This is a genomic window from Delftia sp. Lp-1, assembly GCF_020523835.1.
GTDB lineage: Bacteria > Pseudomonadota > Gammaproteobacteria > Burkholderiales > Burkholderiaceae_C > Comamonas > Comamonas acidovorans.
The window spans coordinates 853,647-966,699 of record NZ_JAJALJ010000001.1 but is presented as its reverse complement, the minus strand read 5'-3'; the positions used below and the strand labels follow the sequence as shown (position 1 = coordinate 966,699).

The following is a 113,053-nucleotide window of genomic DNA, read 5'->3' as shown; positions in this document are numbered from 1 at the left end:
GTAGAGCAGGCTGAAGTTGGAGGAGCTGGGAAGTGACGGAGCGCCAGAGGCGTTGAACATCATTTTCCTGACCGGTGTGTCATCCGTGGAGTCCAGCAGAATCTCACCGCCGCTGGCCACTTTGGCAAAGATCAGGTCATTGCTAGCGGCAGGCGCGTCCCGGCTCGCGTCACAGGTGGTATTGAGGAAGGCAATCCAGCCGACCTGCCAGTTCTTGCCACCGACCGTGCAGGCAGGTGCTGCATCGGCTGCGGTGCCGCTCATGCAAAGCGTGACGCAGGTGTTCCTGCTCACGGCCTCATTCCTGGAGCGCAGGATGCCGCCGGAAAATTCGCTGGCCACGCCATTCATCCGGTTCTTCACGATGAACTCGCTGATCGACGGCGCGGCCAGTCCGGCCAGGATGGCTGCAATAGCCAGCGTTACCATAAGCTCCATCAAGGTGAAACCGCTGTGCCTGTGCCGCGCCGAAAACCAATGCTTGCATTTAGCCATACCGTATTGTTACGGTTCTCATCTGCTTACAAGTGACCGCTCGGCGGCGCCGACGTGCCGCCCATCGGGGCGACGGACGGGTCCGGCAGGCAGACCCTCCATTTGGGCTACGCAGGCCACGCACGGCACATGACAGAATCCTTGACGGATCCCACAGCAAACCCGGACAGCCCACCAACCGAAGCGCGCCATGCCCTTGCGATCTCCCTCCCTGAGTTGGCTTCGGCCCTGGCTTCTTTGCATTGCACTGGCAGGATGCGGTGGCCTGCCCCAAGGCGTGGACCGGCATGTCACCAAAGCATTGGATTCCCCGCAGAACACCCCCCTGGGCCAGTTGATCCAACAGCAGCGCTCCGAGGCGGGAAGCAAGCAGACCTCCGCCTTCACCCTCCTGTCCGGTGCCCAGGCGGCCTATGGCGCCCGGCTGGCACTGGTCGAGGGAGCGCAGCAGACGCTGGACCTGCAGTACTACGCCATCCATGCCGACGAGAGCACGCAGCGCCTGCTGCGCGGCGTGGTCGAGGCAGCCCGGCGTGGCGTGCGCGTGCGCGTGCTGCTGGACGATTTCCACAGCACGGGAGCGAATGCGCAGGTCATGCGCCTGGCCTTTGTGCCGGGTATCGAGATGCGCATGTTCAACCCCCTGGCGGGCGCGCGCAGCTCGGCGCTGGGCCGCGCTTATACCTTGCTGACCGACTTCCAGCGCGCCCAGCAGCGCATGCACAACAAGCTGTTCATCGCCGACAACGCCATGGGCGTGATCGGCGGGCGCAATCTGGGCGATGCGTATTTCGATGCGGACAGCGCCAGCAATTTCGTGGACCTCGACGTGCTGGCTGCGGGGCCCGTGGTCAACGACCTGTCGCGCAGCTTCGACAGCTACTGGAACAACCAGCGCGCCTATCCCGTCCAGTCGCTGATCAGCCTCAAGGAACTCAAGCAGTTGCGCGAGCGCTTTGCGGGCGATGATGACCAGACGCAGGAGGACGACCCCACACCTGCCGTTCCCGCAAAGGAGACAAAGGCAGATGACCAGACGGCTGAACAGCGCCGGATCATCTGGGACCAGCAGCCCATGGATTTGCGAAAGGCTCGCTGGACCTGGGCATCGGCCGCCGTGCTGGTGGATGAACCCGCCAAAATTCCGCTGGACAGGGATGACGGCCCAGGCCCCATCACAAGCGCTGGCACGGATGCGTCTGCACAGGCCAGCCCCGCGTCGAACAGCCCGCAGGCCAGGCCTGCCGGCACGCTGCCCATGGGCCAGCCGGCTGGCGCCCTGCGCCAGGCGGCGCGTCCGGTGCTGGAGGCCGATTCGGTGGTCGATGGCCTGCTGGCCCTGGTGCGCAAGACCCGGCGCGATCTACTGGTGGTCTCGCCCTACTTCGTGCCGGGCCCGGACATGATGGAGGCATTTCGTGGCGCACGGCAACGCGGAGTGCGCGTGCGCATCCTGACCAATTCGCTGGCCTCCAACGATGCACCTTTGGCCCATGCCGGCTATGCGCGCCACCGCAAGGCGCTGCTGGAGATGGGCGTTGAACTCTACGAAATGCGCAGCACAGCGGCCAGCGTCCGCTCTGCATTCGGCTCGGGCAGCACGGGTGGCGGCGGTCCTTCGGGTTCCACAGGCGCATCGCGTGCAATGCTGCACTCCAAGCTGCTGGTGGTGGACGGGCATCTGGTGGCAGTCGGCTCGATGAACCTGGATCTGCGCTCCCAGTTGCAGAACACCGAGATTGCCCTGCTCATCGCCAGCCGCGAGTTCGGCCGCCTGGCCACGCAAAGCATCGACGAGGGCCTGCAGGATGGCAGCTGGCGCGTCGAGCTCGACAAGGATGGCGAGCTGGTGTGGAGGGCTTCGGAAGACAGTGAGCGCGGTGACGAGCACAGCGAGCCCGATGCCAGCTGGGGCCTGCGCCTGATGCTCAAGCTCATTGGCCCGCTGGCGCCCGACCATCTGCTGTGACCGGCCGATCGCGCTAAAGCCCGGCCCATTCCTGGCGCAGCGCCAGCGCTTGCACCCACAGCGTGATATCGCGCTGGTCAGTCTGCGTGCGCACTTCCTGATAAGCCTGCTCGGCTTCGGGAAAGCGGCGGCGTAGCAGGTTCAGCCATTGCTTGAGGCGGCCTGCGCGCTGGCGCGGCTCCAGGTCCTCGCAGACCATGTCCCAGAAACGCTGGACCTGGGGCACAAGATCGCTCCAGAACACCTTTGCTGCAACATGTTCTGCTGGCATCTGCCCGCCTTCCACGGCAGCGCGAATGGCCAGCGCCAGGCCTGGGTCGGCAACGATTCCCCGGCCCAGCATCAGATCGCCGCAGCCCGATTGCTCGCGGCAGCGCAGCGCATCCTCCACCGTCCAGATCTCGCCATTGGCCACCACGGGCACGGTCACGGACTCGCGGATGCGCGGGATCATGTCCCAGTAGGCAGGCGGACGGTAGCCGTCGAGCTTGGTGCGGGCGTGGACGACGATTTCGCAGGCGCCACCGGCCTGCATGGCCTGGGCGCATTCGGTCATCAGTGTCGTGTCGTTGAAACCCAGGCGCATCTTGGCCGACACAGGCATGGCCGCCGGCACGGCAGCACGTACGGCACCCACCACGCGCGCGATCTGCTCCGGGTCCTGCAGCAGCGCAGCACCGCCGCCATGGCGGTTGACCACTTTGGCGGGGCAGCCGAAGTTCAGATCGATGCCTTCCGGACCCAGGCGCGCCAGATTGGCCGCATTGGCCGCCATGCTGTCCGGGTCCGAGCCCAGCAGCTGCGCACGCACAGGGACACCTGCCAGCGTCCGGCTGCCGTTGTTGAGCTCCGGCATGGTGCGCAGGAACACCTTGTCGGGCAGCACGGTCCCCGTGACGCGGATGAACTCCGAGACACAGCGGTCTGCGCCACCCACTCGCGTGAGCACATCGCGCAGCACGAAATCAAGCAAGCCCTCCATGGGCGCCAGCAACAGTCTCATCACCTATGTCGCGAGGCCTGCGCCCCGTCTTCCTGTTACAGATCAAACAATATTTCCGTGTCCGGCATCGGCCGCCAGCACCTGGGAATCAGCGCCCGCCCATGCGATGGCAGGCGATTGTGCGCTTGCCGCAGAACACCGGTCGGACCAGTTGTCATGGCTTCTTCACGCCACGGTCATTCATGTAACGTGCAATCGGGGCTTGTCGGACTCCCTGCCCCCACCATGCTGCTGCAAAAAACCGCCAAGGCCCTTGAAGAGCTGCAGCCCGGCCGCCGCAGCCTGCCGCTGCGCGAGCGCTCGGTGCTGCTGATGGCCGATGGCCGCACCGAGGAGCAGTTGCAGCAGGTCCTGGGTGCACAGGCCGGCGAACTGATCGAGCAACTGATCGCCAGCGGCCACCTGCAGCGCCTGGCTGGCCAAGCCGCCGAATCATCACCCCCCGCTCATGCTCCGACCCCCTCCATGGCACCGGCCGCTGCGAAGGAATCCAGCCCGCCCGGCCCCGCCGCCACGCTGAATCTTGCCGGCACACGCATGTACCTGTTCGATATGTGCGAGCGCATGTTTGCCAACCGCCATGAAGACAAGGCCCAGGTGCTGCGCCATCTGCTGCGCGAGGCGCGCGATCTTGAGGCACTGCAGGCCGCCGCCCTGCAGCTGCTGCAGACCGTGCAGGAACATGCGGGCGACGAGCGCGCCGATGCCCTGCGCGAGCGCCTGCGGCATCTGCTGCCCCAGGAGGCAGCGACGGCACAGGGCGCCTAGACGAATTGAAGGGTGGACGCGCGCGATCAGCGCGGCGCCAGGCGCCACAGCGAGGTGAGCTCGGCGGCGCGTGCCGCGTGCAGCGGATCGGTGGAGTCCGCAGCCTTTCCATGGCGCGGGCGGATGTCCTCGCGGCCCAGGACCTGCAGGCCTGCGGCATCGATCCAGCCCAGCAGTTCCTCGCGCGAGCGCAACTGCAGGTGCTCGGCCAGATCCGACAGGATCAGCCAGCCTTCGCCGCCCGGCAGCAGATGTGCAGCAAGGCCCTCGACAAAACCGCGCAGCATGCGGCTGCCTTCGTCATAGACGGCCTGCTCCAGCAAGGAGCTGGCCTTGCCCGGCAGCCACGGCGGATTGCAGACCACCAAGGCGGCCCGGCCTTCAGGGAACAGGTCCGCCTTGCGCAGGCTCACGCGCTGCGCCAGACCCAGCCGCTGCAGGTTGTCCTGCGCACAGGCCAGTGCCCGGTCGCTCAGGTCGGTGGCCACCACCTGCCGCACGCCACGGTGCAGCAAGAGAGCGGAAAGCACACCCGTGCCCGTGCCAATATCCCAGACGGCGGCATCGGCCTGCTGGGCTGCGGCGGGCAGGGGAGCCTGGGCCACCAGATCCAGGTACTCGCCGCGCACCGGGGAGAACACGCCGTAGTGCGGGTGAATGCTGAACTCGGGCATGCCCGGCACGGCCAGGGCCACGCCCTTCTTGCGCCACTCATGTGCGCCCAGGGCACCCAGCAGTTCACGCAGGGGAACGATCACGCTGTGCGCACCCTGGTCGGCGGGAATCTCGCCCCAGGCTTCGCGACAGGCTTCGCTCCAGTCCGGTGCGCGGCGCAGGGCACAGTGCCAGCGGGTATCGAGCTCGATCATCACGCTGGACAGGATGCGCGCACGCTGCGCCAGTGCCTGGCGGTGCAGGTGGAAGGCGTGGGGAAAGACCGGCTTGGCGTCTTCCTTGCCGGCGCGGCGATGGCGCGCCTTGGCGGAAGTCTCACGGGCGGGCTTGTCGAGGCGGCGGCCCAGGGCCGACAGCAACTGCCGGGCATTCTGGAAATCGCCGCGCCACAGCATGGCCTGGCCTTCGCAGGCCAGGCGGTAGGCGCTGTCGGCGGCCAGGCTGTCGTCAGCGATGACGATGCGGCGCGGTGCGGTCATGGTGCTGTCCGCGCGCCACAGGGCAACCTGTGTGGCCTCGTGCTCCTGCCACTGCAGCAGGGACCAGTTCTGGGAAGAGGACAAGGCCTGCTGCTCCGTGAGTGATGGGTGGATGGTTTGGCGAATCGATCAGTTCAGTGCGCGCTTGAGCCGCACTTCCTCGATCTTGAGAGCGCCGACCTGGGCCGTCTTGGCGGTGGACATTTCGCGCTTGAAGCCGGCGAGCTCATGGAAGCGCAGCGCGCGTTCATTGCGCAGCGGCACCCACGAGGTGACATTGGTGCAGCCTTCTTCGAGCAGGCCGTCGCGTGCGGCGTCCCACAGGGCCACGCCCACACCCTGATTCCAGTGCGTGGGAGCGGCATAGATGGCCCAAATTTCACCGGTGGTCTGACGCGACTTTTCATCGCGCGAGCGGTCGAAACCGACGAAGCCGACGATCTTGTCGCCGTCGATGGCAACCTGAACCTGGGGTTCGCAAAATTCGATGGCTTCGCGCCAATAGGCCTGGCGTTTTTCTACCGACGACATGCTCTTGAGCTGGTCATCGGGAACCAGACCGCGATAAGCCTCCATGGCGGAAGCAGTATGGATCTGGGCAATCGCTTTTGCATCGCGGAGAGTGGCTGGACGAACCTGGATACTAGACATGGAAAAACCGAAACGAAAACAGGTGAAAATAGAAGGGCGTGATTTTCACAGGAATCGCGCTTTTTGCGTGCGTTGCGGCTCTTAGCCATGCACGCAAGTACGGCTGTGCTCGTTTTCTTGCCCTCGGCATTGGGATGTGCTATGTGCTCTCCAAAAAAGAGCAGCTGGCGCACGCGACACAAGGCTTGGCAAGGAATCAGTTGACAATTTCTCACGATGCAGGCAAGCCCGGCAACGGCGAGAAATCACCCCCTCGCTCACAGCCAGCGGCGCATCAACTCCATGATGCGGTCGAACCTTGCGCCATAGGGCGGATACAGCATCGAAGCCCCCGACCAGCGCGACTGCACGAACACCGCCTTCTGATGGCTCAGCCGTGCAAAGCCCTGCTCCGAATGGTAGGCACCCCAGCCGCTGTCGCCCACGCCGCCGAAGGGCAGGTTCTCATGGGCGAAGTGCAGCAGGGTGTCGTTGACCGTCACCCCGCCGCTGATGGTGCGTGACAGCACGGCATCACGCACTTTCTCATCGCGGCCGAACCAGTACAGCGCCAGCGGCCTGGGCCCTGCATTGATGGCCGAGACCACGTCATCCAGCCTGTCGTAGCTGATCACGGGCAGGATGGGGCCGAAGATCTCCTCCTGCATGAGCTGCATCTGGCTGGTGGCATTGAAGACCAGGGCCGGCGCCATCTGGCGCTCCACGGCATCGCCCCAGGCCATGTCGGCGCTCTCCTGGCCGGCTCCGCCATCCTCCATCCACTCGACATGCGCCCCCATGCCCTGGGCCTGGCGCAGCATCTGCCGCAGGCGCGCCAGGTGGCGCTTGGTGAGGATGGCCGCATAGTCCGGATTGCCGGCAAAGCGCGGGAACAGCCGCCGCGCCGCGGTGCGAAAGGCCTCGGCAAACTCCGCCTCCTGCCCGCGCGGCAGCAGCACGTAGTCGGGGGCGATGCAGGTCTGGCCCGCATTGACGAGCTTGCCATGCGCGATCTTGAGCGCGGCCTCCTTCAGGTCGCAGTCGGTGGAGATGATGCAGGGCGACTTGCCACCGAGCTCCAGCGTCGTCGGCGTCAGGTGCGCCGCCGCCGCCTGCGCCACGCGCCGGCCCACGGCAGTCGAGCCGGTGAACAGCAGATGGTCGAAGTGCAGGCCCGAGAACTGCGTGGCAATGCTCACATCGCCTTCGATGACGGCGAATTCCTCGGGCGCGAAAAACTGCCCCACCAGCGCCGCCAGCTGGGCCGATGTGTGCGGCGTGAGTTCGCTGGGCTTGAGCATGACGCGGTTGCCCGCCGCCAGGGCCGTGATGGCCGGCCCCAGCGCCAGCTGCACCGGATAGTTCCACGGGGAAATCACCCCCACCACGCCCAGCGGCTGGCGCTCTATCCAGCCCCGGCCGGGCATGAGCATCAGCGGCGTTCGCACCCGCTGGCGCCCCGACCAGCGCGCCAGATGGCGCAGCATGTGCTTGAGCAGGTTGCGCAGCACGAACAGCTCCACCATCTCGGTCAGCCGTGGCGAGCGCATGCCGAAGTCGGCCTGTACGGCGGCGGCCAGCACGGGGCCGTGCTCGTCCAGCAGCTTTTGCATGCGCAGCAGGCGTTCGCGGCGTACCAGCAGGGGCACGTCCACCTGCGCCCGGCTGGCCTGGTACTGAAGGTCGAAGACGCGGTGGAGATCCAGCTGGGTCATAGGCTCAATGGTAAGAAGACACTTGCATGCGCCGCATTCCAAGGGTGCGTCGCGGCACATGTTGGCATGCAGCGGCAGGAAAAAAAAGGGAGCCTTGCACGGGCTCCCGAGGGTTTCAGACTATACGGGCCGCCACGCGCGGCCTGGGCACGAAGATGCGCAGGCCGCGTAAAGGCTGCAGCAAGACGCTTCAGGGCTCGCGCACTTCACGGGGCTGAACGTCGGTCACCTCGCCCGCACCCGGCAGTACGCCGGCACCGGCGCGGCGGCCACCGCCCTCAGCAGCGCCATAGGCGCGCTGCGGACGCTGTGCCATCCACTCGGAGCCAGAGCGGTACACGGTCTGCCAGCCCGCCCGCGGGCTCATGCGCATGGCCCAGGGCATCACCGGCTGGCCGGTGAGCCTGGCCCACAGCGCTCTCACGGCCCAGACCAGGGCCAGCAGCGCCGCGGCGGTCAGCAGGCTGACAAAGAAGACCAGGCCCACAAGCATCAGCAGGATGCGAACGGCCCAGCGGGTCAGGGTGGCGACAAAATCGTTCAAAGCAAAGCCTTTCTTGGCTGGCCCGGTGCGTCAGGCGGGGTCTGCCGCATCGAACCGGAATACGCCCGGCTCCTGTACCGGGTCCACATGTACCGCAATCGTGCTCTTGGGCGGGAAGCGCCCTTCGAGCAGCAGTTTCGACAGCGGATTCTCGATCCGCTGCTGTATCGCGCGCTTGAGCGGCCGGGCCCCGAAAACGGGATCGAAGCCCACCTTGGCCAGTTCGGCCAGTGCCTGGTCGGACACCTGCAGCGCAAGGTCCATTTTCTCCAAACGACGCTCCAGCAGCTTGAGCTGAATCCTTGCGATCGACTCGATATTCTTCGCGTCGAGCGCGTGGAAGACCACGGTTTCGTCGATGCGGTTGAGGAATTCGGGTCGGAAATGGTTCTTGAGTTCCCCCCAGACCGCATCTTTCACATCATCGTAATCCTCGCCGACCATGGCCTGGATCAGCAAAGAGCCTATGTTGCTCGTCATCACGATGACCGTGTTCTTGAAGTCCACGGTGCGGCCCTGGCCATCGGTCAGGCGACCATCGTCCAGCACCTGCAGCAGCACGTTGAAGACGTCGGGATGGGCCTTTTCCACCTCATCGAGCAGCAGCACGCTGTAGGGCTTGCGGCGCACGGCCTCGGTCAGGTAACCGCCTTCCTCGTAGCCCACGTAGCCAGGCGGCGCACCAATCAGGCGGGCCACGGAATGCTTTTCCATGAACTCGCTCATGTCGATGCGCACCAGATGGTCTTCGCTGTCGAACAGGAAGCCGGCCAGCGCCTTGCACAGCTCGGTCTTGCCCACGCCCGTGGGGCCCAGGAACAGGAAGGAGCCCGTGGGCCGGTTGGGATCGGACAGGCCCGAGCGCGAGCGGCGAATGGCATTGGCCACGGCCGAGATGGCCTCGTCCTGGCCGACGACGCGGTCATGCAGCCGGTCTTCCATACGCAGCAGCTTGTCCTTCTCGCCCTGCATCATCTTGGCCACGGGAATGCCCGTGGCACGGCTGACCACTTCGGCAATTTCCTCGGCGCCGACATGGGTGCGCAGCAGCCTGTGAGCGGGCGCGCCGCCCTGCCCCTGCTCGTTGGCCTGGGCTTCGTTGAGCTGCTTTTCCAGCGAGGGCAGCTTGCCGTATTGCAGCTCAGCCACCTTGTTGAAGTCGCCCTTGCGCTTGAGCTCCTCGATCTGGATGCGGATCTGGTCGATCTCCTTGCGGATCTGCTCGGAGCCCTGGGCGCTGGCCTTCTCGCTCTTCCAGACCTCTTCCAGGTCGGCGTACTCGCGCTCCAGGCTGCCGAGCTCCTCCTCGATCAGTTGCAGGCGCTTTTGCGAGGCCTCGTCCTTTTCCTTCTTCATGGCCTCGCGCTCGATCTTGAGCTGGATCATGCGGCGCTCGAGCTTGTCCATGACCTCGGGCTTGGAGTCGATCTCGATCTTGATCTTGGCCGCGGCCTCGTCGATCAGGTCGATGGCCTTGTCGGGCAGGAAGCGGTCGGTGATGTAGCGGTGGCTCAGCTCGGCCGCAGCCACGATGGCCGGGTCGGTGATGTCCACGCCATGGTGGGCCTCGTAGCGCACCTGCAGTCCGCGCAGGATGGCGATGGTGTCCTCCACGGAAGGCTCTTCGACCAGCACCTTCTGGAAGCGCCGCTCCAGCGCCGCATCCTTTTCGATGTACTTGCGGTATTCATCGAGCGTGGTCGCGCCGATGCAGTGCAGCTCGCCGCGCGCCAGGGCCGGCTTGAGCATGTTGCCCGCGTCCATGGCGCCGTCGGCCTTGCCGGCACCGACCATGGTGTGGATCTCGTCGATGAACAAGATGATGCGGCCCTCTTCCTGGGCCACTTCCTTGAGCACGGACTTCAGGCGTTCCTCGAAGTCGCCACGGTATTTGGCGCCGGCCAGCAGGCCCGCCATGTCCAGCGACAGCACGCGCTTGTTCTTGAGGCTTTCGGGCACCTCGCCGGCCACGATGCGCTGGGCCAAGCCCTCGACGATGGCGGTCTTGCCCACGCCGGGCTCGCCGATCAGCACGGGGTTGTTCTTGCTGCGGCGCTGCAGCACCTGGATGGAGCGGCGGATTTCGTCGTCGCGGCCGATCACCGGATCGAGCTTGCCGATGCGCGCGCGCTCGGTCAGGTCCATGGTGTATTTCTTGAGGGCCTCGCGCTGGCCTTCGCCTTCGGCGCTGTCCATGGTCTGGCCGCCGCGCACGGCGTTGATGGCCGACTCCAGGCTGGAGCGCGTCACGCCGCTTTCCTTGAGCAGTTGGCCTGCGCGCGTGGAAGAGCCGCTGCTGTCGGTCAGCGCCAGCAGGAACAGCTCGCTGGCAATGAACTGGTCGCCGCGCTTGAGGGCTTCCTTCTCGGTCGCCTGCAGCAGCCGGCCCAGCTCGGAGCCGACCTGCACCTGGTCCTGGTGCTGCACGCGCGGCAGATCGGCCAGGGCCTTCTCGGCCGCGGCCTGCAGCTGGCCCACGTTGGCGCCGGCGCGCTGCAAGAGCGAGCGCGGACCATCGTCCTGGCGCAGCAGCGCCACGAGCAGGTGCAGGGGTTCGATATTGGATTGGTCACCGCCCAGGGCCAGCGTTTGCGCGTCGGCCAGGGCTTCCTGGAACTTGGTTGTCAGTTTGTCGATTCGCATGGTGTTTCTTTTCGCTCCTGAAACAGGGTCATTGCGATTTATCTGATACCGGCAGGGCAAATTTCAAGCCATGCCCGGCCCGCAAGGACAGACGCTTGCGCCAGATCAAGGCCGGCGAGGCCGGCCATCCTTCTCAAGCATTGCGCTGAAAGATCGAGAACTGCGTAGGCGTAACACCCAAATGCGCCCGGAAGCTGCGCACCAGGTGGCTGGCGCTGGAAAAGCCGCAATCCAGCGCCAGCTCGGCCAGCGGCGGCACGTTGCGCGCAGACAGGGCACGCCGTGCCCGGGCCAGGCGCTGCTGCAGCACCCATTCGTGCACCGTGCAGCCCATGCTCTGGCGGAACATGCGTGCGAAATGGAATTCCGAGAGGCAGGCCTGTCTCGCCAGTGCCGGCAGCGACACGGCCTTGGAGTCATGCAGATGCGCCTCGACATGGGCCAGCACCCTCCGCCGCATGGCCGCAGAAAGCCCGCCCAGCGGCCGCTGCAGCGCCTGCAGCTGGCGCGGCGTGGCGGACTGCAGCACCAGCCGGTCCACCAGCTGCTGGCCAATGGCATCGGCCGCCAGTTGCTGCTGCGGGTCCTGCCAGTCCAGCTGCATCAGCGCACGGGCACCGGCGTGGAAGGCCTGATCATCCCCGTAGATCTGCGCACGCAAGGTGCGCGAGCGGGGCTCGGCATCCAGCATGCGGACCACGCGCCCCGCCCAGGCCAGGTCGGACACATACAGGTGCAGGAACTGCACGGGCGAGCGCACCAGCCAGTGCGATTCGTCCTCTGGCGTGAAGATGCAGATGCGCCCCGGCGCCCCCATGGCCTCGGGCCGCGCCTTGAGCTGCGAGCCCTCGCCCCCGGCCAGGTAGACCGACAGCGTGTGGTGACCAGGCTGGCAGTAGCGCACCTCGTCGTCCACATTGGCCCAGACGGCCAGCTCCACCCCCTCGCTCAGGCGCGCGCGCCGCTGCAGCCGGGCCTTGGAGCGTGACAGCACCTGGCACAGGTGGCTGGAGGGCAGCTCGGGCAGCGGCGTGGGCGTCATGGCAGCGATTGTGGTCCCGCAGCCATACCGACGCATGGCGCCAGGCCATCAAACCGCAGGAATCTGCCATGCCCGCCCAGCCTGCGGCGCCATCATCCCCGGCCATGACTGCCACCCTCTATGCCCTGGTCGTGCTGATCTGGGGTTCGACCTGGATCGCCCTGAAACTGCAGTTGGGCGCCGTGCCCGTGGAGCTGTCCATTGCCTACCGCTTTGCGCTGGCCGCCGTGCTGATGTTCGCCTGGCTGGCCTGGTCGCGGCAGCTGCGCGTGCCCCGCGGCCCGGCGCTGCCGCGCGTGCTGGCGCAGGGCCTGTGCCTGTTCAGCTTCAACTTCGTGTGCTTCATGCATGCCAGCGAGACGCTGGCCAGCGGCCTGGCCGCCGTGGTGTTCTCCAGCGCCAATCTCTGGAACGCGCTGCTGGCGCGCATCATCCACGGCCGCCGGCTGGCGCCCCATGTGCTGGCCGGCAGCCTCTTCGGCCTTGCGGGTCTGGTGGCGCTGTTCTGGCCCGAGCTGCGCGCAGGCCGGCATGCCAGCCTGCCTGGCCTGGGCTGGGCGGTGCTGGGCACGCTTTGCTTTTCCTGCGGGAACATGCTGTCTGCCTCGCTGCAGTCCATGGGCTGGCGGCCCGCACAGACCAATGCCTGGGGCATGCTCGCCGGCACGCTGCTGCTGACCGGCTATGCGCTGGTGGCGGGCCTGCCCTGGCGCTTCGATACCAGCTGGACCTATGTGGGCTCCTGGCTGTACCTGGCCATTCCAGGCTCGGTGATTGCGTTCACGGCCTACCTGACCCTGGTGGGTCGGCTGGGCCCGGAGAAGGCGGCCTATGCGACGGTGCTGTTCCCCATTGTTGCGCTCAGCATCTCGGCCCTGTTCGAGGGCTATGTCTGGACGCCGCTGGCCGTGGGCGGGCTGCTGCTGGTGATGTTCGGAAACCTGCTGGTGTTCCGCCCGCCGCAATGGTTGCGGGGCGCCACGCTCAAGGCCTGAAGGCCCGCCGCCTCACTGGCGCCAGCGCGCCAGCGCCTCTTCGTCGCTGACGCGCGCATCCACCCAGCGCGCACCCTCGGGCGTTTGCTCCTTCTTCCAGAAAGGCGCCAGCGACTTGAGGTAGTCCATGATGTATTCGCAGGCCTGGAAGGCCATGCCCCGGTGCGATGCGGTGACGGCCACGAGCACGATCTGGTCCATGGGCTGCAGCGGACCGATGCGGTGGATGACGCGCGCGCCATGGATGCCGAAGCGCTGGACCGCCTCGTCGATGATGGCCTCGATGGATTTCTCGGTCATGCCCGGGTAGTGCTCCAGCTCCATGCTGGCCACGGCGGCGCCCTCGTTGCGGTCACGCACCGTGCCGATGAAGCTGCAGACCGCGCCCACGCGCGCGTCGCCGCCGCGCAGGGCGGCGAGTTCGGCCGATACGTCGAAATCCTCGGTCTGGATGGATACACGGGCTGCTTGCATGCCCGCATTGTCGCAGGGCGGCGGCGCACCAGGGCGCACCAGGGACTGGCGAACGCGGTAGCATTGCCCTCCCCCGCCGCCGGCCTTTTGCTGCAGCGGGCCATGCATGGCCACACTCACGATCACCACCCCCGAATACACGCTCTACCCGTCGCCGCGCAACGAGCAGCGCGTGGTCTACGAGCATCAGCTGTTCGTGTCGCATCCCTACACCATCATCCATCTGCCCGACTACAACTTTCGCGGCAAGGCCACGCTGTTCGCAGCCCACCGCCTGGCCGACGGCAAGATGGGCCAGCTCGTGAGCTGCGAGCTGGCCGAGGACCTTGCACGCTTCGAGCGCCTGTTCGAACCCGATTGAGGCGCGCCATGGACGAGACCAGCCAGATACAGCCGCCGCCGAGCTTTGCCGCCCTGTATGCCGACCGGCACGGCCGGCTCAAGGCATCGATTGCAGACGTGGTCGGGCGCTATGAACTGTGCGAGGACCTGGCCAGCCACCTGGTCGAGCAGGCGCAGACGCTCTATCACTCCGGTAACTCCTCGGAGCAAGGCGTGCTGCTGGGCATGCACGCGGGCCTGGCGGCCGAGGGCTCCATCGTCAGCCCTGGCGAGGCGCGCTGGATCGTGCAGCGCCTGGCCGAGCTGCTGGAGTGGCAGGCACCGCTGCTGCCCGATGCATCACCCCCTCCCGGCGCCGACGGCGCAACCTGAAGGCCACCACCCTGGCGCTCAGGCGCGCTACACTGCGCGCCATGCCTGCAATCTTTGCCTTCCCCACATGCCACGGTGATGCCGTGCGCCTGTGCCTGGGCAAAGCCTGCAAACCCCAGCTCGTCTGACCGGAGCTGAGGTTCCGTCCAGATGAGCGACGGAACCGGCCCGGCAGCCTCCATCTCCCCTTCCCGCATCCCTTCAGGCGCCTGCCTTTCCGCCCTCGGTCTGGCCGGTGGCTGCGTCCGGTCGTTCATTGTTTGAATCAACCGAAGGGATCTTCCATGTCTTTGCCTTCCACCACCTCGCCGCAAGCCCGATTCCAGGGGCTGTGGCTTCCGCTGGTCACGCCCTTTCTTCCTGGAGATGAGGCGGCGGTGGACCACGGGGCTCTGCGCGCCCTGGTGCAGCACTACAACGCCACCGGCATCGCCGGCTACGTGGCCTGCGGCTCGACCGCCGAGGCCGCCGCGCTGAGCGAAGCGGAGCACGATGCCGCCCTGTCCACCATCCTCTCAGCGGCCCAGGGCATGCCCGTGGTCATGGGCGTTTCGGACTGCCACCTGGGGCATGCGCTGGCCCGTGTTCAAACACTGAACGCCCTGCCGCTGGCCGGCATTCTGGTGCCCGCGCCGCATTACATACGCCCGTCGCAGGCAGGGCTGCTGCAGTGGTTCACGGCGATTGCCGAGCGCAGCGCCCACCCAGTCATCGTCTACGACATTCCCTACCGCACCGGCGTGGTGCTGGAGCTGGCCACGCTGCGTGCGCTGGCCGCACATGAGCGCATCGTGGCCATCAAGGATTGCGGGGGCGATGCCGCCAAGACCCAGGCGCTGATCGCCGATGGGCAACTGCAGGTGCTGGCTGGCGAAGACGCGCAGATCTTTTCCACGCTGGCCCTGGGCGGTGCGGGAGCGATTGCTGCCAGCGCGCACGCGCATACACGGCACTTCGTCGCGTTGATGCAATGCCTGGAGCGTGGCGACCTGCCCGCTGCCCGTGCGCTGTGGCAGCCGCTGCAGCCGCACATCGCCGCCTGCTTTGCCGAGCCCAATCCCGCACCCATCAAGGCCTTGCTGGCGCAGCAGGGCCGAATGCGGGCAACGCTGCGGGCGCCCATGCAGCCGGCATCGGCCGCGCTGGCGCAGCGGCTGGCCGGGATTCAGCTGCCGCTGCTGCCGTCTGCAGATGGTGTTGCGGAGCGCAGGTCGGCATAGCGGTTCAGGATGCGTTGCACCTGACCGTGCGTCCACTCGCCGCCCCGGGCCGCGGCAATGCCGCGGGCATTGAGTTCGGCGGCCATGGCGCGGTGCGTCAGGCCGCGCGCCTGCAGTTCGGCGAACAGCGCCTCATGCTGCTGGGCGAAGGCATCGGCCGTGGATTTGCGCTTTTCCACGGTGGCGCGCAGGTTGTCTGAGCCTGCGCGGCCCAGTTGCACGCCGCGCGCCTTGGCTTCGGACAGGGCCTTGCGCGTGCGCGCGCTGATGGCTTGGTCCACGGGCTTGTCGGTGGTCATTTGGATCAACCTCCGGTCACGGGAGGAAAGAAAGCCACCTCGTCCCCCTGGCGAATGGCGGCCCCGGCATCGCACAGGACCTGGTTCAGCGCCATGCGCACGGCCTTGCCAGGGGCCAGCGCTTCGGCGGCTGCACCGCCACGCGCAATCAGTTCCTCACGCAGCGCGCCCACGGTGGCAACCTCGGTGGACAGGGTTTCGCTGCCCGTGCCCAGGGCTTCGCGGATGGAGGCGAAATAGCGCACGGTGATGGTGATGGCGATGGGGACGGTCTGGCTCATGACAGCAGCTCCGAAAAGGCGATGAAGCGCACCCGGTCGCCCGGCGCAATGGCCTGCCCCGGCGGGTTGTCCACCACGCCATCGCCCCAGGCCGCCGAGGTCAGCACGCCCGAACTCTGGTTGCGGAACAGCTCCAGCCCGCCGCTGTCGTTGTAGCGCACGCGCAGGAATTCGCGGCGCTTGTCCCCGCGCGGCCAATGGAAGTCGGCGCGCACCTCGACCGAGCGCGGCAGCGCCTGCTGCACGCCCTGCAGGCGCAGCACGAAGGGGCGTACCAGCAAAAGGAAGGTGACGAAGCTGGAGACCGGATTGCCGGGCAGGCCGATGAAGTGGGCAAAGCCTTCGCCATCGCGGTTCACGCGGCCATAGGCGAAGGGCTTGCCGGGCTTGACGGCGATCTGCCAGAGGTCGAGCTGGCCCAGCGCCTGCACGGCGGGCTTGACATGGTCTTCCTCGCCGACAGACACCCCGCCGCTGGTCAGGATCAGGTCATGCGCGCGGGCCGCCTCGCGCAAAGCATCCACAGTGGCTTCGCGCCGGTCGGGGACGATGCCGAAGTCGGTGACCTCGCAGCCCATGCGCTGCAGCAGGGCGCGAAGGAAGAATCGGTTGCTGTTGTAGATGCTGCCGGGCGGCATCTGCTCGGGCGCCACGGTGCCCGGCATGACCAGCTCGTCGCCTGTGGAGAACAGGGCCACGCGCGGCTTGCGTGCCACGCGCAAAGAGGCCAGGCCGATGCTGGCGGCCAGGCCCAGCTCGGCCGGCGACAGGCGCGTGCCGGCCGCGATGACGGTGGCGCCGCGCCGGATGTCTTCGCCAGAGCGGCGTATCCATTGCCCGGCCTCGGGCCGCGCCTTGATGCGCACGCGACCGTCTTCCAGGACTTCGCAGTCTTCCTGCATGACGATGGCATCGGCACCTTCGGGCACCGGAGCGCCCGTGAAGATGCGCGCCACCGTGCCCACGGCCAGCGGCTGGCCCATGGCGCCTGCGGGGATGCGCTGCGAGACGGGCAGCTCGGCATTGCCCTGGGTGCATTCGGCGCTGCGCACGGCGTAGCCGTCCATGGCGCTGTTGTCCTGGGGCGGCACTTGCAGCGGAGAGACGGCATCGGCCAGCAGCACACGGCCATCGGCATCGAAGCTGTCCACGGTGTCATCGCCGGCCAGCGGCAGTGCCTGGGCCAGCAATTCGGCCAGCGCTTCGTCAAGGGGCTTGAGCGGGGCTCGCATGGTGTTTTCCTAATTTCGAGGGAGGCCTGGGGCACGGTAGCGCAGTTGCTGCGCATGCTCCAGCAGCCATTGCAGTATCTGCCCTGGCGCATTGAGATCGAGCACGGGCTGGCGCGGCGGCTCTGGCAGGCGCTGCGGTGCGTCGGTGGCAATGGCCAGCACATGGGGGTCGTGCGGATACAGGGGCGCCTGGGTCTTGCCGGCGCTGGCGCGCTCGGGCTGGTCGCGCCAGATCTCTATCTTGGGCAGGTCGGCGTGCTTGAAGCCTTCGACCAGCACCCAATCCACGCGCGAATCGAGTTCGGCCAGCATGTCGTGCACCGACAGCTCCGTGGGACGGGGGAATTCGCGCATCAGCGCCAGACGGCGATCCGAGGCCAGCACCACTTCATAGGCGCCCGCCTTGCGGTGGCGCCAGCTGTCCTTGCCCTCGTGATCGACATCGAAATGGTGGTGGGCATGCTTGACCACCGAAACGCTGAGCCCCTGCGCACGCATCAGCGTGATCAGGGGCTCCACCAGGCTGGTCTTGCCCGAGCCAGAGTAGCCGGCGAAGCCTATGACCTTCATCGCCATGCACTCCTGCTGCGGACCTTTGGGCAGCCCGGCTGCGGCATCAGTCGCAATGCCGGGCGATATAGGCCTTGACCTGCTCGGCGTCGGCCGGTAAGTCGGTCACGCGCTTGGGCAGGTCCTCGATGCCTTCGAACTTGGCCGGGCGATCGGGCAGGCGGCCCAGCGCCTCCTCGATGGTGGCGGCGAACTTGATGGGCAGTGCCGTCTCCAGCACGATCATGGGCACGCCGGCCTGCAGCTGCTCGCGCGCCACCTTGACGCCGTCGGCCGTGTGCGTGTCGATCATGGTGCCGAAGCGCTCGAAGGTATCGCGGATGGCGGCCAGGCGGTCGGCATGCGTGCTCTTGCCGCTGACAAAGCCGTAGCGGGCAGCAGCTTCCTGGAACAGCGGGTTGCCGCCCAGGTCGAAGCGGCCCTGGCGTGCCACGCCCTCGGCGAACAATTCGCGCGTGGCCTGGCCATCGCGGCCCAGCAGGTCGAACACGAAGCGTTCGAAGTTGCTGGCCTTGGAGATATCCATCGAGGGGCTTGAAGTCTCGTAGGTATGTTCGCTGCCGCGCACCACGTAGGCGCCCGTGCGGAAGAACTCGTCGAGCACATCGTTCTCGTTGGTTGCCACCACCAGGCGCGCTATCGGCAGGCCCATCTGGCGCGCCACGTGGCCGGCGCAGATGTTGCCGAAGTTGCCGCTGGGCACCGTGAAGCTGACCTTCTGGTCATTGCTCTGCGTGGCCTGCAGGTAGCCGGCGAAGTAGTAGACGACCTGGGCCAGCAGGCGGGCCCAGTTGATCGAGTTGACCGTGCCGATCTTGTACTTCGCCTTGAAGGCGTGGTCGTTGGAGACGGCCTTGACGATGTCCTGGCAGTCGTCGAACACGCCTTCGATGGCGATGTTGTGGATGTTGGCATCCTGCAGGCTGAACATCTGGGCCTGCTGGAAGGGGCTCATGCGGCCGCGCGGGCTGGTCATGAACACGCGCACGCCCTTTTTGCCGCGCATGGCGTACTCGGCCGCGCTGCCGGTGTCACCACTGGTGGCACCCAGGATGTTCAGTTCCTCGCCACGGCGGCCCAGCTCGTACTCGAACAGGTTGCCCAGCAGCTGCATGGCCATGTCCTTGAAGGCCAGCGTGGGGCCGTTGGACAGGGCTTCAAGCCACAGGCCGTCTTCCAGCTGGCGCAGCGGCGTGATCTCGGCCGTGCCGAACACCTGCTGCGTATAGGTCTTGGCGCACAGGGCGCGCAGGTCCTCGGCCGGGATGTCGTCGATGTACAGGCTCAGGATCTCGAAGGCCAGGGCAGCGTAGCCCTGCTCCTTGTAGATGCTGCGCAGTTCGCCCAGGCGGGCGGCATCGATCTGCGGATAGTGCTCGGGCAGGTACAGCCCACCATCGGGCGCCAGGCCCTCGAGCAGGATGTCGCAAAAGCGCTTGCGGTCCGCGTGGCCGCGCGTGGAAAGATAAAGCATGTCGCTTCCTCGTCAGTATTCTGTGAGACGGGGCGCGGCCGATGCCAGGGATGCCGAGCAAGGGCCGCCCCGCAGCGAGGGCGTCGTCCCCCTCCCGCGTGCGAGAGAGGGGGAAGCGGCGCAGCCGCTCAGGGGGTGTCTTAGTTCAACTCTTCCTTGCGGATGCGGTTGATAGGGGCCAGCACCGTGGGCAGTTGCTGGATCTGGGCCAGGGCCGTGTCCATGTCGCCTTCGCGCGTGGCATGGGTCAGGATGATCAGGTCGGTCTGCGGCACGCCCTGGCTGCCTTCGCTGTCGCCGCTCACTTCGCCGGCCTCCCGCTGCAGCAGGGCGTCGATGCTGATGCCCATGCCCGCGAGGATGCTGGTGATCTTGGCCAGCACACCGGCTTCGTCAGCCACGCGGATGCGCAGGTAGTAGCTGGTGACCACCTCGCTCATGGGCAGCACGGGCAGCTCGCCACCTGCGGCGACCAGCGTGTTCGACTGGAAGGCCAGCGGGGGCACGCGGTGCTCGGGATCGGCCGTGTGCAGGCGGGCGATGTCCACCAGGTCGGCGATCACGGCGCTGGCCGTGGGCTCGGAGCCCGCGCCCTTGCCGTAGTACAGCGTGGTGCCCACGGCATCGCCATGGACGACGACGGCGTTCATCGCGCCTTCCACGTTCGCGATCAGGCGCTTGGTCGGCACCAGGCTGGGGTGCACGCGCAGCTCGATGCCCTTGTCCGTGCGCTTGGTGATGCCCAGCAGCTTGATGCGGTAGCCCAGTTGCTCGGCGTACTTGATGTCGGCCGCAGACAGCTTGGTGATGCCTTCCACATGCGCCTTGTCGAACTGCACGGGAATGCCGAAGGCGATGGCGCTCATCAGCGTGACCTTGTGGGCGGCGTCCACGCCTTCGATGTCGAAGGTCGGATCGGCTTCGGCATAGCCCAGGCGCTGGGCTTCCTTGAGCACCACGTCGAAGTCCAGGCCCTTGTCGCGCATTTCGGACAGGATGAAGTTGGTCGTGCCGTTGATGATGCCGGCCACCCACTGGATCTGGTTGGCCGTCAGGCCTTCGCGCAGCGCCTTGATGATGGGAATGCCACCGGCCACGGCCGCTTCGTAGGCCACCATCACGCCCTTCTCGGCGGCGGCCTTGAAGATTTCGCTGCCATGCACGGCCAGCAGGGCCTTGTTGGCCGTGACCACATGCTTGCCGGCGGCAATGGCTTCCAGCACCAGGGCCTTGGCAATGCCGTAGCCGCCGATCAGCTCGATCACCACGTCGATCTCGGGGTTGGCGATGATCTCGCGCGCATCGCCGACCACCTTGGCCGTGTCGCCCACGACGGAGCGGGCGCGTTCCGTATCCAGGTCGGCCACCATGGCAATCTCAATACCGCGGCCCGCACGGCGGCGGATCTCTTCCTGATTGCGCTGCAGCACGTTGAAGGTGCCGCTGCCCACGGTGCCAATGCCCAGAAGGCCTACTTGGATCGGTTTCATAAACTACTTGCCAGTCAAAAAACGCTGCGGCGCCCAGAGGGTGCGCGCCGGCAGCCGGTAAAAAGCAATGGCCGGCGGAAGGCCCTCTCCTCCACCGGCCCGCACAGCTCAGCCGCGGTCCGTGCCGTGGCGCTTGCGGTATTTCTCGAGGAACACTGCGAGACGGCGGATGGCCTCGCGCAGGTCGGTGTCGTGCGGCAGGAAGACGATGCGGAAATGGTCGGGGTGCGGCCAGTTGAAGCCTGTTCCCTGCACCAGCATGACCTTGGTCTCTTGCAGCACTTCCAGGAAGAACGCCTGGTCATCCTTGATCGGGTAGATCTCGGGGTCCAGGCGCGGGAACATATACAGCGCGGCTTGCGGCTTGACGCAGCTCACGCCGGGGATTTCGGTGATCAGCTTGTGGGCCAGATCGCGCTGCACGCGCAGCCGGCCGCCCTCCTGCACCAGCTCGTCGATGCTCTGGTGGCCGCCCAGCGCCGTCTGCACGGCCCATTGGCCGGGCACATTGGCGCACAGGCGCATGTTGGAGAGCATGTTCAGGCCCTCGATATAGTCCCGGGCCGCCTTCTTGTCGCCCGAGACCACCATCCAGCCGGCGCGGTAGCCGCAGCTGCGATAGGCCTTGGACAGCGAGTTGAAGGTCAGCGTCAGCACATCGGTGGACAGGCTGGCGAGCGGCGTGTGCACGACATCGTCGTACAGCACCTTGTCATAGACCTCGTCGGCAAAGATCACCAGCCCATGCTCGCGGGCCAGCGTCACGATGCTTTGCAGCAGCTGCTTGCTGTACAGGGCGCCCGTCGGGTTGTTGGGATTGATGACGACGATGCCCTTGGTGCGCGGCGTGATCTTGGCGCGGATATCTTCCAGGTCGGGCATCCAGCCGTTGGACTCGTCACACATGTAGTGCACGGGCGTGCCGCCCGACAGACTGGTGACGGCGGTCCACAGCGGATAGTCGGGCGCCGGCAGCAGCATCTCGTCGCCGTCGTCCAGCAGCGCGTTCGTGGCCAGGCTGATCAGCTCGGATGCGCCATTGCCCAGGTAGATATCGTCCAGTGTCACGCCCAGGATGCCCTGGCGCTGGGTCTCGTGCATCACGGCCTTGCGCGCTGCGAAGATGCCCTTGCTGTCCGAGTAGCCTGCCGAATTGGGCAGGTTGCGGATCATGTCCTGCTGCACTTCCTCGGGGGCATCGAAGCCGAACACGGCCAGGTTGCCGATATTGAGCTTGATGATCTTCTGCCCGTCCTCTTCCATCTTCTTCGCCGCGTCCATGATGGGCCCGCGGATGTCATAACAGACGTTGGCTAGTTTTGCGGATTTGAGAACGGTTTTCATGCTGAGAATATGAAAGTGGCCGGCGCGGGCTTGCGGCCTTCATGCACGCCAAAGTGCCCCATGCACCCTGGTGAAACCTATAATTTGACCACAGTTCCGCAATGCAGCATCGCCCTGGCCCCGGCCATGTGGCGGCCACCCCCTTCGCGCAGACCGCGCCACCCTCATCCATGAAATTCCACGCCGACAAATCCGAAGCACAGAGCATCACGGGCTATGGCCCCGGCTGGGTCGCCGTGGACAGGGAAAAATTCGAGCACAGCCTGCTGGTAGGCGCCAAGGGCCTGCGCCAGGCCTGGGACTGCGTCCGCTTCGAGGACCTGACGCCCGAGCATTTCGAGGCGCTGTCCCAACTGGATGCCGAGGTCATCATCCTGGGCAGCGGCCAGCGCAACCGCTTCCCGCCGGCGGCCTGGCTGCGCCCCCTCATGGCCCGGCGCATAGGCCTGGAAAGCATGGACACGCAGGCCGCGTGTCGCACCTACAACATCCTTGCCAGCGAAGGCCGTAACGTCGTCGCGGCCCTACTCTTGGAGTAGACTCCTGCCCCCCTGATTGGGTGAAATCCCGTTTTCAGGGTAAAATTGCAGGTTGCGGTTGGGGGCATTTCCGATAAAAGCAAAAACACAAACACGGCCCTCGGCATTTCAACGACTACACCCGAGAGATATAAGCGCATGGCGATCGTTGTCAACAAACCCCTTCCCGAATTTGAAGCCAACGCTACCGGCGGGATCAAGGTGACCAACACCTCCCACACGGGCCAGATTCTGATCCTGTATTTCTACCCAAAGGACAATACGCCTGGCTGCACCACTGAAGCCATGCAGTTCCGCGACAAGTACAAGGACTTCGTGAAAGCTGGTGCCACCGTGTTTGGCGTCTCGCGCGACAACATGAAGTCGCACGACGACTTCAAGGAAAAGCTGGAACTGCCGTTCGAGCTCATCGCCGATACGGAAGAGAAGATGTGCCACATGTTCGGCGTGGTCAAGAACAAGATCATGTACGGCAAGAAGGTGAAGGGCATCGAGCGTTCCACCTTCCTGGTGGGCACCGATGGCCTGCTGGTGCAGGAATGGCGCGGCCTGAAGGTCCCCGGCCACGTTGACGAGGTGCTCAAGGCTGTCAAGACCCTGAAGGCACTGAAGCAGGCCGCCTGATAGCGACAATCTGACAGGCGACAAAGCGTCGGCCGACATATTCAGGCCATCAGCCTATGCATAATGGGACGATGCCTCTTAGCAAAGACGCTTTTCCCTGTCACTCCACCAAAGCCGCCTCGGTTTCCAGGCGGCTTTGTGCTTTTTGATCCCTGTTGAGGAACGGTTCGTCCACTATGCCCCTGCCCCCCGCACCCGGCCGCCGTGCCGCCAAGCTCTCCCCCGAAGCCTTTCTTCCCGTGCGCGGTGCCCAGCACGCAGACCCCCTGCCCGCTGACGATCTTCCCGATGCAGCCGAGGCCGTAGCTGCCGCCGCGACGCGCAAGCGCAAGCCGGCCCCGGCCGCCGCCTCCAACAACACCGCCACAGCCGCAAAGCCCGCACCGGCGCGCGGCCGCAATACCAAGCCCGCAGCACCGGCACCGGCACCGGCTCCTGCGCCCGCGACTGCAGCCCCGGCCAATCGGCAGCGCCGCGCAACCGACAATTCCAACGCAACGGCAGCGCCGTCCAGCGCCCGCTCGGCCAACAGATCCTCCACAGAAGCCAAGCCGGCAGCACTGCTGGCAGCGCCGGTTCGCCCGCGCCGCACGCGCACAGGACCGAAGACGCTGTTCGTGCTCGACACCAACGTGCTGCTGCACGACCCGACCAGCCTGTTCCGCTTCGAGGAACACGACATCTTCCTGCCCATGGTGGTGCTGGAAGAACTCGACGGCCACAAGAAGGGCATGACCGAAGTGGCGCGCAACGGCCGCCAGGTCAGCCGCACGCTGGATTCGCTGGTCGCCTCCCAGCCCTCCGAAACGCTGGACAAGGGCCTGCCGCTGAATGCCACGGGCCAGCGCAGCGCCACGGGAATGCTGTATTTCCAGACGGAACCGCTGGAGACCTCGCTGCCCGACAGCCTGCCCCAGGGCAAGGCGGACAACCAGATCCTGGGCGTGGTCGCCGCGCTGCGCAAGAAGTTCAGCGAGCGCGAAGTCGTGCTGGTGTCCAAGGACATCAACATGCGCGTCAAGGCACGCGCGCTGGGCCTGGCGGCCGAGGACTACCAGAACGACAAGGTTCTGGACGACGGCGATCTGCTGTATGCAGGCGCCCTGGCCCTGCCCCAGGACTTCTGGGCCAAGGCGGGCAAGAACGTCGAGAGCTGGCAGGAAGGCGCCATCACCTACTACCGCATCAGCGGCGCCATCGTCGACCAGCTGATGATCAATCAGTTCGTCTACCACGAGGCACCGGGCGAGCCCAGCCTGTTCATGCGCGTGACCGAGATCCGCGACAAGACGGCCGTGCTCAAGACGCTCAAGGACTTCGGCAATCCCAAGTACGCCGTTTGGGGCGTCACGGCGCGCAACCGCGAACAGAACTTCGCGATGAACCTGCTGATGAACCCGGACATCGATCTGGTCACGCTGACCGGCACGGCCGGCACCGGCAAGACCCTGCTGGCCCTGGCTGCCGGCCTGTCCCAGGTGCTGGACGACCGCCGCTACACCGAGATCATCATGACGCGCGCCACGGTGAGCGTGGGTGAGGACATCGGCTTCCTGCCCGGCACCGAGGAAGAGAAGATGGGCCCCTGGATGGGCGCCCTCGACGACAACCTCGAATTCCTGGCCAAGGGCGATGGCGGCAATGCCGGCGAATGGGGCCGCGCAGCCACCAATGAGCTGATCCGCAGCCGCATCAAGATCAAGAGCATGAACTTCATGCGCGGCCGCACCTTCCTGAACAAGTACGTCATCATCGACGAGGCCCAGAACCTGACGCCCAAGCAGATGAAGACCCTGATCACGCGCGCCGGCCCCGGTACCAAGATCATCTGCATGGGCAATCTGGCGCAGATCGATACGCCCTACCTGACCGAAGGCTCCTCGGGCCTGACCTACGCGGTGGACCGCTTCAAGGGCTGGCCACACAGCGGCCACATCACGCTGGCGCGCGGCGAGCGTTCGCGCCTGGCAGACTTCGCCAGCGAGGTGCTCTAAGCCATGGCGATCAGCTGGATCACCGCGTTGAAGCTGGTGCCCTGGGGCGATGTCATCGAGGCCACGCCCCAGGTCGTCAAGGCCGCCAAGAACCTGCTGCGCAAGAAGGACGCTGCGCAGGAGCTCGATGCACAGCATCCTGCGGCCGTCGAGCCGCTGGCACCGCCGCGCTCGGCTGGCGAACAGGCGCTGCAGCTGATCCAGGCCCAGGACGCACGCATCGTGCAACTGGAACAATCCCAGCGCCAGTCGCTGGAGTTGATCGAAAAGCTGGCGGAGCAGAACGCCCAGATCGTGGCCACCGTGGGCGCGCTGCGCACGGGTGCCCAGCGGCTGGCCTGGGCATGCGCCATCCTTGGCGCCTGCGTGGCGGGCCTGCTGATCCAGGTCTGGCGCATGTAGATCGCCAACCACCCAAAGCAAACGGCCCCTCGGGGCCGTTTTTCATTGCGGGCACAAAGCCGGGGTATCCCGGTCAGTACTCGTCGCCGCCACCGTAGCCCACGGCCAGGTTCTCGAAGCGCGTCTGGTTTTTCTGGAAGAACACCTTCACCGTTCCCGTGGGACCGTTACGCTGCTTGCCGATGATGACTTCGGCAATGTTCGGCTCCTTGCTGTCCTTGTTGTAGTAGTCATCACGGTAGATGAACATGATGATGTCGGCATCCTGCTCGATGGCACCCGATTCGCGCAGGTCGGACATCATGGGACGCTTGTCGGTGCGCTGCTCCACCGAGCGGTTGAGCTGTGACAGGGCAATCACCGGGCACTGCAGTTCCTTGGCCAGCATTTTCAAGCCCCGCGAAATCTCGCCCAGCTCGGTCGCACGGTTGTCGGAACTGGCGGCCGAGCCCGAGCCGCTCATCAGTTGCAAATAGTCCACCACGATCAGGCCCAGCTTGCCGCAGGTGCGCGCCAGGCGCCGCGCATTGGCGCGCAGTTCCGTGGGGGACAGGCCCGGTGTCTCGTCGATGTGCAGGGACACCGTGCGCAGCCGCTCGATGGCTTCCGTCAGGCGCGGCCACTCGTCGTCGTTGAGCTTGCCCGTGCGCAGATTGCCCTGGTTGACGCGGCCGATGGAGCCGACGATACGAACCGCCAGCTGGGCCGCGCCCATTTCCATGGAGAAAATGGCGACCGGCAGGCCCTCGTTGAGCGCCACATGCTCGGCGATATTCACCGCAAACGAAGTCTTGCCCATCGAGGGACGGGCAGCCAGCACCACCAGGTCACCGGCCTGCAGGCCGCTGGTCATGCGGTCCAGATCGACGAAACCCGTGGGCACGCCGGTCACGTCCATGGGGTTGTCGGCCATCTCCTGAACACGGTCCAGCAGGTCCACCACCAGCGTGTCGAGCGACTGGAAGCCCTGCTTGTTGCGCGCACCCTCCTCGCCGATGGCCAGGATCTTCTGCTCGGCCTCGTCCAGAATGCGATCGACCGTCTTGCCCTGCGGATTGAATGCATTGGTGGCGATGTCGTCGCTGGCAGTCACCAGTTTGCGCAGGATGGAGCGCTCCCGCACGATCTCCGCATAGCGCCGGATGTTGGTGGCGCTGGGCACGTACTGCGCCAGCTGGTTCAGGTACAGCAGGCCGCCGATTTCCTCGGCCTTGCCCATGCTCTGCAAATGCTCGTAGACCGTGATCACGTCGGCCGGCTTGCTGCCGTTGATCAGCTTGCCGATGGCCTCGTAGATCAGCTTGTGCTCATGGCGGTAGAAATCACCATCCACCAGCAGATCACCAACACGCTCCCAGGCGTTGTTGTCCAGCAGCAGCCCCCCTAGAACGCTGGACTCGGACTCCATCGAATGCGGCGGCACGCGCAACTGGGCCACCTGCTGGTCGCCAGCAGGCAGCGGTGCGAACGCATCATCGAGATCGAGCGGGGGCATTACGGACGACATGGAATTCCTGGAGATGAGCCCGCCATCGTAGCGGCTGGCAAAAGGCCGCGCCACCCGGCGTCATCACCCTGGCACGGCAAAGCAAAAAGCCGCCCTAAGGCGGCTTTTTGGTGATACGGGACAAGCCCCGGATCAGGAGTGGTCGCCGTAGACCGACACCGTCACTTCGACGCTGACGTCGGTGTGCAGTGCCACGACCACGGTGGCGTCGCCCACGGTCTTGATGGGACCGTTGACCAGGCGAACTTGCGACTTGGCGACGGCAAAGCCGGCCTTGGTCAGTTCTTCGGCGATGTCGGCGTTGGTCACCGAGCCGAACAGGCGGCCGTCAACGCCAGCCTTCTGGGTCAGCTTGACGTTTGCGCCGTTGAGCTTTTCGCCCAGTTGCTGAGCAGCAGCCAGCTTTTCAGCCGCTTGCTTTTCCAGTTCGACGCGCTTGGCTTCGAACTCGGCCTTGGCGGAAGCCGTGGCACGACGGGCAGCGCCCGTGGGGATCAGGAAGTTGCGGGCGTAGCCGTCTTTGACCTTGACGATGTCGCCGAGGCCACCGAGGTTCACAACCTTGTCGAGCAGAATGACTTGCATGGTTGTATTCCTTAGATCTTGTGCTGGTCAGAGTAAGGAACCAGAGCCAGGAAGCGGGCGCGCTTGATGGCCGTGTTCAGCTGACGCTGGTAGATGGCGCGCGTGCCGGTCAGGCGAGCGGGCACGATCTTGCCGTTTTCACCGATGAAGTCACGCAGGGTGTCCACATCCTTGTAGTCGATTTCTTCGACGCCGGCGACGGTGAAGCGGCAGAAGCGCTTGCGCTTGAACAGCAGCGACTGCGTGTTGCGCTTGGGGCGCTTGTCCTTGTTGAATTTCTTGAACGTGGCCATTTCTGGACCTCTTGAAAATTAGTTTTGTTGAATGTCCTGGATGTGGAAAACCAGCAATTTGCCGTTGCGGGGCGTTGCCAGGAAGCCTTGGAACTTCCACTGGCTGCCGAGCGCCTGGCGGGCCAGCTTTTCAGCCAGCGCGCCAAAGGCCACCGCCTTGACAGATGCCGTCACGCTGCGTTCGCTTCCTGCTTCCTTTTGCCGCGACGCGTGTTCGAGTCGCAGTTCAAGGGCGGGCAGCCCTGCCGGCGTGTAGCGCAGTGCTTGAAGCTCTGCGATGGCGGCCGTCAGTGCAACGTGGTTCTCCACTCCTTCAGGTTCTGAAAGGGCTGGGCTCAGGCCTGTTCGGTCTGGCTGGCCTTGCGGGCTTCTTCACGCTCGACGGTCTTCATCATCGAGGAAGGCGCAGTGTCGGCCTTCTTCTTCTGAACCGTCAGGTGACGCAGCACGGCATCGTTGAACTTGAAGGCATGCTCCAGCTCAGCCATCACAGCCTGGTCGGCTTCGATGTTCAGGCACAGGTAGTGGGCCTTGGCGAGCTTGTTGATCATGTAAGCCAGTTGGCGACGGCCCCAGTCTTCTTCGCGATGGACCTTGCCACCGCCAGCGGTGATCATGCCCTTGTAGCGTTCCAGCATGGCGGGAACCTGCTCGCTCTGATCCGGGTGGATCAACAAAACGATTTCGTAATGACGCATATCGACTCCTTTTGGGAAAACGCCGCCCACTGCGTCTTGTAGCGGTGCGGCAAGGCAAAGCATTGGATTCTAGCGCAGCCCTCTTCCATCTGTACACTCCGCACTGCCCGAGACCCCGGATTCGTGTGGGGCTTTTGCCCCTTCGCCCGGCTTTTGCCCCCACCGTGTGCACCTGCAGTGCGCATGCACAGGCACAAAGCCCTTGAAAATACACCGGTCCGCTCGCATCTCGATTCAAGATCGTGCAATCGCCAAGCCTGGCCTCCAGCGCGGCGATCTTTTTGTTTTGTAGCTGAAGTCTCCATCCATGTCCGAACAAAACTCCAACCCCTTTCAAGACGCAGCCCCGGAAGAAATCGAAGCCGCCATGGCGGCCAACGCCGCAGACGAGCTGCAGCGCCTGCAGGCCGAGCTGGCCGAACTCAAGGCCAAGAGCGCCGAGCTGGCCGACCAGTTCCTGCGCGCCAAGGCCGAGGCAGAGAATGTGCGCCGCCGCGCGGAAGACGAAGTCTCCAAGGCCCGCAAGTTCAGCATCGAGAGCTTTGCCGAAAGCCTGCTGCCCGTCTGCGACAGCCTGGATGCCGCACTGGCCATCCAGCAGGCCACGCCGGAGCAGCTGCGCGAAGGCGCCGACGCGACGCTGCGCCAGCTGACGTCGGCCCTGGAGCGCAACAAGGTCGTGACCATCAACCCGGCAGCCGGCGAGAAATTCGACCCCAACCTGCACCAGGCCATCAGCATGGTGCCTGCCCAGCAGGAAGCCAACACCGTGGTGTCGGTGCTGCAAAAGGGCTACCTGATTGCCGACCGCATCCTGCGCCCGGCCCTCGTGACCGTGGCCCAGCCCCAGTAAGCGTGCGCTCACGGCATCGCTGACAAAAAAGAGGCAAAGCCCCTTGAAGCAGCGCCTGCCGGCCACAAGTTAGCAGTCATTCAAACATTTCACAGAACGCGGAGAGAACTCAAAATGGGAAAAATCATCGGTATTGACCTGGGCACCACCAACAGCTGCGTGGCCATCATGGACGGCAACACCACGCGCGTGATCGAGAACAGCGAAGGTGCACGCACCACGCCTTCGATCATTGCCTACCAGGAAGACGGCGAGATCCTCGTCGGCGCCTCGGCCAAGCGCCAGGCCGTCACCAACCCCCGCAACACCATCTACGCCGCCAAGCGCCTGATCGGCCGCAAGTTCGACGAGAAGGAAGTGCAAAAGGACATCGACCTGATGCCCTACACCATCTCGCGTGCCGACAACGGCGACGCCTGGGTGGAAGTGCGCGGCCAGAAGCTGGCCCCGCCGCAGATTTCCGCCGAAGTGCTGCGCAAGATGAAGAAGACCGCCGAGGACTACCTGGGCGAGCCCGTGACCGAGGCGGTGATCACCGTGCCCGCGTACTTCAACGACGCCCAGCGCCAGGCCACCAAGGATGCCGGCCGCATCGCCGGCCTGGAAGTCAAGCGCATCATCAACGAGCCCACGGCAGCTGCGCTGGCCTTCGGCCTGGACAAGATCGACAAGGGCGACCGCAAGATCGCGGTGTATGACCTGGGCGGTGGCACGTTTGACGTGTCCATCATCGAAATCGCCGATGTGGACGGCGAAAAGCAGTTCGAAGTGCTGTCCACCAACGGCGACACGTTCCTGGGCGGCGAAGACTTCGACCAGCGCATCATCGACTACATCATCACCGAGTTCAAGAAGGACCAGGGCGTTGATCTGGCCAAGGACGTGCTGGCCCTGCAGCGCCTGAAGGAAGCTGCCGAGAAGGCCAAGATCGAGCTGTCGAACTCGGCCCAGACCGACATCAACCTGCCCTACATCACGGCCGATGCCTCGGGTCCCAAGCACCTGAACATCAAGCTGACCCGCTCCAAGCTGGAAAGCCTGGTCGAAGACCTGATCGAGCGCACCATTGCGCCCTGCCGCACGGCCATCAAGGACGCAGGCGTTTCCGTGTCCGACATCGATGACGTGATCCTGGTCGGCGGCATGTCCCGCATGCCCAAGGTGCAGGAGAAGGTCAAGGAATTCTTCGGCAAGGAACCCCGCAAGGACGTGAACCCCGACGAAGCCGTGGCCGTGGGCGCCGCCGTGCAGGGCCAGGTTCTGTCGGGCGACCGCAAGGACGTGCTGCTGCTGGACGTGACGCCGCTGTCGCTGGGCATCGAGACGCTGGGTGGCGTGATGACCAAGATGATCACCAAGAACACCACCATCCCGACGAAGTTCGCACAGACCTTCTCGACGGCCGACGACAACCAGCCGGCCGTGACCATCAAGGTGTTCCAGGGTGAGCGCGAGATGGCTTCGGGCAACAAGATGCTGGGCGAGTTCAACCTCGAAGGCATTCCGCCCGCAGCGCGTGGCGTGCCCCAGATCGAAGTGGCCTTTGACATCGACGCCAACGGCATCCTGAACGTGTCCGCCAAGGACAAGGCCTCGGGCAAGGAAAACAAGATCACCATCAAGGCGAACTCGGGCCTGTCCGAGGACGAGATCCAGAAGATGGTGAAGGACGCCGAGCTGAACGCAGCCGACGACAAGAAGAAGCTGGAACTGGTCCAGGCCCGCAACCAGGGCGAAGCTGCCGTGCACAGCGTCAAGAAGAGCCTGGGCGAGCATGGCGACAAGCTCGACGCTGGCGAGAAGACCGCCATCGAGAGCGCCGTCAAGGACCTGGAAGAGGCACTGAAGGGCGAGGACAAGGACGCCATCGACGCCAAGACCACGGCGCTGATGACGGCCAGCCAGAAGCTCGGCGAGAAGATGTACGCCGATGCGCAGGCAGCCGGCGGCCCCGAGGCAGCAGCAGCCGCCGCAGCGGCCGGTGCAGCAGGCGCCTCGGCCGGTGCAGCAGCCGCTGACGACAACGTCGTTGACGCCGAAGTCAAGGAAGTCAAGAAGGACTGAACCCAGCGCGTGGTCCCTTGACGACCGCTTGCCGCCGCGCTCGGCCCTGCCAAGGGGCTGACGCGGCGTTCCTGTTCCCACTGACTGGCTAGCAAACACCATGTCCAAACGCGATTTTTACGAGGTCCTCGGCGTTGCCAAGAACGCCTCGGACGACGACATCAAGAAGGCTTATCGCAAGCTGGCGATGAAGTACCACCCTGACCGCAACCAGGGGGATGCCGCAAGCGGGGCGGAAGAGAAATTCAAGGAGGCCAAGGAGGCCTACGAGATGCTCTCCGACAGCAACAAGCGCGCGGCCTACGACCAGTACGGCCATGCGGGCGTGGACCCCAACCGCGGCATGGGCGGCGGCGCCGAAGGCTTTGGTGGCTTTGCCGAAGCCTTTGGCGACATCTTTGGCGACATGTTCAACCAGGGTGGCGGCAGACGCGGCGGCGCCGGTGGCGGCCGCCAGGTCTACCGCGGCAACGATCTCAGCTATGCCATGGAGATCACGCTGGAGGAAGCCGCCCACGGCAAGGATGCGCAGATCCGCATCCCCAGCTGGGATGGCTGCGACACCTGCCACGGCAGCGGCGCCAAGCCCGGCACCAGTGCCAAGACCTGCACCACCTGCAACGGCATGGGCAGCGTGCAGATGCGCCAGGGCTTCTTCAGCGTGCAGCAGACCTGCCCGCACTGCCGGGGCACGGGCAAGATCATTCCCGAACCCTGCACCAGCTGCGGTGGCCAGGGCAAGGTCAAGCGCCAGAAGACACTGGAAGTGAAGATTCCAGCCGGCATCGACGACGGCATGCGCATCCGCTCCTCCGGCAATGGCGAACCCGGCACGAATGGCGGGCCTGCGGGCGATCTCTACATCGAGATCCGCATCAAGGACCACGACATCTTCGAGCGCGACGGCGACGACCTGCACTGCAACGTGCCCGTGAGCTTCATCACGGCAGCGCTCGGCGGCGAGATCGAGGTGCCCACCCTGTCGGGCAAGGCGGCCATCGACATCCCCGAAGGTACCCAGGCCGGCAAGCAGTTCCGCCTGCGCGGCAAGGGCATCAAGGGCGTGCGCTCCAGCTATCCCGGCGACCTTTACTGCCACATCGTGGTCGAGACGCCCGTCAAGCTGACCGAGTACCAGCGCAAGCTGCTGCGCGAGCTGGAGGAATCGCTCAAGAAGGGCGGCGCCAAGCATTCGCCCAGCGGCGAGAGCTGGACCGACAGGCTCAAGAGCTTCTTCAGCTGATGCAGCACTGAGCCCCCAACAAAAACGCCTCTTCCGAGGCGTTTTTCATTGGTGCCTGCTCAACAGGACTCAGGGAGCGGGTTTGGCCTTCCAGGCCGCCGCCTGGCGCTCGGTGCGTGCACGCTCGGCCGCGCTCAGCGGCTGGGCCATGCTGTCACGCTTGGCGGCCAGCGAGCTGTCCCTGCCCGCCGCCAGCAGCATCCAGAAATAGGCCTGGGACGGGCTGCGCTCCACGCCCTTGCCCGACGCATAAAGACTGGCGAGATTGGACTGCGCCAGCGCATCGCCCTGCTGGGCGGCACGCTCCAGCCAGCGCGCGGCCTTCTCGTCGCTGGCGGGCACGCCCTGGCCATTGGCATACAGCACGCCCAGGTTGGACTGGGCTGCGGCATTGCCCTGCTCGGCCGCCTTCTCCAGCCAGTGGGCGGCCTGCGCCATGTCGCGATCGACCACGCCACCCTCGGCATAGAGCATGCCGGCATTGAATTGCGCATCGACATGGCCCTGGCCTGCCGCCGCCACAAACCAGCGCAGCGCCTGCGCCACGTCCTCGGCCACGCCCCGGCCCGTGGCATACATCACGCCCAGGCTGTACTGACCGGCCGCTTCACCTTGCTCGGCCGAGCGCTGGAACCACTGCACGGCCTGCGCGGGGTCCTTGGCGGCTCCGCGCCCCTCGGCCAGCATCAGGCCCAGGTTGTTCTGGGCCACAGCATCGCCCTGCTCGGCAGCCTTGCGATACCACTGCACGGCCTGGGCATCGTCACGCGCCACGCCACGGCCATTCGCATACATCAACCCCAGGTCGGACTGGGCTGGCGCATAGCCCTGCTGCGCAGACTTCTCATACCACTGGGCCGCCGTCTCGGCACTCAGGGCAACGCCCTGGCCGCGCTTGTACAGCGAGCCCAGCGCGTACTGGGCGCTGGCCTCGCCCTGCTCGGCATGCTGGTGCAGCGCTGCAACCTCGGCCGCGCTCAGGCCGGGCTCGCCCTTGGACGCGCCGCCACCTGCGGCTGCAGTTGCAGCAGCAGCCCCCGCTGCGGCAGCGCCGCTCACCACGCCTGCAGCGGCGGCCGCCTTGGCAGGTGCGCTGCGGGTGGTAGCAGGTGCCGGCTTGCCCTTGGATTTGACGGCGGTCTTGCCTGTCGGCCTCGCAGCCGCCTTGGCCGCAGGCTTGGCGGGGGCCTTTGCGCCGCTCTTGGCCGTGTTCTTCGCTGGTGGCTGCGGCTTGGCAGACGCCGGGACGGCCATGCAGGACAGGGCTGCGACCAGCAGCAATGACAGGCCTGCAGGCAGGGCTCGCAGGCCCGTCGGGTATCGATCGTTCATATGCTCTTATTTTTGCAGCAATCCATGCAGGCGACTGGCGCAAAGATTGACAAATTCTTTCAGTATGCAACCGGCGTTCCGGCGGGCATGGCTGTCCGCAGCCATCGCCACGAGGCATGACCCCCATCTCCATGAAATCGCACGACATCACCAAAGACATCGCGTTTGAAGATGACAGATCGATGACTTGTGCGAGAAAATCCATTCAACTTCTCCTAATGAGAAGCCTGAACCCCACCACATGAAGAATTCAGAGCGCAGTTTTGCACGGCGCATAGACCTTACCTCCCTGCAGCTGTTCGTGGCTGTCTGCGAACTTGGCAGCATCGGACGAGCGGCAGAGCGCGAGTTCATCGCCGCTTCGGCGGTGAGCAAGCGCCTGTCCGACCTCGAGGCCACCGTGGACACGGCCCTGCTGTATCGCCACAGCCGTGGCGTGACACTCACACCTGCCGGCGAAAGCCTGCTGCACCACGCGCGCAACGTGCTGTACGGCCTGGAGCGCATGCAGGGCGAGCTGTCCGAGTACGCCGATGGCGTGCGCGGCCATGTGCGCATCCACGCCAACATGTCTGCCATCGTGCAGTTCCTGCCGGAAGACCTGGGCGTGTTCGCGCGCAAGCACGGCCAGGTCAAGATCGACCTGCAGGAACAGCTCAGCCCCGCCGTACTGGCTGCCGTACAGGAAGGCACGGCCGACATCGGCATCTGCTCCATGGCGTACATGCCGCTGGGCAATGGCCAGGCCACTCCCGTACTGCAGCACCGCCCCTACCGCGAGGATCGCCTGGTCGTCGTGGTGCCCGAGCAGCACGCGCTGGCGCACAGCGACAGCGTGGCCTTTGCCGATGTGCTCGAATGGGACATCGTCAGCCTGCAGGCCGGCTCCTCCATCAGCCTGGCCATGCGTGCGGCCGCCGCACAGGCGGGGCATGCGCTGCACCAGCGCATCCAGGTCACCAGCCTGGATGCCATGTGCCGCATGATCGACAACGGCCTGGGCGTGGGACTGATCCCCGACCGCGCCTTCGAGCTCATGCACGGCGTGGGCCATCTGCGCGCACTGGAGCTCAGCGACGACTGGGCTCGGCGCGAGCTGAGCATCGTGGCGCGTGACTTCGACGCGCTACCCGTCACGGCCCGCCTGCTGGTCGAGCACCTGAGCCCGCCGGCCAGCGCATCCTGAAGCCACTTGGCCGCTGGATGCCCCCAAAAATTTCCCCACGACACCAACCATTCGAGAACGCCATGGGACGCACCCTCTACGACAAGATCTTCGACGAGCACGTCATCCACACCGAGGATGACGGCACCGCCGTCCTCTACATCGACCGCCACCTGGTGCACGAAGTCACCAGCCCCCAGGCCTTCGAAGGCCTGCGCATGGCCGGCCGCAAGCTGTGGCGCATCAGCTCCGTGGTCGCCACGGCCGACCACAACACCCCCACCGACGGCTGGGAGCGCGGCTATGACGGCATCGCCGACCCGATCAGCAAGGAACAGATCACCACGCTGAACACCAACATCGGCGAGTTCGGCTCTGCGGCCTTCTTCCCCTTCATGGACAAGGGTCAGGGCATCGTCCACGTCATGGGCCCCGAGCAGGGCGCCACCCTGCCCGGCATGACCGTGGTCTGCGGCGACAGCCACACGTCCACGCACGGCGCCTTCGGCGCACTGGCCCACGGCATCGGCACGTCCGAGGTCGAGCACGTGATGGCCACCCAGACCCTGCTGGCCAAGAAGGCCAAGAACATGCTGATCAACGTCAGCGGCAAGGCGGCCCCCGGCATCACGGCCAAGGACATCGTGCTGGCCATCATCGGCAAGATCGGCACGGCCGGCGGCACGGGCTACACCATCGAGTTCGCCGGCGAAGCCATCCGTGACCTGAGCATGGAAGGCCGCATGACGGTCTGCAACATGGCCATCGAAGGCGGCGCGCGCGCAGGCCTGGTGGCCGTGGACGACAAGACCATCCAGTACGTCAAGGGCCGCCCGCTGGCCCCCACCGGCGCCGAATGGGATGCCGCCGTCTCCTACTGGAAGACGCTGCACTCCGATGCCGATGCGAAGTTCGACCGCGTGGTCGAGCTGCAGGCCAGCGAGATCGTGCCCCAGGTCACCTGGGGCACCTCGCCCGAGATGGTGCTGGGCGTGGATGCCCGCGTGCCGGACCCCGACAAGGAAAAGGATGCCAGCAAGCGCGGCGCCATCGAACGCGCGCTGACCTACATGGCCCTGGAGCCCGGCAAGGCCATTGACGACATCTTCGTGGACAAGGTCTTCATCGGCTCGTGCACCAACAGCCGCATCGAAGACATGCGCGAGGCCGCCGCCGTGGTCAAGAAGCTGGGCCAGAAGGTGGCGCGCAACATCAAGCTGGCCATGGTCGTGCCCGGCTCCGGACTGGTCAAGGAACAGGCCGAGCGCGAAGGCCTGGACCAGATCTTCAAGGCGGCAGGCTTTGAATGGCGCGAGCCCGGCTGCTCCATGTGCCTGGCCATGAATGCCGACCGCCTGGAGCCCGGCGAGCGCTGCGCCTCCACCAGCAACCGCAACTTCGAAGGCCGCCAGGGCGCGGGCGGACGCACCCACCTGGTGAGCCCCGCCATGGCTGCAGCCGCCGCCATCCACGGCCACTTCGTGGACATCCGCAGGTTCTCCTGATCCGGATCCCGCAACTGCCCCGCCTGCACACCATGAAGCCCTCCTTCTCGATCCTCCTGATCGGCCTGGCCTTCACCCTGGCCGCCTGCAATACCGTCAAGGGCATTGGCCAGGACGTGCAAAGCGCGGGCAGCGCCATCGAACGCGCCGCCCGCTGAACCCTGAATCCGATACAGCCATGCAACAATTCACCGTGCACAAGGGCCTTGTCGCCCCCATGGACCGCGAAAACGTCGATACCGACGCCATCATTCCCAAGCAGTTCCTCAAGTCGATCAAGAAGACCGGCTTCGGCGTGAACCTGTTCGACGAATGGCGCTACCTGGACCATGGCGAGCCCGGCCAGGACCCGGCCTCGCGCAAGCCCAACCCCGACTTCGTGCTCAATCAGCCGCGCTATGCGGGCGCCTCCATCCTGGTCGCACGCAAGAACTTCGGCTGCGGCTCCAGCCGCGAGCACGCGCCCTGGGCCCTGGACCAGTACGGCTTTCGCGCCATCCTGGCGCCCAGCTTTGCCGACATCTTCTTCAACAACTGCTTCAAGAACGGCCTGCTGCCCATCGTGCTGCCCGAGGCCACGATCGACATGCTGTTCAACGAGATCGCAGCCTTCCCCGGCTACGAGCTGACCATTGATCTGGATCGCCAGGTGATCGTGCGCCCGCAGGGCGAGGAGATCCCTTTCGATGTCATCGCCTTTCGCAAGTTCTGCCTGCTCAACGGCTTTGACGATATCGGCCTGACCCTGCGCCACGCCGACAAGATCCGCGCCTACGAGGCCGAGCGCCTGGCCACCAAGCCCTGGCTGGCACACACGCTGGTGCAGCGCTGATCGATCTCCACTTGCGCGCATCAATGGGCCGCAGGCGTTGCTGAACCAGCCGCCGGCGGCCTTCCACCATCCGAACAGTCTCTCAAAAGGAACACCATGAAAATCGCAGTCTTGCCCGGTGATGGCATCGGCCCCGAAATCGTTGCGGAAGCCGTGAAGGTGCTGGGCGCCCTGGGCCTGGACTTCGACATGCAGACGGCCCCCGTGGGCGGCGCTGCCTACGAAGCTGCCGGCCACCCGTTGCCCGAATCCACGCTGAAGCTGGCCATGGAGTCCGACGCCGTGCTGTTCGGCGCCGTGGGCGACTGGAAGTACGACACGCTGGACCGCCCGCTGCGCCCCGAGCAGGCCATCCTGGGCCTGCGCAAGCACATGGGCCTGTTCGCCAACTTCCGCCCGGCCATCTGCTATGCGGAACTGACTCACGCCTCCAGCCTCAAGCCCGAGCTGGTCGCGGGCCTGGACATCCTCATCATCCGCGAGCTGACCGGCGACATCTACTTCGGCCAGCCGCGCGGCCGCCGCGTGGCCACCGACGGCCACTTCCCCGGTGCCGAGGAAGCCTTCGACACCATGCGCTACTCCAAGCCCGAGATCGAGCGCATCGCCCATGTCGCCTTCCAGGCCGCGCAAAAGCGCAGCAAGCGCGTGACCAGTGTGGACAAGGCCAACGTGCTGGAAACCTTCCAGTTCTGGAAGGACGTGGTCACCGAAGTGGGCCAGCAGTACCCCGATGTGCAACTGGACCACATGTACGTGGACAACGCCGCCATGCAGCTGGTCAAGGAACCCAAGCGCTTTGACGTGGTGGTCACGGGCAACATGTTCGGCGACATCCTGTCCGACGAAGCCTCCATGCTGACCGGCTCCATCGGCATGCTGCCCTCGGCATCGCTCAACTCCAGGGGCCAGGGCCTGTACGAGCCCAGTCACGGTTCGGCCCCCGACATCGCCGGCAAGGGCATTGCCAATCCGCTGGCCACCATCCTGTCGGCCGCGATGATGCTGCGCTTCTCGCTGAACCAGGAAGCTGCCGCCCAGCGCATCGAAGCCGCCGTGCAAAAGGTGCTGGCCCAGGGCCTGCGCACGGCCGACATCTATAGCGAAGGCACGACCAAGGTCTCCACCCGCGAGATGGGCGATGCCGTGGTGGCCGCACTGGCCTGAAGTCCATGACGGCCGCCAGCCTCCAGGCTTGCGGCTGTCCCTGTGGCGGGCGGGCACTGCCCTGCTCCGCCACAACATGGCAAAACGTCAAAATAGACGTCCGGTTTTCGCCGATTCGACGAAGATATTCATCAAAACAGACATTCTTTTTCCTGGCGTATTCGATAGAATGACGTCTCTTATGTTTGCCGCCCGCCCGTTCCTCCTGCTGAACATTGCACCCGCCGCCCTGGCTGGTGTGGCTGCGCGCGCAATCACCTCCACAACCATTACGACAATCAAAGGCTGACCCAGCCCGGTTCGTCGTGCGCCCTCACCTGGCCTAGACGAGCCGGGCGACAACAGTCTTGATCAAGCACTGTTTTCACACTGAAAGGGCGTTTCAAAAATGAGCAAGCAATTGGTAGGCCTCGTCGGCTGGCGCGGCATGGTCGGCTCCGTGCTGATGGACCGCATGCAGGCAGAGGGCGACTTCGACCTGATCGAGCCCGTGTTCTTCTCCACCTCCAACGCCGGCGGCAAGGCCCCGGCCATGGCGAAGACCCACACCGAGCTGCGCAATGCCAACGACATTGCCGAGCTGTCCAAGTGCGACATCATCATTACCTGCCAGGGCGGCGACTACACCAAGGAAGTCTTCCCCCAGCTGCGCGCCTCGGGCTGGAACGGCCACTGGATCGATGCCGCGTCGTCGCTGCGCATGGAAGGCGATGCCGTCATCGTGCTCGACCCCGTCAATGAAGGCCTGATCCAGTCCAAGCTCGCCGCGGGCGGCAAGAACTGGATTGGCGGCAACTGCACCAACTCCATCTTGCTGATGGGCCTGGGCGGCCTGTTCAAGGCCGGTCTCGTGGAATGGGTCAGCTCCATGACCTACCAGGCAGCCTCCGGTGGCGGCGCCAACCACATGCGCGAACTGCTCAAGGGCATGGGCGTGGTGCACGCTGCCGTGGCCGACGAACTGGCCACGCCCGCATCCGCCATCCTGGACATCGACCGCAAGGTGGCCCAGACCATCCGCACCGACGTGCCCACCGAATTCTTCGGCGCACCGCTGGCCGGTGGACTGATCCCCTGGATCGATGCGCAGCTGGACAACGGCCAGTCCAAGGAAGAGTGGAAGGGCCAGGCCGAGGTCAACAAGATCCTGGGCACCGAGCAGACCATCCCTGTCGATGGCCTGTGCGTGCGCATCGGCGCCATGCGCTGCCACAGCCTGGCGCTGACCCTCAAGCTCAAGAAGGACCTGCCCCTGGAAGAGCTGGAAGCCATCATCAAGTCCGGCAACCCCTGGGTGAAGTGGGTTCCCAACGACCGTGCCATCACCGTCAAGGAACTGACCCCTGCCGCCATCACCGGCGGCCTGGAAGTCGGCGTGGGCCGCGTGCGCAAGCTGAACATGGGCCCCGAATACCTGTCGGCCTTCGTGATCGGTGACCAACTGCTGTGGGGCGCCGCCGAGCCGCTGCGCCGCATGCTGCGCATCCTGCTCGCCGCCTGAGCATCGCCGGCTTGAGCCAACACAAAAAGCGCCATGTCCCGGGCCGGGACATGGCGCTTTTTTCGGCTTTAAGCCCTGGGCAATTGGGCACAATGCCCAGGTCTCTTGTCCATTGGCTGTAGGTGGTTGCCTACAATCACCAAAGATACATTGTGTTTCTTCTCGTTGCCGTTCGACAACAACTATTGGCGTTCGCCGGCAACCAGACGCTTGCGATCCTATAGCGTGGCCGACAATGCGACCCAAGCACCTTGGTAGATGGCGTGCCATCTATCCCCGGGTAAATTTCAATTACATGTGCAAGCGCGGGCATTCCCACAATAACAATAGTGCCTGCCCAATTGCATCCACACAGGTTTGACGCTTTATGCATCGTTGGAAACTCTCTGTGCTGGCCACTGCGGCCGTCGTCTCGGTCGCACTGCCCGCCTCCGAGGCCTGGGCACTGGCTCTGGGCCGGGTGAACGTGCAATCGGCCCTGGGCGAGCCCCTGCGTGCCGAAGTCGAAATCCCCCAGATCACCGCCGCTGAAGCCGAAGGCCTGCGCGTGGGCGTGGCCTCTCCCGGCGTCTTCCGCACCCAGGGCATGGAGTACAACGCCACCGCCAGCCAGGTGCGCGTCAGCGTGCAGCGCCGCGCGGATGGCTCGGCCGTGCTGCGCCTCACAAGCACACAGCCCGTCAACGAACCCTTTGTCGATCTGGTGATCGACGCCAGCTGGGCCTCGGGCAACCTGCAGCGCAACTACACCCTGCTGCTGGACCCGCCCACCCTGCAAAAGCTCCCGCCTGCCGTGACGGCTGCAGCCCAGGCCTCGGCACCCGAGCCTGCCGCAGCGCCGCGCCGCGCAGCCCCCACCCCCTCGCAAACTCCATCGCAAGCTGCATCGCAAGCCGCGGCAGGCAACACCGAGGAAAGCCGCCCCGCGCCAGCAGCAGCGCGCCGTGCCGCCCCGACAGCCCGCGAGCGCGCCGCAGCGGCTCCCGCGCCGTCCGAGGCCTCCGAAGTCCGCATCAAGACCGGGGACACGGCAGGCCGCATCGCCGCCGCCCACCTGCCAGCCGGCGTTTCGCTGGACCAGATGCTGGTGGCCATGCTGCGCACCAATCCCAAGGTCTTCATCAACGGCAATGTGAACCGCATGCGCTCCGGCGCCGTGCTCACCGTGCCGGACGAAGCCACGGCCCAGGCCACCTCGCCGCGCGAAGCGCGCCAGATCGTTGCCGCCCAGTCCCGCGATTTCAACCAGTTCCGCCGCCAGCTGGCCAGCGCCGCGCCGGCCGCGCCCGTGGCATCAGCCAATCGTGAAGCATCGGGCAGCGTCCAGGCCCAGGTCGAAGACCGCAAGCCGTCCACCGCAGCACCCGACAAGCTCACCCTGTCCAAGGGCGCCGTCAAGGGCGTGGAGGCCGACGAGCGCCTGGCCAAGCAAAAGCAGTCGGACGACCAGGCATCGCGCACGGCCGAGCTGCAGCGCAACATGTCCGAGCTGAGCCAGATCGCCGCCGCCACCAAGCCCGCCGAAGGTGCTGCTGCAGCACCTGCCTCGGCAGCCAGCGGCACGGCAAACGGCGTGGCTGTGCCGGGCGCGCCGACCGTGCCTGCAGCGCCTGAAGCTGCAGCACCCCAGACAACTCCCGCGGCCCCGGCAGCGCCTGCCGATGCAGCTGCTGCGGCCGCTGCGCCCACCGCTGCTCCAGACGCCGCAGCCAATGCTGCCGGCTCGGCAGCGCCCGCAGCAGAAGCTGTGCCCGCCACGCCCGCTCCGGCCGAGCCACCCAAGCCCAAGCCGGCACCCGCCCCCGTCGCGCCGATCGCCGAGCCCAGCTTCATCGATACGCTGCTGGAAGACCCCACCATCCCGCTGGCCGGCGCTGCCCTGCTGGCCCTGCTGCTGGGCTATGGCGGCTACCGCGTCATGCAGCGCCGCCGCGCCGCTGCCGCCTCCAGCGAAAGCGCCTTTGGCGACAGCCAGCTGGCCGCCGACTCCTTCTTTGGCGCCAGCGGCGGCCAACGCGTGGACACCGGCACATCGAGCCAGCTGTCCGGCACCTCCATGCATTACTCGCCCAGCCAGCTTGATGCGGGCGATGTGGACCCCGTGGCCGAGGCCGACGTCTACCTGGCCTATGGCCGCGACCTGCAGGCAGAGGAAATCCTCAAGGAAGCGCTGCGCACCGACCCCAACCGCACCGCTCTGCACCAGAAGCTGGCCGACATCTACGCCAAGCGCCATGACCGCAAGGCCTTCGAGGCCGTCGCGCAGACCCTGCATGGCCTGACCCAGGGCAAGGGCGTGGACTGGCAGCGCCTGGCCGACCAGGGCCGCATCCTGGACCCGGAAAACGCCCTCTACCAGCCTGCAGGCGCCGCGCCCCTGTCTGGTGCCGCCGTTGCCGGTGGCGCCGCAGTGGCTGCTGCCGGACTGGCTGCCGCCTCGCTGGCCAGCCGCCCCCTGGACATGGATGCGCACCGCGAAGGCCCTGCCACCCTGCCCATGGACCTGGACATGGACCTCAACATGGACCTGCCCGGCGGCCTGGCCGATGCCAGCCTGCCCGCGCAGCACGCCAGCCCCCTGCCCGCACCGGCCCCCATGCCCAGCGAACAGGACTTCGCAGCGCTGGAGCCCACGCTGCGCGCGCCGCTGGAAGCCATGCCCTCCGCAAAGGACGACACGCCTCGCATCGAGCCCCACGTCGAGCCACCCGTTGCATCGCTGGACATGCCCGGCTTCCAGCCCACGGCCCACGCCTCGCTGACGGACGCCCTGAACCACAGCAACGCCATGGACGGCATGCAGCCGACCGAGATGCTGTCGCTGGACATGCCCGGCACGCAGGTGGCCGACAGCTTCCCGGCCACCGAGCCCTCGCCCCTTACCAGCTCCACCACGGACGACAGCCATGCCAAGACCGAGCTGCTGTCGCTGGATGCCATGGAGTTCAACCTGGAAGGCCTGAGCACGGAGGCACCCGCCCCAACGCCGGCAACGCCCCAGGCAGGCGGCGTGCTGGAGACGGCGGCCAAGGCCAAGCCGGAACCGACCGAGTCGCTGGAATTCGACCTGGGCAGCCTGTCCCTGGACCTGGGCAACGACGCCCCTGCCGTCGCAACCCCGCCCTCGGCTCCTGAAGACCCGCTGGCCACCAAGCTCGCGCTGGCCCAGGAGTTCAACGCCATCGGCGACAGTGACGGAGCCCGTACACTGATCGAGGAAGTGATCGCCGAGGCCCACGGCGATCTCAAGGCCAAGGCCCAGCGCCTGCTGGCCGAGATAGATTGAAGCCCGGCGGCGCCTGCCCAGGCGCCGCACCGGCTTCGCGTGACAGGGCGGCGCAAGCCGCCATGGAAAACTGACAACTTGATGCACACCCAACCCATGCCGGAGGCCTCGCAATGCGCGTAGCCCTCGGCGTCGCCTACAACGGCCAGCGCTACAGCGGCTGGCAAAGCCAGCTGTCTGGCAACACCATTCAAGACCATCTCGAAGCGGCCCTGGGCCGCTTTGCCGCTCAGGAGGTGCACACCCTCTGCGCGGGCCGCACCGATGCCGGCGTGCACGGCCTCATGCAGGTCGTCCACTTCGACACCCCGCTGGACAGGGCCCCGTTCTCCTGGGTCCGTGGCACCAACACCTTCCTGCCGCCGGACATTGCCGTGCAATGGGCCCAGCCCGTGCCCGATGCCTTCCATTCGCGCGCCTGTGCCACGGCAAGGCGCTATGCCTATGTGCTGCTGCAATCGCCCGTGCGCCCCAGCGTGGAGGCCGGGCGCGTGGGCTGGGTGTTCCATGCGCTCGATGGTGACGCCATGCAGGCCGCCGCCCGGCACCTGCTGGGCGAGCACGACTTCAGCTCGTTCCGCGCATCGGGCTGCCAGGCCAAGTCCCCCGTCAAGACGCTGCACCGCCTGTCCATCACCCGCCGCATGGCAGGCGATGGCGCCCAGATGGCCGCAGCCAGCTCCATGCGGCCCGGCGATGCGGCCATGGAATGCTGCTACTGGCGCTTCGAGTTCGAAGGCAGCGCCTTCCTCCATCACATGGTGCGCAACATCATGGGCTGCCTGATCGCCATCGGCCAGGGCACATATGCGCCGCAGTGGATGCAGCAGGTACTGGACGCCCGTTCCCGCGATGCCGCCGCGCCCACCTTCTCGCCCGACGGCCTGTACTTTCTGGGCCCCGTATACGATCCTTCATGGGGCCTTCCTTCGCGCAGCCCGGCCTATGATTGGCTCCCTTGAACGGACAAGCCCTCCCCCATTCTTCAGCCCCCATGCAGCGCACTCGAATCAAGATCTGCGGACTCACCCGCGAACAGGACGTGGACGCCGCCGTGGCTGCGGGCACCGATGCCGTGGGTTTTGTGCTCTACGCCCCCAGTCCGCGCGCCGTGACGGTGCAGCGCGCTGCAGAACTGGCGCGACGCCTGCCGCCCTTCGTGACCCCGGTGCTGCTGTTCGTCAATGAAAGCGCCGCCAACGTGATGGCTGCCTGCGCCGCCATCCCGGGCGCCTGCGTGCAGTTCCACGGCGACGAGTCCCCAGAGGACTGCCTTGCCGCCACATCGGGCGGCACCCGCGCCTTCCTGCGCGCCGCACGCATTCCCCTTGGTCCCGACGCCGCGCGCTTCGACCTCGTAGAATATGCCCAGCGTTACTCGAAAGCCCAGGCCATACTGCTCGACGCCCATGTCGACGGCTATGGTGGTGGCGGAAAAGCATTCAATTGGTCACTCCTTCCACCAAACGTCGCCTCTCACCTCGTTTTGTCTGGTGGACTCACGCCTGCAAACGTGACCGATGGCATCTTGCAAGTGCGCCCGCGAGGACTCTCGCTGGCCGTTGATGTCAGTTCCGGCGTCGAGGCCGATGGTCCCGACGGCAAGCCCCTCAGGGGCATCAAGGACGCCGGCAAGATACACCGATTCATCGCCGCCGTGCGCGCGGCCGATGACCAACTTTTGCAGACAAGCCATGTTTGAATACCAGTACCCTGACGCATCCGGCCACTTCGGCCGCTTCGGCGGCAGCTTTGCCAGCGAAACCCTGACACACGCTCTGACCGAGCTGCGCGACGCCTACGCCAAGTACCAGAACGACCCGGAATTCGTTGCCGAATTCCAGTCCGAGCTGGCCCACTTCGTCGGCCGTCCCTCGCCCGTCTACCACGCGGCACGCATGTCGCGCGAGATGGGGGGCGCGCAGATCTACCTCAAGCGCGAAGACCTCAACCACACGGGCGCGCACAAGATCAACAACGTGATCGGCCAGGCCATGCTCGCGCGGCGCATGGGCAAGCCCCGCATCATTGCCGAGACAGGCGCCGGCCAGCACGGCGTGGCCACGGCCACCATCTGCGCGCGCTACGGCCTCGAATGCATCGTCTACATGGGTGCCGAGGACGTGAAGCGCCAAAGCCCCAACGTCTACCGCATGCGCCTGCTGGGCGCCACCGTGGTGCCGGTGGAGTCGGGCAGCCGCACGCTCAAGGACGCGCTCAACGAAGCCATGCGCGACTGGGTGGCCAACGTGGACAACACCTTCTACATCATCGGCACCGTGGCCGGCCCCCATCCCTACCCGGCGATGGTGCGCGACTTCCAGAAGGTCATCGGCGAGGAATGCCTGACGCAGATGCCCGAATTCCTGGGCGCCGACCGCCAGCCTGATGCCGTGGTCGCCTGCGTGGGCGGCGGCAGCAATGCCATGGGCATCTTCCACCCCTACATCCCGTTCGAGAACACGCGCCTGATCGGCGTGGAGGCGGCCGGCGAAGGCCTGGACAGCGGCAAGCACTCGGCCTCGCTGCAGCGCGGCAGCAGCGGCGTGCTGCACGGCAACCGCACCTTCATCCTGCAGAACGAGAACGGCCAGATCACCGAGACGCACAGCATCAGCGCCGGCCTCGACTATCCCGGCGTCGGCCCCGAGCACGCCTGGCTGCAGGAACTGGGCCGGGCCCAGTACGTGGGCATCACCGACCAGGAGGCGCTGGACGCCTTCCACTACCTGTGCCGCACCGAAGGCATCATTCCCGCCCTGGAGTCCAGCCATGCCGTAGCCTATGCCATGCAACTGGCCAAGACCATGCGCGCCGACCAGTCCATCCTCGTGAACCTGTCCGGTCGCGGCGACAAGGACATCGGCACCGTGGCCGACCTCTCGGGCGCCGATTACTACGACCGGCCCTCCATGCGCGGGCTCACGGTCAAGGGAGGAGCAGCTCAATGAGCCGCATCACCACGACTTTCGCCAAACTCCAGGAAGAAGGCCGCAAGGCCCTGATCCCCTACATCACCGCAGGCTTCCCGTTCGCGGCCATCACGCCGTCGCTGATGCACGGCATGGTGGAGGCCGGCGCCGACGTGATCGAGCTGGGCGTGCCCTTCTCGGACCCCATGGCCGACGGCCCCACCATCCAGAAGGCAGGCGACCGCGCCATCGCCAATGGCGTGGGCCTGGTGCAGGTGCTGGCCTATGTGCGCGAGTTCCGCCAGAAGAACCAGACCACGCCCGTGGTGCTGATGGGCTACGCCAACCCGGTGGAGCGCTACGACCAGATCCACGGCAATGACCGCTTCGTGGACGATGCGGCCGAGGCCGGCGTCGATGGCCTGCTCATCGTGGACTACCCGCCCGAGGAGTGCGAGGCATTCGCCGCGCAACTGCGTGCGCGCGACATGGACCTCATCTTCCTGCTGGCGCCCACCTCCACCACCGAGCGCATGCAGCAGGTGGCGCGCGTGGCCAGCGGCTATGTCTACTACGTCTCGCTCAAGGGCGTGACCGGAGCAGGCACGCTCGACACGGCGGCCGTGGAAGCCATGCTGCCGCGCATCCGCGAGCATGTGAGCATTCCCGTGGGCGTGGGCTTCGGCATCCGCGACGCGGCCACGGCCCAGGCCATATCCCGCGTGGCTGACGCCGTGGTCATCGGCAGCCGCATCATCGAGATGCTGGACGGCCAGCCCCACGAAAAGATCGTCCCCCTGACCATCGACTTCCTGCGCGGCGTGCGCAAGGCACTCGACGCGTAGGTCGCATAATGCAGCCCTTGCATGCGGCCCGGTGCCGCATGCCCTGCGCCTGAAAAGGAAACACCATGTCCTGGCTTGAAAAACTCCTGCCTGCCAAAATCCAGCAAACCAACCCCACGGATCGCCACCAGCAGATCCCCGAGGGTCTGTGGATCAAGTGCCCGAGCTGCGAGACCGTGCTCTACAAGGCCGATCTGGAGAAAAACCAGAACGTCTGCCCCAGCTGCAGCCACCATCACCGCATCGGCGCGCGCGCCCGCCTGAACCATTTCCTGGATGCCGAGGGCCGCTATGAAATCGGCCAGGAAGTCATCCCCGTCGACGCCCTGAAGTTCAAGGACAGCCGCAAGTACCCCGAGCGCCTCAAGGAAGCGCTGGAGAACACCGGCGAGACCGATGCTCTGGTCGTCATGGGCGGCGCCATCAAGAGCGTCAACGTGGTCGCAGCCTGCTTCGAGTTCGAGTTCATGGGCGGCTCCATGGGCTCCGTGGTCGGCGAGCGCTTCGTGCGCGGTGTCGAGACCGCCATCGAGCAGAAGGTCCCCTTCATCTGCTTCACCGCCACGGGCGGTGCGCGCATGCAGGAAGGCCTGTTGAGCCTGATGCAGATGGCCAAGGCCAATGCAGCGCTCACGCGCCTGGCCAAGAAGGGCCTGCCCTACGTCTCGGTGCTGACCGATCCCACCTTCGGTGGCGTCTCCGCCAGCTTCGCCTTCGTCGGCGATATCGTCATTGCCGAGCCCAAGACCCTGGTCGGCTTCGCCGGCCCGCGCGTGATCGAAACCACCGTGCGCGTGAAGCTGCCCGAAGGCTTCCAGCGCGCCGAGTTCCTACAGGACAAGGGCGCCGTGGACATGATCGTGGACCGCCGCGAGCTGCGCGACCGCATCGCCGCATCGCTTGCCATGCTGCAGCGCCTGCCGGCCGACGCGGTCCAGTAAAGCCTCGCGCAGACACAAAAAAAGCCGCCGCAGGTTGATGCCTGCGGCGGCTTTTTCACGTCCACGAAACCAGGGAAATCAGGCCAGCAGCATCAGGCCCGACCCCTGGATATACCCCAGCACCATCAGCGCGATCTGCAGCAGCACCAGAGCCACCAGTGCCGACAGATCGATACCGCCGATCAGCGGAACAACACGGCGGATGGGCCGCAGCATGGGCTCGGACAGGCGCTGCAGCACGCCATACATCGGCGACTGCGGCTGCACCCACGACAAGATGGCATAGATCAGCAGCACGCCCACCATGCCCGACAGCGCCACGCGCGCCAAGCCGCACAGCGCCAGCCAGGGCAGGGCAACCACGGTGGACTGCCCACCCATCAACAGCCACAGCAGCACGAACTGCAGCATCTGCAGCAGGAAGGCGGCGATCAGGCTGGACATATCCCAGCGCCCGGCCGGCTTGATGATGCGGCGCAGCGGCATCACGATCCAGTCGGACAGCGCAAACACCAGCTGCCCCACGGGGTTGCCGAAGGGCACGCGCTGGGCCTGCATGTACATGCGCAACAGGCAGACGCCGGTCAACAGGCCAACGACCACGTCGAGCAAAAAGGAAACGATCTGAAAAAGCATGGCGTTGTAGGACTGCGGGAGGAAGATCGGACCATGGCCATCCGGCCTTGGCACAGCATGGGATGATAGCTGCCGCATCCCGCCCATCACATGACCGCCCCTACCGCACTGCACTCCCTGCCGCTGTTCCCCCTGGGCAGCGTCCTCTTTCCCCAAGGCCTGCTGAGCCTTCGCGTCTTTGAAGTCCGCTACCTGGACATGATCCGCAAGTGCGAGCGCACGGGCGCTCCCTTCGGCGTGGTGGCGCTGCAGGCCGGCAGCGAAGTGCGCAAGGCCGGCGCGGCCGCCGAGCAATTGCACGCCGTGGGCACGCTGGCCCGCATCGTCCAGTTGCAGCAGCCCCAGCCCGGCCTGCTGCACCTGCAGTGCGAAGGCACGCAGCGCTTTCGCATGCAGGAGCATCGCCAGCTGCCCCACGGCCTGTGGGTGGCCGATGTGCAGATGCTGCCTGCCGATGCCGCCGTACCCATCCCCAGCCACCTGCTCGCCACCGCCCAGGCCCTGGCCCAGGTGCTGATGCAGCTGCACGCGCGCTCCACAGACGCCGACCATGCCCGACTGCCCAGCGCCGAACAGATGGGCGACTGCGGCTGGGTGGCCAACCGCTGGACCGAGCTGCTGCCCATGCCGGTCTCCATCAAACAGCAACTGATGGCGCTGGACAGCCCGCTGGTGCGGCTGGAGCTCGTGGCCGATGTGCTGGAGCGCAGCGGCATAGGCCATGCCCAGGGCCCCGCACCCGGCTCCCCTTCCGCCGGGCACTGACGAATTGGCGGGACAGCGGCGTCATACCGCAGCGGCGTCCGGCACATTGGCAGCACCGCGCACCGAAAGCGCGCCAAAAAACTTAAAATCGCGGATTCAGCCCGCCAGCTGCGGGGCTTGCCGGTGGCATTTGCTGCCGCCTCTGCACCCTCCAGCCCTTTGCGCCTGGCTTTTTTCGGCTTTTCCCGCTTTTTTCCCCCGGCTTTTTTCCGGCCCCTCGGCGTTTTGCGCTGGCGCTCATTGTCATGACCGAACACAACACCCCATCCGCAGCGGACCAGACCGCTCCCCAGGACGAAAACCAACTCATCGCCGAGCGCCGCGAAAAACTCAAGGCCCTGCGCGAACAGGTCCGTGAACAGGGCGGCGTGGCCTTTCCCAACGACTTCAAGCCCGCCGACCGCGCCGAGGCGCTGCAGCAGGCCCATGCCGACAAGAGCGCCGAGCAGTTGGACGCCGAAGCCGTGCAGGTCAGCCTGGGCGGCCGCATGATGCTCAAGCGCGTCATGGGCAAGGCCAGCTTTGCCACCATCCAGGACGGATCGCTGGGCCCCACGCACGGCCGCATCCAGCTGTACATCACACGCGACACCGTGGGCGAGGAGGTCTATGCGGCCTTCAAGCGCTGGGACCTGGGCGACATCCTGGGCGCAGAGGGCACGCTGATGAAGACTAAGACGGGCGAGCTGTCGGTCAAGGTGCAGACGCTGCGCCTGCTCACCAAGAGCCTGCGCCCCATGCCCGACAAGTTCCACGGCATGGCCGACCTGGAGCAGAAGGTGCGCCAGCGCTACGTGGACCTGATGATGGACGAGCAGGCCCGCCGCCGCTTCATCGCACGCAGCAAGGCCGTCTCGGGCATCCGCGAATTCATGGTGGAGCACGGCTTCCTGGAAGTGGAAACGCCCATGCTGCACCCCATTCCCGGCGGCGCCAACGCCAAGCCCTTCGTCACCCACCACAACGCGCTGGACCAGGAGATGTACCTGCGCATCGCGCCCGAGCTGTACCTCAAGCGCCTGGTGGTCGGCGGCTTCGAGCGCGTGTTCGAGATCAACCGCAACTTCCGCAACGAAGGCATCTCGGTTCGCCACAACCCCGAGTTCACCATGATGGAGTTCTACGCGGCCTACTGGAACTACCGCGACCTGATGGACTACACCGAGGCGCTGGTGCGCGACGCCGCGCAAAAGGCCGTGGGCACGCTGCAGCTGACCTACGGCGGCAAGCCCGTGGACCTGTCCCAGCCCTTCCAGCGCCTGACCATTCCCGAGGCCATCGTCAAGTTCACCGAGGCGGGCGACAAGGTGGCCGACCGCGATTGGCTGACCAATGCGCTGCGCAAGCTGGGCATGACGGAAGAAAAGGACCGCCTGTCCGCCCGCACCCTGGCCAGCCTGCAGGTGCTGTACTTCGAGGAAGTGGTGGAAGAAAAGCTCTGGCAGCCCACCTTCATCATGGAGCACCCCACCGAGATCTCGCCGCTGGCGCGCGCCAATGACGAGCGCCCCGAGGTCACCGAGCGCTTCGAGCTGTACATCACGGGCCGCGAATTCGGCAACGGTTTCTCCGAACTCAACGACGCCGAGGACCAGGCCGCGCGCTTCAATGCCCAGGTCCAGGCCAAGGACGGTGGCGACGACGAAGCCATGTACTTCGACCACGACTTCGTGCGTGCCCTCGAGTACGGCATGCCCCCCACGGGCGGCTGCGGCATCGGCATCGACCGCCTGATGATGCTGCTGACCGACAGCGCCAGCATCCGCGACGTGATCCTGTTCCCTGCCCTGCGCCGCGAACAGTAAAAACCACGGCATCCAACGCCTGCGCGCGTTGCAAACTGAAGCCGCCTGCGTTCCCTTGGGAGCCAGGCGGCTTTTCCCTATACTGGCTCGCCATGCACATCCCCACCTACTGGGCGCAGGCGCGCCTGCGGCATGAAAGCCGCCCCACCCACGGCATCACCGTCCAGCGCTGGGGATGGTCAGACACCAGCCAGGAAGCCGCCCAGGCCCACGCACAGGAGCGTGCTGGCCAGGCCCTGGAAGCCGCCCGCAATGCGGCGCTTCCAAAGGGCGAGCCTCGCATGGAATGGAAGAACGAGTACGCGCTCGACGGCTTCACCACCCCCATACGCGAAGAAGTCCTGCAGCGCCGCGACGGCACGGTGATGACGCGCAACAGCTACGGCGCCCACTGCCTGAACACCGAGCGCGTGGCCATCGCCGATATCGACCTGCCCGAGCCGCCGAGCGCCGTGCGCTTTCCCGTCGTGACCCTGCTGTTGTTGGCTTCGGTCGCCATCTGGCTGGCCCGGCTGGCACCGCACAAGAACAATTCGCGGATGGTGGCCACGGCACTGGTCGTGCTGCTGCTGTTCCTTGCCATGCGGCGCGTGCAGCGCTGGTGGGAAGCACGCCAGGCGCGCCAGCGTGCGGCCACGGACTCGCCGGCCACGCGCGCCATGGAGCGCGTGCAGACCTTCCACCAAAGCCACCCCGACTGGGGACTGCGCGTCTACGAAACACCCAAGGGCCTGCGCGTCATCGTCACGCATGCCGATTTCGCATCGGACGATCCGGCCGTCGGGCGGCTGTTCGACGCCCTGCAGGTGGACCCGCTCTATGCCCTGCTGTGCGAGCGCCAGCAATGCTTTCGCGCACGTGTCTCCGGCAAGCCCTGGCGCATGGGCCTGACCGGCCTATCCACCTCGCTGCGCAGCTGGCCCGTTCCCGAAGACCGGCAGGAGGAGCGCCGCCAGTGGGCACTTGCCTATGACAGCAAAGCCCAGGGCTTTGCGGCCTGCAGGCTGCTGCAGCAACTGGGTAACCCGCGCATCTGCCCGGCTGCCGACGCCTTTGTGCAGTGGCATGACGAGGCCAGCCGCGCCCGCACGGATCTGCCGCTGGCCTAGCAAAAGCCCCGTGCACACAATCGCACACGGACGCGACACCCGACTTACACTGGCGCCATCCCCACGCCGCGCACTGCGCGGCCCCTTGATCCATTCCTGGTTTCGCAACCATGAAGGCCATGCCCCCCGCCCCACCTCCCCTGCCCACCGACAGCGCCGACTCCCCCGCCATCGAGCCCAGCGGAGCACGCTTCGCCAAGCCAACGGACGAGTCCGCGCCCTTTTGCGTGCTGGTCGTGGAAGACCAGGCCTCGGTGCGCACCAGCCTGGTCAGCGAGCTGCTGCACGCGGGCGTGACCCGCGTGCTGGAGGCCGCCGATGGCCCCAGCGCCCTGGTGCTGTTCCGCGAGCAGCGCCCCGACCTGGTGCTGCTGGACATCCGCCTGCCCGGCGAGGATGGCTACTGGGTTGCCCGCCAGCTGCGCGAGGCCGAGCCCGGCGAGTGGACGCCCGTCATCTTCCTGTCCGGCCTGGACAATGACCTGGATGTGTGGCGCGGCATCGAGGCCGGAGGCGACGACTACCTGGTCAAGCCCGTCAAGCCCATCGTGCTCGTGGCCAAGCTGCGCGCCATGCGCCGCCTGCTGGACATGCGCCGGCGCCTGGTATCGCTGTCGGCCGAGCTGCACGAGGCCAACCAGAAGCTCAATGAAATGGTCGAGCTCGACCAGCTCACGGGCCTGGTCAACCGCCGAGGCTTCGACCGCATCCTGCATGCAGAGATCGCCTCGGCCCGGCGCGAAGGCCAGCCACTGACGCTGATGCTCTGCGACCTGGACCATTTCAAGCGCTACAACGACACCTATGGCCACGTGCATGGCGATGAATGCCTGAAACAGATCGGGCGCCTGCTGCGCGAGGTCTGCGTACGCCCCCGTGACGTGGCGGCGCGCTATGGCGGCGAGGAATTCGCGCTCATCCTGCCGCGCACGCCACGCTCGGGCGCCATGACGTTTGCGCGTGCCGTGGGCCAGATGCTGCGCGTGCTGCGCATACGCCACCCCGATTCGCCCCATGAATCGGGTCTCACGCTGTCGGGCGGCATCACCACCTGCATTCCCGACGAATACACCAGCGCCGAAGCCATGCTCATGCGCGCCGACCAGGCACTGTACGCGGCCAAGGCGCAGGGGCGCGACCGCTTCTTCAGCTTCGAGATGCAGATGGACACGGTGGAGCAGCGCCGCACCTGACTGCCGGGCCTTGCGCCTGCGCTTACGATCGCAGCTCAATGCCGGGCGCGCGCGAGCTGCGCATCCGGGTCCCGAAAGCGGATTCCTGTTTCCTGAATGTTTGAAGTTATGCGTCGTTTTCAAGCGCACCTGCCCACCTGGATGCAGGATTGGCTGGAGTTCATCATCCCCGGTGCCCAGATCCTGCTGATCATCGGTGCGGCCTGGCTGCTCAATCGCCTGGTTCGCCGGCTGATCGCACGCGCGGGCCGGCACTACGGCCTGCCGCCGGAGCTGCTGGTGCCGCTGCGCGGCGTGTTCCGCTGGATTCTCATTGCCGCCACCGTGCCGCTGGTACTGGAGCGCCTGGGCGTCTCGGCCACCGTGCTGTGGACGGCCTTCACCGGCTTTGCCACCGTGGGCGCCGTGGCCTTCTTTGCAGCCTGGAGCGTGCTGTCCAACCTGTTCTGCGCACTGCTCATCGTCATCGTCGGGCCCTTTCGCCTGGGTGACTACATCGAGGTGCTGGACACGGCGGAAAAGCCCGGTGCCAAGGGCCGCGTGATCGACATCAACATGCTCTACACCACCTTGCAGGACGCCCATGCGCCCGATCTCTCACCCAACCTGCTGCAGATCCCCAACTCGCTGATCTTCCAGCGCGTGGTCCGGCGCTGGAAGGGGGGCCTGGGCGCGGATGGCGAGCATGCCACCCATGGCGAGGAGGAGCGCGCCATCCGGCTGACCACGCCGCATGATGCCCAGCCCTCGCAGCCTCCCATGCACACGACCAACTAAGGCCGGCACCGCATGAAAAAAGCCGCCGCCCGGCAAAGGGACGGCGGCTTCGCCATTGAGCAGCGCGCCTCAGGGCTTGCGCGGCCGGACCTTGCTGGCGGCCAGCTTGGCGTTGGTGCGCGCCTGCTCCACATCCTGGGCACGTGCCAGGGCCACGCCCATGCGGCGCTTGACGAAGCTCTCGGGCTTGCCGAACAGGCGCAGGTCCGTGCCCGGCACGGCCAGGGCCTCGTCCACGCCGTCGAACACCAGGCCTTCGGCATCCTGCCCGCCATAGATCACGGCGCTGGCTCCGGGGTTGCGCAGCGAGGCATCCACGGGCAAGCCCAGAATGGCGCGCGCATGCAGCTCGAACTCGCTTTGCCACTGCGTGGCCAGCGTGACCAGTCCTGTGTCGTGCGGGCGTGGCGAGACCTCGCTGAACCAGACCTGCTCGCCCTTGACGAACAGCTCCACGCCAAACAGGCCCAGGCCGCCCAGGTCATCGGTCACCGCCTTGGCGATGTCGCGCGACTTCTGCAGCGCCGCCGGGTGCATGGGATGGGGCTGCCAGCTTTCCACATAGTCGCCGGACTGCTGGATGTGGCCGATCGGATCGCAGAAATGCGTCTGCACCTGGCCGTCCGCACCCTTGGCGCGCACCGTGAGCTGGGTGATTTCGTAGTCGAAGTCGATGAAGCCTTCGACGATCACACGGCCATGGCTCACGCGACCGCCGGCCATGGCGTAGTCCCAGGCCTTGGCCACGTCGTCCGGGCCGTCCAGCTTGCTCTGGCCCTTGCCCGAGCTGCTCATCACGGGCTTGACCACGCAAGGGAAGCCGATGGCGGGCTGGCCATCCGTGCCGTCGATGGCGGCCTGCAGCTCCTGCTGCGAATCACAGAAGCGGTAAGGACTGGTGGCCAGGCCCAGCGTCTCGGCGGCCAGGCGGCGAATGCCTTCGCGGTCCATGGTCAGGCGCGCGGCGCGGGCCGTGGGGATCACGGTGACCACACCGGCTGCTTCCAGCTCTTCCAGCATGGGCGTGGCAATGGCCTCGATCTCGGGCACGACCAGGTCGGGCTTCTCGGCCTCGATCAAGGCCTTGAGCTGGGCCGGATCGCTCATGGTGATGGTGCGCGCGTGGTGGGCCACCTGCTGGCCGGGCGCATTCTCGTAGCGGTCCACGGCAATGGTTTCCACGCCCAGGCGCTGCAGCGCGATCAGCACTTCCTTGCCGAGTTCGCCGCTGCCCAGCAGCATGACTTTGGTGGCATGGGGGGAGTAAGGGGTTCCAAGGGTGGTCATCTGCGCGTCCGGTGAGCCAGGCAGAGCCTGGGCAAGATAAGAAAGAGAGGGAGGCAGGCCTGCACGGCCCGCAGCAGCCCCCGATCATAGGACGCCGACGCAGGCGCCGCCTACAAACCCAGGGCCTGCGCGAGGTTGCGCCGCGCCCGCACCTCCAGCCGTTGCCGGAACCAGTCGGTGCAGTAAATGGCCTCGCGCTGCATGAAGCCCAGCAGCACCTCGCGGCGCTTGGCGCGGTACAGCGGCAAGGGCACCCATTCGTACTCGGCCCGCACCTGCACTTCGTACTCGGCAAACCGCAGAGGGTCGGCCGCGAGAATGCCCAGGTCGGCATCCACCAGCAGTTGGGCGTCGATTCCGGACGGCTGTGCAGCGTGGCAGGTCGCCATGATCAGGCCGTGCACGCGCCCGGCCACATCGGCAGGCAGACCCTGCCCGCGCAGCACGGCGGCGGCCCAGTCGGCGCTGCGCGCCTCGTTGTCCTTGGCTTGCGTTTGGTAGACAGCGTCATGGAACCACAGCGCCAGAGCCACCTCGCCGGGGTGCTCGGCCAGGCCCAGCGCCGGTTGCAGCAGGCCCATGGCCTCGCCCAGATGCTGCAGCGTGTGGTAGTGGCGCTTGGGCTCGCTGTAGCTTTGCAGCAGCTCGGCCAGCACAGGCTGCGGAGCGCTGGCACCCAGTGCGGACCAGGCGCTCTCCCAAGACGCCTGCCAGGTCTGCAGCGATGCATCGTTGGCGGAGGGCATTTCGGGCCGTGGTCCAGCATGGGTCATCGCCAGTTCCTTCAATTTTCAGAAGATGCCGGGCGCCAGCGCCCGCAGCGGCGCACCTGCCGATGACAGCAGCCAGGCCAGCAGGCCGCAGTTGAGCACCACGGTGATCCAGAACACCAACTGGAACGAGGCCTTGCTGGACTTGTGCCGCAGCAGCCCTTGCGCGAGCAGCGCGCCGGGCCAGCCGCACAGCAGTGCCAGCAGGTGCAGACGGCTTTCGCTGGTGCGCCAGCGGTCGTGCCTGGCGGCGGACTTGTCGAATCCATAGACCATGAAGGTCACAAAGCTTGCCGCCGCATACAGGCCGGCCAGTGTCCAGGGCATGCGGCCGCTCCAGGCAACAGCCAGCAGCACGCAGAAGAAGGCAACGGCCAGGCCCACCGCCACCGGGCCTCGCACAGGTGACTGAGACCGCGAAGGCATGCCGGTACGGCTTCGCCGCGCAGGCTGCGGGCGGCCGGTCCTTGGTTCGTCAATGAAGGCCACATCCTGCGCGCGCCATTTTCCCTGGGCGTTGCGGCTGGGCACGTAGCTGACACGCTCTCCGCCCTCGGGCCTGCGCCGGCGATCGGTGAAGGACTTGATATGGACAAAGACCTGCGCGCCGCCTCCATCGGGTTCGATGAAACCAAAGCCCTGCTCGTCCTTCCAGCCGGTGAGACGTCCCTGCTGCCGCATGGCAGGCTCAGTGGCTGCCGGCTGCGGCCGGCCGCGCATCCTGCTTGCCTGGCTCGCCCAGGCAAATGCCTATGTCGCGCGCCATGGTGAGCAGGCCGTGGTCCAGGGGCACGGTGCGCTGGGTGTTGGCCACGCGGGAGATTTCCACGCTGCCGATCTCGCCACCCTGCAGCGTGACCATGCGGCCAAAGCGCCCCGACAGCACCAGTTGCGCCGCATGGTGGCCGTACTGCGTGGCCAGCACGCGGTCAAAGGGCGTGGGGTCGCCACCGCGCTGTACATGGCCGAGGACCGTGGTGCGCACCTCGCTCCTGAGGTGGGGCTGCAGGCGCTCGCGCAGCACATGGCCGACGCCACCCAGGCGGACCGGGTCGGGGCTTTGCTCGATGCGCTCGCGCACCGTGAGGCTGGCGCCGCTTTCCTTGGCGCCCTCGCCGATGCAGATGATGGTGTAGCGCTGGCGCCGCTCGCGGCCCCGGCAGAAATCGACGATGGCCTGCAGGTCGTAATCGATCTCGGGCAGCAGGATGACGTCGGCCGCACCGGCAATGCCGGCCTCCAGCGCCAGCCATCCGGCATGGCGCCCCATGGTCTCGACGATCATCACGCGGTGGTGACTGTTGGCCGTGCTCTCGATGCGGCGCAGCGCCTCGGTGGCCGTGGCCACGGCGGTGTCGAAGCCAAAGCTGCGCTCGCAATTGGCAATGTCGTTGTCGATGGTCTTGGGCACGCCCACGCAGGTCAGTCCCACCTGTTCGGCCAGGCCATGCGCCAGGCTCATGGTGCCGTCACCGCCGATGGCCACCACCACGTCCAGGCCCAGCGCCCGGACATTGCGGCCCACGTGCTCCAGCGTGGCCGCATCGCGCAGGGGGTTGGCACTGTTGCTGGTGCCCAGGATGGTGCCGCCCACATGCAGGATGCCCGAGACCTCGTCCCAGCCCAGGGGCTTGACGCCGGGCGGGTCGAGCATCAGGCCCTCGAAGCCGTCGGCAATGCCCAGCACCTCGCACTGGCCGTGGTTGATCAGGGACTTGGTGACCGCACGGATCACCGCATTCAGGCCGGGGCAGTCGCCACCTCCGGTCAGCACGCCAACGCGCATGGGAAAACTCTCCTGTGAAACACCGGCCGACGCGCCCGTTACGACACGCACATGCCTTTGCAAAGCCCGCCTTGGCCCTCGGAGCGGCCAGCGGCGGCGTCCTTCAATCCATCAAGGCAGCAGGTCCAGCGCCTGCAGATAGGCAGGCTGGCGCATGAGGTCGTCCCAGGGCTGGGGCACGGTTTCCGGCAACAGGGCCACGCGGCGCGATTCGCTGTCGGCATCGGGCTGCCAGCGGCCGCTGCGCTGCGCGGCCTCCATGCCGGCCAGCAGCTCGTCCACATGCTCGCCCAGGCCCAGGCTCTGGTTGCACAGCAGCACCATGTCGCAGCCCGCCTCCAGCGCGGCCAGGGCCGCGTCGGTATAGCCGATGAGCTGGCCGTCGATGCGGCGCGCGCCCTCCATGCTCAGGTCGTCGCTGAAAATGGCGCCGTCGTAGCGCAGGCGGCTGCGCAGGATGTCCTTGAGCCACTTGGCAGAAAAACCGGCCGGGCGCTTGTCGACCTTGGGGTAGATCACATGGGCCGGCATCACGGCCGTGAGCACGCTGGACAACCAGGGATAGGGCGCGGCGTCCTCGCCCAGGATGGCGGTGAGGCTGCGGCCATCGACCGGAATGTCCACATGCGAATCGGCCTTGACGAAGCCGTGGCCGGGAAAGTGCTTGCCGCAGTTGCCCATGCCGGCCTGCAGCAGGCCGTGCATGAGGCTGCGGGCCAGCGCGGCCACCACGCGCGGGTCGCGGTGGAAGCTGCGGTCGCCGATGACGCTGCTGGCACCGTAGTCAAGGTCCAGCACCGGGGTGAAGCTGAAATCCACGCCGCAGGCACGCAGCTCGGTGCCCAGCACATAGCCGGCCGCCGTGGCGGCGTTCATGGCAGCCAGGGCGCCGCTGCCTTCACGGTGCTTGCTGCCCTTGCCGTCGTCCATCCACATCTGGCCGAAAGCGCGCATGGGCGGCAGGTGCGTGAAGCCGTCAGCGCGAAAACGCTGCACGCGCCCGCCCTCATGGTCCACGCAGATCAGCAAATCGGGCTTGACCGCCTTGATATCGGCGCACAGCTGCACCAGCTGATCGCGGCTTTCCCAGTTGCGGGCAAAGAGGATGATGCCGCCGACCAACGGATGCGCCAGGCGCTGGCGGTCCACATCGGTGAGTGCCTTGCCGGCGATGTCGATGATGAGGGGTGCGTGCTCGGTCATGCCGGGAGTTCCTATGAATCCTGTGGAGTCAAAAAAGCCAGCGTCACGCTGGCCGGGTATCAGGCGCGGCGCTCGACCACGCAGAAGCTGGCCGCGTAGTCGCTCTCGTCGGTCACGGACAGGTGCACCTGCAGGTTGCGCGCCTCGAACCATTCCTTGAGCGCGCCGTGCAGCACGATGGCAGGCTGGCCACTGGGCAGTTTGATGACCTCGCAGCTGCGCCAGGTCATGGGCATGACCATGCCCATGCCTATGGCCTTGGAAAAGGCCTCCTTGGCGGAAAAGCGCGTGGCCACGAAGCGGATGCCGCGCTCAGGCCAGCGCGCGCGGCGGGCACGCCAGGTGGCCAGCTCGCCCTCGGCCAGCACCTTCTCGGCGAAACGGTCGCCATGGCGCTCCAGGCTGGCGCGGATGCGGCGCACGTCGCAGATGTCGGTACCGATGCCGTAGATCATGGATTCGCTCCGCGAAAGCTTCAGGCGCGCGCCGCCATGCCCTGGTCTATGCACTGTTGGTAGGCGCGCACGGTTTCGGCGTAGCCCAGCTCCAGCGCGTCGGCAATCAGCGCATGGCCGATGGAGACTTCGAGCAGGCCCGGCACGCGCGCCACGAAGGCGGCCAGGTTGTCACGGCTGAGGTCGTGGCCGGCATTGATGCCCAGCCCGGCATCCAAAGCCGCCTGGGCCGCCGCCGCATAGGCCTGCAGTTGCGCTTCCTGGTCTGCCGTGCCCCAGGCAGCTGCATAGGGTTCGGTATACAGCTCGACCCGGTCGGCGCCCACGGCGCGCGCAGCGGCCATCTGGGCGGGCACGGGGTCCATGAACAGGCTGACGCGCACGCCCAGCTGGCGGCATTCGGCAATCAGCGGCTTCAGGCGCTCGGCGTCCTGCGGGAAGTTCCAGCCATGGTCGCTGGTGAACTGGTCCTCGCTGTCGGGCACGAAGGTGGCCTGGTGCGGGCGCGTGTCGCGGATGAAGTCCATGAGGTTCTGCGTCGGGTTGCCCTCGATGTTGAACTCCGCCTGCGGCCACTGTTTCATCAGCGCCTGCAGTTCATAGACATCCTCGCTGCGGATATGGCGCTGGTCGGGACGCGGATGGATGGTGATGCCCTGGGCACCGGCCTCCAGGCAGATGCGCGCGGCGCGCGTCACGCTGGGAATGCCCAGGTGGCGCGTGTTGCGCAGCAGCGCAACCTTGTTGACATTGACCGACAGCGCCGTGCGCTGCGAAGCGTGGGAAAGATTCATAGCGATTGCAGATCCATCATCAGCTGGCGGGTGCGCAGCATGGGACTGCCGCAATGGTATTGCAGCAGGGCCCTCAGTTGGGGCTTGAGGGCCAGCGCCTGCTCGGGTTGGGCCACCACATGCAGCGTGGCATTGAAGGCCTGCCGGGCCTGCAGCGCGCTTTCAATGGCCTGCCATTGCGCAGCGCCCAGCACGGCGCGCTCGCCCTGCAGCGCCGGGCGCAGGCCGCCTTCGGCCACCAGCGCATAGCGGCGGCCTTCGGCCAGCGGCGCCAGCGTGGCGCTTTCCTCATTCAAGGCGGGCAGATGGCCCAGTTCGCGCAGCAGCAGCAGCTCGAAGGTGCGCAGCACGGGCTCGATGGCATCGCCATGCTGGCCCGCCAGCACGCGCACCACGCCGGCATAGATGTCGAACAGCGCCGCATAGGGATCGTCTCGCGCCAGCAGGCGCATCAGCAGCTCGTTGAGGTACAGGCCCGACATCAGGGCGTCGCCCTGGGGCATGACATGGCCGCCCACCCACTCGGCACCCTTGAGGGTGTGGATCTCGGCATTGCCCTCGCCGCCCAGGCTGTAGCTCAGGCTCAGCGGCTGCAGCGGCAGCAGCACGGGGCGAAAGTTCGAGGTCGGGCGCTTGACGCCCTTGGCCGCCAGCGCCACGCGGCCCCGGTGCCGCGTGAAGACCTCGAGGATCAGGCTGGACTCGCTCCAGTCATAGCTGTGCAGCACATAGGCCGGCTCATCCGAGACACGCTTGGCGCTAGCCATGGACAGAGGGCCTTGCGGGGAGGTTTCTCACTCGTAGCCGAAGGAGCGCACGCGGGCCTCGTCGTCGGCCCAGCCCGAGCGCACCTTGACCCAGACTTCGAGGAAGACCTTGGCATCCATGAGCTTTTCCAGCTCCTGACGGGCCTCGGTGCTGATGCGCTTGAGGCGCTCGCCCTTCTCTCCGATGATCATGGCCTTGTGTCCGTCGCGCTCGACCACGATGGTCGCCGCCACGCGGATGAAGCGCTTGTGCTGCTTGCTGGCCTCCTCCTCGAACTTGTCGATGACCACCGTGGAGGTGTAGGGCAACTCGTCGCCCGTGAAGCGGAACAGCTTCTCGCGCACGGTTTCCGAGGCGAGGAACTTCTCGCTGCGGTCGGTCAGCTCGTCGGGCGCATACATCCAGTCCTGCTCGGGCAGGTACTTCTCGCAGATGCCGAACAGGCGCTCGATGTCGCCCTTGCTCTTGGCCGACATGGGCACGAACTCGGCAAACGGATGGCGCTCCTGCATGCTCTTGAGCCAGGGGGCGATCTCGGCACGGCGGCCCACGGTATCGAGCTTGTTGGCGATCAGCAGCGTGGGAATGCCGGGCTTGAACAGCGACAGCACCTTGGCATCGGCCAGCGTGAACTGGCCGGCTTCCACGACGAACAGGATCAGGTCCACGTCGCCGATGGCGCCCATCACGGTCTTGTTGAGCGACTTGTTCAGCGCCGTGCTGTGCTTGGTCTGGAAACCCGGTGTATCGACGAAGATGAACTGCGTCGCGGCGCGCGAGCGAATGCCCGTGATGCGGTGGCGCGTGGTCTGCGCCTTGCGCGAGGTGATGCTGATCTTCTGGCCCACCAGCGCATTCATCAGCGTGGACTTGCCCACATTGGGCTTGCCGACGATGGCGATCAGGCCGCAGCGCTGCGGGCCTGTCGGCACCTCGGGCGCCTGGGCTTCATCAGGGGCGGATGCCGTGCGTGCTGCGCCGGCGCCGGGCTTGGCCGCAGCCAGCAGGGCATCGAGTTCGGCGGCGGTCTGTGCCGGCGCCGGAGGTTTGTCTTGGTTCATGCGTGTCTTGCTTTCAATAGTTCCAGCATGGCTGTGGCGGCCGTCTGCTCTGCGGCTCTGCGCGAGGCACCCGTTCCCCGGGCCTGCAATTGCAGCTCGGCAATCGCGCAGGCCACTTCAAAGGTCTGGCGATGGGCGGCTCCCGTGGTGGCGACCACCTCGTACTGCGGCAGCTTCATGCGCCGTCCCTGCAGCCATTCCTGCAGGGCCGTCTTCGCATCCTTTTCGGCTGCGCGCATGTGGGGGTTGATGTCCACGCCCTCGAAAAGATGGTGTACCACCTTCTCGCCCGCCGCGTAGCCGGCATCCAGATAGACCGCGCCGATCAGGGCCTCGACCGCATCGGCCAGGATGGAGGGGCGTTGCTTGCCGCCCGACTTGGATTCACCCTCGCCCAGGCGCAGCAGATCGGGCAACTGCAGCCTCAGCGCGATCTGGTGCAACGTGCCTTCCTTGACCAGGTTGGCGCGCACGCGGGACAGATCGCCCTCGGGCATGGAACTGAGCCGCTGGTAGAGCAGGCTGGAAATGGCAAGGTTCAGCACCGAGTCACCGAGGAATTCCAGGCGCTCGTTGTTGTCTGCCGAGAAGCTGCGGTGCGTGACGGCACGCTGCAGCAATGCAGGCTCGGCAAATTGATGCTGCAGCCTCAGCTGCAGCGCATTCAGTAAGGGAGGCACCTATTGGGTCTGCTTCTTAAAACGGTAAGTCAGGTAGGCGGGGCCCACGAGATGGATCTCGCGCGAATATTCGAACCCCACCACCACACGGTCATTGATCTTGGTCACTTCGAGGTTCTCCCCCGTAATTGACTTGATGTCATCAATCTGGGCTGCGCGATTGAAGCTGGCTTTCACGTCCGCCACGGAACTACCCTCACGGGCCGCCTTGTTGGCGGCCTTGACGATGGCCTGGTACTCCAGGAAGACTGGCACGGATTGTGCGCCTACGGCCACCACGCCCACGCCCAGGGCAATCACAAACACCAGTCCCAGAAAGGACAGGCCGCGCTGGCGCGAACGCCGGTTGTTCGATGTCAACATGCTTTTTCCTCCTCCGATGTGAATCCCTCGCGCATGCCCGGGCCACTGCGGTCCTCAAGCATGCATTTGATGTGATGTGATCAATGGAAGCTGCCGATGCGCTTGAAATCCCCGAAGTTCATCCAGACAAAGAAAGCCCGGCCCACGATGTTCTTGTCGGGCACAAAGCCCCAGTAGCGGGAATCCAGCGAGTTGTCGCGGTTGTCGCCCATCATGAAGTACTGGCCCTCCGGCACCTTGCAGGTGATGCCTTCGACGCTGTAGCGGCAGTTCTCGCGGAACTCGAAGCCGCTGGCGCCCTGAATGAAGGCGGGCACATCCTGGTTCACGATCATGCGGTGTGGCTTGTCGCCCAGCGACTCCTCGTACTGCTTGAAGTAGCGCATCGCATCCTTGTCGAAGAAGTCGGGCAGTGCGTTGACCGGGACTTCCTTGCCATTGATCGTCAGCCGCTTGTTCAGGTAGGCGATCTCGTCGCCCGGCAGGCCCACCACCCGCTTGATGTAGTCCAGGCTGGGCTGGGGCGGGTAGCGGAACACCACCACATCGCCACGCTGCAGCGGCGTTCCCTGCGTGATCTTGGTGTTGATCACCGGCAGGCGCACGCCATAGGTGAACTTGTTCACCAGGATCAGGTCGCCCACGAGCAGCGTGGGGATCATGGAGCCAGACGGGATCTTGAACGGCTCGAACAGGAACGAGCGCAGCACGAAGACGATCGCGATCACCGGGAACAGGCCTGCCGTCCAGTCCAGCCACCAGGGCTGCATGAGGATGCGGCCCTTGGCCTCTTCCGACACCTCGATGTCGGTCTTGGCGATGCCCATGCGGTCGAGCTCTGCGCGGCGTGCCACGGCAGCCTCCTCGATGGCCACGGCAGCGCGGCGGCGGCGCGGCAGGAAGTACAGCCGCTCCGCCACCCAGTACAGGCCCGTGACCACGGTGGCCAGGAACAGCAGCAGCGCGAAGTTGCCCTCGATGAAGCCTGTGTACCAGGCGCCGATATAGCCCACGAAGGCCGCGAGTACGACGGCCGTAATCCATTGCATGGCTTGCATCAATCCTCCACTTGCAGGATGGCCAGGAAGGCCTCCTGGGGCACTTCCACCGATCCGATCTGCTTCATGCGCTTCTTGCCGGCCTTTTGCTTTTCCAGCAGCTTGCGCTTGCGGGTGATGTCGCCGCCGTAGCACTTGGCCAGCACGTTCTTGCGCATGGCCTTGACGGTTTCCCGCGCAATGATGTTGGCGCCGATGGCGGCCTGGATGGCCACATCGAACATCTGGCGGCTGATGATCTCGCGCATCTTGGCCACCACGGCCCGGCCGCGGTATGTGGCCTGGGAGCGGTGCACGATGATGGACAGCGCATCGACCTTCTCGCCGTTGAGCAGGATGTCCACCTTCACCACGTCGGAGGCGCGGTACTCCTTGAACTCATAGTCCATGGAGGCGTAGCCGCGCGAGACCGACTTGAGCTTGTCGAAGAAGTCCAGCACGATTTCGCCCAGCGGCATCTCATAGGTGAGCATCACCTGGCGGCCGTGGTACTGCATGTTGATCTGCACGCCGCGCTTCTGGTTGGCCAGCGTCATCACCGGGCCCACATAGTCCTGGGGCATGTACAGGTGGACGGTGACGATGGGCTCGCGCACCTCCTCGATACGGCCGGCATCGGGCATCTTGGACGGGTTCTCGACCTGGATGACCTCGCCATCGCCCTTGACCACTTCGTAGACCACGCTGGGCGCGGTGGTGATCAGGTCCTGGTCGAATTCGCGCTCCAGGCGCTCCTGCACGATTTCCATGTGCAGCAGGCCCAGGAAGCCGCAGCGAAAGCCGAAGCCCAGCGCCTGCGAGACTTCAGGCTCGAACTGCAGGGACGAATCGTTGAGCTGCAGCTTCTCCAGCGCATCGCGCAGCTGGTCGTATTCGCTGGCTTCGGTGGGATACAGGCCCGCGAACACCTGGGGCTTGATTTCCTTGAAGCCGGGCAGGGCCTCGGTGGCAGGGCCCAGATTGTTGGGAAGCTTCTTTTCCAGCGTGATGGTGTCGCCCACCTTGGCTGCCTTGAGCTCCTTGATGCCGGCAATGATGTAGCCCACCTCGCCGGCGCGCAGCGCGTCGCGCGGCACGTCGGCCGGAGTGAACACGCCCAGGTTGTTGGCTTCATAGGCAGCGCCCGAGGCCATCATCTTGAAGCGCTCGCCACGCTTGAGTTCACCATCGACCACGCGCACCAGCATCACGACGCCGACATAGGTGTCGAACCAGCTGTCGATGATCATGGCGCGCAGCTGGCCATTGGGATCGCCCTTTGGCGGCGGCACCTTGGCGACCACCGCCTCCAGGATCTCATCGATGCCCATGCCGGTCTTGGCCGAGCAGGGAATGGCGTCGCTGGCATCGATGCCGATGACATCCTCGATCTCGGCCCTGGCATTTTCGGGATCGGCCTGGGGCAGATCCATCTTGTTGAGAACAGCCGTCACTTCCACGCCGAGTTCCAGCGCGGTGTAGCAGTTGGCCACGGTCTGCGCCTCGACGCCCTGCGAGGCGTCCACCACCAGCAGCGCTCCCTCGCAGGCCGACAGCGAACGCGAGACTTCATAAGAGAAGTCAACGTGGCCGGGCGTGTCGATGAGGTTGAGGTTGTAGACCTGGCCATCCTTGGCCTTGTACTGCAGGGCTGCGGTCTGCGCCTTGATGGTGATGCCGCGCTCTTTCTCGATATCCATCGAGTCCAGCACCTGGGCTTCCATGTCACGGTCAGCCAAGCCTCCGCAACGCTGGATGAGGCGGTCAGCCAGCGTCGACTTGCCATGGTCGATGTGCGCAATGATGGAAAAATTTCTGATGTGGTTCATCAACGGGAAGGACTGCTAGTGAAAGTGGAAAACGACAGGGCCGGCGCGCAAGAAAAAAGGGCGCGTCCATGAACGACGCGCCCCGAACCAACAATCTCTGGCAACTGCGATAGTTGGGACTTTATTGTAGGCAAAACGGGCTGAAAACCAAGCCCTGACAAGGCCTGCAAAGGTCCGGGCTTGATCTTTCACAATTATTTATCAACAGTTTATCAACAGAATCGCCGAGCCATTTCTCGCCCGTCGATCACCGGATAGTGCGGTGCTTTTGCACCGCAACAATCCCCTTTGAAAACAGGTTTCTGACGCCTTGAGCCGTCACGCTTTGGTGGGGCATTTTACCCAATGCCCCAAGGGGCATGGGCGGCTCCGGGTCAGGATTCCGAGGGTATTCCCTAGGACCCGAAAAACTGCCCTCCCTTTCGGCCTCAACGCGTCGGACGGATCAGCACGTACTGTGCCCATTCCCCACGGCGCACCAGCAGGTTCACCGGCTTGCTCTTGTCCACCTTGGCCAGCGTGGCCTCGAAGCTCTTGAGCCCCGTGATCTCGACATTGGCCAGTTGCAGGATCACGTCGCCTTCGCGCAGGCCCGCACGTGCCGCAGCCTCGACGGCCGCCGTCACGCGCACGCCGCCCTTGATGCCCAGCTCCTTCTTCTGGGCATCCGTGAGCTCGGCCAGCGTCAGGCCCAGCGGCTGGGAAACCAGGGTGCTGCCCTTGCCGGTGGCCTTGGCCTGCGGAGCCGCGCCGTCGGGCTCGACCTCGGCGATCACCATGGTCAGATCCTTGGCTGCGCCGCGACGGAAGACGGTGATGGTGCTGCGTGTGCCGGGCTTGGTATTGCCCACCAGGCGCGGCAGGTCGGCCACCTTGTCGATGGCCTTGCCGTCGAACTTGATGATCACGTCACCAGCCTCGACGCCCGCCTTGGCAGCGGGCGAATCCGGCTCGACGGCCGAGACCAGTGCTCCCTGCGCCTTGCCCAGGCCAATGGATTCGGCAATGTCCTTAGTGACCGGACCGATCTGCACGCCAATGCGGCCTCGCGTGACCTTGCCGGTGGCGCGCAACTGGTCGCTGACACGCACAGCCTCATCGATCGGAATCGCGAAGCTGATACCCATGAAGCCGCCGGAGCGCGAATAGATCTGGCTGTTGATGCCCACGACCTCGCCGCGCATATTCAGCAACGGGCCGCCCGAGTTGCCGGGGTTGATGGCCACATCGGTCTGGATGAAGGGCAGATAGTCGCCCGTGTCGCGCTGCTTGGCACTGACGATGCCCGCTGTGACGGAGTTGTCGAGGCCAAAGGGCGAGCCGATGGCCATCACCCACTCGCCGACCTTGAGGCGGTTCACATCGCCGATCTTCACGGCCGGCAGCCCTGTGGCGTCGATCTTGACCACAGCCACGTCGGTGCGCTTGTCGCTGCCCACGATCTTGGCCTTGAACTCACGCTTGTCGGTCAGCGTGACGATGACTTCGTCAGCGCCTTCGACCACGTGGGCATTGGTCATCACAAAGCCATCGGCCGTCAGGATGAAGCCGGAGCCCACGCCGCGCGGCTGCTCCTCGTCAGGCTGCGAACGCGGCTGTGGGCGCTGGCGCGGCACATTGGGCACGGGCAGGCCAAAGCGGCGGAAGAATTCGAGCATGTCCTCGTCCATGCCCAGCGCCTCGGCAGAGTTGGCGGACACCTTCTCCAGCGTGCGAATGTTGACCACGGACGGGCCGACCTGCTCGACCAGATCGGTGAAGTCCGGCAGCCCCCGCACCACGGCGCCACTTTGCGCATGGGCGGCACTCACCGGCACCAGCATTCCTGCGCTGCCTGCAGCCAGCGCCAGAACGCCGGCCAGTGTGCAGGACTGCAGCGTCTTCCATCGAACAGTGGTCATGGTCATCCTTTCCATCTCAATCATTACGTTGCCCCGACGCCATCGCGCCCGGGCGGTTTGTTCGGACACATGGCAGCCGACTTGCTTTCGGACGAACGTCACATTCTGGCGCAGTCCTGGCGAGCATCGGCCAGACGATGGCTCAGAAGCCTGAAAGACGCGGTTAGTTCCCGAATCGGCAGCATGCATGGGGCGTGGGCCGCCGTGCATGGAGCACAAATGACTGCACCCGCGTCCATTTCAATTCCGAAAGGCTGGACGCGGGTGCAAAAGAAGGCAGGAGAGCAATACTCTCCTGTGAGATTCAGCGCTGGTTGGCGCGCGGTGCCGAGGCGAAGTTGGCGTTGCGCAAGAAGCTGGCAGGCATCTGCAGCGTGGCCGGCCCACTGTATTGCGGATGGGAGGCCAGCAGCGCATCCAGGCGCGGATCACGCAGCATCACGCTCTGCCCGTAGGGTCCGGCCACCGCCACGACCGAGGAAGACTGGGCCGTATCGCCAAGCGGGAAGTCCTGGGCATTGCCAGCCACCGCAACCGGCGCCGACGGAGCACCCGTCTCAAGGGCCGCCAGGGCCCGGCCCGGCGCCGCGCCGGGACCGGCAGGCACGCCCAGCATCACGCTCCAACCAATGGCAGCCACGGCCGCCACGGAGGCAAAGCCCGCCGCCATCTTCCAGCGAAATACCGAGGCATTGGCCGCATCGCGCAGCGGCGCGCCATTGATCACAGCCCGGTCCTGCGCCGGATGCGCAATTTGCGCCAGCTCTTCAGTGGCCACGGAAACCAGCGGACGGCGAGGCTCGTTGGCCAGTTGGGCGCGGATTCCGGAGAGCACATCGTGCCGGCTGTGATGCGCCAATTCCGGGGAACGCAGCACATCGCCCACGAGGTGGTACATGCGCCACTCCTGCTGGCCTGCATCGCTTTCCGCATAGGCCAGCACGGCCTGCAACTCTGCGGCAGAGAGTTCACCATCAGCCAATGCCGACAATTGTTCGCGCTTCGTCAGATCGTCATTCATGATCAATCACCTGCTTGTCTGCTTTGAGACCCTGTACCCAAAAAATGCGCCACCGGCGGCCACAACCCCGTCACGCCTACCAACGCTTGCCCGACTGGCGCTCCAGCAAAGGCTTGACCCTGGCTGAAATCGCTTCCCGTGCGCGAAAAATCCGTGAGCGCACGGTGCCGATGGGGCAACCCATGGCGTTCGAGATTTCCTCGTAGCTCAGGCCTTCGATTTCCCGCAACGTGACAGCCTGTCGGAGATCCTCGGGCAAAGCCTCCATGGCGGCGTTGACTGCCTGGGCGATTTCCTGGGCTGCCAGGATCGTTTCGGGCGTTTCTTCGGTGGTTAGTTCCTGGCTGACCCGGGAAGTTTCATCATCGTCATCCCCGTTGTGTAACGCGCTTTCGGTGATCAGCGGCGAGCGCTTCATGTCCAGCAGCGCCTTCTTGGCAGTATTCACGGCAATGCGGTACAGCCAGGTATAGAACTGGGCATCACCCCTAAACTGGTGCAGGGCCCGATAGGCGCGAATGAAGGTTTCCTGCGCAATGTCCGGCACCAAGTCCACATCGCGCACCATGCGGCCGATGAGGCGCTCGATGCGGCGCTGGTACTTGATGACCAGTAGCTCGAAGGCCCGCATGTCTCCTGCGTTGGTGCGCTCGACCAGAGCCAGGTCGCTATCGGCAGAAGAAGGCGGGAATTCGGGAGGCGTCATGAAATCGGTGAAGACGGGCCGCGGCGGCCCTGGCGCAGTCATTGCGCCCGTTCTGTAGGTCTGGCCGGGGAATATACAGCACGCCGCAAATCACCCCAGGTTTCCGGACTCTGCCTGCACAACAGGAGCAGCCAGCGGGAGCTGTGCCAACGCAAGGGCCCCGCCGGCACCATGGAAACCAGGGGACGGACCTGCACCCACAACCACGATCCACCATCGGCTCGCACCTGCAGCAGTACCGGCTGTGCAGCCTGGCATGGGCCCGCCTCGCCGATCGACCACTGCACGCCATCCCAGGCGATGAAACCTTTACCCAAGCTGTGCCATCCATGCCACATGCCTGCAGCAGCAACCAGGCAAACCGCAACGGCCACGGCTGCAGGCCACCTCCCTGCCTGGAGATTCAAGGCCCATGCCAGCAAAAGCATGGCGGCCAGCAGCCAGAGCGCACAAATGCATGCTGCCACGGTGCGCGATGGCTTCAGCGGATGGCGAACTGCGGGCGGCGCATGGCGAGACGGCATGCCTGCAGTGTCGCAAAACCGCAGCATGACCGACATTTATCCTGCTTTCACCTGGCACATGCGCGAAATAAAAAAGCCCGCTCCCTTACGGGGCGGGCTTTTCATGTGCGTTGCGCAGGCCTCAGATCCGCTTGAACACCAGCGTTCCGTTGGTGCCCCCGAAGCCGAAGTTGTTCTTCACCGCCACCTCGATCGTCGCGTCCCGTGCCGTATTGGCGCAGTAGTCGAGATCGCACTCCGGGTCCTGGTTGTCCAGGTTGATGGTCGGAGGAATCTTTTGCTCGTGCAGTGCCAGCACGGTGAAGACGCTCTCGATGCCACCAGCACCGCCCAGCAGGTGACCTGTCATGGACTTGGTCGAACTGACAACGATTTTCTTGGCGTGATCGCCCAGAGCCGCCTTGATGGCGTTGGTCTCGTTGAGGTCGCCCAGCGGCGTGGAAGTGCCGTGCGCGTTCAGATAGTCGATCTGGTCGGCATTGATGCCGGCATTTCGCAAAGCTGCCAGCATGGCGCGGCGCGGGCCGTCCATGTTGGGTGCCGTCATGTGGCCGGCGTCGGCACTCATGCCGTAGCCACACAGTTCGGCGTAGATCTTGGCACCGCGGGCCTTGGCATGCTCGTACTCTTCCAGCACCAGCACGCCCGCGCCTTCGCCCAGCACGAAGCCGTCGCGGTCCTTGTCCCAGGGGCGCGAAGCGGCCTTGGGATCATCATTGCGCGTGGACAGGGCGCGCATGGCGGCAAAGCCGCCGACGCCCAGGGGGGAGACCGTGGCTTCCGTGCCACCAGCCACCACCACATCGGCATCGCCGTATTCGATCATGCGTCCTGCCTCGCCTATGCAGTGCAGCCCGGTCGTGCAGGCAGTCACCACGGCAAGATTCGGCCCCTTGAAGCCGAAGCGCATGGACACATGGCCAGCCACCATGTTGATGATGGAGGCAGGCACGAAGAACGGCGTGATGCGGCGCGGTCCGCGCGCAGCCAGTTCCGCGTGGGTGTTCTCGATCAGCGGCAAGCCGCCGATGCCCGAACCGATCACACAGCCGATGCGCGTGGCCAGATCATCCGACAAGGCCTCACCCGTGGGCAGACCTGAGTCCTGCACGGCTTGCGCCGCAGCAGCGATGCCGTAATGGATGAAGGTGTCCATGGAGCGCGCATCCTTGGCGCTCATGTACGACTCCACATCGAATCCCTTGACCTCACCCGCAATCTTGCAGGCAAAGTTCGAGGCATCGAACTTGGTGATGAGGTCAATGCCGGACTGGCCGGCCAAAAGATTGGCCCAGGCGTCGCCCACCGTGTTACCCACGGGGGAGATGCAACCCAGGCCGGTCACGACAACGCGACGACGGCTCATGCGTAAAACCTTCTGCTGATCGCTCGGGTCAGGGCCCTATCAGGCCTTCTGGTGGGTGTTGGCGTAGTCGATGGCGTTTTGCACCGTCGTGATCTTTTCCGCGTCTTCGTCGGGGATCTCGATGCCGAATTCATCTTCCAGGGCCATCACCAGCTCCACCGTGTCCAGGGAGTCAGCACCCAGATCAGCCACGAAGGCCTTTTCGTTGGTGACTTGAGACTCTTCAACGCCGAGTTGTTCGGCAATGATTTTTTTGACACGTGCTTCGATATCGCTCATGGTTTCCCTCTGGGGGTTGTGAATGAACCCGCGATTCTAGCTGCTTCGGGCCTCAGACCCTCTTCAGCCGGCCGTCGCGAGGAAACGGCCTCTTCTGTTGCAAGCAACGCCGGCTTCTGGCAGGGGTCTGCCCGCAGCCGCCGCAGCACTTACATGTACATGCCGCCGTTGACGTGCAATTCCTGGCCGGTGACGTATCCCGCACCCGCAGATGCGAGGTAGGCCACGGCATGGGCGATGTCGCTGGGTTGACCCAGATCGCCCATGGCGATCTGCGATTTGAGGGCGTTCTTCTGCTCTTCGGGCAGCTCCGCCGTCATGTCGGTGGCAATGAAGCCAGGCGCCACGCAGTTGACCGTGATGCCGCGGCTGCCCAGTTCACGGGCCAGCGCGCGCGTCATGCCGGCAACGCCGGCCTTGGCGGCTGCATAGTTGGCCTGACCGGGGTTGCCGGAGGCGCCAACGACGCTGGTGATATTGATGATGCGGCCAAAACGCTGCTTCATCATGGGCCGAATGGCCGTACGGCTGACTCGGAAAACGGCCTTGAGATTGGTGTCGATCACCGCATCCCAGTCGTCGTCCTTCATGCGCATGGCCAGCGTGTCGCGTGTGATGCCGGCGTTGTTGACCAGCACATGCAGGCCGCCGTCATTCTTAACGATGCTGTCGATCAAGGCATCGACGGCCGCCCCATCCGTGACATTGAGGTTCACGCCGCGGCAGCCCTCATGGGCCGACAGGGCCTGGCCGATCTTTTCCGCGCCACCGTCGGTGGTGGCCGTGCCGATCACGCGGTAGCCGCGCGCCGCCAGCTCCTGGGCAATGGCAGCACCAATGCCACGCGAGGCGCCCGTCACCAGGGCAACCTGGGGCTTGTTCTGGTTGTCAGTCATGCGAGGGATTCTTTCACGTCGGCCAGCGTGGCCGGATCATAGAGGGCAGCGGCCGTCAGGTCCGCGTCAATCCGCTTGGTCAGGCCCATGAGCACCTTACCGGGACCGCACTCGACGAGATGCACGATGCCGCGCGCCTTCATGGCCTGAACGCATTCAACCCAGCGCACCGGGCCAAAGGCCTGGCGATACAGCGCATCGCGGATGGCGTCGGCGTCTTGCTCGACCGCCACGTCGATGTTGTTGAGCACGGGAATCTGCGGTGCAGCCAGCGCCGTGGCAGCCAGCGCCGCCTTGAGCTTTTCGGCCGCAGGCTTCATCAGGCTGGAATGGAACGGCGCCGACACGGGCAACGGCAGGGCACGCTTGGCGCCTGCGGCCTTGAGGGCTTCGCAGGCCTTTTCGACAGCAGCCTTGCTGCCGGCGATAACGGTCTGCGAAGGATCGTTGAAATTGACGGCTTCGACGACTTCAGCGCCACCCAGGGCAGCCGTGACCTCGGCGCAGCCTGCGCGCACCTTGTCGGCGTCCAGGCCCAGGATGGCCGCCATGGCGCCCGTGCCCACGGGCACGGCCTCCTGCATGGCTGCAGCACGCAGGCGCACCAGCGGGGCAGCCTGGGCCAGCGTCAGCACGCCCGAGGCGACCAGGGCGGAATACTCGCCCAGCGAATGGCCTGCCACGACATCGGGCAGCGCGCCGCCTTCGGCCTGCCACACGCGCCAGGCGGCCACACCGGCCACCAGCATCACGGGCTGGGTGTTGGTGGTGAGCGCCAGGGCTTCCTTCGGTCCTTGCTGGATCAGCTGGCCGATGTTTTCACCCAGCGCCTCGGAGGCTTCGGCCAGCGTCTGCGCCACAACAGGATGGTCGCCCCATCCATCAAGCATACCTACCGATTGCGAACCCTGGCCGGGAAAGACGAATGCAAACTTCTTCATATTTTCAAAAATAAAAGCCGCGCCATGGGAGCCTGCCGACAGGCAGGCATCCCGCATCACATCTTGAGAAGCACCGCACCCCAGGTGAAGCCACCGCCCACGCCTTCCAGCAGCACGGTCTGCCCGGGCTTGACCTGGCCATTGCGCACGCCGTGGTCCAGCGCCAGCGGGATCGAGGCGGCCGAGGTATTGCCATGCTGGTCCACGGTCACCACCACCTTGTCCATGGACAGCTTGAGCTTGCGCGCCGTGCTTTGCATGATGCGGATGTTGGCCTGGTGAGGGATCAGCCAGTCGATGTCGGCATCGGTGAGCCCTGCCTTGTCCAGCGTCGCGCGGGCGGCCTTTTCCAGCACGCCGACCGCCAGCTTGAACACGGCCTGTCCATCCATCTTCAGCAGCGGATCGCCGAGCACCTGGCCGCCGGACACATTGCCCGGCACGCAGAGGATGCCGACATGCTTGCCATCGGCATGCAGGTCGGACGCCAGGATCCCAGGCTGATCGGACGCCTCCAGCACCACCGCGCCGGCGCCGTCGCCGAACAGCACGCAGGTCGTGCGGTCGTTGAAATCAAGGATGCGGCTGAAGACTTCGGAACCCACCACCAGCGCGCGGCTTGCGGCGCCGGACTGGATCATGGCATCGGCCACCGTGAGCGCGTAGACAAAGCCGCTGCACACAGCCTGCACGTCAAAGGCCGCGCAGCCATTGGCGCCAAGCTTGTTCTGCAGGATGCAGGCAGTGGACGGGAAGACCATGTCGGGCGTCGAGGTGGCGACGATGATCAGGTCGATGTCCTGTGGCTGGCAGCCAGCGGCCTCCAGCGCCTTCTTCGACGCCTCCAGGGCCAGATCGCTGCTGGCCACGTCGGGCGCGGCAAAGTGACGGGCATGGATGCCGGTGCGCTCGACGATCCACTCGTCCGAGGTCTCGATGCCACGCTGGGCCAGTTCGGCTGCCAGATCGTGATTGGTGAGTCGGCGGGGTGGCAGGTAGCTGCCCGTGCCGGTGATGCGTGCGTAGCGTCTCATCTGTATTAGGGCGCCGACGGTCCTGATTCCGACTGCGCAGCCAGCAAAAGAGGCAGGGCTGCGGAGATGCGGGTACGGACACGGTCGAGCAGGTTGTTGCGGGCCGCATCATACGCGCGGTTCAGCGCGTGCTCGAAAGCCAAGGCATCGGCTGACCCATGGCTTTTGAACACCAGCCCACGAAGGCCCAGCAGCGCCGCACCGTTGTGACGCCGATGGTCCACGCGATTCATCAGCGCAGTTAGCACCGGATAGGCAACGATTGCAGCCATTTTGGTGAAGATGTTGCGCTTGAACTCCTGCTTGAGGGCATTGGAGATCATGGACGCCACCCCCTCGGAAGACTTGAGGGCCACGTTGCCCACAAAGCCGTCACAGACCACGACCTGGGTCGTGCCCTTGAAGATATCGTTGCCTTCGACGTTTCCGTAGAAGTTCAGGTGACCGGCCTTGCCGGCCGCGCGCAACAGTTCGCCCGCACGCTTGATGACTTCGCTGCCCTTGATCTGCTCTTCGCCGATATTGAGCAGGCCCACCGAAGGCGCCTCTTCGTTGTTCAGCGCAGACACCAGGGCCGAGCCCATGACGGCGAACTGCAGCAGATGCTCGGCCGAGCAGTCCACGTTGGCACCCAGGTCCAGCACCGTGGTGGCACCACCCTTGGCGTTGGGCAACTGGGGAGCGATGGCGGGACGATCGATGCCATCCAGCGTCTTGAGCAGGTAGCGCGAGATGGCCATCAGCGCACCCGTATTCCCAGCCGACACGGCAGCAGCAGCCTGGCCATCCTTGACCTGCTGGATGGCGACGCGCATCGAGGAATCCTTCTTCCTGCGCAGCGCCACCTCGATCGGGTCATCCATGCCGACGACTTCCGAGGCCGGCACCACGCTGGCGCGCTCATGCGCAAAGCCAGCCAGCGCATCGGGCTGGCCGACCAGCAGCAGCCGGGCGTCGGAATGGGAATCGAGGAACTGGCGGCACGCCGCGAGCGTGACGCGGGGGCCGTGATCACCCCCCATGCAGTCAACGGCCAAAGTGATCATGAGCGACTGGCAAGCCTGTTGCAAGGCCTGGAAAGATAGGAACGGCCATCAGAAAAAACAAAAGCCCGCGCTACGAAAACTGTAGCCGCGGGCTCTGCGGGAACGGTCGAAGGTCAGGCTTCGGACTTGTTCTTCAGCACTTGACGGCCGCGGTACACGCCGTTGGGGCTGATGTGGTGACGCAGGTGGGTTTCACCCGTGGTGGGTTCCACGGCGATGCCAGGCACATTCAGTGCATTGTGCGAACGGTGCATACCGCGCTTGGAGGGGGACTTCTTGTTCTGCTGAACAGCCATGATGGCTCCTGTGTATCTGAAAAGGGTTGGTAAAAAACGCGATCAGCCCATTAAAGACACGAGGGGGTTTCGCGCGAAGCCCTTGATTATAGCGCAATCGCTTTTCCCGGCCTCGACCTTTTTTCCGGGCATCTCGATCAGTCTGCGGATTTGCCCACATCCAGGCCGCGAAGGACGGCGAACGGATTGGGCTTGTCCTCGATGGCCTGCTCGAAGTCCGCGTCGCTGGACTGCAAGCTCACAGACTCGGGGCAGACATCGTGACGCGGCACCACGGGCAGCTCCATGAGCAACTCGTCCTCTATGAGTTCGAGCAGATTGAACTCGCGGCTGAGCACCAGCAGGTCCTCATCGCTTTCATCGTCCTCGGACTCGGCTGTGGCTTCATCCGCAACAAAGCGAAAAGACCGATCAACCTGCAGGGTGATGGGCGCCAGGGCCAGGCAGCGCTGGCACACCATGGGCACGACGGCATCGGCCTGCAGATGCAGCCACACCTGACCGGGGCCGCCGGTCTGCTCGACCAGCTCGCCGTCCGCCTGCCAGTGCACCTGGCCGTGCGTGTCACCGGCATCCGGCTGCGCATCCTGGGCCAGACGCGGAAAGACTGACAGTGTTGTCTGGTCCTGAAGATGGCCCTGCGATTGCGCGAAAGCGCGAACATCGAGGCGGGCCGCAGAAAATTCCTTGCTCATGCGGGCAGTGTAAGAGAATCCGGGCATGCAAGCTCCCCACCCCGCCTTAGCCCAGGCTCCCGGCCTGGCGCGTCCCCTGATCCTTGGCTCCACCTCACGCTACCGCCGCGAACTCCTGGAGCGGCTGCGGCTGCCATTCCAGACCGTCTCCCCGGAAGTCGATGAAACACCTCTGGCCGGAGAGACACCGCACGCCCTTTCCCTGCGCCTGGCCCTGGCCAAGGCCCAGGCCGTGGCTGCGCTGCACCCCGGCGCCGTTGTCATCGGCTCCGACCAGGTGCCCGAACTCGATGGCCTGCCGCTGTCCAAGCCCGGCAACCATGAACGCGCCACCGAACAGTTGCGCCAGATGAGCGGGCGCCAGATGAATTTCCACACTGCCGTGAGCGTGGTCTGCCAGGAAACCGGCTTTTCCGAGACCGACGTGGTGACGGTTCAGGTGCGCTTTCGCGATCTCAACGATGCGGAAATCGAGCGCTACCTGCGCGCCGAGCAGCCTTATGACTGTGCAGGCAGCGCCAAGAGCGAGGGCCTGGGCATTGCCCTGCTCGACGCCATCGTCAGCGACGATCCCACGGCACTGATCGGCCTGCCGCTGATCCGCACATGCCAGTTGCTGCGCGCCGCAGGGGCCGTTCTGCCATGAGCGATGCCATCACCAAGCCCCTGACAGGAACGCTCTACCTGGTGCCCGCGCCGCTGGACTTCGGCTGCGATGAGCAAACACCACTGACGCAGGTCCTGCCCGATGGGACACTGCGCACCGCTGCGCAGCTGACCCACTGGATCTGCGAAAACGCCAAGAGCACACGCGCCTATCTGAAGCGCATCGACGCGCTGCATGCACTGGCCCAGCCCTTGCAGACCCAGCAGATCACCGAGCTGCCGCGCGAGGCCCACAAGAAGGGGGACCATGGCGACAAGGGTGCCGCCGTCTTTGACGCCAAGCCACTGCTCGCCCCCTTGCTGGCCGGACACGACATGGGACTGGTCAGCGAGGCCGGAATGCCCGCCGTGGCCGACCCCGGCAGTTCCATCGTGCGCGCCGCGCACGATTTGGGCATACGTGTCGTGCCGCTGATCGGACCCGTATCGCTGCTACTGGCACTGGCCGCCAGCGGGCTCAACGGACAGAACTATGCCTTTGTGGGCTACCTGCCACAGGATGCCGGCGGACGGGTACAGCGCATCAAGGAGCTTGAAGCCCTGGCATTGCGCCAAGGCCAGACCCAGCAGTTCATCGAGACGCCCTACCGCAACGCCGCGCTTTGGCAAGCCCTGCTGCAGACGCTGCAACCCCATACCCGTTTGGCGTTGGCCTGCGGCCTGACACTGGAGAGCGCCCGCATCGAAAGCCGACTGGTGCGCGAATGGCGCCAGCACAAGGAAGCGCCGGACAACCGCACGCCGGTGGTGTTCTCCATCGGCCGCTGAAGCCGCCCACCAGCGAAAAAGCCCGCCTTCGACAAGAAGGCGGGCTTTTTCGTCTTGGCAGACCGAGCGGGAAACCCCGCAAGAATCAGCGCAGAGCCGGGAGGCTGGAACGCAGTGCCTGCACCGCACCGCCTCCAAAGGCCGCGCCGAAACGCTTGGCCAGGCGCTCGGCCACGTTGTCGCGGCGTGTGTAATCCACCACCTCTTCCGCCTTGACCACTTCACGGGCCACATAGTCAAGACTGCCCAGCTTGTCGGCCAGGCCCATCTCCACCGCCTGCTGGCCGGTCCAGAACAGGCCGCTGAAAGTCTCGGGCGTCTCATGCAGGCGATCACCACGGCCAGCCTTGACCACGTTGATGAACTGCGAGTGGATCTGGCCCAGCATCTTGTGGGCATGTTCGCGCTGCCCTTCGGACATGGGGCTGAACGGGTCCAGGAAACCCTTGTTCTCGCCAGCCGTCAGCAGACGGCGTTCCACGCCGAGCTTTTCCATGGCGCCGGTGAAGCCAAAGCCATCCATGAGCACGCCGATGCTGCCCACGATGCTGGCCTTGTCCACAAAGATCTCATCGGCGGCGGCGGCAATGTAGTAGGCGGCCGAAGCGCAGGTCTCTTCCACCACGGCATACAGGGGCTTGTCGTACTTGCCCTTGAGCCGCACGATTTCGTCATTGATGATGCCGGCCTGCACAGGGCTGCCGCCCGGCGAGTTGATCAGCAGCACCACGGCACGCGAGCCCGAATCCTCGAAAGCACTGCGCATGGCGGCCACCACAAATTCCGCGCTGGCGTCGGCACCTGCGGCGATCTCGCCCTTGACCTCGACCACGGCCGTGTGCGGGGAGGAACTGGTCGTGGTCGCCGTGTCCTTGGCAAACAGCACCCACAGCACCACGAGGATGAGCGCCGTCCACAGCAGGCGGCCAAACAGGCGCCAGCGGCGCGAGGCACGCTGCTCGTTGATGGTGGCGAAGACCAGCTTTTCCAGCACCTCCCGCTCCCAGCCGCTCGATGCCGCCGTGCGCGCATCGGCAGCCGCCGTGGCGGGCGTGGCCCGGGCCCACAGGTCCGCCCCCGGGGATGGGTGCGATGCGGAGCCAGGATTTTCCGGAGGTATGGGGGAAGTCATGTCAGAACTCGACGGGTTTCAGGTTATCGGCAGTATGCCAGTGCACCACCCCCGCGCTTTCGCTCAGGGAGATTTTCACAAGGCCGCCACGGCAGGGCCCGCCAGCGCAGGCGCCGCTGTCGGGCGCGTAGGCCGCTCCATGGGTGGCGCACAGCAGCCAGCGTCCGGTGTCATCGAAAAAGCGGTCCGGCTGGTAGTCCATCTCCATGGCCACATGGGTGCAGCGATTCAGATAGGCATGCACCTGTCCCTCGAAGCGGATGGCGAATGCGCGGCAGGCATGACCCGCGTAGACCACGTCGAAAGGCACGGCATTCGCCCCTTCCTGCAGGGCATCGCTGGCGCACAGAACGATGCGTTCAACGGTCAACGGCACACCTCACGAGCATGAATCAACGCGCTGACGCGGGCATGACGACTCAGCCATGGGCCAACAGCCACTGATGCAAATCCGCAACACTCTGCGCCACATGCAACGGCTTCAGCACGCCAAAGCCGTCGGTGGGATGCGCGCCATAGCCCACGCCCACGCTGGCACAGCCTGCATTGCGGGCCAGTTCCAGGTCGTGCGTGGTGTCGCCGATCATCAGCACCCGCGAAGGGTCCGCACCAAACTCGGCCATCAACTCCTGCAGCATCAGCGGATTCGGCTTGCCGGCGGTCTCGTCCGCCGTGCGCGAGCTGTCGAACATGCCGCGCAGCTGCGGGTCCTGTAGCGCATCGTTCAGACCACGGCGGCTCTTGCCCGTGGCCACGGCCAGCAGGTGCCCTCGCTCGCGCAGCGCCGCCAGCATGGGCAGCACGCCGGCGAACAGGCTGATGTCGTCCTGGTGCTTGATGAAATGGTGGCGATAGCGGTTGCCCAGCTCGGGGTATTTTTCGGGCGGCACATCGGGAGCTGCACGCGCCAATGCGGGCATCAGCGCCATGCCGATCACATAGGACGCCGCCTCATCGCTGGGAGGCGTGCCCCCCACATCGGCCACGGCCGCCTGAATGCACTTGACGATCACCGCGGTGGAATCCGACAGCGTCCCATCCCAGTCGAAGGCAATGAGATCGAAGCGGCGCGCACGGTGCATCTCGGAAGAACCAGGATTTGTCATATCTACAAGGAGTCAGAGCCAGCGTCAGCCAGCGAAACGGGCCAGTTCTTCGGGAAGCTCGGCGCGCAGCTCCACCCGCTCGCCACTGGCCGGGTGGGTGAACTGTAGCCGCCATGCGTGCAGGAACATGCGTTTGAGCCCCTGCTTCTGCAGGCGTCGGTTCAGGTCGAAGTCGCCATATTTGTCATCGCCCGCAATCGGGTGCCCCTGGCTGGACAGGTGCACGCGGATCTGGTGCGTGCGCCCGGTCTTGATGGTCACCTCCAGCAGGCTCATGGCCGGTAGTCCCAGCAGGGGCTGGGGCGCCAGCGTGCTGCGAACGCGCACCAGCGTGACGGAACGCATGCCGTCAGGATCATCGGCCGTGGTCACCCGCACGCGGCGTTCGCCGTCGGCCTGCAGGTACTTGTGCAGCGGCAGATCAATCACCTTGTGGTTGGCCGGCCAAGTGCCCTGGACCAGGGCCAGGTAGGTCTTGCCGGTTTCGCGCTCGCGGAACTGGTCCTGCAGATGCGTCAGCGCCGAGCGCTTCTTGGCCACCAGCAAGATGCCGGATGTCTCGCGGTCGAGCCGATGCACCAGCTCCAGAAAGCGGCTTTGCGGCCGCGCCTGGCGCAGTTGCTCGATGACACCAAAACTCACACCCGAGCCGCCATGCACGGCCACACCGGCGGGCTTGTCGATGGCGATCAGGTGCTCGTCTTCCAGCAGACTGGGGAAATCCCTGGCTGGCGCCGGCCGCTCGGCCTTTTCGGCGACTTTTTCTGAAATGCGCACGGGCGGTATGCGGACGATATCGCCGCTAGAAACGCGGGTTTCCGCACTGACGCGCCCTTTGTTGATGCGCACTTCTCCACTGCGGATGATGCGATAGACATGGGTCTTGGGAACGCCCTTGAGATGGCGTATGAGAAAGTTGTCCAACCGCTGTCCGGCCGAATCGTCATCGACTTCAATCAGCCGCACTGCGGCAGTGGCTGCGTTCAGGGAACGGTCGTCTGCCGGTTTGCCCTCTATAATGTGTTTCACCTGTGCCGAACTATTTATAAGTGGTTGATTCTCATGGAGTTTAGTCCAAACAACCATTTCCCCGCACAGGCAGGTCGATGCCATCCGGTGTCATGCACGCGAAACAGCAGGAAAAGATGGCCTGCGAAGTTCGTCGTTGCATCGGTTGTGGCTGACGAATTGAAACACTGATACGGAATCTCAAGCTGGCAGAAGGGGTCGGACCCGGCGTCCACCGCTGCCAGCGGATCAAAAGCGAGCATGTGGATCTTTTGGGCATGGATGGTCACGCTGTGGAGCAGGAAAACGCCTGCGCCCAGGATCATTGCCGCCCCCAAGCCTCCCGCCTGCCCCGCACGTGCAGCAGCTTCGCTTGAAGCTGGACGGCGTGCCTCTCTCATCGCTCTCGTCCCCCTGCCCTTGCCCCCATTGCTGACTTGAGCCAGGTCTCAAGCATCAAGGCATCCGGCGATTCCTTTCGTTTCGACGCGTCAGTCCGGCATCTCGGCTCCCTCGCGAGCCTGTCTTTGATTACAAGTCAAAGGCGTGACGGTCTGGCAGCAGAGTCTGCACTCCGGCGCGCCCCAGAGAAAACGAATAAAGGAAACGCATCATGAAACGGATGCTCATCAACGCCACGCAGTCGGAAGAACGTCGCCTTGCCATCGTCGATGGCCAGAAGCTGCTCGACTACGAAATCGAAATCGAAGGGCGCGAGCAGCGCAAGGGCAACATCTACAAGGCCGTGGTCACGCGCGTGGAGCCCAGCCTCGAGGCCTGCTTCGTCGATTACGGCGAAGACCGCCACGGCTTCCTGCCCTTCAAGGAAATCTCCAAGCAGTATTTCGCCGAAGGCGTCTCCCCCAGCCAGGCCCGCATCAACGAAGTCATCCGCGAAGGCCAGGAACTGATCGTCCAGGTCGAGAAGGAAGAGCGCGGCAACAAGGGCGCGGCCCTGACCACCTTCATCTCGCTGGCCGGCCGCTACGTGGTGCTGATGCCCAACAACCCGCGCGGCGGTGGCGTCTCGCGCCGCATCGAGGGCGAGGACCGTGCCGAACTCAAGGAGGCGATGGACCAGCTTGAGTACCCCAAGGGCATGTCCATCATTGCGCGCACCGCCGGCATCGGCCGCACCGCGCCCGAGCTGCAGTGGGACCTGAACTACCTGCTCAAGCTGTGGAACGCCATCGATGGCGCCGCCAAGTCGGCCAAGGGCGCCTTCCTGATCTACCAGGAATCGAGCCTGGTGATCCGCGCCATCCGCGACTACTTCAATGGCGACATCGGCGACATCCTCATCGACACCGACGACATCTACGAGCAGGCGCAGCAGTTCATGCAGCACGTCATGCCCGAGCATGCCGCCCGCGTCAAACGCTACCGTGACGACGCCCCGCTGTTCAGCCGCTTCCAGATCGAGCACCAGATCGAATCGGCCTACGCGCGCACCGTGACCCTGCCCTCGGGCGGCGCCATCGTCATCGACCACACCGAAGCGCTGGTCTCCATCGACGTGAACTCGGCCCGCGCCATCAAGGGCGGCGACATCGAGGAAACCGCCACCCGCACCAACCTGGAAGCCGCCGACGAAGTCGCGCGCCAGATGCGCCTGCGTGACCTGGGCGGCCTGATCGTCATCGACTTCATCGACATGGAGGAGAGCAAGAACCGCCGCGAGGTCGAGAACCGCCTGCGCGACGCGCTGCGCCAGGACCGTGCCCGCGTGCAGTTCGGAACCATCAGCAAGTTCGGCCTCATGGAGATGAGCCGCCAGCGCCTCAAGCCCGCCCTGTCCGAAGGCGCGCACATCAACTGCCCGCGCTGCGGCGGCTCCGGCCACGTGCGTGACACGGAAAGCTCGGCGCTGCAGATCCTGCGCATCATCCAGGAAGAGTCCATGAAGGACAACACGGCCGCCGTGCACTGCCAGGTGCCCGTGGAAGTGGCCAGCTTCCTGCTCAACGAAAAGCGCGGCGAGATCACCAAGATCGAACTCAAGCAGCGCGTCAACGTGATCATGGTCCCCAACAAGTCCATGGACACGCCGCACTACAAGCTCGAGCGCCTCAAGCACGACGACGTGCGCCTGGAAAGCATGGAAGCCAGCTACAAGCTGGCCGAGGAGCTGGACGCGGAAACCACGGTGACGCGCCGCTCGCAGGAGCCCACCAACAAGCAGACGCCCATGATCAAGGGCGTGCTGCCCGACATGCCGGCCCCTATTGCCGAGCCCCGTCCCGAAGGCAGCCGCAACCGCCCGGCCAACGGCCAGCAGCGCGATGCCAAGCCTGCGGCAACCGCTGCAGCGCCCGCACCGGCCGTCGCCCCCGTCGTGGTACGCGAGCAAGGCTTCTTTGCCTGGCTCAAGAGCCTGTTCGGCTTTAGCGCGGCACCTGCACCGGTCGCAGCGCCCGCTCCGGCCGCCGAAGCCCCCGCTCGCGAAGCACGCCGTGATGGCCGCAACGACAACCGTGGCCGCCGCAACGAACGCAATGGTGAGCGTGGCGAGCGCTCGGAGCGCAATGGCGAGCGCGCTGGCGCCCCCAATGCCGAACGCCAGGCCGGCAACGGTGATCGCAACCGCCGCAATGCCGAGCGTGGTGAACGCGGTGAACGCCCGGAGCGTGGAGAGCGCCCGGATCGTGGCGAGCGCGGTGAGCGCGCCGACCGCGGCGAACGCCGTGGCCGTGGTGAACGCAGCCGTGACGGTGAAAGCCGCCAGCCGCTGGAAGCCGTGAACGGCGTGGCCGCTGTCGCTGCAGATGGCAGCACCATCGAGCAGCGTCCCGAGCGCGCCCCGCGTGGCGAGCGCCAGGAGCGCGGTGAAGGTCGCCGCGAACGTGGCGAGCGCGGTGAACGTGGTGAACGCGCCGAACGCAGCGAGCGCCAGCCCCGCCAGTTCGAAGTCGCTCCCGAGACCGAAGAGAACCTGGACAACCAGGCCCAGCAACAGGACCCGTCCCTGGACAACGCTGCCCCCGCCTCCGGCGAAGAGCAGCCGCGCCAGCGCCGTTCGCGCGACCGCTATGGCCGTGACCGCCGCGAGCGTGGCGATCGCGGTGACCGTGCAGAGCGCGCACCGCGCGAAGCGGAGGGCGAAGCCGTCCAATCCTTCGAAGCCGCCGCTCCCGAGCAGGACCAGCCTGCCCGCCGCAGCTACTTCAACGCAGCCAGCCCTGCCGCCGAAGCCCAGGCTCCTGAAGCCATGGCCGAAGCGCAAGTGCCTGCGCAGCCCGCAGCAGCCCAAGCGGTGCAGCAACCCGTCGCGGCCCCCGTGCCCGAGCAGCAGGTTGCCGCTCCCGCGCCCGTGGCTGCGGTGACCCCCGCGCCGGTCGCACCTGCCCCCGTGGTGGCATCTGCACCCGTGGCCGCTCCTGCCGCAGTGGCAGTCGCGCCCGCAGCAGCCAAGGCCGTTGAAGCAACCGCCGAACGCGGCCTGCCCAAGGTCCAGGCCTACCAGTTGCCCATGTCCGAGCTGCAGGCGCTGGCCGCCGCTTCGGGTCTGCAATGGGTGGGCTCCGATGCCGACAAGGTAGCAGCAGCCCAGGCAGCCATCGCCGCCGAACCGCAGCCCGAGCGCGTCGTGCGCGAGCGCCCGCCCGTGGTCGCTCTGGATGACGGCCCGCTGATCCTCGTGGAAACACGCAAGGACCTCAGCGAGCTGCAACTGCCGTTCGAGCAGCAGCCGCAGCCGCAGGGCGCGGCCCAAGTCTGACCACAGACAGTGACAACACAGGGGCCCTCGCGGCCCCTGTTTGTTTCCGCCTCCGCCCTCACCTCATACGTCTCCCCACGCCTTCCGTCCACCTCTTTCCAGGAGCTTCCGTCCCGCCATGCTGTTGCTGCTCTCCCCCGCCAAATCGCTGGACTACGACACCCCACTGCCCCCGAAACTGCCGCACACGCTGCCCGTCTTCTCCGAACAGCCGCTGGAGCTGATCGAAGTGCTGCGCCGCCAGTCGCCCCAGCAACTGTCGGAACTGATGGGCATCAGCGACAAGCTGGCCGCGCTCAACGTGGCGCGCTACGAGGCCTTCAGCCCGCGCTTCACGGCCACAAACGCCCGGCAGGCGCTGCTCGCCTTCAACGGCGATGTCTACGAGGGCCTGCAGGCACGCAGCCTGGATGCCGAGGACCTGGACTGGGCCCAGCAGCACCTGGCCATCCTCAGCGGCCTGTACGGCGTGCTGCGCCCGCTGGACCGCATGCAGCCCTACCGCCTGGAAATGGGCACACGGCTGGAAACCGCGCATGGCAGCAACCTCTACCAGTTCTGGGGCAGCCGCATTGCCGAGCACCTGAACCAGCGCGCGGCCAAGCAGCCGGCGGGCGAGCGCGTCATCGTCAACCTGGCTTCGCAGGAATACTTCAAATCGGTAGACTTGAAGCACCTCAAGCCCCCGGTGGTGGAATGCGCATTCGAGGATTACAAGAACGGCGCCTACAAGATCATCAGCTTCCATGCCAAACGTGCGCGCGGGCTGATGGCACGATTTGCCATACAACGACGCGCTCGCAGCGCGGCTGAACTCGAAGCCTTCGATCTGGAGGGCTACGCGCTGGCGCCAGCTTCCTCGACGCCTGCGCGCCTGGTGTTCCGTCGCAAGACCGCTGACTGAGCCTCGCCGGCCACCGGCCGGCCCCGGCCTCGATGCCTTTGGAGTCCATTCACTGCGGCAAGGGCCGCACTGCACGCCATGAGCCTCAAATCCTCACCAGATTCCCAGACCGCCGCGCAGGACCTGCCCGTCGGTCTCACGCCTGAACTCATGCAATGGGTGCGCGACCAGCGCGCATCCGGCATAGGGCCTGCGGCCCTGCTGCGCTCCATGCGCGACGTGGGCTGGAGCGAAGAACTGGCAAGGCAGGCGCTGGACCTGCCCGAACAGGGCGATGTAGCGCCACCGGCCGTCGTCGTCTCGGCCTCGAGCCTGCCCGAACCGGACCTTGCCCAGGACCCCAGCAGCATCGATGTCGGCGACCGCCAGGTCCAGGTGCTGGTCAGCATGCGCAACCCGCGCATCGTGGTCTTCGGCAACCTGCTCTCGCACGAGGAGTGCGACGCCATCATCGCCGCCGCGCGTCCGCGCATGGCGCGCTCGCTCACCGTGGCCACGCAAAGCGGCGGCGAAGAGATCAATGACGACCGAACCAGCAACGGCATGTTCTTCCAGCGTGGGGAAACCGGCATCGTCAGCCAGTTGGAAGAACGCATCGCCCGCCTGCTGCGCTGGCCGCTGGACCATGGCGAAGGCCTGCAGGTGCTGCACTACGGCCCGGGCGCCGAATACAAGCCCCACCACGACTACTTCGCGCCCGGCGAACCCGGCACGCCCACCATCCTCAAACGCGGCGGCCAGCGCGTGGGCACCCTGGTCATCTACCTGAACGAGCCCGAACGGGGCGGCGCAACCATCTTCCCCGAAGTGCCGCTGCAAGTCGTGCCGCGCCGGGGCAACGCCGTCTTCTTCAGCTATGAGCGCCCCGACCCCTCCACGCGTACCCTGCACGGCGGCGCGCCCGTGCTGGCCGGCGAGAAATGGATCGCCACCAAATGGCTGCGCGAGCGCGAATTCCACTGAAGAGCCAGCGAACCCGGGCGCACCCACCCTTATTGACCTTATATGGCCACCCATGCCTGCGGGCATGGAAATTCAGTTAGCTTCAAAGCCTGGGTCCACGCGCTCCGCGCGGACCGTCCAGGCCTGACCAGCGCCGGCACGGCCGGCCCTTTTTCCATGAACACTCCCGAACAATCCCAGCTGGGCAAAAGCTCCGCCTACATCGACCAGTACGCCCCCTCGCTGCTGTTCCCCCTGCCCCGCGCGCCCAAGCGCGAAGAAATCGGCATTCAGGGCAGACAGATGCCCTTCTTCGGCGCCGACCTGTGGACGGCCTTCGAGCTGTCCTGGCTCAACCTGCGCGGCAAGCCGCAGGTGGCGCTCGTGCATTTCACGATTCCCTGCGAGACCCCCAATCTCATTGAAAGCAAGTCCTTCAAACTCTACCTCAACAGCTTCAACAACACCCGCCTGGCCGACGCGGCCGAAGTCCAGGCACGCCTGCGCACCGACCTGGCCGAAGCGCTGTGGCGCGGCAGCGAGCAAAAGGGAAGCATCGGCGTGAAGATCATCGGCCTGGACCGCTTCGACCAGGAAATGGTGCAGGAGCTCGACGGCCTGCTGCTGGACCGCCTTGATGTGGAGTGCACGCAATACCAGCCCGCCCCCGAGCTGCTGCGCGCCAACCATGAAGAAGGCCCCGTCACAGAAACCCTGGTCAGCCACCTGCTCAAGAGCAACTGCCTGGTCACAGGCCAACCCGACTGGGGCAGCGTGCAGATCCGCTACAGCGGCGCGCAGATCGACCAGGAAGGCCTGCTGCAATACCTGGTGAGCTTTCGCAACCACAACGAATTCCATGAGCAATGCGTGGAACGCATCTTCATGGACATCTGGACCCGCTGCCGCCCCCTCAAGCTCTCGGTCTACGCACGCTACACGCGCCGTGGCGGCCTGGACATCAACCCGTTCCGCACCAGCCATCCTGGCGCCTTGCCGGCCAACGTGCGCTCGGCGCGGCAGTAAAAGAGGCGGCCGGCCATCCTCAAGCCGGCCGTCATTTCAAACTTTTCACCGGCATGCCGACGCCGCAGCGGCATGCCCGCACTCCTGCCCATCGAGCCCCGCGCCCAGGCTCCTGTCGGCGGCCCGCACCTGAATTCTGAAAAATAGGAATCGTCCTGCATCGATTCAGATTGATTTTTCAGATCACCCTGCTTGAGCCCATTTCGCCTCGATCTATCTGACACAGATGGATCGTCGAAAACACGGAATTCATTAAATAGCTTGCTATTGAAATGACAGCAAGAATCTCCGACGATGCATTCAGAAACATCGTCAGGAGTTGTCTTAGAGACATGCGAGAAAAAAATTCATAGGCTTGGCGGCACAAGAAATGACTTCGGGGCGCAATGAATCGCCACCTGAAAGTCAGGCATATGCAGGCGCCTTTTTCCTGCCAATGCCCCACGCAGAACTGTCCTGGCGCGCAGCGCCAAAGCGGCAGTCCACCGCCAACCTTGAGGGAGAGACCATCCATGCATCGCTTTCATTCAGCGCCTTGACGCAGTGCGCTGACGCCAAGGCCAAGGCCCTGTGCCTGGGCACGGCTGATTCCCTGCACATGCGCAATTCGGAAGAACCGCCAAGCACCGCCCTGGTGCCCGCCTCCGCCTGAATTGCGTTTTCCCTTTTCCCCGTTTCCGTGATGCACGGCTGCAGCCCTGCGTCTGCCTGCTTACGTCCCTACAGATTTCTTCCACCAGCACAGGAGTTTTTGCATGACCACCTTCAATACCTCACTTCAATCTCGCAAGCAACGCGGCCAGGGCATGACCGAATACATCATCATCGTGGCCCTGATTGGTGTGGCCGCCATTGCCGTCTACCAGTACTTTGGCGAAACCATCCGCGCCCAGACTTCCGGTATTGCCAATGAAGTGGCCGGCAAGTCAGCCAAGACGGCCATCCAGGCGGCAGGCACTGCAGCCGGCAAGGCCGATGGAGAGCGCAAGGAAAAAGGCCTCGACGCCTACGAGAACAAGTAAGCGGGCCTGCCCATGTCCACCATCACCACCCTGCGCGGCGGTCGAATACGGAGGCAGGACAGGCAACGCGGGCAGGCACTGATCTACGGCATCTTTGTCCTGATCGGTGCACTGGCCTCGCTGTTCTTTCTGTTCAACACCGGCCAGCTCTCCCAGGAAAAAACCAAGCTCGTCAGCACGGCCGATGCCGTGGCCTACAGCGCCGGCGTGATGCACGCGCGGGCGATGAATTTCAAGGCCTACGGCAATCGCGCCCTGATCGCCAACGAGGTGCTGGTGGCGCAGATGGTGAGCCTGTCCTCGTGGGCGCAATACGCACAGACCCACGCGGAGAACCTGCCCACGCAGTTCCCCGAATGTGCTGACTACACCGGTTGGGGCGCATTGATCGGTGCTGCATTCCACTACAACGAGATGTACGCGATCATGTGCTACGCCACCGTGCAGTACGCGGGCCAGTACATCCAGCAGATGGCCAAGATGGTGCCGTCGCTGGCATTCGATACGGTCACAGCCGTAGAGGCCAACAAACAGGCAATACAGAAGGCGCACAACCTGCTGCACGCCCGCTCCTACCTGCAGGACATACGCAGCAGTGTGATGAAGGACGTGGCCCAGGCCAACTACGCGGGCGATGGCAGCGTAAAGGTGGAGCCCATAGGCCCCGACGACTGGGGCAGCTTCACCCAGCTCTACAGCGGCGAGGACCGAGGCCGCATGGCCAAACTGGCTGTGTATGCGGCGCATAGCGACAGATTCACCAAGGAGCGTGTCTGGACGGCCGAGGCAGAAGTGCCTGGCCCAGACGAAATCTGCATCCTCATGTGGCGCAAAAGCGAGGTGCGCCGACGCGGCGGTACCGAACTGGTCAACTACGACGAGTGGATCGCCGAAGACACCGAGTCGTTCTGGCGCGCCCAGCGAAAGGGCGGGCTCATTCCACGCTGCCGGCTCAGGGAGGAGCCCATCGCCTGGGGCGAACAGCAGGCCCACCCCGACGACCTGGACCAGAATGACTCGTCCGCCTGGCTCGGAGGCTCCCGCAACAACAGAAGGGCCTCTGCCAGAGCCTCCTCCGCGCACTGGACCCACTACACCGGCCTGCCCAGCTACTACGACCTGAGCCAGCTGCAACCGGACAAGAACGACCCCACGTTGCGGTTCAGTGTGCGCCTGTCGCGGGCGCGCAGCGAATTGCGCACCTCCGATGGCGCCAGCGAAATAAGCGGCACGCCGGACAGCCGCATCAACGCCTATCAGAGCCAGGTCGCCAAAGACGAAATGGTGGCCGTTGCCACGTCCGAAGTGTTCTTCGAGCGCCCTCTGGCACAGCGTCAGAACCGCTATGGCGCAAGCCAGGGTCTCCCCCTGGAGCTGCCCAGCCTGTTCAACCCGTACTGGCAGGTGCGCCTGATCCACTCCCAACCCGATGTACTTGGCCAGCAGATGCGCCAGGGAGGGCTGATCCCATGAACCTCCTGAACCGCGCCCGCTACCCAAGGCGGCAGGCAGGCCAGGCCCTGGTCGAATTCCTGGCCATGGCGGCGCCCCTGCTGGGCCTGTTCCTGCTGATGCCCATGATCGGCAAGTACCAGGACATTGCCCATGCCACCCAGATGGCCAGCCGCTATGCGGCCTTCGATGCCACGGTACACAACGACGCGGCGGGCAGCTACAAGCTGCCTACACAACTGGCAGCCGAAGTGCGCAGGCGCTACTTCAGCCGACCCGAAGCCCCCATCAAGACGGACGACACGGCAGGCGACTTCGACGCACACCGCAATCCGCTGTGGACGGACCCCGCAGGCAATTCGCTGATCCCGCGCTTTTCAGACATCTCGGTCAGCTTTGGCGAAAGCCAGTCCACAGCGCACAGAGAGGCCTTCAAGGCCAGCCTAGACGGCGTACCCTTCAGCAAAGTGCCTCTGGCGAACCACGGACGCATCGGGTTGAACGCCCCAGGCATCTACCGCGCCAACATCTCCGTGCCACTGGCCAACCTGCCCGCAGGCATCCAAAGCTACACCCCCTTCGACCAACTGGACCTGCGCGTCACACGCCACACCAGCGTGCTCATCGAGCCCTGGGCCTCGCGCTCCGTGGAGCAGACCATGGACCGGTTCGGCCGGCTGGCGCCGCTCAACAGCCTGTTCTCCCCGGTGGAGACGCTGCTGGATGTGGCCATACCGGTCTTCGAGTTGATGGAGGTGCCGGCCCCCAAGTTCGGACGCCTGGACAAGTGGCAGGACATTGTTCCGGCAGACAGGCTCAGGGCCGAATGATGACAACGGCCCGCATGCTCCGTTCCATCTGCCTGAGCCTGCTGACGCCAGGGCTCACCCATGCCTTTGCGCAGGCCAACTGGCCCGAGATCCCGCTGCCCGAACATGCCAGGAGCTACCACATCGGCCAGCAGATGGACCTGGACGGCCTGCCCATGCGGCTGACCGGCTTCGCCACCCGCAGCACACCCAGGCAGACCGGCGACTGGTTTGTGCGCACCCTGGGCCAGCCCCTGATGGACGACCAGCGCGATGGCCAGCGCATTCTGGGCCGCGCCCAGGGCGAGCACTACCTCACCATTCGACTGGAACCCACCCCCGACGGCGGCACGCGCGGCCTTGTCGCTGTCACCCACCTGCGCGCAGCCTTGAGCGGCAAGGCCCGCAGCCAGGGGGAAAGAGCCCGATGGCGGCGCCTGCTGCCAGCTGGAACCGAGATCGCCAGCCTGCTGAACACCCAGGACGGTGGCCAGCTGTCCACCCATCTCGTTGCCACGAACAGGCACGGCGAGGCGCTCAATGCGCAACGCCTCACTGCGGCGCTGCAGGAGCAGGGCTATGCACTGGAACGCCGCTTCGACGCCGCCACAGACACCAAGGCCCACGCGTTCGGCTCTGAGACCGGCGCCATCACGGTGCTGATGCGCGGCCCGGGCAAAGAGGCGACGGCCGTCATTTCCCGCAATGCGTTGGGCCTCACCAGCATCGTTCTCGTCACCAGCGTGGCGGTGGAGACCACGCCATGAAGCTTGCCCATCGCCTGCGCGGCCAGTCCTCGGTGGAGTACGCCGTGGTCTGCGCGGCCCTGGCCTTCGCGCTGGGCGTCGGCATGGTGGACAGCAACAGCGTGCTGCACCAGTTGCTGCTCGCCCTGCAGGCTGCCTACCAGAAGTTCAGCTTCGCCCTCTCCCTGCCCATTTGACCCGTCAGCCATGAACTCCGCACTCGCCCGAATCACCGCCCTGCGTCCCAACAAAACCTGGATCGCCCTTGGCATGGCACTTGCGATCGGCCTGGGCGCCGCAGTGATCGCACGCGGCTACCTGAACAGCCAGATGCAAGCCATAGAAGCGCGTGGGAAAAGCAAAACCCGGCCGCTGATCGTGGCCAAACGCGATCTCAGGAAGGGCGATCCCATCTCCAAGGAGACCATTGCCGTGCGCGACGTTCCCCACGATTACGCGCACTCGCTGGCCATCGGCCCCGAGGATTTTTCCCGCATTGCAGGCCGCGCGCTGGAGCATGGCATGCAGCACGGCGACATCCTGCTGTGGAACCTGCTCGAAGGCGACAAGGTGCCGACCTTCTCGGCCCGCATCGAAGTAGGGCGGCGCGCCATCACCGTGCACGTGGACGAGATCAACTCCATCTCGGGCCTGCTGGAGCCGGGGGATGCCATCGACCTGATGCTCACCCTGGATCAGAAAGGCCGCAAGACCACCTTTCCACTGCTGCAGAACGTCCAGGTCATGGCCACCGGCCAGCGGTCCGTGGATGACCCCAGAAGCGGTGAGCGGCGCCAGTACTCCACGGTCACGCTGGACACCTCCCAGGCGCAGGCCCGGAGCGTGATCATCGCGCGCGAGGCGGGAAAGATCACCGCCTTGCTGCGCAATCCCAAGGACTCGGATGTTGTCGAAGAAGACAGCGCTGCCATGGCCGCCCTGCTGGGCCTAGCAGGCGACGTGCAGTCCCTGATTCAGACAGCGGGCGCAGCGCAATCACCGGGCCGAGCCGTTCCCGTGCTCTATGGCGGACGCCGCATGGACTTCAAGCCCGAAGACCTGCTGCTGCGCCAGGACAAGGCCCACGATGCCGGCGAAGGCCCGCCCAAGGCAGCCGCAGCCCCCACGCCTGTTCAACCGGCTCCGCAAGCCGCACTGCAACCAGGCCAGGCTCCTCTTTTCCCTGCGTCCTTCCCGATCCAGCCAAGCGCGTTGCCTCGCTGAAGGCGTCTCACCCGCTCCTGCCTTTTTCATCGCTCCATGCGCCTGATCCCAATGTCCATCCGTTCAGCCCCCACTGCATCCCTGTCCGCCCGCTCCAGTCCAACGCCCTTTCTGCATGCCTTGCGCTGCGGCTTCGTGCTGGCACTGGGCTGGAGCCTGGCCGGCCCGGCAACAGCCCAGATACCAGAGGATGCAACAGGCTCTGCGCAATCCCTCGGCATGCCGGGTGGATTCGCGCCCATGCTGCAGGGCGTGCCCAGCCGCGAGGCAGCGGCAGGCCAGCCGTACCGCCCCATACAGAAACCGGACGACCAGGCTCAGGTGCCGGAAATCGAGATGTTCGTGGGCGAATCGCGCGTCTTCCCCAGCCCCGGCGTGGCGCGCATTGCCGTGGGCAATGGCCGGGTGCTGACGGCCGCCGCGCTGGACGAGCGCGAGGTCATCATCTTCGCCAACGAGGTTGGCACCTCCTCGCTGTTCGTGTGGAACGCCGACGGCCGATATCAGCGCGTCAAGATCCATGTGGTGCGCGGCGACACAAGCCGCCATGCGCGCGAGATCGCAGCCTTTCTCAGCACCATCCCCAACGCGCGGGCCTCCATCATTGGTGACAAGGTCGTGGTCGAAGGGGACCATCTCAGCGATGTCGATCTCAAGAAGATCGAAGACCTCAGAAAGCACTACCCGCAGATCATCAACTTCACCAACCAGATCGGCTGGGAGCAGATGGTGCTCATGGACGTGAAGGTGGTCGAATTCCCGGTCAATGAGCTGCGCGAATTCGGCTTGCGCTGGACCGCCCAGGGCGGGGCCAGCGTGGGAGGCATCTGGTCGCCGGCGCGGCGCGGCCATCAGCCCGGTCTGGTCATCGGCGTCCAGAACCCGCCGATCACCCCGGAAAGCGGTGACAAAGGCCCGCTGCCCCGAGGCCTGAACGTCCTCACCGCCGTCAACATGGGCCTGACAGCCAGGCTGGACCTGCTGGCCCGTGACGGAAAGGCCAGCATTCTTGCCCAGCCCCAGCTGTCGGCGCGCAATGGCTCCAAGGCCGAGTTCCTGGCCGGTGGCGAATATCCGTACTCCGTGGCCACGATCTACGGCCCCGTGGTCATGTTCAAGCCCTACGGCGTCAAGCTGCGCATCACGCCGCGCGTTGACCGCAACGGCGTCATCAGGGCCGAGATCGACAGCGAGGTCAGCAACATCGACCCATCGTTCTCCACGCCCTCGGGGCCCGGGTTGAGCACTCGGCGCACCTTCACCGAATTCAACGTCCAGGACGGCGAGACCATGGTGCTGGCCGGCTTGCTGTCACGCAAGGGTGGCGACAACGTCGACAAGGTTCCCTTCCTGGGAGACCTGCCCGTGCTGGGTGCCCTGTTCCGGTCCCAGCGATTCCAGAACGAAGAGACCGAATTGGTGGTCTTCGTCACGCCCACGGTGATCAACAGCCGCTCGCCGGGCCTGCTGCAGCGCGTGGAAGACGCCGGTGCGCGCCTGGGCCAGCGCTACGGTCCCCAGCCCTACCTGACCGAACCCGGCCCTGCGCCCGAGCATCCTCCCCGGCTGGCGTCCCTGCCTGTGGCCAGCGCAAGCGCCAGCATCGCGGCGCCTGTGCAGGAACTCCCCGCGCCAGTGCGGCCCCTGCCCGCACCGGCCACCGCGACCCTGCCCGAACACTGGCCCGCCCTGCCGCACACCGGCAACCCGCTGGCCTCCGCAGCAGCAGCGGACAAGCCGCTGGTCAACCACTGGCGCGTGGTGCATGACGGGCTGGCCTTGCATGCCGAACCTCGGGCGCAAAGCGACACCCTGCTGCAACTGGGCCAAGGCAGTTTCGTGCGTGCCGCACCCGGTTCATCTGCCGCGCACTACCCGCACTCCGGCTGGCGCGCGGTGGCGGTCGCAGCCCTGACGGGCTGGGTGCGCGATGAAAGCCTGCAGCCCGTCGCGCACGTTCCCGGCATGAAGCCCGCACCCGACGGACCCCATGCGCGCCAGGCGCGGCAAGGCCGGGCTCTCACGCCCCATGAATCCGGCGCCACCACGGGCCACTCCGCACCAGGCATCTACCGCGTGGGCCTTGATGGGCTGGCCCTTCGCGTGTCCCCCGACATCAACGCCCCCGTCCTCCAGAACCTGCCCGTGGGCAGCCTTGTGCAAGTGCTGCCCCAGGCCCCGCAGGCCCAGTTCTCGGCCGTGCGCATTGATGACCGGCTGGGCTGGGCCGAGACCCAGTGGCTTTCACCCCTGACCTCCGCAACCGGCAGCCCCCAATGATCGACCTTGAAATCATCCACCCCGACGGCCGGCGCCAGCCGTTGAGCGTGCCCGATATGTGCTCCATCGGCAAAGGCTCCCAGTGCGAAGTCCGCCTGGACAACTGGCGCCTTGCCAAGGAGCACGCACGCCTTTTCACCAGCCCCTCGGGCGTGCTGATCGACGACGCAGGCAGCTTCGGCGGCGTGCTGGTCAACGGTCAGCGCATCACCGCCCAATATGGCCCGCTGCAAAACGGCGACCTCATCGGCATTGGCCCGTTCCAGTTGCGCATCCTGAACAGCGGTGAAGAGCCGCAAGCCGCGCCTTTTCCTGTACCGGCCGCAGCGCATGCCGCCACCACAGCGCCCATGCAGAGCACACAGGACACGCCGCTGGCAGCGCCTGCCGACGCGCCCGAGCCTGCGGCAGCCGAGCCCGGGGACGCCCACTTGCAGGCGCTGCAATTCGAATGGCGCAAGCGCCTGCACACCAAGCTCATCGACACCATGGACCTGCGCCGCCATGACGTCTCCAGCATGTCCGACGAACACCTGCGCGCCGAGGCGGACCGGCTCATCGCCAGAACGCTGCAGGACATGGACGACGAGATACCGGCCCAGCTGGACCGCAACGCGCTGCGCAGGCAGGTTCTGGACGAGGCCGTGGGACTGGGGCCGCTGGAGGAATTGCTGGCCGACGAAACGGTCAGCGAAATCATGGTCAACCGCTTCGACGAAATCTATGTCGAGCGCGCAGGGCGCCTGCAAAAGCATGCCCTGAGCTTCACCAGCGATCGCGCCGTCATGGGCGTGATCGAGCGCATCGTGGCACCGCTGGGCCGGCGCATCGACGAATCCTCGCCCATGGTCGATGCACGGCTCAAGGACGGCTCACGAGTCAACGCCATCATCGCGCCGCTGGCACTCAAGGGCTCCACGCTGACCATCCGCAAGTTCGCCAGGCGCAAGCTCAACGCCGCCGACCTTGTGCAGTTCGGCGCGCTCAGCCCGGCCATGGCCGACTTTCTGCGCATCTGCGTGGAGGCCCGCAAGAACATCATCGTCTCGGGCGGCACGGGGTCTGGCAAGACCACGCTGCTCAACATCCTGTCCAACTTCATCCCGTCCGGCGAACGCGTGATCACCGTCGAGGACGCCGCCGAACTCAAGCTGGCCCACGAGCACCTGATCAGCCTGGAGTCGCGCCCCGCGAATGTCGAAGGCAAGGGCGGCGTGCCCATCCGAGAACTGGTACGCAACACCCTGCGCATGCGCCCGGACCGCATCGTGGTCGGCGAATGCCGCGGCGCCGAGGCGCTGGACATGCTCCAGGCCATGAACACGGGCCATGAGGGATCTCTGACCACGCTGCACGCCAACACCCCGCGAGACGGGCTCGCCCGGCTGGAGACCATGGTGCTGATGGCCGGCATGGAACTGCCCTTGGCGGCCATACGCGAGCAGATCGCCAGCGCCGTGGACATCATCGTGCAGCAGACCCGCTTTGCCTGCGGCACACGCCTGGTCACCCACATCTGCGAAGTCAGCGGCATGGAAAGCGGAAAGATCCAGCTGCAGGAGCTGTTCCGCTTTGCCAACAAAGGCTATGCCGCCCAGGCCAACGGCCTGGCCAAGGTGCAGGGCCTGTTCACCGGCTGCGACGTCGTTCCCCACTTCTACGACGAACTGCGCGCCAGCGGCCATGCGCTGGACCTGGACATCTTCCGTCCGGGCTCCGAGAGCGCGGACCTGCATGCCGGAGAGCGGCCATGAGCGGGCTCTCGCCAGACACCGTCCTGGCCCTGATCACGGCCGTGGTCGCCCTCTCCGTCGGTCTGCTGACATGGCTGGCCTTGGACCTGGGAGGCTCCACGCTCAGGCGCTACCGGGCCGGCTTCACAGAGCGCGCCGGCTTTCAGGCCGCGGAATTCTTTCTCTTCATCGACCCGCGCAAACTCTTCCTGGCCAACCTGGCAGTCATGTCGCTGGGCGGCGTCCTGGTGTGGCTGGTCAGCGGCAGCCATCTGCTGGCTGTGCCCGCCTTCTTCGCGCTGGGGCTACTGCCCCGGCTGCTGTACCGACACATGCGCAAGCGCCGGCTGCGCAAGTTTGAAGAGCAGTTGCCCGATGCGCTGATGATGCTCAGCGGCGGCCTGCGCGCCGGCATTGGCCTGAGCAGCGCCATCGCCCAGCTTGTTGCCGAGTCCCGCCCGCCGCTGAGCCAGGAGTTCTCGCTGATGCTGCGCGAGCAGCGCCTGGGCGTATCCCTGGAACAGGCACTCAATCACCTGAGCCTGCGCGTGCCCACCCAGAGCACCGTGCTCATCACCTCGGCCATGCGCATCGCCAGCGAAACCGGAGGCGGCCTGGCCGAGACCATGGAACGCACGGCCTCCACCGTGCGCAGCCGGCTGCAAATGGAAGCCAAGATCGGCTCCCTCACCGCCCAGGGAAAACTGCAGGCCTGGGTCGTTGGCGCCCTGCCCCTCGTCCTCATGCTCATCCTCGACCGGATGGAGCCGCAAGCCATGTCCATGCTCTGGCACTCCCGCGTGGGCTGGGGGGCGCTGGCCGTGATCGCCTGCTTCGAGGCCATGGGCATCTATGTCATCCGAAAGATCGTCGCCATCGACGTCTGAAGGCCGCGCCATGGACTCCAACACCGTGATACTCGCCCTGATCGCTGTGGCAGCCGGACTCAGTGCTGCCCTGGTGGCCTGGCTCCTGGGCCACTCGATGAGCAGCGTTCCCGCCGAGGACCGCAGCTACAAGGATCCGCCGCCACTGGCCTTGCGCATGGTCTGGTGGCCCATCCAGTGGATCAGCCACCACCTGTCGCCCCGGCTCGGAACGGGCAGAACCGCGCAAGCCGTGCAACTGCGGTTGCGACAGGCGGGACTGGACTACGCGCTCAGTCCTGCGCAGTTCATCGCCAGCCGCATCGTTGGCGCCGGGATGGCCGCGCTGGCGGCCTGGTGGCTCGTCTCCAGCTTCGACGGCCTGCCCCGGGGAGCCGATGGCGGCGCACGCCACATCGCCCTGCCCATCTATCTGCAGGCCATGGCCGCAGGTGCACTGCTGGGCTGGGCCTACCCCGCCATCTGGCTCAGGGATCGCATCGCCGTGCGCCGGCGCGAACTGCTGCGCATGCTGCCTTTCTTCCTGGACATCATCACGCTGTGCGTGGAAGCCGGCCTGAACATGCAGGGCGCCATGACCCAGGCCGTGGCCAAAGGCCCCCAGGGACTGGTGCGCGACGAATTCCAGCGCGTGCTGCGCGACATACGCGCCGGCAAGGCGCGTGCCGAAGCACTGCGCGGCATGGCCGAGCGCCTGAACGAACCGAGCGTCGCCAACTTCACCTCCGCCGTGATCCAGGCAGAGAGCATGGGCATGAACCTCGGCCCCGTGCTGCGGGCACAGGCTGATCAGCGCCGCTCCGAACGCTTCATGCGCGCGGAAAAACTCGCGATGGAAGCGCCCGTGAAGATGCTGTTTCCGCTGATCGCCTTCATCTTTCCCTGCACCTTCATCGTCTTGCTGTTCCCCATAGCGATGAAGCTGCTGAACTCGGGACTGTGATGCAGATGCCGCCCTCCCCCTTCCTGGTGCGCCAGGCCTGCGGCTTCTGGCAGCGCCTTGCCGGCCTCATGGGCCAGGCCCAACCCGCCGCCCGCTGCGCATTGCTCATCGCGCGCTGCACCAGCGTGCACACCTGCTTCATGCGGCAGGCCATCGACATCGTCTACCTCGACGCACAGGGCCGCATCACCGGCCTGCGCCCAGGCGTTGCGCCCTGGCGCCTCAGCCGGGGCGAACGCGGCAGCAGGCATGTGCTGGAGATGTGCGCCGGAACCATCTCCCGCCAGGGCATGGCACCGGGCATGCAACTGCGGCCCTGGCCCATAGAAGGAGCCCGCGCTGCATTGGCCGTCTGCTTCTTCGGCCCAGGCGGGCCCATGTCATAGCGCAACGACAAGGAGGTACCCAGACAACGCAATTGCCAAGACGCCAACCGACGCACAACACCCTCAGGCCCCATTCGGCCTTCCTTCATGACTTATTGAACGGCTCGACAGACATGCACCATTCATCCACCACCACTCCCACAGACCGCAGCACCACGCATATGCGCCTGGCCCATCCCCCCTCCTGGCTGCTGGCCTGTGCCATGGGCTTGGCCCTCACCGCCTGCGGCGGCGGCTCAGGCAACGACGGGGGCGCGGGAGATGCAGGCACAGGCACCGACGGAGGTACCCGCTCCGGCGTCTTCATCGCCGCATCCGGCCCGCTGTGCACCAAGCGCAGCAATACGGGCAACTGTGTACAGCCCACGTCCTCGGCCATCGAGGAGGCCGAACTGGTCAAGACCATCATCGACCCCGACGCGCAAAAACCGCTGATCGACTTTGACGCCATGGGCTTCATCATCAACAACGTGCTCACCTACAGCCAGGAGCCGGGCATGCCCCCCAAAGGCAGCATCACCACCCCCTCCTACGGAATGGAAAGGCGCCACATCCAGGCGGGGCGCAACACCTTCACGATCGCGGGACGCAGCTATCCCAATGCAACCTATTTCCCGACAGCTGGCCACACCCAGTACAAGAAAGAGGGCATCAACGCCGCCGTCACCTTTCGGATAGGCAGCCCGCAGGACCACCAGGAAGGGGAATGGGGCACAAGCCTGGACGAAAGCCGGAACATCAGCGTAAGCGGCAGCATGCCCAACATGCGCTCGGAAAACACCGGCTGGATGTCCGGCCTGCACCTGCTCACCGACCAGGCCGATGCGCCCAAGGAAAAGGCCGTCATCTACGTGGGCTCGGTCGCCCCGTCGGGCGGCACAGGTGAAGCGCTCAATGAGCACACCACCAACAGCCTGGGCACAGGCGTCAGCTACGAAGCCGAACTCGACACCAGCACCGGCATGCTCACCGGCGTGATGATCGACTTCACGGATCCCAAGAGCCAGCGGCGCACCGTCCTGGAACTGCCCCCGCTGAAATTCGAGAACTCGCGCCTGACCGATGCCTCGCGCCGCCAGCGCATCGACATCCGGCTCGAAGGCCCGGGCAGCGATTCACGAGCAGGCGCCCCGCTGCCGGACACCGCACACACGCAGCTGGACTTCAGCCTCGACGGCCTTGAAGGTGAAATCACCGGCAAACAGGCGCAGACCATCCAGATCCTTGGTGGCGGCCCCAAGGGCTTCATGCAACTGGTGCTGATGCGCAAGGACAGGGTGGACCCCGAGGACCGCACTGTCGACATTCCCCTTGTCCGCCCAGCGCAGCCCTGAGGCATGAACCATGGCCGGCGCAAGGGCACCAGCCCGTCCGCTGGCCGCAAACCTGCAGGCATCCCATGCGCCAGAGCACCTCTTACCGCAGGCCGCGCCAGCGCGGCAGCGCCATGGTCGAGTTCACCGTGGGCGGCCCCATCATCACCCTGCTGGGGCTGGCCCTGCTGCAGTACGGCCTGGTTTTCTTCAACAAGAACCAGATCAATCACGCCAGCTTCATGGCCGCCCGCGCGGGCACCATGGCCCATGCGCGCATGGACGATATCCGTGAGGCCTATCTGCGCGCCATGGTTCCGCTGTATGGCGGCGGCAGCAACAGTGACGAACTGGCGGATGCCAAGACAAAGGCCAAGGCCGACCTTGAAGGCCACCTGCGCATCGACCTCATCAACCCCACGAGAGAAAGCTTCGAAGACTGGAGCGCCACCCACCTGGAACAGAGATACGGCGTCCCCGCCATCCCCAACGCCGGCCTGGCGCACCGGGACAAAAACATAGGCAGCAAGTCGGGCCAGAGCGTGCAGGACGCCAACCTGCTCAAGATCCGCGTCACCCACGGCTACGAACTCAAGATCCCGCTGGTGCGCGGCATCTACCAGCACTACCTGCGCTGGCTGGACGACGGCAGCGACCCCTTCCACACCGAACTCATACGGCACGGTCGACTGCCCATCGTCGCGCAGGCCACCTTGCACATGCAAAGCGACGCCATGCAAAGCGATGCCACGGTATCCATCCCCGACACAGGCAACAAGGGCAATCCGCAGGACCCAGGCCAGCCCGATACATCGGAACCCGGTGAACCGCCCGATTGCGAAACCGTGGGCTGCACCACGGTCGGGCCGCCGGGGCCGGGCGATGAGGGTGAAGAAGACGGTGACGGTGACGGTGGCGGAGATGGAGATGGAGGCAATGAAGGCGATGGCGATGGAAACGACAAGGACTGCACAGGGGCCGAATGCCCCAGTTGCGAGGGGAAAGCATGATGCTCACTAGGACGTACCTCATTCAGTTGCTGCACAGCGCCCTGCTGTGCCTCGCCGCACTGCTGGCCCAGGCCACGCCCACCCTGGCGACTGCCGCCCCCAACCTGGGCGGCGGCACCAGCAAATGCGACCCCACCGTGCAAAGCTGCGCCCCCGGCACGGGCGGCGGCATCGACCTCGGCGGTGGCGGTGGCGGTGGCGGCTCGGGCGGTGGCACCTGCACCCCCACGCCCGGCGGCAGCCCCTGCGGCGGCGCAGGCCCCGCCACCCAGGGCAACTCCAGCAGCACCCACCAGGGCGCCGGCAACCCCATCCACCTCATCAACGGCAACAAATACCAGCGCGAAGTGGACATGCCCGCCTTGCCCGGCGTGCTCGGCCTGGAAGTCGTGCGCCACTACAACAGCAGCAACAGCCGGGCCTATGTTCCCCCGGGCCTGCTCGGCCGCGGCTGGCTGCTCAGCTACGAGGCCCGCCTGTACGACCACCCCACCAACCTGCAGATCGTGCAGGCCGACGGCACCCGCATCATCTTCAGCAAGCTGCGCGAGCACCCCAGCCTGTGCGCCAGCGAGCAGCCGGGCAACGGCATCGTGCGCATTGAAGGCCCGGAGACAAAGGGCACCAAGGAAACCAAGCCCGGCCAGGAACGGCACTACACCTGGCAGTGGATGGACGGGCGCGAGCTGCGCTTCAACCACCGGGGGCGCCTGACCCGCATCAGCCTGCCCTCGGGCGAACAGGTTCGCCTGGACTACAACACCAAGGGCAACCGCCTGCTCAAGGTCACCGACCCGCAGGGCCGCAGCCTGCGCCTGCACTACGCCCAATCTTCGGGCGAGGGCAGCTTCACCGGCGTGCAGGCCATCGACACCCCGCTGGGCCGCATCGACTACCGCCACGGCAGCGCACCGTTGCCCGGCAGCACCCAGCCCCAGGCCAAGCTGAACGCCAGTCTCGTGCAGGTCAGCCTCCCATCGGCCGATGGCCAAGCCCCGGTCCAGCGCCACTACCACTATGAGGACCCGCGCCACCCCACCTTGCTCACCGGCATCAGCGTCCAGGGCCAGGGCAGCGACGGCAAGCCCATGAACGAGCGCATCGCCAGCTACGCCTACGGCGACACCGGCCGCGCCACCTTGAGCGTGCGCGGCCCGCCGGACAGCCAGCAGGAAAAAGTCACCCTGGACCTCAGCCAGCCCTGGAAGAACACCCTCACCAACAGCCTTGGGCAAACAACCACCTACCACTACGACACCATCGGCGGGCAATGGCGATTGCTTGAAGTGCGCGGCCCGGGCTGCGCCAGCTGCGGCCCCGGCGACATGCGCTACCGGTACGACGCGCAAGGGCGCCTGACCGAAGCCACGCGGCTCGATCCCGCAGGCCGCCCGCTGGAAGGCACGCGAACCGAGCTGGACCCCTTCGGCCGCCCGCTGGCCGTATACCGCATCGCCTACACACAAGGCCAAGCCCGGGCCCCGCAGCTGCAGGTGCGCTACGGCTACGACAAGGACCCCTGGAAGCAATACGGCCCCGAACTCATCGCCCGGCCCAGCGTCGTGCCCGGGCGCGAACATCAGATCCGCATCCGCTACAACAGCAGCCGCCAGCCGCTGCAGATCACCGAGACGGGCTTCAGTCCGCTGAACGCCCAGGGCCAGCCCGCAGGCAATGCGGACGGCGCCACGCCCATCGAACGCAGCACGCGCTACCGCTACACCGAGATCAACGGCCGCAGCGTGCTGGTGGACATCGACGGGCCGCTGCCCACCTCGCTGGCAGGCTATGACGACGGCAGCCCGGCGCAGAACGACCTCACGCGGCTGCGCTGGGACCGCAGCGGCAGCCACGTCACGCGCGTGCTGCAGCCCGATGGCACCGCCGTTGCGCTGGAGCATGACAAGGCCGGGCGCATCATCCAGATGCACAGCCGGGATCCCTCGGCCAAGGAGGACGAAACGGGCTGGCGCACCGAACTGCGCCACGACGCCCAGGCCCGACTGGTGGCCATGCGCAGCCTGGCCCCCGACACCAGCGTGCTGCAAGAGCAAAGCTGGCGCTACGACGCGCTGGGCCACCTCACGGAAACCGGCACCGGCGGCTGGCCCGGCAACGGGGACAAGACGGGCAATGCCGCCTATGCGGCCCAGAGCCGCCAGCACCATGACGCCCTGGGCCGCCTGCTGTGGAGCGCCGATGTCCGAGGCAGCTTCACACAGCACCGCTACGACACGGAACGCCGCCTGCTGCAGTCCGGTCGCTACGGTGGCCGCGCCGATGACGGCAGCCGCCTCATGGCCCAGGTGCAGACCTACCAGCCCGGCGCGCCAGAGCAGCCGCCATCCGCCGCAGACGAGGCCAGCACTGAACCTGCACCGCAGGCACGCCAGTTCTACGACGACTTCGGCCGCAGCGTCGCCACCCTCAGCCCCGACAGCGGCCTGAGCATTCGCGGCTACGACGCCACCGACCGGTTGGTCTCGGGCCGCGACGCCCTGGGCCAGCAGGCGCGCTACGAATACGACCTGCGCGGCCGCATCCTGCGCCAGACCATCACGCAACTGCCGCAAGATGGCGCGCGGCCACGCACCACCACCACCCGCTGGCGCTACCAGGGCCCCAGGCTGGTGGCGCTGGAGCATCCCGAGCAAAGCGAGGCCTACGAATACAACGACCGGGGCCTGCGCGTGCGCAAGCGCATCACCCGCCATGAAGAAAGCGGTGCAAACGGTGAAAGCGGGGAGAGCAGCCAGCACCACACCATCCACTACGAATACGACAGCCACGGCAGACTCTCCGCCGCCAGCCTTCCCGACGGCAGCTGGCTGCACTACCTGCGCGACGGCCATGGCCAGATCACCGGCCTGCAGCGGCAGCGCGTGCGCACTCCCTGGCTGCGCTGGCTCAGCCCGGCGCAAACCATTGCCACCGGATTCGAGCGCGACCTGGTGGGACTGCGCGGCTGGCAGGCAGGCAACGGCATCGAGGCCCGCTATCAGCGCAGCCGCGAAGGCCTGCTGGCGCGCATCGTCTACCGCCAGACCGGCAAGAACAACACACGCACTGCCTCTGGCACATCCCATGACTGGATGCTGGGCGCCCGGCCCACCGACATTGCAGAGCAACTGCTAGGCCTGACCCCGGCCCATGCGGCCGAGCCCATGCAGGCCAAGGCACAGACCACTGCAGCAACTGCCGCGCAAACGACAGCCGAAACGGCGCCCGACCAGCCCGGCGCCCTGGGCCAGCCCACCGACCCCCAAGCCCTGCTGGACATGCGCTACCTGTGGGACAGCCAAGGCAACCTGCTGCTGCGCCAGGACCACTACAGCCAAGCCCCGCAGACTTTGCACCAGGACAGCCATGCCTACGACATGCACGACCGCCTGATCGTCCAGGTCCAGCGCACTGGCCAGGAACTGCGCTCCAGCCGCTACCACTATGACGAGGCCGGCAGGCGCACCCTGGACCAGCAGAACGTGACCTCCGGCGATCTGCAGGCGGGCACGCGGGCCATCGCCTACCTGCCAGGCAGCCACCGCTGGAGTGCCGAGCGTGCAGCGGACCAGAAAGACACAACCACCCAGCGCACCCAGTACAACGCCAACGGCCAGCCCCTGCAGGCAGGCCCGCGCAGCTACCGCTGGGACGCATTGGGGCGGCTGGAACAGGTCAGCGAACAGGGCGCCCCGCTGGCCCGCTACCGCTACAACCACCGGGGCGAGCGCATTGCCAAACACACCGGCAAGGCCCAAGGAGGCAGCTGGGCGTACCTCTACGAATCCGGCCAACTCAGCGCCGAACTCGATGCCCAGGGCCGCATCACGCGCCAGTACATCCACCTGGGCCAGTGGCCCCTGGCCGTCATCGACACGCCCCAAGGCCGCAAGCCTGCGGATGTCGCCGGAACGCTGGGGCGCATCGTGCAGGACCTGGGCACCATCGCGGGCCGTTGGGTGGGCGGCGGCGGCGAACGCCTGGCCTGGCTGCACACCAACCACCTGGGCGCCGTGGAAGCGGCCACCGACACGCAGGGCCAGTTGATCTGGCGTGCCCGCTACACGGCGTTTGGCCGGCAGCAGGTGATGTCCCAACCTTCAGCCCCGGGCTTTGAAATGCCGCTGCGCCTGCCGGGCCAGTACCACGATGCCGAAACCGGGCTGCACTACAACCTGCACCGCTACTACGACCCGGACCGGGGCCAATACCTCACACCCGATCCCTTGGGCATGCCGGATGGACCCAATCCCTACAGCTATGTGCGGGGCAATCCGCTGCGGTATGTGGATCCGGAGGGGTTGATTCTGTTTGCGTTTGATGGGACCAATAATTCCAATCCACCGCCAGATAAGGATACTTGGTCCAACGTCTATAAATTCTATTTAGCGTATGACCAAAATATCAATGGAAAATCATGGTACATGAACGGCGTTGGCCGCTATGACGACGAAAGCAAAATTACAGCACCATGGAATGACCACATGGTAGCCAGTACCGCACGTGCGCGCGTAGACCATATGCTGAAAAACCTGGACAAATTCATGGAAGAGCATACGTTTGCAGAAGGCAAAAAGGTCAGTATCGATATCATTGGTTTCAGCCGTGGCGCAGCCATGGGCCGGGACTTTGCGAACCGGGTTGCCACCCGCATCAAAGAACAGCATTGGAAAGAGAAATCCGAGTGCATGGAGCTACGGTTTCTAGGCTTATGGGATACGGTGGCACAGTTCGGTGCAACTGGACGCCTCAATGATCAATGGCAACTGGCTATTCCGTCGGAAGTGCAGCATGTTTTTCAAGCAGTCGCACTCAATGAACATCGCCAATTATTCCCGGGGGAATCTATAGATCGGGGTACTCAACTTGGATTCATAGGCAGCCATGCAGACATTGGTGGCAGCTTTGGCACCGGGGATTTATCGAATGTGGCGTTGAACTGGATCGCTGAGAAGGCGAAGGAAAGTGGTCTGGCAATGAAAGGCTGGGAGGCCGCTGGCGACAAAAAATGGGGCACCATAACCGAACCAGTTCTGCACGACAAAAGCTTAACTCAATCTGGCGGCATTCCAGAAGATAGTCTATTTTGCCTGAAGAAGAACAACGAAAAAACAGGCGAATGTACGCACCGCCGTGTTGCCGAAATAGAGGGGATGACTCATGCTGAAGGCCAAAGATTCATCAAATACAGGGACAGACCTGGTTTTGACAGGGATGGTTCATCAACAATCACCGGCGACATAGATATGAAAGAGTATGCGAAATGGTTGAAAGAAAACTACGGACTGATCGTCGCATTGCAATAAGCTGTTTTTTTGCAGCAACATTATTGCCGACAATCGGTTGCGCCAGTCGGAGTAAGGGTATTGGCCTATCACTGGAATTTTACAATAAAGGTTCGTGCCCGCTAACAACCAGGAGATTTGATTTTGATGGAAAACGCGGGCCAATACCCGGCTATCTTGGCCCAAGCCTAACGGAGAGTAAAAATATGGGATTTATGCCGGGAGATATTAAAGGCGGAATACCGCAATCGGTAGAAGTGGAGTGGTTTCTACATAGCAAAGAATTCGCCGATTGGTCAAACAATACTCCAAGCGAAATAAAATACTCCAGCGCAAGTGATGAAATTTACAAGAAACTCCAGGCGACCAATCCTCATTACATACATCGCGTAGACCTCACCCCCATACTGACGCCAGAGCTCATCGCAAAAGTCCAAGCAGACCGCCCGAACACCCAATTGAAGATGATTGTCATATTTCGAGGTGACAAGGTGGGAATTACTGCGGAACCTTATAAATGGCGATGAATTGATACGCTTGCAACAATCCTGCATATGAAGAGGAAGGCCGGCGCATCCTGGACCAGCAGGATGTGACGCCTAGCGATCTGCAGGCGGGCACACATGCCATTGCCTACCTTAGAGCGTGTCGCCCAAGTCCAACCAGATCACATAAATACCCAGTTATTGATGAGGGTAATTTTCAAGGACGATAAGGCCAAGATAATCGCAAAGCCTTATAGGCGGCGATGCCGCAGCAGAAATAATCAACCGAATATAAAACTATCACAAGAAAATTTGATGCAACTGAACAAAAACATCATGAAAATAAAAAACTGAATGACATAGAATCTGCACACCCTAGCCAAACCCTAAACAACCATCTTCTTTAATTAGAGTAATTATTAATCCTCACTCAAGCAACAAAACATCAATCCATTCAAATTATCAAAACCATCATGCACAAGAAAATTTTCTCAACTCGGCATATTTTCGGATTCTATATTTTAATGAAATTATTGCTTACACACACACCAAGCTTTGCCGTCTTTGATTTTCCTTTGGAGTATAAATTATCACTAACCGATTCATATGAGCATTATTGCAAATCAGTCACGCCTGAGGCGTTCGAGAAATGGAAGAAAAAGATGGAAACCTCATATGGCGACACAACAAAGGAACAGCAAGCCGCGTCAAGAAAAACGGAAGAATACAAAATGATTAATGATTATATAATGAATGAAATCAAAGAATCATTTCCAGAATCAAACTCAGAAAAAAAGAAAGAATGCCTGGATATGTTAAATTAAAATAATTATTCTCCACCACTTTTTGCAAGACATGTACACAAGCGAAAATTAGTATACATACTTGAAAACATCATAAATTATCTGAAATGGTAAAAATATTTCAATATTTCCTACGGCAACTCAACAAAATTCGAACAAGATGATGCAAGACAACAAAGGATTACAGAATGGAATATGAACACATATCAAATTAATTCAAGAATCATTTAACGATTCACATTCAAAACAATTAACAGATACTTTTTATTAATTGAGATTTCCATGACCTTCTCAAAAATACCAAATCACATTTCAAAATTAAACAAAGCCAATAGGAGAGTCAATACAGAACATGGAAACAGCCTTTGAGCGGAAATTGCAACCACAGGCATTGCACTCCATCGCGGATATCTGGCCATCAGCTACTAGATCGGCTAGCAGCTTTATGTAGAAAAACGATCTTAGAATTTTGGATTTCTATGGAGAACCAAGCTTCATCGACGCCAGAACATCGCTTCCATTTTTGGGAAGATGGTAGAGGTGGGCAAAGACATTGCCTGGGTTGGCGTAAATGATAGGAAGCTCCTAGTGCACCGCATCAGTCAGCAAGACCAATCAGTCCATACAAGCATAGATACAGAATCAGGTGTAGTGGCATCCGGCAATGATTTCAACTACGTGCATGCTTATGGCAACGAGCTGCATATCGTCAGCGCGGACTCTCGCCTCAAAACCGACTCAGGCGCCAACCGCACCGAATTCTGTTTTATCGAAAGCCGGGATTTCTGAACTGTCCCGGCATTTCAAGGCAGCCACAGCCCATGGCCTGACTGTGGCCTGCCCCAAGCAGGCCCCCTCCTACCGGCCCTTCCCCTCACCGCAACGTAAACACCTCCAGCGACCGCTCCAGCGATTGGGCGCTGGCACGCAGCGAGCCCGCCGCGCCGGCCGATTGTTCGACCAGGGCGGCGTTTTGCTGGGTGACGGAGTCGAGCTGGGCCACGGCGTCGTTGACCTGGGCGATGCCTACGGATTGTTCGCGCGTGGCGATGCTGATCTGGTGGACCAGGTCGCTGACGCGGCCCACGGCGTCGACCATGCCGTCGATGGTGCGGCCTGCGGCGTCCATGCGGGCGTTGCCGTCGTTGATGCCGTCCACGGTGCGGTTGATGAGGCCGCTGATTTCCTTGGCGGCGGAGGCGCTGCGCTGGGCCAGGGCACGCACTTCGCCGGCCACGACGGCAAAGCCACGGCCCTGCTCGCCTGCGCGTGCTGCTTCGACGGCGGCGTTCAGGGCCAGCAGGTTGGTCTGAAAGGCAATGCTTTCGATGACGCCGATGATCTCGCCCATGCGGCGCGAGGAGCCGCGGATGTGCTCCATGGCAGAGCCCACTTCCTGGATGGCGGCGCCGCTCTTGCCGGCAACCTGGCGGCTCTGGTCGCTTTCATGGGCCATGAACTGGGCCGTGTCGGCGGTCTGCGCCACGGTGCCCGATATCTCTTCCATCGAGGCCGCCGTCTGCTGCAGGCTGGTGGCCTGGGATTCTGTGCGCTGCGCGAGGTCGAAGCTGCCCTGGGCGATCTCGTGGGCGGTGGTGGCAAAGCCGCGCATTTCGGTGCGCACGTCGCCGACCACGGCGCGCAGGTTGATCTGGATTTGCTGCAGCCGCTGCATCAGGGCACCCATGGGGCCGCTGTAGTCGTGCTGCATGTCCGTGCCCAGCTGGCAGCTGGCAATGTCGGCGGCAAAGCCGCTGGCCTGCTCCAGGCCCGCCACGCAGCGCTGCTGGAAGCGCCACAGCACAAAGCTGCCCCCCGCCAGCAAGGCGGCCAGGCGCGTGCCCCAGGCTGCGGCGCCCTGCCAGCCCAGCAGGTCGGGCAGCATGGCGGCCAGGACCACGCCGCCCAGCATCAGCGCCATGCGGGCTGTCAGGCCCAGGTCGCTGCGGCGGTCCCACAGGCCTGCCAGGCCCAGGCGGCGCAGTTCACCGCCGCGCAGTCGCAGGGTTTCCTGGCCGGCATCGGCTTCGGCGCGCATGCGGGCATAGAGGGCTTCGGCGGCCTCGATCTCGTCCGGCCGGGGCTTGGTGCGCACCGACAGGTAGCCGCGTGGCCGGCCGCCTTCCATGATGGGCGTGACGTTGGCGCGCACCCAGTAGTGGTCGCCGTTCTTGCGCCGGTTCTTGACCAGGGCGGTCCACGGGTAGCCGTGGGCGATGGTGCGCCACATGTCCTTGAAGGCGGCGGCCGGCATGTCCGGGTGGCGGATCAGGTTGTGCGGCTGCTCGATCAGTTCCTCGTAGGTATAGCCGCTGACCCGCACGAAGGCAGGGTTGCAATGGGTGATCTCGCCCTTGGTGTTGGTGACGGATACCAGCAGCTCATCGCCCGGAAAGTCGTAGTTGAGCTGGCTGACGGGCAAATTCACGCGCATGGGTACCACTCCTTTGGGATGTCTCTTGTTCTTGTGAAATGGCATGGCAAAACGCTCTGAAGCCACCGGAATCCATCAAACGGAAACACAAATTCACATTTCCAAATCATCTCACAGCACGGCAACCGCAGTCTCATGCTCGGAACTGGTGCATGGTCTTACAGCGTGTGCGCCAGATTTGTGGTGATGATTCAGAACAGTTGAGGTGTAAAGGGATCGCTGTACGGCGCGGGCTGGGCCGGGCCCCTGAGCAGTTGCTCGCGCGCCAGCGGGTCGTGGGCGGTGGCATTCCAGTCGGCCGTGCGAACGAGGTTGCCCACGCGCACGCCCAGCAGGCGCAGCCGCTTGGCCAGGGGCACGCGCTTGAGGCATTGGCCTGCGGCGCGGCGCAGGGTGGCGGCATCGGCCATGGGCAGTTCCAGCGTGTGGTCGCGCGTGGCGGTCTTGAAGTCGTCGTAGCGCAGCTTGATGCCGACGGTGCGGCCCATGTAGCCCTTGCGCTGCAGGTCCTGGGCCAGGCGTTCGCACAGGTCGGTGAAGATGGCGCTCAGTTCGGCCCGGTCGCGCACGGCGTGCAGGTCGCGCTCGAAGGTGGTTTCGCGGCTCATGGAGACGGGCTCGCTGTGCGTCACCACGGGCCGCTCGTCACGCCCCCAGGACACGCCATGCAGCCAGTTGCCGTAGGCGCGGCCGAACCACTGCACGAGCTGGGGCAGGCTTTGCGTGGCCAGCTCGCCAATGGTCTGTATGCCCAGCGATTGCAGCTTGGCATCGGCCTTGGGGCCTATGCCGTTGATCTTGCGGCAGGCCAGCGGCCAGATCACGGCCTGCAGATCGTCAGGCTGGACGATGGAGATGCCGTTGGGCTTGTTGAATTCGCTGGCCATCTTGGCCAGCAGCTTGTTGGGCGCCACGCCGATGGAGCAGGTCAGGCCCGTGGCGTCGGTGATGGTTTTCTGGATCAGCCGCGCCAGCACGCGCCCGCCTTCGCGCTGGCCACCGGGCACATCGGTGAAGTCGATGTAGACCTCGTCCACGCCGCGGTCCTCCATCAGCGGGGCGATGGAGACGATGATCTCCTTGAACATGCGTGAGAAGCGCCGCACCTCGGCAAAGTCCACGGGCAGCAGGATGGCCTGGGGGCACAGGCGCGCGGCCTTCATCATGCCCATGGCCGAGCCCACGCCGAACTGGCGCGCCGGGTAGGTGGCCGTGGTGATCACGCCCCGGCCCACGTAGTCCTTGAGGCGCGAGAACTCGTCCACCGGAATCTCGTGCAGCCGGCCGGCGTAGCGCGCATCCAGCGCCTCGTCGTGAGCGCGGCGTCCGCCGCCGATGACCACGGGCAGCCCCTTGAGCTGCGGATAGCGCAGCAGCTCCACCGAGGCATAGAAGGCGTCCATGTCCAGGTGGGCGATGCGGCGCGGGGGCGCAGCATCGGCAGGGCTTGTGGGTGTCGTGGGTGTCGTTTCAGGCACGCCGCCATTATTGCGGCAACTGTGCATTCATACAGCCCACAGGGCTTGTTCACACAGGCCCCGGACCATTCATCCCTGCAGGCAGATCAGCACCAGTCCCAGCACCATCAGAGCCATGCCGATCAT

The 113,053-nt window shown here is 65.2% G+C and carries 109 protein-coding genes (2 of these 109 only partly in view); 54 read left to right on the top strand and 55 right to left on the bottom strand.

All coding sequences use genetic code 11. The features are described 5' to 3' along the window. Positions 1–495: the 5' portion of a GspH/FimT family pseudopilin gene (locus tag LGR64_RS04245; RefSeq protein WP_141834777.1), read on the bottom strand. Its footprint begins 108 nt before the window's first position; only the first 495 of its 603 coding nucleotides appear in the window; the start codon lies at positions 493–495; the stop codon falls past the left edge of the window. 190 nt (positions 496–685) lie between these two features. Between LGR64_RS04245 and LGR64_RS04240 the strand changes: the two genes are divergently transcribed. Continuing rightward, positions 686–2,464, top strand: a complete 1,779-nt coding sequence (locus LGR64_RS04240; protein WP_230355016.1) for a phospholipase D family protein — start codon at positions 686–688, stop codon at positions 2,462–2,464. A gap of 13 nt (positions 2,465–2,477) precedes the next feature. Here LGR64_RS04240 and LGR64_RS04235 read toward each other — a convergent pair whose 3' ends face one another. Beyond that, the gene (locus LGR64_RS04235) at positions 2,478–3,467 is read right to left on the bottom strand and encodes a tRNA dihydrouridine synthase (RefSeq protein WP_230355015.1); all 990 of its coding nucleotides are present in this window, start codon (positions 3,465–3,467) and stop codon (positions 2,478–2,480) included. Positions 3,468–3,692: 225 nt separating this feature from the next. On the opposite strand from LGR64_RS04235, the gene LGR64_RS04230 reads away from it, so the two are divergent. Further along, a complete protein-coding gene (locus LGR64_RS04230) occupies positions 3,693–4,235 on the top strand; it encodes a hypothetical protein (protein WP_198820760.1) in 543 nt (180 codons plus the stop codon). 26 nt (positions 4,236–4,261) lie between these two features. Here the strand turns inward: LGR64_RS04230 and LGR64_RS04225 are convergent, their stop codons facing one another. The 6 genes from LGR64_RS04225 to LGR64_RS04200 all read right to left on the bottom strand — a co-directional run bounded on the left by LGR64_RS04225 (position 4,262) and on the right by LGR64_RS04200 (position 11,963). Next, the gene (locus tag LGR64_RS04225) at positions 4,262–5,473 is read right to left on the bottom strand and encodes a N5-glutamine methyltransferase family protein (RefSeq protein WP_230355014.1); all 1,212 of its coding nucleotides are present in this window, start codon (positions 5,471–5,473) and stop codon (positions 4,262–4,264) included. A 45-nt stretch (positions 5,474–5,518) separates the two neighbouring features. Further along, on the bottom strand, positions 5,519–6,040 hold the full coding sequence (locus tag LGR64_RS04220; RefSeq protein ID WP_012207003.1) for a GNAT family N-acetyltransferase: 522 nt from the start codon (positions 6,038–6,040) through the stop codon (positions 5,519–5,521). Between the two features lie 257 nt (positions 6,041–6,297). After that, a complete protein-coding gene (locus tag LGR64_RS04215; protein ID WP_141834202.1) occupies positions 6,298–7,794 on the bottom strand; it encodes a coniferyl aldehyde dehydrogenase in 1,497 nt (498 codons plus the stop codon). Positions 7,795–7,924: 130 nt separating this feature from the next. Beyond that, entirely contained in the window at positions 7,925–8,278 is a 354-nt protein-coding gene (locus LGR64_RS04210) for a hypothetical protein (RefSeq protein WP_012207005.1), read from the bottom strand. Positions 8,279–8,308: 30 nt separating this feature from the next. Then, a complete protein-coding gene (gene clpB / locus LGR64_RS04205) occupies positions 8,309–10,921 on the bottom strand; it encodes an ATP-dependent chaperone ClpB (RefSeq protein ID WP_034396613.1) in 2,613 nt (870 codons plus the stop codon). 133 nt (positions 10,922–11,054) lie between these two features. Beyond that, entirely contained in the window at positions 11,055–11,963 is a 909-nt protein-coding gene (locus LGR64_RS04200) for an AraC family transcriptional regulator (protein WP_230355013.1), read from the bottom strand. A 104-nt stretch (positions 11,964–12,067) separates the two neighbouring features. Between LGR64_RS04200 and LGR64_RS04195 the strand changes: the two genes are divergently transcribed. Further along, on the top strand, positions 12,068–12,958 hold the full coding sequence (locus tag LGR64_RS04195; RefSeq protein WP_230355012.1) for a DMT family transporter: 891 nt from the start codon (positions 12,068–12,070) through the stop codon (positions 12,956–12,958). A gap of 12 nt (positions 12,959–12,970) precedes the next feature. Here the strand turns inward: LGR64_RS04195 and LGR64_RS04190 are convergent, their stop codons facing one another. Further along, positions 12,971–13,432 carry a molybdenum cofactor biosynthesis protein MoaE gene (locus LGR64_RS04190; RefSeq protein ID WP_047469218.1) on the bottom strand — a complete coding sequence of 154 codons (462 nt, stop codon included), beginning with the start codon at positions 13,430–13,432 and terminating at the stop codon, positions 12,971–12,973. Between the two features lie 106 nt (positions 13,433–13,538). On the opposite strand from LGR64_RS04190, the gene LGR64_RS04185 reads away from it, so the two are divergent. From LGR64_RS04185 to dapA, 3 genes are all read left to right on the top strand, one after another. Continuing rightward, complete coding sequence (locus LGR64_RS04185; protein ID WP_012207010.1) at positions 13,539–13,793, top strand: hypothetical protein; 255 nt, start codon at positions 13,539–13,541, stop codon at positions 13,791–13,793. A gap of 8 nt (positions 13,794–13,801) precedes the next feature. Continuing rightward, positions 13,802–14,146: a hypothetical protein gene (locus LGR64_RS04180; protein WP_099732985.1), complete on the top strand. Its 345-nt coding sequence runs from the start codon at positions 13,802–13,804 to the stop codon at positions 14,144–14,146. Positions 14,147–14,430: 284 nt separating this feature from the next. Then, entirely contained in the window at positions 14,431–15,366 is a 936-nt protein-coding gene (gene dapA / locus LGR64_RS04175) for a 4-hydroxy-tetrahydrodipicolinate synthase (protein ID WP_230355011.1), read from the top strand. Here the strand turns inward: dapA and LGR64_RS04170 are convergent. The 7 genes from LGR64_RS04170 to LGR64_RS04140 form a co-directional block, all read right to left on the bottom strand. Beyond that, the gene (locus LGR64_RS04170; protein WP_230355010.1) at positions 15,312–15,665 is read right to left on the bottom strand and encodes a recombinase family protein; all 354 of its coding nucleotides are present in this window, start codon (positions 15,663–15,665) and stop codon (positions 15,312–15,314) included. The two genes, dapA and LGR64_RS04170, sit on opposite strands and share 55 nt — an antisense overlap. 5 nt (positions 15,666–15,670) lie before the next feature. Further along, positions 15,671–15,946 carry a molybdopterin converting factor subunit 1 gene (moaD, locus tag LGR64_RS04165; protein ID WP_230355009.1) on the bottom strand — a complete coding sequence of 92 codons (276 nt, stop codon included), beginning with the start codon at positions 15,944–15,946 and terminating at the stop codon, positions 15,671–15,673. After that, positions 15,943–17,178, bottom strand: coding sequence for a molybdopterin molybdotransferase MoeA (locus LGR64_RS04160; RefSeq protein WP_230355008.1), 1,236 nt, complete (start codon positions 17,176–17,178; stop codon positions 15,943–15,945). The genes moaD and LGR64_RS04160 overlap by 4 nt, the downstream gene beginning before the upstream one ends. Positions 17,179–17,187: 9 nt before the next feature. After that, positions 17,188–17,748 (bottom strand): molybdopterin-guanine dinucleotide biosynthesis protein B, encoded by a 561-nt coding sequence (gene mobB / locus LGR64_RS04155; RefSeq protein WP_141834773.1) that lies wholly within the window; start codon positions 17,746–17,748, stop codon positions 17,188–17,190. Positions 17,749–17,794: 46 nt separating this feature from the next. Further along, positions 17,795–19,222, bottom strand: a complete 1,428-nt coding sequence (gene thrC / locus LGR64_RS04150; protein WP_230355007.1) for a threonine synthase — start codon at positions 19,220–19,222, stop codon at positions 17,795–17,797. A 140-nt stretch (positions 19,223–19,362) separates the two neighbouring features. Beyond that, entirely contained in the window at positions 19,363–20,712 is a 1,350-nt protein-coding gene (locus LGR64_RS04145) for a homoserine dehydrogenase (RefSeq protein WP_012207018.1), read from the bottom strand. A gap of 108 nt (positions 20,713–20,820) precedes the next feature. Beyond that, the gene (locus LGR64_RS04140) at positions 20,821–22,056 is read right to left on the bottom strand and encodes a pyridoxal phosphate-dependent aminotransferase (RefSeq protein ID WP_141834184.1); all 1,236 of its coding nucleotides are present in this window, start codon (positions 22,054–22,056) and stop codon (positions 20,821–20,823) included. Positions 22,057–22,226: 170 nt separating this feature from the next. Between LGR64_RS04140 and LGR64_RS04135 the strand changes: the two genes are divergently transcribed. The 4 genes from LGR64_RS04135 (at position 22,227) to LGR64_RS04120 (ending at position 25,615) form a co-directional block, all read left to right on the top strand. Continuing rightward, on the top strand, positions 22,227–22,595 hold the full coding sequence (locus tag LGR64_RS04135) for an Mth938-like domain-containing protein (protein WP_012207020.1): 369 nt from the start codon (positions 22,227–22,229) through the stop codon (positions 22,593–22,595). A gap of 138 nt (positions 22,596–22,733) precedes the next feature. Then, a complete protein-coding gene (locus LGR64_RS04130; protein ID WP_013801026.1) occupies positions 22,734–23,219 on the top strand; it encodes a peroxiredoxin in 486 nt (161 codons plus the stop codon). Between the two features lie 176 nt (positions 23,220–23,395). Further along, entirely contained in the window at positions 23,396–25,213 is a 1,818-nt protein-coding gene (locus LGR64_RS04125) for a PhoH family protein (RefSeq protein ID WP_141834181.1), read from the top strand. Between the two features lie 3 nt (positions 25,214–25,216). Then, on the top strand, positions 25,217–25,615 hold the full coding sequence (locus tag LGR64_RS04120) for a hypothetical protein (protein WP_141834179.1): 399 nt from the start codon (positions 25,217–25,219) through the stop codon (positions 25,613–25,615). Between the two features lie 73 nt (positions 25,616–25,688). Here LGR64_RS04120 and dnaB read toward each other — a convergent pair whose 3' ends face one another. The 5 genes from dnaB to rpsF all read right to left on the bottom strand — a co-directional run bounded on the left by dnaB (position 25,689) and on the right by rpsF (position 28,698). Continuing rightward, positions 25,689–27,122: a replicative DNA helicase gene (gene dnaB / locus LGR64_RS04115; RefSeq protein WP_012207024.1), complete on the bottom strand. Its 1,434-nt coding sequence runs from the start codon at positions 27,120–27,122 to the stop codon at positions 25,689–25,691. Between the two features lie 132 nt (positions 27,123–27,254). After that, positions 27,255–27,707: a 50S ribosomal protein L9 gene (rplI, locus tag LGR64_RS04110; RefSeq protein ID WP_013801023.1), complete on the bottom strand. Its 453-nt coding sequence runs from the start codon at positions 27,705–27,707 to the stop codon at positions 27,255–27,257. An 11-nt stretch (positions 27,708–27,718) separates the two neighbouring features. Then, positions 27,719–28,000: a 30S ribosomal protein S18 gene (gene rpsR / locus LGR64_RS04105; RefSeq protein ID WP_012207026.1), complete on the bottom strand. Its 282-nt coding sequence runs from the start codon at positions 27,998–28,000 to the stop codon at positions 27,719–27,721. Positions 28,001–28,018: 18 nt separating this feature from the next. Beyond that, on the bottom strand, positions 28,019–28,309 hold the full coding sequence (gene priB / locus LGR64_RS04100) for a primosomal replication protein N (protein ID WP_012207027.1): 291 nt from the start codon (positions 28,307–28,309) through the stop codon (positions 28,019–28,021). A 26-nt stretch (positions 28,310–28,335) separates the two neighbouring features. Continuing rightward, positions 28,336–28,698, bottom strand: a complete 363-nt coding sequence (gene rpsF / locus LGR64_RS04095; RefSeq protein WP_012207028.1) for a 30S ribosomal protein S6 — start codon at positions 28,696–28,698, stop codon at positions 28,336–28,338. Positions 28,699–29,005: 307 nt separating this feature from the next. Between rpsF and grpE the strand changes: the two genes are divergently transcribed. The 3 genes from grpE to dnaJ all read left to right on the top strand — a co-directional run bounded on the left by grpE (position 29,006) and on the right by dnaJ (position 32,858). Next, the gene (gene grpE / locus LGR64_RS04090; protein ID WP_013801022.1) at positions 29,006–29,551 is read left to right on the top strand and encodes a nucleotide exchange factor GrpE; all 546 of its coding nucleotides are present in this window, start codon (positions 29,006–29,008) and stop codon (positions 29,549–29,551) included. Between the two features lie 114 nt (positions 29,552–29,665). After that, positions 29,666–31,615, top strand: a complete 1,950-nt coding sequence (dnaK, locus tag LGR64_RS04085; protein WP_034396649.1) for a molecular chaperone DnaK — start codon at positions 29,666–29,668, stop codon at positions 31,613–31,615. 100 nt (positions 31,616–31,715) lie between these two features. After that, positions 31,716–32,858 (top strand): molecular chaperone DnaJ, encoded by a 1,143-nt coding sequence (dnaJ, locus tag LGR64_RS04080; protein ID WP_013801020.1) that lies wholly within the window; start codon positions 31,716–31,718, stop codon positions 32,856–32,858. A gap of 69 nt (positions 32,859–32,927) precedes the next feature. On the opposite strand, the gene LGR64_RS04075 is transcribed toward dnaJ, so the two are convergent. Further along, positions 32,928–34,190, bottom strand: coding sequence for a tetratricopeptide repeat protein (locus tag LGR64_RS04075; RefSeq protein ID WP_230355006.1), 1,263 nt, complete (start codon positions 34,188–34,190; stop codon positions 32,928–32,930). Between the two features lie 241 nt (positions 34,191–34,431). Here LGR64_RS04075 and LGR64_RS04070 point away from each other — a divergent pair, with 241 nt between their 5' ends. The 13 genes from LGR64_RS04070 (at position 34,432) to accD (ending at position 48,344) form a co-directional block, all read left to right on the top strand. Next, a complete protein-coding gene (locus LGR64_RS04070) occupies positions 34,432–35,376 on the top strand; it encodes a LysR substrate-binding domain-containing protein (RefSeq protein WP_012207033.1) in 945 nt (314 codons plus the stop codon). A gap of 62 nt (positions 35,377–35,438) precedes the next feature. After that, a complete protein-coding gene (gene leuC, locus LGR64_RS04065) occupies positions 35,439–36,860 on the top strand; it encodes a 3-isopropylmalate dehydratase large subunit (protein ID WP_034396655.1) in 1,422 nt (473 codons plus the stop codon). Positions 36,861–36,892: 32 nt separating this feature from the next. Further along, positions 36,893–37,018 (top strand): entericidin A/B family lipoprotein, encoded by a 126-nt coding sequence (locus LGR64_RS04060; protein ID WP_012207035.1) that lies wholly within the window; start codon positions 36,893–36,895, stop codon positions 37,016–37,018. Between the two features lie 20 nt (positions 37,019–37,038). Further along, positions 37,039–37,692, top strand: a complete 654-nt coding sequence (gene leuD, locus LGR64_RS04055) for a 3-isopropylmalate dehydratase small subunit (RefSeq protein ID WP_012207036.1) — start codon at positions 37,039–37,041, stop codon at positions 37,690–37,692. A 96-nt stretch (positions 37,693–37,788) separates the two neighbouring features. Continuing rightward, the gene (gene leuB / locus LGR64_RS04050) at positions 37,789–38,859 is read left to right on the top strand and encodes a 3-isopropylmalate dehydrogenase (RefSeq protein WP_012207037.1); all 1,071 of its coding nucleotides are present in this window, start codon (positions 37,789–37,791) and stop codon (positions 38,857–38,859) included. Positions 38,860–38,935: 76 nt separating this feature from the next. Next, the gene (locus LGR64_RS04045) at positions 38,936–39,148 is read left to right on the top strand and encodes a hypothetical protein (RefSeq protein ID WP_141441563.1); all 213 of its coding nucleotides are present in this window, start codon (positions 38,936–38,938) and stop codon (positions 39,146–39,148) included. Positions 39,149–39,247: 99 nt separating this feature from the next. Then, a complete protein-coding gene (gene asd, locus LGR64_RS04040; RefSeq protein ID WP_013801017.1) occupies positions 39,248–40,360 on the top strand; it encodes an aspartate-semialdehyde dehydrogenase in 1,113 nt (370 codons plus the stop codon). Positions 40,361–40,727: 367 nt separating this feature from the next. After that, the gene (locus LGR64_RS04035; RefSeq protein ID WP_185750993.1) at positions 40,728–43,646 is read left to right on the top strand and encodes a FimV/HubP family polar landmark protein; all 2,919 of its coding nucleotides are present in this window, start codon (positions 40,728–40,730) and stop codon (positions 43,644–43,646) included. A 113-nt stretch (positions 43,647–43,759) separates the two neighbouring features. Further along, positions 43,760–44,608 (top strand): tRNA pseudouridine(38-40) synthase TruA, encoded by an 849-nt coding sequence (gene truA, locus LGR64_RS04030; protein WP_012207040.1) that lies wholly within the window; start codon positions 43,760–43,762, stop codon positions 44,606–44,608. 32 nt (positions 44,609–44,640) lie between these two features. After that, on the top strand, positions 44,641–45,348 hold the full coding sequence (locus LGR64_RS04025; protein WP_141834176.1) for a phosphoribosylanthranilate isomerase: 708 nt from the start codon (positions 44,641–44,643) through the stop codon (positions 45,346–45,348). Further along, on the top strand, positions 45,341–46,597 hold the full coding sequence (trpB, locus tag LGR64_RS04020; RefSeq protein ID WP_034396669.1) for a tryptophan synthase subunit beta: 1,257 nt from the start codon (positions 45,341–45,343) through the stop codon (positions 46,595–46,597). Before LGR64_RS04025 ends, trpB begins: the two co-directional genes overlap by 8 nt. Then, positions 46,594–47,403, top strand: a complete 810-nt coding sequence (gene trpA / locus LGR64_RS04015) for a tryptophan synthase subunit alpha (protein ID WP_043821492.1) — start codon at positions 46,594–46,596, stop codon at positions 47,401–47,403. The genes trpB and trpA overlap by 4 nt, the downstream gene beginning before the upstream one ends. Positions 47,404–47,468: 65 nt before the next feature. Further along, positions 47,469–48,344, top strand: coding sequence for an acetyl-CoA carboxylase, carboxyltransferase subunit beta (gene accD, locus LGR64_RS04010; RefSeq protein ID WP_012207044.1), 876 nt, complete (start codon positions 47,469–47,471; stop codon positions 48,342–48,344). Positions 48,345–48,422: 78 nt separating this feature from the next. Here the strand turns inward: accD and LGR64_RS04005 are convergent, their stop codons facing one another. Beyond that, complete coding sequence (locus LGR64_RS04005) at positions 48,423–48,980, bottom strand: YggT family protein (RefSeq protein WP_013801011.1); 558 nt, start codon at positions 48,978–48,980, stop codon at positions 48,423–48,425. A gap of 90 nt (positions 48,981–49,070) precedes the next feature. Between LGR64_RS04005 and LGR64_RS04000 the strand changes: the two genes are divergently transcribed. The 5 genes from LGR64_RS04000 to LGR64_RS03980 all read left to right on the top strand — a co-directional run bounded on the left by LGR64_RS04000 (position 49,071) and on the right by LGR64_RS03980 (position 54,629). Further along, positions 49,071–49,745 carry an LON peptidase substrate-binding domain-containing protein gene (locus LGR64_RS04000; protein WP_034396674.1) on the top strand — a complete coding sequence of 225 codons (675 nt, stop codon included), beginning with the start codon at positions 49,071–49,073 and terminating at the stop codon, positions 49,743–49,745. A 245-nt stretch (positions 49,746–49,990) separates the two neighbouring features. Continuing rightward, positions 49,991–51,550 carry a lysine--tRNA ligase gene (gene lysS / locus LGR64_RS03995; RefSeq protein ID WP_097205024.1) on the top strand — a complete coding sequence of 520 codons (1,560 nt, stop codon included), beginning with the start codon at positions 49,991–49,993 and terminating at the stop codon, positions 51,548–51,550. Positions 51,551–51,642: 92 nt separating this feature from the next. After that, a complete protein-coding gene (locus LGR64_RS03990) occupies positions 51,643–52,659 on the top strand; it encodes a hypothetical protein (protein WP_141834172.1) in 1,017 nt (338 codons plus the stop codon). 110 nt (positions 52,660–52,769) lie between these two features. Further along, positions 52,770–53,852: a GGDEF domain-containing response regulator gene (locus LGR64_RS03985; protein ID WP_012207049.1), complete on the top strand. Its 1,083-nt coding sequence runs from the start codon at positions 52,770–52,772 to the stop codon at positions 53,850–53,852. Positions 53,853–53,960: 108 nt separating this feature from the next. Continuing rightward, a complete protein-coding gene (locus LGR64_RS03980; protein WP_185750992.1) occupies positions 53,961–54,629 on the top strand; it encodes a mechanosensitive ion channel family protein in 669 nt (222 codons plus the stop codon). A 69-nt stretch (positions 54,630–54,698) separates the two neighbouring features. Here the strand turns inward: LGR64_RS03980 and purT are convergent, their stop codons facing one another. The 24 genes from purT to LGR64_RS03860 form a co-directional block, all read right to left on the bottom strand. Further along, positions 54,699–55,916, bottom strand: coding sequence for a formate-dependent phosphoribosylglycinamide formyltransferase (purT, locus tag LGR64_RS03975; RefSeq protein WP_016451185.1), 1,218 nt, complete (start codon positions 55,914–55,916; stop codon positions 54,699–54,701). Between the two features lie 110 nt (positions 55,917–56,026). Beyond that, on the bottom strand, positions 56,027–56,689 hold the full coding sequence (locus LGR64_RS03970) for an HD domain-containing protein (RefSeq protein ID WP_141834169.1): 663 nt from the start codon (positions 56,687–56,689) through the stop codon (positions 56,027–56,029). An 18-nt stretch (positions 56,690–56,707) separates the two neighbouring features. Beyond that, positions 56,708–57,367 (bottom strand): DUF1294 domain-containing protein, encoded by a 660-nt coding sequence (locus tag LGR64_RS03965; protein ID WP_141834166.1) that lies wholly within the window; start codon positions 57,365–57,367, stop codon positions 56,708–56,710. A 7-nt stretch (positions 57,368–57,374) separates the two neighbouring features. Further along, positions 57,375–58,472: a 6-phosphofructokinase gene (locus LGR64_RS03960; protein ID WP_141834164.1), complete on the bottom strand. Its 1,098-nt coding sequence runs from the start codon at positions 58,470–58,472 to the stop codon at positions 57,375–57,377. A gap of 111 nt (positions 58,473–58,583) precedes the next feature. Beyond that, positions 58,584–59,675, bottom strand: coding sequence for a beta-N-acetylhexosaminidase (gene nagZ, locus LGR64_RS03955; RefSeq protein WP_034396680.1), 1,092 nt, complete (start codon positions 59,673–59,675; stop codon positions 58,584–58,586). A gap of 59 nt (positions 59,676–59,734) precedes the next feature. Further along, on the bottom strand, positions 59,735–60,130 hold the full coding sequence (gene acpS, locus LGR64_RS03950) for a holo-ACP synthase (RefSeq protein ID WP_012207056.1): 396 nt from the start codon (positions 60,128–60,130) through the stop codon (positions 59,735–59,737). Between the two features lie 20 nt (positions 60,131–60,150). Next, entirely contained in the window at positions 60,151–60,924 is a 774-nt protein-coding gene (locus LGR64_RS03945; protein ID WP_012207057.1) for a pyridoxine 5'-phosphate synthase, read from the bottom strand. Next, positions 60,921–61,691 carry a DNA repair protein RecO gene (gene recO, locus LGR64_RS03940; RefSeq protein WP_012207058.1) on the bottom strand — a complete coding sequence of 257 codons (771 nt, stop codon included), beginning with the start codon at positions 61,689–61,691 and terminating at the stop codon, positions 60,921–60,923. Before recO ends, LGR64_RS03945 begins: the two co-directional genes overlap by 4 nt. Positions 61,692–61,718: 27 nt before the next feature. Continuing rightward, on the bottom strand, positions 61,719–62,753 hold the full coding sequence (era, locus tag LGR64_RS03935; RefSeq protein WP_012207059.1) for a GTPase Era: 1,035 nt from the start codon (positions 62,751–62,753) through the stop codon (positions 61,719–61,721). Continuing rightward, on the bottom strand, positions 62,750–63,433 hold the full coding sequence (gene rnc / locus LGR64_RS03930) for a ribonuclease III (RefSeq protein WP_012207060.1): 684 nt from the start codon (positions 63,431–63,433) through the stop codon (positions 62,750–62,752). Before rnc ends, era begins: the two co-directional genes overlap by 4 nt. Next, positions 63,434–63,796, bottom strand: a complete 363-nt coding sequence (locus LGR64_RS03925; protein ID WP_063328135.1) for a DUF4845 domain-containing protein — start codon at positions 63,794–63,796, stop codon at positions 63,434–63,436. It abuts the gene before it with no gap. 80 nt (positions 63,797–63,876) lie between these two features. Further along, positions 63,877–64,854 carry a signal peptidase I gene (lepB, locus tag LGR64_RS03920; protein ID WP_012207062.1) on the bottom strand — a complete coding sequence of 326 codons (978 nt, stop codon included), beginning with the start codon at positions 64,852–64,854 and terminating at the stop codon, positions 63,877–63,879. Next, a complete protein-coding gene (lepA, locus tag LGR64_RS03915) occupies positions 64,854–66,662 on the bottom strand; it encodes a translation elongation factor 4 (protein WP_034396681.1) in 1,809 nt (602 codons plus the stop codon). Before lepA ends, lepB begins: the two co-directional genes overlap by 1 nt. Before the next feature lie 428 nt (positions 66,663–67,090). Continuing rightward, on the bottom strand, positions 67,091–68,563 hold the full coding sequence (locus LGR64_RS03910; protein WP_063328587.1) for a DegQ family serine endoprotease: 1,473 nt from the start codon (positions 68,561–68,563) through the stop codon (positions 67,091–67,093). A 304-nt stretch (positions 68,564–68,867) separates the two neighbouring features. Then, entirely contained in the window at positions 68,868–69,584 is a 717-nt protein-coding gene (locus tag LGR64_RS03905; RefSeq protein ID WP_141834161.1) for a sigma-E factor negative regulatory protein, read from the bottom strand. A 76-nt stretch (positions 69,585–69,660) separates the two neighbouring features. Beyond that, a complete protein-coding gene (gene rpoE / locus LGR64_RS03900; protein WP_043783676.1) occupies positions 69,661–70,290 on the bottom strand; it encodes an RNA polymerase sigma factor RpoE in 630 nt (209 codons plus the stop codon). A gap of 645 nt (positions 70,291–70,935) precedes the next feature. Further along, positions 70,936–72,180 (bottom strand): beta-ketoacyl-ACP synthase II, encoded by a 1,245-nt coding sequence (gene fabF, locus LGR64_RS03895; protein WP_013800994.1) that lies wholly within the window; start codon positions 72,178–72,180, stop codon positions 70,936–70,938. Positions 72,181–72,219: 39 nt separating this feature from the next. Further along, positions 72,220–72,459, bottom strand: coding sequence for an acyl carrier protein (gene acpP / locus LGR64_RS03890; RefSeq protein ID WP_003058049.1), 240 nt, complete (start codon positions 72,457–72,459; stop codon positions 72,220–72,222). A gap of 149 nt (positions 72,460–72,608) precedes the next feature. Continuing rightward, positions 72,609–73,355, bottom strand: coding sequence for a 3-oxoacyl-ACP reductase FabG (gene fabG, locus LGR64_RS03885; protein ID WP_013800993.1), 747 nt, complete (start codon positions 73,353–73,355; stop codon positions 72,609–72,611). Then, a complete protein-coding gene (gene fabD, locus LGR64_RS03880; protein ID WP_043796600.1) occupies positions 73,352–74,296 on the bottom strand; it encodes an ACP S-malonyltransferase in 945 nt (314 codons plus the stop codon). Before fabD ends, fabG begins: the two co-directional genes overlap by 4 nt. A 56-nt stretch (positions 74,297–74,352) precedes the next feature. Continuing rightward, a complete protein-coding gene (locus tag LGR64_RS03875; RefSeq protein ID WP_034396684.1) occupies positions 74,353–75,330 on the bottom strand; it encodes a beta-ketoacyl-ACP synthase III in 978 nt (325 codons plus the stop codon). Between the two features lie 5 nt (positions 75,331–75,335). Further along, positions 75,336–76,376 carry a phosphate acyltransferase PlsX gene (gene plsX, locus LGR64_RS03870; protein WP_013800990.1) on the bottom strand — a complete coding sequence of 347 codons (1,041 nt, stop codon included), beginning with the start codon at positions 76,374–76,376 and terminating at the stop codon, positions 75,336–75,338. A 113-nt stretch (positions 76,377–76,489) separates the two neighbouring features. Beyond that, on the bottom strand, positions 76,490–76,672 hold the full coding sequence (gene rpmF / locus LGR64_RS03865; RefSeq protein WP_012207072.1) for a 50S ribosomal protein L32: 183 nt from the start codon (positions 76,670–76,672) through the stop codon (positions 76,490–76,492). Between the two features lie 137 nt (positions 76,673–76,809). After that, the gene (locus tag LGR64_RS03860; RefSeq protein ID WP_034396686.1) at positions 76,810–77,367 is read right to left on the bottom strand and encodes a YceD family protein; all 558 of its coding nucleotides are present in this window, start codon (positions 77,365–77,367) and stop codon (positions 76,810–76,812) included. Positions 77,368–77,392: 25 nt separating this feature from the next. Between LGR64_RS03860 and LGR64_RS03855 the strand changes: the two genes are divergently transcribed. Beyond that, positions 77,393–78,013, top strand: coding sequence for a Maf family nucleotide pyrophosphatase (locus LGR64_RS03855; protein ID WP_063328139.1), 621 nt, complete (start codon positions 77,393–77,395; stop codon positions 78,011–78,013). After that, a complete protein-coding gene (locus LGR64_RS03850) occupies positions 78,010–78,801 on the top strand; it encodes an SAM-dependent methyltransferase (RefSeq protein ID WP_096913817.1) in 792 nt (263 codons plus the stop codon). Before LGR64_RS03855 ends, LGR64_RS03850 begins: the two co-directional genes overlap by 4 nt. Before the next feature lie 85 nt (positions 78,802–78,886). On the opposite strand, the gene LGR64_RS03845 is transcribed toward LGR64_RS03850, so the two are convergent. From LGR64_RS03845 to LGR64_RS03825, 5 genes are read right to left on the bottom strand one after another with little or no spacing between them, the layout of a single operon-like run. Beyond that, positions 78,887–79,933 carry a S49 family peptidase gene (locus LGR64_RS03845; RefSeq protein WP_012207076.1) on the bottom strand — a complete coding sequence of 349 codons (1,047 nt, stop codon included), beginning with the start codon at positions 79,931–79,933 and terminating at the stop codon, positions 78,887–78,889. Between the two features lies 1 nt (position 79,934). Next, on the bottom strand, positions 79,935–80,303 hold the full coding sequence (locus tag LGR64_RS03840) for a Rieske (2Fe-2S) protein (protein ID WP_013800985.1): 369 nt from the start codon (positions 80,301–80,303) through the stop codon (positions 79,935–79,937). Positions 80,304–80,352: 49 nt separating this feature from the next. Further along, positions 80,353–81,039, bottom strand: a complete 687-nt coding sequence (locus tag LGR64_RS03835) for an HAD family hydrolase (RefSeq protein WP_012207078.1) — start codon at positions 81,037–81,039, stop codon at positions 80,353–80,355. 24 nt (positions 81,040–81,063) lie between these two features. Further along, positions 81,064–82,125 carry an RluA family pseudouridine synthase gene (locus LGR64_RS03830; protein ID WP_198406404.1) on the bottom strand — a complete coding sequence of 354 codons (1,062 nt, stop codon included), beginning with the start codon at positions 82,123–82,125 and terminating at the stop codon, positions 81,064–81,066. Next, positions 82,083–82,337, bottom strand: coding sequence for a hypothetical protein (locus LGR64_RS03825; RefSeq protein WP_230355005.1), 255 nt, complete (start codon positions 82,335–82,337; stop codon positions 82,083–82,085). The genes LGR64_RS03830 and LGR64_RS03825 overlap by 43 nt, the downstream gene beginning before the upstream one ends. A gap of 323 nt (positions 82,338–82,660) precedes the next feature. Between LGR64_RS03825 and LGR64_RS03820 the strand changes: the two genes are divergently transcribed. The 21 genes from LGR64_RS03820 (at position 82,661) to LGR64_RS03720 (ending at position 109,804) form a co-directional block, all read left to right on the top strand. Beyond that, positions 82,661–85,765, top strand: coding sequence for an Rne/Rng family ribonuclease (locus tag LGR64_RS03820; RefSeq protein WP_141834158.1), 3,105 nt, complete (start codon positions 82,661–82,663; stop codon positions 85,763–85,765). Positions 85,766–85,883: 118 nt separating this feature from the next. Continuing rightward, complete coding sequence (gene yaaA / locus LGR64_RS03815) at positions 85,884–86,669, top strand: peroxide stress protein YaaA (protein WP_013800980.1); 786 nt, start codon at positions 85,884–85,886, stop codon at positions 86,667–86,669. Between the two features lie 78 nt (positions 86,670–86,747). Then, entirely contained in the window at positions 86,748–87,632 is an 885-nt protein-coding gene (locus LGR64_RS03810) for a 2OG-Fe(II) oxygenase (protein ID WP_141834155.1), read from the top strand. 156 nt (positions 87,633–87,788) lie between these two features. After that, positions 87,789–88,637: an NADPH-dependent 7-cyano-7-deazaguanine reductase QueF gene (gene queF, locus LGR64_RS03805; protein WP_013800978.1), complete on the top strand. Its 849-nt coding sequence runs from the start codon at positions 87,789–87,791 to the stop codon at positions 88,635–88,637. A 755-nt stretch (positions 88,638–89,392) separates the two neighbouring features. Then, positions 89,393–89,659, top strand: coding sequence for a Flp family type IVb pilin (locus LGR64_RS03800; protein ID WP_071956642.1), 267 nt, complete (start codon positions 89,393–89,395; stop codon positions 89,657–89,659). 12 nt (positions 89,660–89,671) lie between these two features. After that, positions 89,672–91,132 carry a pilus assembly protein TadG-related protein gene (locus LGR64_RS03795; protein ID WP_141834147.1) on the top strand — a complete coding sequence of 487 codons (1,461 nt, stop codon included), beginning with the start codon at positions 89,672–89,674 and terminating at the stop codon, positions 91,130–91,132. Beyond that, complete coding sequence (locus tag LGR64_RS03790; protein WP_141834144.1) at positions 91,129–91,941, top strand: TadE/TadG family type IV pilus assembly protein; 813 nt, start codon at positions 91,129–91,131, stop codon at positions 91,939–91,941. The genes LGR64_RS03795 and LGR64_RS03790 overlap by 4 nt, the downstream gene beginning before the upstream one ends. A 14-nt stretch (positions 91,942–91,955) precedes the next feature. Continuing rightward, the gene (locus LGR64_RS03785; protein WP_230355004.1) at positions 91,956–92,687 is read left to right on the top strand and encodes a hypothetical protein; all 732 of its coding nucleotides are present in this window, start codon (positions 91,956–91,958) and stop codon (positions 92,685–92,687) included. After that, positions 92,684–92,863, top strand: coding sequence for a hypothetical protein (locus LGR64_RS03780; RefSeq protein WP_016447814.1), 180 nt, complete (start codon positions 92,684–92,686; stop codon positions 92,861–92,863). Before LGR64_RS03785 ends, LGR64_RS03780 begins: the two co-directional genes overlap by 4 nt. Before the next feature lie 73 nt (positions 92,864–92,936). Beyond that, positions 92,937–93,890, top strand: a complete 954-nt coding sequence (gene cpaB / locus LGR64_RS03775) for a Flp pilus assembly protein CpaB (protein ID WP_230355003.1) — start codon at positions 92,937–92,939, stop codon at positions 93,888–93,890. 51 nt (positions 93,891–93,941) lie between these two features. After that, complete coding sequence (locus tag LGR64_RS03770; protein WP_230355002.1) at positions 93,942–96,170, top strand: pilus assembly protein N-terminal domain-containing protein; 2,229 nt, start codon at positions 93,942–93,944, stop codon at positions 96,168–96,170. Continuing rightward, complete coding sequence (locus LGR64_RS03765) at positions 96,167–97,924, top strand: ATPase, T2SS/T4P/T4SS family (protein WP_141834133.1); 1,758 nt, start codon at positions 96,167–96,169, stop codon at positions 97,922–97,924. Before LGR64_RS03770 ends, LGR64_RS03765 begins: the two co-directional genes overlap by 4 nt. Continuing rightward, positions 97,921–98,790, top strand: coding sequence for a type II secretion system F family protein (locus LGR64_RS03760; protein ID WP_141834130.1), 870 nt, complete (start codon positions 97,921–97,923; stop codon positions 98,788–98,790). Before LGR64_RS03765 ends, LGR64_RS03760 begins: the two co-directional genes overlap by 4 nt. Before the next feature lie 10 nt (positions 98,791–98,800). After that, a complete protein-coding gene (locus tag LGR64_RS03755; protein ID WP_141834127.1) occupies positions 98,801–99,733 on the top strand; it encodes a type II secretion system F family protein in 933 nt (310 codons plus the stop codon). Then, complete coding sequence (locus LGR64_RS03750; protein ID WP_141834125.1) at positions 99,733–100,119, top strand: DUF192 domain-containing protein; 387 nt, start codon at positions 99,733–99,735, stop codon at positions 100,117–100,119. The genes LGR64_RS03755 and LGR64_RS03750 overlap by 1 nt, the downstream gene beginning before the upstream one ends. 113 nt (positions 100,120–100,232) lie before the next feature. Beyond that, positions 100,233–101,453, top strand: a complete 1,221-nt coding sequence (locus LGR64_RS03745) for a hypothetical protein (protein WP_230355001.1) — start codon at positions 100,233–100,235, stop codon at positions 101,451–101,453. Between the two features lie 65 nt (positions 101,454–101,518). Then, complete coding sequence (locus LGR64_RS03740; protein ID WP_141834122.1) at positions 101,519–102,442, top strand: TadE/TadG family type IV pilus assembly protein; 924 nt, start codon at positions 101,519–101,521, stop codon at positions 102,440–102,442. Further along, entirely contained in the window at positions 102,442–107,748 is a 5,307-nt protein-coding gene (locus tag LGR64_RS03735; RefSeq protein WP_230355000.1) for an RHS repeat-associated core domain-containing protein, read from the top strand. Before LGR64_RS03740 ends, LGR64_RS03735 begins: the two co-directional genes overlap by 1 nt. Then, entirely contained in the window at positions 107,706–108,254 is a 549-nt protein-coding gene (locus LGR64_RS03730; RefSeq protein WP_230354999.1) for a hypothetical protein, read from the top strand. The genes LGR64_RS03735 and LGR64_RS03730 overlap by 43 nt, the downstream gene beginning before the upstream one ends. Positions 108,255–108,685: 431 nt before the next feature. Then, a complete protein-coding gene (locus LGR64_RS03725) occupies positions 108,686–109,036 on the top strand; it encodes a hypothetical protein (RefSeq protein WP_141834805.1) in 351 nt (116 codons plus the stop codon). Between the two features lie 567 nt (positions 109,037–109,603). After that, on the top strand, positions 109,604–109,804 hold the full coding sequence (locus LGR64_RS03720) for a hypothetical protein (protein WP_141834815.1): 201 nt from the start codon (positions 109,604–109,606) through the stop codon (positions 109,802–109,804). A gap of 85 nt (positions 109,805–109,889) precedes the next feature. Here LGR64_RS03720 and LGR64_RS03715 read toward each other — a convergent pair whose 3' ends face one another. The 3 genes from LGR64_RS03715 to LGR64_RS03705 all read right to left on the bottom strand — a co-directional run. Next, positions 109,890–111,449 carry a methyl-accepting chemotaxis protein gene (locus LGR64_RS03715; RefSeq protein WP_230354998.1) on the bottom strand — a complete coding sequence of 520 codons (1,560 nt, stop codon included), beginning with the start codon at positions 111,447–111,449 and terminating at the stop codon, positions 109,890–109,892. A 191-nt stretch (positions 111,450–111,640) separates the two neighbouring features. After that, positions 111,641–112,954 carry a DNA polymerase IV gene (gene dinB / locus LGR64_RS03710; protein ID WP_230354997.1) on the bottom strand — a complete coding sequence of 438 codons (1,314 nt, stop codon included), beginning with the start codon at positions 112,952–112,954 and terminating at the stop codon, positions 111,641–111,643. Positions 112,955–112,996: 42 nt separating this feature from the next. Further along, a protein-coding gene (locus LGR64_RS03705) for a DMT family transporter (protein ID WP_034396703.1) crosses the window boundary here: on the bottom strand, positions 112,997–113,053 show its 3' portion. It continues 882 nt past the right edge of the window; 57 of the gene's 939 nt are visible here — the last part of the coding sequence; the start codon falls outside the window, past its right edge; its stop codon occupies positions 112,997–112,999.

Bases quoted from the DNA above. Each gene is read 5' to 3' on its own strand.
- LGR64_RS03740 (WP_141834122.1), top strand. From the start codon at position 101,519: ATGCGCCAGAGCACCTCTTACCGCAGGCCGCGCCAGCGCGGCAGCGCC.
- acpS (WP_012207056.1), bottom strand. From the start codon at position 60,130: ATGATCTACGGCATCGGTACCGACATCTGCGACGTGCGCCGCATCCGC.
- cpaB (WP_230355003.1), top strand. From the start codon at position 92,937: ATGGCACTTGCGATCGGCCTGGGCGCCGCAGTGATCGCACGCGGCTAC.
- LGR64_RS03855 (WP_063328139.1), top strand. From the start codon at position 77,393: ATGCAAGCTCCCCACCCCGCCTTAGCCCAGGCTCCCGGCCTGGCGCGT.
- LGR64_RS03830 (WP_198406404.1), bottom strand. From the start codon at position 82,125: ATGGTTGTTTGGACTAAACTCCATGAGAATCAACCACTTATAAATAGT.
- LGR64_RS04035 (WP_185750993.1), top strand. From the start codon at position 40,728: ATGCATCGTTGGAAACTCTCTGTGCTGGCCACTGCGGCCGTCGTCTCG.
- yaaA (WP_013800980.1), top strand. From the start codon at position 85,884: ATGCTGTTGCTGCTCTCCCCCGCCAAATCGCTGGACTACGACACCCCA.
- LGR64_RS04235 (WP_230355015.1), bottom strand. From the start codon at position 3,467: ATGAGACTGTTGCTGGCGCCCATGGAGGGCTTGCTTGATTTCGTGCTG.
- LGR64_RS03795 (WP_141834147.1), top strand. From the start codon at position 89,672: ATGTCCACCATCACCACCCTGCGCGGCGGTCGAATACGGAGGCAGGAC.
- moaD (WP_230355009.1), bottom strand. From the start codon at position 15,946: ATGAGCCAGACCGTCCCCATCGCCATCACCATCACCGTGCGCTATTTC.
- LGR64_RS04130 (WP_013801026.1), top strand. From the start codon at position 22,734: ATGGCGATCGTTGTCAACAAACCCCTTCCCGAATTTGAAGCCAACGCT.
- recO (WP_012207058.1), bottom strand. From the start codon at position 61,691: ATGGCTAGCGCCAAGCGTGTCTCGGATGAGCCGGCCTATGTGCTGCAC.
- LGR64_RS03725 (WP_141834805.1), top strand. From the start codon at position 108,686: ATGCACAAGAAAATTTTCTCAACTCGGCATATTTTCGGATTCTATATT.
- LGR64_RS04000 (WP_034396674.1), top strand. From the start codon at position 49,071: ATGACCGCCCCTACCGCACTGCACTCCCTGCCGCTGTTCCCCCTGGGC.
- LGR64_RS03785 (WP_230355004.1), top strand. From the start codon at position 91,956: ATGCTCCGTTCCATCTGCCTGAGCCTGCTGACGCCAGGGCTCACCCAT.
- rpsR (WP_012207026.1), bottom strand. From the start codon at position 28,000: ATGGCCACGTTCAAGAAATTCAACAAGGACAAGCGCCCCAAGCGCAAC.
- LGR64_RS03800 (WP_071956642.1), top strand. From the start codon at position 89,393: ATGACCACCTTCAATACCTCACTTCAATCTCGCAAGCAACGCGGCCAG.
- LGR64_RS04180 (WP_099732985.1), top strand. From the start codon at position 13,802: ATGGACGAGACCAGCCAGATACAGCCGCCGCCGAGCTTTGCCGCCCTG.
- mobB (WP_141834773.1), bottom strand. From the start codon at position 17,748: ATGAAGGTCATAGGCTTCGCCGGCTACTCTGGCTCGGGCAAGACCAGC.
- LGR64_RS04195 (WP_230355012.1), top strand. From the start codon at position 12,068: ATGACTGCCACCCTCTATGCCCTGGTCGTGCTGATCTGGGGTTCGACC.
- dnaB (WP_012207024.1), bottom strand. From the start codon at position 27,122: ATGTCGTCCGTAATGCCCCCGCTCGATCTCGATGATGCGTTCGCACCG.
- leuC (WP_034396655.1), top strand. From the start codon at position 35,439: ATGGGACGCACCCTCTACGACAAGATCTTCGACGAGCACGTCATCCAC.
- LGR64_RS04240 (WP_230355016.1), top strand. From the start codon at position 686: ATGCCCTTGCGATCTCCCTCCCTGAGTTGGCTTCGGCCCTGGCTTCTT.
- LGR64_RS04230 (WP_198820760.1), top strand. From the start codon at position 3,693: ATGCTGCTGCAAAAAACCGCCAAGGCCCTTGAAGAGCTGCAGCCCGGC.
- era (WP_012207059.1), bottom strand. From the start codon at position 62,753: ATGAACCAAGACAAACCTCCGGCGCCGGCACAGACCGCCGCCGAACTC.
- queF (WP_013800978.1), top strand. From the start codon at position 87,789: ATGAACACTCCCGAACAATCCCAGCTGGGCAAAAGCTCCGCCTACATC.
- trpA (WP_043821492.1), top strand. From the start codon at position 46,594: ATGAGCCGCATCACCACGACTTTCGCCAAACTCCAGGAAGAAGGCCGC.
- clpB (WP_034396613.1), bottom strand. From the start codon at position 10,921: ATGCGAATCGACAAACTGACAACCAAGTTCCAGGAAGCCCTGGCCGAC.
- lysS (WP_097205024.1), top strand. From the start codon at position 49,991: ATGACCGAACACAACACCCCATCCGCAGCGGACCAGACCGCTCCCCAG.
- thrC (WP_230355007.1), bottom strand. From the start codon at position 19,222: ATGCTTTATCTTTCCACGCGCGGCCACGCGGACCGCAAGCGCTTTTGC.
- LGR64_RS03835 (WP_012207078.1), bottom strand. From the start codon at position 81,039: ATGACAAATCCTGGTTCTTCCGAGATGCACCGTGCGCGCCGCTTCGAT.
- LGR64_RS03770 (WP_230355002.1), top strand. From the start codon at position 93,942: ATGTCCATCCGTTCAGCCCCCACTGCATCCCTGTCCGCCCGCTCCAGT.
- dinB (WP_230354997.1), bottom strand. From the start codon at position 112,954: ATGCACAGTTGCCGCAATAATGGCGGCGTGCCTGAAACGACACCCACG.
- LGR64_RS03810 (WP_141834155.1), top strand. From the start codon at position 86,748: ATGAGCCTCAAATCCTCACCAGATTCCCAGACCGCCGCGCAGGACCTG.
- LGR64_RS03750 (WP_141834125.1), top strand. From the start codon at position 99,733: ATGCAGATGCCGCCCTCCCCCTTCCTGGTGCGCCAGGCCTGCGGCTTC.
- LGR64_RS03990 (WP_141834172.1), top strand. From the start codon at position 51,643: ATGCACATCCCCACCTACTGGGCGCAGGCGCGCCTGCGGCATGAAAGC.
- leuB (WP_012207037.1), top strand. From the start codon at position 37,789: ATGAAAATCGCAGTCTTGCCCGGTGATGGCATCGGCCCCGAAATCGTT.
- LGR64_RS03965 (WP_141834166.1), bottom strand. From the start codon at position 57,367: ATGCGGCAGCAGGGACGTCTCACCGGCTGGAAGGACGAGCAGGGCTTT.
- accD (WP_012207044.1), top strand. From the start codon at position 47,469: ATGTCCTGGCTTGAAAAACTCCTGCCTGCCAAAATCCAGCAAACCAAC.
- asd (WP_013801017.1), top strand. From the start codon at position 39,248: ATGAGCAAGCAATTGGTAGGCCTCGTCGGCTGGCGCGGCATGGTCGGC.
- LGR64_RS03910 (WP_063328587.1), bottom strand. From the start codon at position 68,563: ATGACCACTGTTCGATGGAAGACGCTGCAGTCCTGCACACTGGCCGGC.
- LGR64_RS04120 (WP_141834179.1), top strand. From the start codon at position 25,217: ATGGCGATCAGCTGGATCACCGCGTTGAAGCTGGTGCCCTGGGGCGAT.
- LGR64_RS03765 (WP_141834133.1), top strand. From the start codon at position 96,167: ATGATCGACCTTGAAATCATCCACCCCGACGGCCGGCGCCAGCCGTTG.
- LGR64_RS04200 (WP_230355013.1), bottom strand. From the start codon at position 11,963: ATGACGCCCACGCCGCTGCCCGAGCTGCCCTCCAGCCACCTGTGCCAG.
- LGR64_RS03945 (WP_012207057.1), bottom strand. From the start codon at position 60,924: ATGAATCTTTCCCACGCTTCGCAGCGCACGGCGCTGTCGGTCAATGTC.
- LGR64_RS03820 (WP_141834158.1), top strand. From the start codon at position 82,661: ATGAAACGGATGCTCATCAACGCCACGCAGTCGGAAGAACGTCGCCTT.
- LGR64_RS04025 (WP_141834176.1), top strand. From the start codon at position 44,641: ATGCAGCGCACTCGAATCAAGATCTGCGGACTCACCCGCGAACAGGAC.
- LGR64_RS04070 (WP_012207033.1), top strand. From the start codon at position 34,432: ATGAAGAATTCAGAGCGCAGTTTTGCACGGCGCATAGACCTTACCTCC.
- fabD (WP_043796600.1), bottom strand. From the start codon at position 74,296: ATGAAGAAGTTTGCATTCGTCTTTCCCGGCCAGGGTTCGCAATCGGTA.
- LGR64_RS04045 (WP_141441563.1), top strand. From the start codon at position 38,936: ATGGCAAAACGTCAAAATAGACGTCCGGTTTTCGCCGATTCGACGAAG.
- lepA (WP_034396681.1), bottom strand. From the start codon at position 66,662: ATGAACCACATCAGAAATTTTTCCATCATTGCGCACATCGACCATGGC.
- LGR64_RS03845 (WP_012207076.1), bottom strand. From the start codon at position 79,933: ATGACTTCCCCCATACCTCCGGAAAATCCTGGCTCCGCATCGCACCCA.
- LGR64_RS04170 (WP_230355010.1), bottom strand. From the start codon at position 15,665: ATGACCACCGACAAGCCCGTGGACCAAGCCATCAGCGCGCGCACGCGC.
- LGR64_RS04160 (WP_230355008.1), bottom strand. From the start codon at position 17,178: ATGCGAGCCCCGCTCAAGCCCCTTGACGAAGCGCTGGCCGAATTGCTG.
- trpB (WP_034396669.1), top strand. From the start codon at position 45,341: ATGTTTGAATACCAGTACCCTGACGCATCCGGCCACTTCGGCCGCTTC.
- dnaK (WP_034396649.1), top strand. From the start codon at position 29,666: ATGGGAAAAATCATCGGTATTGACCTGGGCACCACCAACAGCTGCGTG.
- LGR64_RS04145 (WP_012207018.1), bottom strand. From the start codon at position 20,712: ATGAAACCGATCCAAGTAGGCCTTCTGGGCATTGGCACCGTGGGCAGC.
- purT (WP_016451185.1), bottom strand. From the start codon at position 55,916: ATGACCACCCTTGGAACCCCTTACTCCCCCCATGCCACCAAAGTCATG.
- leuD (WP_012207036.1), top strand. From the start codon at position 37,039: ATGCAACAATTCACCGTGCACAAGGGCCTTGTCGCCCCCATGGACCGC.
- LGR64_RS03960 (WP_141834164.1), bottom strand. From the start codon at position 58,472: ATGCGCGTTGGCGTGCTGACCGGAGGTGGCGACTGCCCCGGCCTGAAT.
- grpE (WP_013801022.1), top strand. From the start codon at position 29,006: ATGTCCGAACAAAACTCCAACCCCTTTCAAGACGCAGCCCCGGAAGAA.
- LGR64_RS03985 (WP_012207049.1), top strand. From the start codon at position 52,770: ATGAAGGCCATGCCCCCCGCCCCACCTCCCCTGCCCACCGACAGCGCC.
- LGR64_RS04005 (WP_013801011.1), bottom strand. From the start codon at position 48,980: ATGCTTTTTCAGATCGTTTCCTTTTTGCTCGACGTGGTCGTTGGCCTG.
- fabG (WP_013800993.1), bottom strand. From the start codon at position 73,355: ATGACTGACAACCAGAACAAGCCCCAGGTTGCCCTGGTGACGGGCGCC.
- LGR64_RS04140 (WP_141834184.1), bottom strand. From the start codon at position 22,056: ATGAAAACCGTTCTCAAATCCGCAAAACTAGCCAACGTCTGTTATGAC.
- LGR64_RS03790 (WP_141834144.1), top strand. From the start codon at position 91,129: ATGAACCTCCTGAACCGCGCCCGCTACCCAAGGCGGCAGGCAGGCCAG.
- LGR64_RS04215 (WP_141834202.1), bottom strand. From the start codon at position 7,794: ATGTGCCGCGACGCACCCTTGGAATGCGGCGCATGCAAGTGTCTTCTT.
- LGR64_RS03860 (WP_034396686.1), bottom strand. From the start codon at position 77,367: ATGAGCAAGGAATTTTCTGCGGCCCGCCTCGATGTTCGCGCTTTCGCG.
- LGR64_RS03780 (WP_016447814.1), top strand. From the start codon at position 92,684: ATGAAGCTTGCCCATCGCCTGCGCGGCCAGTCCTCGGTGGAGTACGCC.
- LGR64_RS03755 (WP_141834127.1), top strand. From the start codon at position 98,801: ATGGACTCCAACACCGTGATACTCGCCCTGATCGCTGTGGCAGCCGGA.
- LGR64_RS04220 (WP_012207003.1), bottom strand. From the start codon at position 6,040: ATGTCTAGTATCCAGGTTCGTCCAGCCACTCTCCGCGATGCAAAAGCG.
- LGR64_RS03905 (WP_141834161.1), bottom strand. From the start codon at position 69,584: ATGAATGACGATCTGACGAAGCGCGAACAATTGTCGGCATTGGCTGAT.
- LGR64_RS04125 (WP_141834181.1), top strand. From the start codon at position 23,396: ATGCCCCTGCCCCCCGCACCCGGCCGCCGTGCCGCCAAGCTCTCCCCC.
- rplI (WP_013801023.1), bottom strand. From the start codon at position 27,707: ATGCAAGTCATTCTGCTCGACAAGGTTGTGAACCTCGGTGGCCTCGGC.
- LGR64_RS03875 (WP_034396684.1), bottom strand. From the start codon at position 75,330: ATGAGACGCTACGCACGCATCACCGGCACGGGCAGCTACCTGCCACCC.
- LGR64_RS03715 (WP_230354998.1), bottom strand. From the start codon at position 111,449: ATGCGCGTGAATTTGCCCGTCAGCCAGCTCAACTACGACTTTCCGGGC.
- LGR64_RS03735 (WP_230355000.1), top strand. From the start codon at position 102,442: ATGCTCACTAGGACGTACCTCATTCAGTTGCTGCACAGCGCCCTGCTG.
- fabF (WP_013800994.1), bottom strand. From the start codon at position 72,180: ATGAGCCGTCGTCGCGTTGTCGTGACCGGCCTGGGTTGCATCTCCCCC.
- LGR64_RS03980 (WP_185750992.1), top strand. From the start codon at position 53,961: ATGCGTCGTTTTCAAGCGCACCTGCCCACCTGGATGCAGGATTGGCTG.
- lepB (WP_012207062.1), bottom strand. From the start codon at position 64,854: ATGCAAGCCATGCAATGGATTACGGCCGTCGTACTCGCGGCCTTCGTG.
- rpoE (WP_043783676.1), bottom strand. From the start codon at position 70,290: ATGACGCCTCCCGAATTCCCGCCTTCTTCTGCCGATAGCGACCTGGCT.
- dapA (WP_230355011.1), top strand. From the start codon at position 14,431: ATGTCTTTGCCTTCCACCACCTCGCCGCAAGCCCGATTCCAGGGGCTG.
- LGR64_RS03730 (WP_230354999.1), top strand. From the start codon at position 107,706: ATGGTTGAAAGAAAACTACGGACTGATCGTCGCATTGCAATAAGCTGT.
- dnaJ (WP_013801020.1), top strand. From the start codon at position 31,716: ATGTCCAAACGCGATTTTTACGAGGTCCTCGGCGTTGCCAAGAACGCC.
- plsX (WP_013800990.1), bottom strand. From the start codon at position 76,376: ATGATCACTTTGGCCGTTGACTGCATGGGGGGTGATCACGGCCCCCGC.
- nagZ (WP_034396680.1), bottom strand. From the start codon at position 59,675: ATGACCGAGCACGCACCCCTCATCATCGACATCGCCGGCAAGGCACTC.
- LGR64_RS04060 (WP_012207035.1), top strand. From the start codon at position 36,893: ATGAAGCCCTCCTTCTCGATCCTCCTGATCGGCCTGGCCTTCACCCTG.
- rpmF (WP_012207072.1), bottom strand. From the start codon at position 76,672: ATGGCTGTTCAGCAGAACAAGAAGTCCCCCTCCAAGCGCGGTATGCAC.
- acpP (WP_003058049.1), bottom strand. From the start codon at position 72,459: ATGAGCGATATCGAAGCACGTGTCAAAAAAATCATTGCCGAACAACTC.
- LGR64_RS03760 (WP_141834130.1), top strand. From the start codon at position 97,921: ATGAGCGGGCTCTCGCCAGACACCGTCCTGGCCCTGATCACGGCCGTG.
- LGR64_RS03850 (WP_096913817.1), top strand. From the start codon at position 78,010: ATGAGCGATGCCATCACCAAGCCCCTGACAGGAACGCTCTACCTGGTG.
- LGR64_RS03970 (WP_141834169.1), bottom strand. From the start codon at position 56,689: ATGACCCATGCTGGACCACGGCCCGAAATGCCCTCCGCCAACGATGCA.
- LGR64_RS04135 (WP_012207020.1), top strand. From the start codon at position 22,227: ATGAAATTCCACGCCGACAAATCCGAAGCACAGAGCATCACGGGCTAT.
- LGR64_RS04185 (WP_012207010.1), top strand. From the start codon at position 13,539: ATGGCCACACTCACGATCACCACCCCCGAATACACGCTCTACCCGTCG.
- LGR64_RS03745 (WP_230355001.1), top strand. From the start codon at position 100,233: ATGCACCATTCATCCACCACCACTCCCACAGACCGCAGCACCACGCAT.
- LGR64_RS03925 (WP_063328135.1), bottom strand. From the start codon at position 63,796: ATGTTGACATCGAACAACCGGCGTTCGCGCCAGCGCGGCCTGTCCTTT.
- rpsF (WP_012207028.1), bottom strand. From the start codon at position 28,698: ATGCGTCATTACGAAATCGTTTTGTTGATCCACCCGGATCAGAGCGAG.
- truA (WP_012207040.1), top strand. From the start codon at position 43,760: ATGCGCGTAGCCCTCGGCGTCGCCTACAACGGCCAGCGCTACAGCGGC.
- LGR64_RS04075 (WP_230355006.1), bottom strand. From the start codon at position 34,190: ATGAACGATCGATACCCGACGGGCCTGCGAGCCCTGCCTGCAGGCCTG.
- LGR64_RS04190 (WP_047469218.1), bottom strand. From the start codon at position 13,432: ATGCAAGCAGCCCGTGTATCCATCCAGACCGAGGATTTCGACGTATCG.